The sequence below is a fragment of the Chitinimonas prasina genome (assembly GCF_030160395.1).
GTDB classification, from domain to species: Bacteria; Pseudomonadota; Gammaproteobacteria; order Burkholderiales; family Chitinimonadaceae; genus Chitinimonas; species Chitinimonas prasina.
This window is the reverse complement of record NZ_BSOG01000001.1, coordinates 276,930-387,563: the sequence shown is the minus strand read 5'-3', so window position 1 is coordinate 387,563 and position 110,634 is coordinate 276,930. Positions and strand designations below refer to the sequence as shown.

General features: G+C 61.1%; 117 protein-coding genes and 7 tRNA genes (2 of these 124 running past the window's edge). 83 read left to right on the top strand and 41 right to left on the bottom strand.

The genetic code is table 11. The features are described 5' to 3' along the window. The 4 genes in view from QQK16_RS02025 to fdhD are tightly spaced (at most 47 nt apart) and all read left to right on the top strand, a layout consistent with a single transcriptional unit that may run on beyond the window. Window positions 1–982, top strand: the 3' portion of a protein-coding gene (locus tag QQK16_RS02025; protein ID WP_284194750.1) for an ATP-binding protein. 380 nt of this gene lie to the left of the window's left edge; only the last 982 of its 1,362 coding nucleotides appear in the window; its start codon lies beyond the left edge, outside the window; it ends in the stop codon at window positions 980–982. Between the two features lie 47 nt (window positions 983–1,029). Then, window positions 1,030–3,276, top strand: coding sequence for an FdhF/YdeP family oxidoreductase (locus tag QQK16_RS02020; protein WP_284194749.1), 2,247 nt, complete (start codon window positions 1,030–1,032; stop codon window positions 3,274–3,276). Then, window positions 3,276–3,515 (top strand): hypothetical protein, encoded by a 240-nt coding sequence (locus tag QQK16_RS02015; RefSeq protein WP_284194748.1) that lies wholly within the window; start codon window positions 3,276–3,278, stop codon window positions 3,513–3,515. The genes QQK16_RS02020 and QQK16_RS02015 overlap by 1 nt, the downstream gene beginning before the upstream one ends. Then, on the top strand, window positions 3,503–4,297 hold the full coding sequence (gene fdhD / locus QQK16_RS02010) for a formate dehydrogenase accessory sulfurtransferase FdhD (RefSeq protein ID WP_284194747.1): 795 nt from the start codon (window positions 3,503–3,505) through the stop codon (window positions 4,295–4,297). Before QQK16_RS02015 ends, fdhD begins: the two co-directional genes overlap by 13 nt. A gap of 6 nt (window positions 4,298–4,303) precedes the next feature. Here fdhD and QQK16_RS02005 read toward each other — a convergent pair whose 3' ends face one another. After that, window positions 4,304–5,203, bottom strand: coding sequence for a DMT family transporter (locus QQK16_RS02005; protein WP_284194746.1), 900 nt, complete (start codon window positions 5,201–5,203; stop codon window positions 4,304–4,306). Window positions 5,204–5,293: 90 nt separating this feature from the next. Here QQK16_RS02005 and QQK16_RS02000 point away from each other — a divergent pair, with 90 nt between their 5' ends. After that, a complete protein-coding gene (locus QQK16_RS02000; protein ID WP_284194745.1) occupies window positions 5,294–6,079 on the top strand; it encodes an AraC family transcriptional regulator in 786 nt (261 codons plus the stop codon). A 152-nt stretch (window positions 6,080–6,231) separates the two neighbouring features. Here QQK16_RS02000 and QQK16_RS01995 read toward each other — a convergent pair whose 3' ends face one another. The 7 genes from QQK16_RS01995 to QQK16_RS01965 form a co-directional block, all read right to left on the bottom strand. Next, on the bottom strand, window positions 6,232–6,552 hold the full coding sequence (locus QQK16_RS01995; RefSeq protein WP_284194744.1) for a hypothetical protein: 321 nt from the start codon (window positions 6,550–6,552) through the stop codon (window positions 6,232–6,234). A 72-nt stretch (window positions 6,553–6,624) separates the two neighbouring features. After that, window positions 6,625–7,398: a fumarylacetoacetate hydrolase family protein gene (locus QQK16_RS01990; RefSeq protein ID WP_284194743.1), complete on the bottom strand. Its 774-nt coding sequence runs from the start codon at window positions 7,396–7,398 to the stop codon at window positions 6,625–6,627. Window positions 7,399–7,528: 130 nt separating this feature from the next. Further along, a tRNA-Glu gene (locus QQK16_RS01985) sits at window positions 7,529–7,604 on the bottom strand. A gap of 43 nt (window positions 7,605–7,647) precedes the next feature. After that, window positions 7,648–7,723, bottom strand: a tRNA-Ala gene (locus tag QQK16_RS01980). Window positions 7,724–7,829: 106 nt separating this feature from the next. After that, window positions 7,830–7,905 (bottom strand) — tRNA-Glu (locus QQK16_RS01975). A 43-nt stretch (window positions 7,906–7,948) separates the two neighbouring features. Then, window positions 7,949–8,024: transfer RNA gene (locus QQK16_RS01970), tRNA-Ala, on the bottom strand. Window positions 8,025–8,111: 87 nt separating this feature from the next. After that, window positions 8,112–8,903, bottom strand: coding sequence for an outer membrane protein assembly factor BamD (locus tag QQK16_RS01965; RefSeq protein ID WP_284194742.1), 792 nt, complete (start codon window positions 8,901–8,903; stop codon window positions 8,112–8,114). Here QQK16_RS01965 and rluD point away from each other — a divergent pair. The 3 genes from rluD to QQK16_RS01950 are packed head-to-tail and all read left to right on the top strand — an operon-like array spanning window position 8,902 to window position 11,224. Further along, window positions 8,902–9,879, top strand: coding sequence for a 23S rRNA pseudouridine(1911/1915/1917) synthase RluD (rluD, locus tag QQK16_RS01960; protein ID WP_284194741.1), 978 nt, complete (start codon window positions 8,902–8,904; stop codon window positions 9,877–9,879). The two genes, QQK16_RS01965 and rluD, sit on opposite strands and share 2 nt — an antisense overlap. Next, window positions 9,876–10,619: a peptidoglycan editing factor PgeF gene (gene pgeF / locus QQK16_RS01955; RefSeq protein WP_284194740.1), complete on the top strand. Its 744-nt coding sequence runs from the start codon at window positions 9,876–9,878 to the stop codon at window positions 10,617–10,619. The genes rluD and pgeF overlap by 4 nt, the downstream gene beginning before the upstream one ends. Next, the gene (locus QQK16_RS01950) at window positions 10,616–11,224 is read left to right on the top strand and encodes a GNAT family N-acetyltransferase (protein ID WP_284194739.1); all 609 of its coding nucleotides are present in this window, start codon (window positions 10,616–10,618) and stop codon (window positions 11,222–11,224) included. The genes pgeF and QQK16_RS01950 overlap by 4 nt, the downstream gene beginning before the upstream one ends. A gap of 143 nt (window positions 11,225–11,367) precedes the next feature. On the opposite strand, the gene QQK16_RS01945 is transcribed toward QQK16_RS01950, so the two are convergent. The 6 genes from QQK16_RS01945 to QQK16_RS01920 form a co-directional block, all read right to left on the bottom strand. Next, window positions 11,368–11,679, bottom strand: a complete 312-nt coding sequence (locus tag QQK16_RS01945; RefSeq protein WP_284194738.1) for a zf-TFIIB domain-containing protein — start codon at window positions 11,677–11,679, stop codon at window positions 11,368–11,370. Window positions 11,680–11,816: 137 nt separating this feature from the next. Beyond that, entirely contained in the window at window positions 11,817–12,716 is a 900-nt protein-coding gene (locus QQK16_RS01940) for a metal ABC transporter substrate-binding protein (RefSeq protein WP_284194737.1), read from the bottom strand. A 24-nt stretch (window positions 12,717–12,740) separates the two neighbouring features. After that, window positions 12,741–13,613 carry a metal ABC transporter permease gene (locus QQK16_RS01935; RefSeq protein ID WP_284194736.1) on the bottom strand — a complete coding sequence of 291 codons (873 nt, stop codon included), beginning with the start codon at window positions 13,611–13,613 and terminating at the stop codon, window positions 12,741–12,743. Window positions 13,614–13,621: 8 nt separating this feature from the next. Further along, window positions 13,622–14,455 carry a zinc ABC transporter ATP-binding protein AztA gene (gene aztA / locus QQK16_RS01930; protein WP_284194735.1) on the bottom strand — a complete coding sequence of 278 codons (834 nt, stop codon included), beginning with the start codon at window positions 14,453–14,455 and terminating at the stop codon, window positions 13,622–13,624. A 109-nt stretch (window positions 14,456–14,564) separates the two neighbouring features. Further along, a complete protein-coding gene (locus QQK16_RS01925; protein WP_284194734.1) occupies window positions 14,565–15,038 on the bottom strand; it encodes a Fur family transcriptional regulator in 474 nt (157 codons plus the stop codon). Between the two features lie 76 nt (window positions 15,039–15,114). After that, on the bottom strand, window positions 15,115–15,342 hold the full coding sequence (locus tag QQK16_RS01920; protein ID WP_284194733.1) for a hypothetical protein: 228 nt from the start codon (window positions 15,340–15,342) through the stop codon (window positions 15,115–15,117). 153 nt (window positions 15,343–15,495) lie between these two features. Between QQK16_RS01920 and QQK16_RS01915 the strand changes: the two genes are divergently transcribed. The 6 genes from QQK16_RS01915 to QQK16_RS21275 all read left to right on the top strand — a co-directional run bounded on the left by QQK16_RS01915 (window position 15,496) and on the right by QQK16_RS21275 (window position 19,556). Next, window positions 15,496–16,521 carry an NAD(P)H-dependent flavin oxidoreductase gene (locus QQK16_RS01915; protein ID WP_284194732.1) on the top strand — a complete coding sequence of 342 codons (1,026 nt, stop codon included), beginning with the start codon at window positions 15,496–15,498 and terminating at the stop codon, window positions 16,519–16,521. Window positions 16,522–17,348: 827 nt separating this feature from the next. Next, window positions 17,349–17,534, top strand: coding sequence for a hypothetical protein (locus tag QQK16_RS01910; RefSeq protein ID WP_284194731.1), 186 nt, complete (start codon window positions 17,349–17,351; stop codon window positions 17,532–17,534). Window positions 17,535–18,087: 553 nt separating this feature from the next. Then, window positions 18,088–18,444 (top strand): Hpt domain-containing protein, encoded by a 357-nt coding sequence (locus QQK16_RS01905; protein WP_284194730.1) that lies wholly within the window; start codon window positions 18,088–18,090, stop codon window positions 18,442–18,444. 72 nt (window positions 18,445–18,516) lie between these two features. After that, window positions 18,517–18,960 carry a response regulator gene (locus QQK16_RS01900; protein ID WP_284194729.1) on the top strand — a complete coding sequence of 148 codons (444 nt, stop codon included), beginning with the start codon at window positions 18,517–18,519 and terminating at the stop codon, window positions 18,958–18,960. Next, window positions 18,942–19,316: a sensor histidine kinase gene (locus QQK16_RS01895; protein WP_284194728.1), complete on the top strand. Its 375-nt coding sequence runs from the start codon at window positions 18,942–18,944 to the stop codon at window positions 19,314–19,316. The genes QQK16_RS01900 and QQK16_RS01895 overlap by 19 nt, the downstream gene beginning before the upstream one ends. A 9-nt stretch (window positions 19,317–19,325) precedes the next feature. Continuing rightward, the gene (locus tag QQK16_RS21275) at window positions 19,326–19,556 is read left to right on the top strand and encodes an ATP-binding protein (protein ID WP_368860119.1); all 231 of its coding nucleotides are present in this window, start codon (window positions 19,326–19,328) and stop codon (window positions 19,554–19,556) included. 15 nt (window positions 19,557–19,571) lie between these two features. Here QQK16_RS21275 and QQK16_RS01890 read toward each other — a convergent pair whose 3' ends face one another. Next, on the bottom strand, window positions 19,572–20,159 hold the full coding sequence (locus tag QQK16_RS01890; RefSeq protein ID WP_284194727.1) for a superoxide dismutase: 588 nt from the start codon (window positions 20,157–20,159) through the stop codon (window positions 19,572–19,574). 219 nt (window positions 20,160–20,378) lie between these two features. Here QQK16_RS01890 and QQK16_RS01885 point away from each other — a divergent pair, with 219 nt between their 5' ends. The 3 genes from QQK16_RS01885 to QQK16_RS01875 are packed head-to-tail and all read left to right on the top strand — an operon-like array spanning window position 20,379 to window position 22,227. After that, the gene (locus QQK16_RS01885) at window positions 20,379–21,296 is read left to right on the top strand and encodes a CobD/CbiB family protein (RefSeq protein WP_284194726.1); all 918 of its coding nucleotides are present in this window, start codon (window positions 20,379–20,381) and stop codon (window positions 21,294–21,296) included. 20 nt (window positions 21,297–21,316) lie between these two features. Next, complete coding sequence (locus tag QQK16_RS01880) at window positions 21,317–21,970, top strand: fumarylacetoacetate hydrolase family protein (RefSeq protein WP_284194725.1); 654 nt, start codon at window positions 21,317–21,319, stop codon at window positions 21,968–21,970. Next, window positions 21,967–22,227: a hypothetical protein gene (locus tag QQK16_RS01875; RefSeq protein WP_284194724.1), complete on the top strand. Its 261-nt coding sequence runs from the start codon at window positions 21,967–21,969 to the stop codon at window positions 22,225–22,227. The genes QQK16_RS01880 and QQK16_RS01875 overlap by 4 nt, the downstream gene beginning before the upstream one ends. On the opposite strand, the gene tsaD is transcribed toward QQK16_RS01875, so the two are convergent. The 3 genes from tsaD to QQK16_RS01860 form a co-directional block, all read right to left on the bottom strand. Further along, the gene (gene tsaD / locus QQK16_RS01870) at window positions 22,224–23,237 is read right to left on the bottom strand and encodes a tRNA (adenosine(37)-N6)-threonylcarbamoyltransferase complex transferase subunit TsaD (protein WP_284194723.1); all 1,014 of its coding nucleotides are present in this window, start codon (window positions 23,235–23,237) and stop codon (window positions 22,224–22,226) included. The genes QQK16_RS01875 and tsaD overlap by 4 nt on opposite strands. Window positions 23,238–23,305: 68 nt before the next feature. Then, window positions 23,306–23,578, bottom strand: a complete 273-nt coding sequence (locus tag QQK16_RS01865; RefSeq protein WP_284194722.1) for a barstar family protein — start codon at window positions 23,576–23,578, stop codon at window positions 23,306–23,308. Next, window positions 23,569–24,012: a ribonuclease domain-containing protein gene (locus QQK16_RS01860; protein WP_284194721.1), complete on the bottom strand. Its 444-nt coding sequence runs from the start codon at window positions 24,010–24,012 to the stop codon at window positions 23,569–23,571. The genes QQK16_RS01865 and QQK16_RS01860 overlap by 10 nt, the downstream gene beginning before the upstream one ends. A 146-nt stretch (window positions 24,013–24,158) precedes the next feature. On the opposite strand from QQK16_RS01860, the gene QQK16_RS01855 reads away from it, so the two are divergent. The 3 genes from QQK16_RS01855 to QQK16_RS01845 all read left to right on the top strand — a co-directional run bounded on the left by QQK16_RS01855 (window position 24,159) and on the right by QQK16_RS01845 (window position 27,364). After that, window positions 24,159–25,622 (top strand): M48 family metalloprotease, encoded by a 1,464-nt coding sequence (locus QQK16_RS01855; protein ID WP_284194720.1) that lies wholly within the window; start codon window positions 24,159–24,161, stop codon window positions 25,620–25,622. A 61-nt stretch (window positions 25,623–25,683) separates the two neighbouring features. Continuing rightward, entirely contained in the window at window positions 25,684–26,484 is an 801-nt protein-coding gene (locus QQK16_RS01850) for a hypothetical protein (protein WP_284194719.1), read from the top strand. 7 nt (window positions 26,485–26,491) lie between these two features. After that, window positions 26,492–27,364, top strand: coding sequence for a FecR family protein (locus QQK16_RS01845; protein ID WP_284194718.1), 873 nt, complete (start codon window positions 26,492–26,494; stop codon window positions 27,362–27,364). On the opposite strand, the gene QQK16_RS01840 is transcribed toward QQK16_RS01845, so the two are convergent. Both QQK16_RS01840 and QQK16_RS01835 read right to left on the bottom strand, forming a co-directional pair. Next, the gene (locus tag QQK16_RS01840) at window positions 27,361–27,810 is read right to left on the bottom strand and encodes a DUF1841 family protein (RefSeq protein WP_284194717.1); all 450 of its coding nucleotides are present in this window, start codon (window positions 27,808–27,810) and stop codon (window positions 27,361–27,363) included. The two genes, QQK16_RS01845 and QQK16_RS01840, sit on opposite strands and share 4 nt — an antisense overlap. 49 nt (window positions 27,811–27,859) lie before the next feature. Next, window positions 27,860–28,867, bottom strand: a complete 1,008-nt coding sequence (locus tag QQK16_RS01835) for an FIST C-terminal domain-containing protein (protein WP_284194716.1) — start codon at window positions 28,865–28,867, stop codon at window positions 27,860–27,862. 79 nt (window positions 28,868–28,946) lie between these two features. On the opposite strand from QQK16_RS01835, the gene QQK16_RS01830 reads away from it, so the two are divergent. The 6 genes from QQK16_RS01830 to QQK16_RS01805 all read left to right on the top strand — a co-directional run bounded on the left by QQK16_RS01830 (window position 28,947) and on the right by QQK16_RS01805 (window position 36,325). Then, complete coding sequence (locus QQK16_RS01830) at window positions 28,947–29,429, top strand: glutathione peroxidase (RefSeq protein WP_284194715.1); 483 nt, start codon at window positions 28,947–28,949, stop codon at window positions 29,427–29,429. A gap of 308 nt (window positions 29,430–29,737) precedes the next feature. Next, on the top strand, window positions 29,738–30,874 hold the full coding sequence (gene carA, locus QQK16_RS01825; protein ID WP_284194714.1) for a glutamine-hydrolyzing carbamoyl-phosphate synthase small subunit: 1,137 nt from the start codon (window positions 29,738–29,740) through the stop codon (window positions 30,872–30,874). A 9-nt stretch (window positions 30,875–30,883) separates the two neighbouring features. Further along, on the top strand, window positions 30,884–34,096 hold the full coding sequence (gene carB, locus QQK16_RS01820; protein WP_284194713.1) for a carbamoyl-phosphate synthase large subunit: 3,213 nt from the start codon (window positions 30,884–30,886) through the stop codon (window positions 34,094–34,096). 125 nt (window positions 34,097–34,221) lie between these two features. Continuing rightward, entirely contained in the window at window positions 34,222–34,698 is a 477-nt protein-coding gene (gene greA, locus QQK16_RS01815; protein ID WP_284194712.1) for a transcription elongation factor GreA, read from the top strand. Between the two features lie 31 nt (window positions 34,699–34,729). Further along, entirely contained in the window at window positions 34,730–35,176 is a 447-nt protein-coding gene (locus QQK16_RS01810) for a DUF4149 domain-containing protein (RefSeq protein WP_284194711.1), read from the top strand. A 132-nt stretch (window positions 35,177–35,308) separates the two neighbouring features. After that, window positions 35,309–36,325, top strand: coding sequence for a TonB family protein (locus QQK16_RS01805; protein WP_284194710.1), 1,017 nt, complete (start codon window positions 35,309–35,311; stop codon window positions 36,323–36,325). An 84-nt stretch (window positions 36,326–36,409) separates the two neighbouring features. Here QQK16_RS01805 and QQK16_RS01800 read toward each other — a convergent pair whose 3' ends face one another. Continuing rightward, window positions 36,410–36,847 (bottom strand): YhbY family RNA-binding protein, encoded by a 438-nt coding sequence (locus QQK16_RS01800; RefSeq protein ID WP_284194709.1) that lies wholly within the window; start codon window positions 36,845–36,847, stop codon window positions 36,410–36,412. Window positions 36,848–36,964: 117 nt separating this feature from the next. On the opposite strand from QQK16_RS01800, the gene rlmE reads away from it, so the two are divergent. From rlmE to glmM, 4 genes are all read left to right on the top strand, one after another. Further along, the gene (gene rlmE / locus QQK16_RS01795; RefSeq protein ID WP_284194708.1) at window positions 36,965–37,585 is read left to right on the top strand and encodes a 23S rRNA (uridine(2552)-2'-O)-methyltransferase RlmE; all 621 of its coding nucleotides are present in this window, start codon (window positions 36,965–36,967) and stop codon (window positions 37,583–37,585) included. A 90-nt stretch (window positions 37,586–37,675) separates the two neighbouring features. Then, the gene (gene ftsH / locus QQK16_RS01790; RefSeq protein WP_290332155.1) at window positions 37,676–39,583 is read left to right on the top strand and encodes an ATP-dependent zinc metalloprotease FtsH; all 1,908 of its coding nucleotides are present in this window, start codon (window positions 37,676–37,678) and stop codon (window positions 39,581–39,583) included. 49 nt (window positions 39,584–39,632) lie between these two features. Further along, the gene (gene folP / locus QQK16_RS01785; protein ID WP_284194707.1) at window positions 39,633–40,481 is read left to right on the top strand and encodes a dihydropteroate synthase; all 849 of its coding nucleotides are present in this window, start codon (window positions 39,633–39,635) and stop codon (window positions 40,479–40,481) included. A 43-nt stretch (window positions 40,482–40,524) separates the two neighbouring features. Next, the gene (gene glmM, locus QQK16_RS01780; RefSeq protein WP_284194706.1) at window positions 40,525–41,874 is read left to right on the top strand and encodes a phosphoglucosamine mutase; all 1,350 of its coding nucleotides are present in this window, start codon (window positions 40,525–40,527) and stop codon (window positions 41,872–41,874) included. Between the two features lie 94 nt (window positions 41,875–41,968). Here the strand turns inward: glmM and pstB are convergent, their stop codons facing one another. The 4 genes from pstB to pstS all read right to left on the bottom strand — a co-directional run bounded on the left by pstB (window position 41,969) and on the right by pstS (window position 45,783). Further along, a complete protein-coding gene (gene pstB / locus QQK16_RS01775) occupies window positions 41,969–42,739 on the bottom strand; it encodes a phosphate ABC transporter ATP-binding protein PstB (RefSeq protein WP_284194705.1) in 771 nt (256 codons plus the stop codon). Window positions 42,740–42,777: 38 nt separating this feature from the next. Continuing rightward, window positions 42,778–43,623: a phosphate ABC transporter permease PstA gene (gene pstA, locus QQK16_RS01770; protein WP_284194704.1), complete on the bottom strand. Its 846-nt coding sequence runs from the start codon at window positions 43,621–43,623 to the stop codon at window positions 42,778–42,780. A 17-nt stretch (window positions 43,624–43,640) separates the two neighbouring features. Beyond that, entirely contained in the window at window positions 43,641–44,639 is a 999-nt protein-coding gene (gene pstC, locus QQK16_RS01765) for a phosphate ABC transporter permease subunit PstC (protein WP_284194703.1), read from the bottom strand. Between the two features lie 106 nt (window positions 44,640–44,745). Continuing rightward, entirely contained in the window at window positions 44,746–45,783 is a 1,038-nt protein-coding gene (pstS, locus tag QQK16_RS01760; protein ID WP_284194702.1) for a phosphate ABC transporter substrate-binding protein PstS, read from the bottom strand. Window positions 45,784–46,016: 233 nt separating this feature from the next. Between pstS and tpiA the strand changes: the two genes are divergently transcribed. The 28 genes from tpiA (at window position 46,017) to QQK16_RS01620 (ending at window position 70,270) form a co-directional block, all read left to right on the top strand. Then, window positions 46,017–46,742: a triose-phosphate isomerase gene (tpiA, locus tag QQK16_RS01755; RefSeq protein WP_284194701.1), complete on the top strand. Its 726-nt coding sequence runs from the start codon at window positions 46,017–46,019 to the stop codon at window positions 46,740–46,742. Between the two features lie 6 nt (window positions 46,743–46,748). After that, complete coding sequence (gene secG, locus QQK16_RS01750) at window positions 46,749–47,117, top strand: preprotein translocase subunit SecG (protein WP_284194700.1); 369 nt, start codon at window positions 46,749–46,751, stop codon at window positions 47,115–47,117. A gap of 38 nt (window positions 47,118–47,155) precedes the next feature. Further along, window positions 47,156–47,240: transfer RNA gene (locus QQK16_RS01745), tRNA-Leu, on the top strand. 106 nt (window positions 47,241–47,346) lie between these two features. After that, the gene (locus tag QQK16_RS01740) at window positions 47,347–47,715 is read left to right on the top strand and encodes an NADH-quinone oxidoreductase subunit A (protein ID WP_284194699.1); all 369 of its coding nucleotides are present in this window, start codon (window positions 47,347–47,349) and stop codon (window positions 47,713–47,715) included. Next, a complete protein-coding gene (locus QQK16_RS01735; protein ID WP_284194698.1) occupies window positions 47,706–48,200 on the top strand; it encodes a NuoB/complex I 20 kDa subunit family protein in 495 nt (164 codons plus the stop codon). The genes QQK16_RS01740 and QQK16_RS01735 overlap by 10 nt, the downstream gene beginning before the upstream one ends. A 14-nt stretch (window positions 48,201–48,214) precedes the next feature. Next, on the top strand, window positions 48,215–48,808 hold the full coding sequence (locus QQK16_RS01730; RefSeq protein WP_284194697.1) for an NADH-quinone oxidoreductase subunit C: 594 nt from the start codon (window positions 48,215–48,217) through the stop codon (window positions 48,806–48,808). Next, window positions 48,801–50,054: an NADH-quinone oxidoreductase subunit D gene (locus QQK16_RS01725; RefSeq protein ID WP_284194696.1), complete on the top strand. Its 1,254-nt coding sequence runs from the start codon at window positions 48,801–48,803 to the stop codon at window positions 50,052–50,054. Before QQK16_RS01730 ends, QQK16_RS01725 begins: the two co-directional genes overlap by 8 nt. Further along, window positions 50,054–50,527 (top strand): NADH-quinone oxidoreductase subunit NuoE, encoded by a 474-nt coding sequence (nuoE, locus tag QQK16_RS01720; protein ID WP_284195780.1) that lies wholly within the window; start codon window positions 50,054–50,056, stop codon window positions 50,525–50,527. Before QQK16_RS01725 ends, nuoE begins: the two co-directional genes overlap by 1 nt. 17 nt (window positions 50,528–50,544) lie before the next feature. Then, window positions 50,545–51,834: an NADH-quinone oxidoreductase subunit NuoF gene (nuoF, locus tag QQK16_RS01715; protein WP_284194695.1), complete on the top strand. Its 1,290-nt coding sequence runs from the start codon at window positions 50,545–50,547 to the stop codon at window positions 51,832–51,834. Between the two features lie 100 nt (window positions 51,835–51,934). After that, window positions 51,935–54,262, top strand: a complete 2,328-nt coding sequence (nuoG, locus tag QQK16_RS01710) for an NADH-quinone oxidoreductase subunit NuoG (RefSeq protein ID WP_284194694.1) — start codon at window positions 51,935–51,937, stop codon at window positions 54,260–54,262. Between the two features lie 10 nt (window positions 54,263–54,272). Beyond that, on the top strand, window positions 54,273–55,334 hold the full coding sequence (nuoH, locus tag QQK16_RS01705) for an NADH-quinone oxidoreductase subunit NuoH (RefSeq protein WP_284194693.1): 1,062 nt from the start codon (window positions 54,273–54,275) through the stop codon (window positions 55,332–55,334). A gap of 10 nt (window positions 55,335–55,344) precedes the next feature. Beyond that, the gene (gene nuoI, locus QQK16_RS01700) at window positions 55,345–55,833 is read left to right on the top strand and encodes an NADH-quinone oxidoreductase subunit NuoI (protein ID WP_284194692.1); all 489 of its coding nucleotides are present in this window, start codon (window positions 55,345–55,347) and stop codon (window positions 55,831–55,833) included. A gap of 19 nt (window positions 55,834–55,852) precedes the next feature. Further along, window positions 55,853–56,497, top strand: a complete 645-nt coding sequence (locus QQK16_RS01695; RefSeq protein WP_284194691.1) for an NADH-quinone oxidoreductase subunit J — start codon at window positions 55,853–55,855, stop codon at window positions 56,495–56,497. 23 nt (window positions 56,498–56,520) lie between these two features. Then, window positions 56,521–56,823 carry an NADH-quinone oxidoreductase subunit NuoK gene (nuoK, locus tag QQK16_RS01690; protein ID WP_284194690.1) on the top strand — a complete coding sequence of 101 codons (303 nt, stop codon included), beginning with the start codon at window positions 56,521–56,523 and terminating at the stop codon, window positions 56,821–56,823. Window positions 56,824–56,872: 49 nt separating this feature from the next. After that, window positions 56,873–58,903, top strand: coding sequence for an NADH-quinone oxidoreductase subunit L (gene nuoL / locus QQK16_RS01685; RefSeq protein WP_284194689.1), 2,031 nt, complete (start codon window positions 56,873–56,875; stop codon window positions 58,901–58,903). Window positions 58,904–58,951: 48 nt separating this feature from the next. Further along, the gene (locus QQK16_RS01680; RefSeq protein ID WP_284194688.1) at window positions 58,952–60,448 is read left to right on the top strand and encodes an NADH-quinone oxidoreductase subunit M; all 1,497 of its coding nucleotides are present in this window, start codon (window positions 58,952–58,954) and stop codon (window positions 60,446–60,448) included. A gap of 33 nt (window positions 60,449–60,481) precedes the next feature. Next, complete coding sequence (gene nuoN / locus QQK16_RS01675; protein WP_284194687.1) at window positions 60,482–61,936, top strand: NADH-quinone oxidoreductase subunit NuoN; 1,455 nt, start codon at window positions 60,482–60,484, stop codon at window positions 61,934–61,936. After that, a complete protein-coding gene (locus tag QQK16_RS01670) occupies window positions 61,933–62,235 on the top strand; it encodes a DUF2818 family protein (protein ID WP_284194686.1) in 303 nt (100 codons plus the stop codon). The genes nuoN and QQK16_RS01670 overlap by 4 nt, the downstream gene beginning before the upstream one ends. 108 nt (window positions 62,236–62,343) lie before the next feature. Further along, window positions 62,344–62,420 (top strand) — tRNA-Val (locus QQK16_RS01665). A gap of 200 nt (window positions 62,421–62,620) precedes the next feature. Beyond that, complete coding sequence (gene thrS, locus QQK16_RS01660) at window positions 62,621–64,528, top strand: threonine--tRNA ligase (protein ID WP_284194685.1); 1,908 nt, start codon at window positions 62,621–62,623, stop codon at window positions 64,526–64,528. Window positions 64,529–64,591: 63 nt separating this feature from the next. Further along, window positions 64,592–65,128, top strand: a complete 537-nt coding sequence (gene infC / locus QQK16_RS01655; protein ID WP_284194684.1) for a translation initiation factor IF-3 — start codon at window positions 64,592–64,594, stop codon at window positions 65,126–65,128. 146 nt (window positions 65,129–65,274) lie between these two features. Continuing rightward, the gene (rpmI, locus tag QQK16_RS01650; protein WP_072429375.1) at window positions 65,275–65,472 is read left to right on the top strand and encodes a 50S ribosomal protein L35; all 198 of its coding nucleotides are present in this window, start codon (window positions 65,275–65,277) and stop codon (window positions 65,470–65,472) included. Window positions 65,473–65,495: 23 nt separating this feature from the next. Then, window positions 65,496–65,855, top strand: a complete 360-nt coding sequence (rplT, locus tag QQK16_RS01645) for a 50S ribosomal protein L20 (RefSeq protein WP_284194683.1) — start codon at window positions 65,496–65,498, stop codon at window positions 65,853–65,855. Window positions 65,856–65,964: 109 nt separating this feature from the next. Then, window positions 65,965–66,963, top strand: coding sequence for a phenylalanine--tRNA ligase subunit alpha (gene pheS, locus QQK16_RS01640; protein WP_284194682.1), 999 nt, complete (start codon window positions 65,965–65,967; stop codon window positions 66,961–66,963). A gap of 88 nt (window positions 66,964–67,051) precedes the next feature. Further along, a complete protein-coding gene (gene pheT, locus QQK16_RS01635) occupies window positions 67,052–69,415 on the top strand; it encodes a phenylalanine--tRNA ligase subunit beta (RefSeq protein ID WP_284194681.1) in 2,364 nt (787 codons plus the stop codon). 36 nt (window positions 69,416–69,451) lie between these two features. After that, a complete protein-coding gene (locus QQK16_RS01630; protein ID WP_308446991.1) occupies window positions 69,452–69,766 on the top strand; it encodes an integration host factor subunit alpha in 315 nt (104 codons plus the stop codon). Continuing rightward, complete coding sequence (locus QQK16_RS01625) at window positions 69,735–70,148, top strand: MerR family transcriptional regulator (protein WP_284194679.1); 414 nt, start codon at window positions 69,735–69,737, stop codon at window positions 70,146–70,148. Before QQK16_RS01630 ends, QQK16_RS01625 begins: the two co-directional genes overlap by 32 nt. A 45-nt stretch (window positions 70,149–70,193) precedes the next feature. Further along, window positions 70,194–70,270, top strand: a tRNA-Pro gene (locus QQK16_RS01620). 161 nt (window positions 70,271–70,431) lie between these two features. Here the strand turns inward: QQK16_RS01620 and QQK16_RS01615 are convergent. Further along, entirely contained in the window at window positions 70,432–71,517 is a 1,086-nt protein-coding gene (locus tag QQK16_RS01615) for a DUF3616 domain-containing protein (RefSeq protein WP_284194678.1), read from the bottom strand. Window positions 71,518–71,595: 78 nt separating this feature from the next. On the opposite strand from QQK16_RS01615, the gene mutY reads away from it, so the two are divergent. Further along, window positions 71,596–72,672 (top strand): A/G-specific adenine glycosylase, encoded by a 1,077-nt coding sequence (gene mutY / locus QQK16_RS01610; protein WP_284194677.1) that lies wholly within the window; start codon window positions 71,596–71,598, stop codon window positions 72,670–72,672. A gap of 61 nt (window positions 72,673–72,733) precedes the next feature. Here mutY and QQK16_RS01605 read toward each other — a convergent pair whose 3' ends face one another. Beyond that, entirely contained in the window at window positions 72,734–73,909 is a 1,176-nt protein-coding gene (locus QQK16_RS01605; protein WP_284194676.1) for an NAD(P)/FAD-dependent oxidoreductase, read from the bottom strand. 238 nt (window positions 73,910–74,147) lie between these two features. On the opposite strand from QQK16_RS01605, the gene QQK16_RS01600 reads away from it, so the two are divergent. Then, on the top strand, window positions 74,148–76,478 hold the full coding sequence (locus QQK16_RS01600) for an autotransporter domain-containing protein (RefSeq protein ID WP_284194675.1): 2,331 nt from the start codon (window positions 74,148–74,150) through the stop codon (window positions 76,476–76,478). Between the two features lie 100 nt (window positions 76,479–76,578). Here the strand turns inward: QQK16_RS01600 and QQK16_RS01595 are convergent, their stop codons facing one another. Then, on the bottom strand, window positions 76,579–78,603 hold the full coding sequence (locus QQK16_RS01595; protein ID WP_284194674.1) for a M3 family metallopeptidase: 2,025 nt from the start codon (window positions 78,601–78,603) through the stop codon (window positions 76,579–76,581). Window positions 78,604–78,743: 140 nt separating this feature from the next. On the opposite strand from QQK16_RS01595, the gene QQK16_RS01590 reads away from it, so the two are divergent. Both QQK16_RS01590 and QQK16_RS01585 read left to right on the top strand, forming a co-directional pair. Beyond that, a complete protein-coding gene (locus tag QQK16_RS01590) occupies window positions 78,744–79,274 on the top strand; it encodes a gamma carbonic anhydrase family protein (RefSeq protein WP_284194673.1) in 531 nt (176 codons plus the stop codon). Between the two features lie 72 nt (window positions 79,275–79,346). Continuing rightward, window positions 79,347–80,243, top strand: coding sequence for an acyltransferase (locus tag QQK16_RS01585; protein ID WP_284194672.1), 897 nt, complete (start codon window positions 79,347–79,349; stop codon window positions 80,241–80,243). 70 nt (window positions 80,244–80,313) lie between these two features. Here the strand turns inward: QQK16_RS01585 and QQK16_RS01580 are convergent, their stop codons facing one another. The 4 genes from QQK16_RS01580 to QQK16_RS01565 form a co-directional block, all read right to left on the bottom strand. Next, entirely contained in the window at window positions 80,314–81,084 is a 771-nt protein-coding gene (locus QQK16_RS01580) for a LytR/AlgR family response regulator transcription factor (protein ID WP_284194671.1), read from the bottom strand. Between the two features lie 11 nt (window positions 81,085–81,095). Continuing rightward, entirely contained in the window at window positions 81,096–82,157 is a 1,062-nt protein-coding gene (locus QQK16_RS01575) for a sensor histidine kinase (protein ID WP_284194670.1), read from the bottom strand. Between the two features lie 250 nt (window positions 82,158–82,407). After that, window positions 82,408–83,208 (bottom strand): DUF3025 domain-containing protein, encoded by an 801-nt coding sequence (locus QQK16_RS01570; protein ID WP_284194669.1) that lies wholly within the window; start codon window positions 83,206–83,208, stop codon window positions 82,408–82,410. A gap of 477 nt (window positions 83,209–83,685) precedes the next feature. Then, window positions 83,686–84,702, bottom strand: coding sequence for a zinc-binding alcohol dehydrogenase family protein (locus QQK16_RS01565; RefSeq protein ID WP_284194668.1), 1,017 nt, complete (start codon window positions 84,700–84,702; stop codon window positions 83,686–83,688). Window positions 84,703–84,864: 162 nt separating this feature from the next. Between QQK16_RS01565 and QQK16_RS01560 the strand changes: the two genes are divergently transcribed. Next, a complete protein-coding gene (locus tag QQK16_RS01560) occupies window positions 84,865–85,776 on the top strand; it encodes a LysR family transcriptional regulator (RefSeq protein ID WP_284194667.1) in 912 nt (303 codons plus the stop codon). A gap of 46 nt (window positions 85,777–85,822) precedes the next feature. Here the strand turns inward: QQK16_RS01560 and tpx (QQK16_RS01555) are convergent, their stop codons facing one another. From tpx (QQK16_RS01555) to aroQ, 7 genes are all read right to left on the bottom strand, one after another. Further along, window positions 85,823–86,323, bottom strand: a complete 501-nt coding sequence (gene tpx / locus QQK16_RS01555; RefSeq protein ID WP_284194666.1) for a thiol peroxidase — start codon at window positions 86,321–86,323, stop codon at window positions 85,823–85,825. A 168-nt stretch (window positions 86,324–86,491) separates the two neighbouring features. After that, complete coding sequence (gene tpx, locus QQK16_RS01550; protein WP_284194665.1) at window positions 86,492–87,001, bottom strand: thiol peroxidase; 510 nt, start codon at window positions 86,999–87,001, stop codon at window positions 86,492–86,494. A gap of 112 nt (window positions 87,002–87,113) precedes the next feature. Then, window positions 87,114–88,451 carry a DUF3426 domain-containing protein gene (locus tag QQK16_RS01545; RefSeq protein WP_284194664.1) on the bottom strand — a complete coding sequence of 446 codons (1,338 nt, stop codon included), beginning with the start codon at window positions 88,449–88,451 and terminating at the stop codon, window positions 87,114–87,116. Window positions 88,452–88,539: 88 nt separating this feature from the next. After that, window positions 88,540–89,424 (bottom strand): 50S ribosomal protein L11 methyltransferase, encoded by an 885-nt coding sequence (gene prmA / locus QQK16_RS01540; RefSeq protein ID WP_284194663.1) that lies wholly within the window; start codon window positions 89,422–89,424, stop codon window positions 88,540–88,542. 95 nt (window positions 89,425–89,519) lie between these two features. Beyond that, window positions 89,520–90,869 carry an acetyl-CoA carboxylase biotin carboxylase subunit gene (gene accC, locus QQK16_RS01535; protein WP_284194662.1) on the bottom strand — a complete coding sequence of 450 codons (1,350 nt, stop codon included), beginning with the start codon at window positions 90,867–90,869 and terminating at the stop codon, window positions 89,520–89,522. A gap of 88 nt (window positions 90,870–90,957) precedes the next feature. Next, entirely contained in the window at window positions 90,958–91,413 is a 456-nt protein-coding gene (gene accB, locus QQK16_RS01530) for an acetyl-CoA carboxylase biotin carboxyl carrier protein (RefSeq protein WP_284194661.1), read from the bottom strand. Window positions 91,414–91,466: 53 nt separating this feature from the next. Beyond that, window positions 91,467–91,955 (bottom strand): type II 3-dehydroquinate dehydratase, encoded by a 489-nt coding sequence (aroQ, locus tag QQK16_RS01525; RefSeq protein ID WP_284195779.1) that lies wholly within the window; start codon window positions 91,953–91,955, stop codon window positions 91,467–91,469. 213 nt (window positions 91,956–92,168) lie between these two features. Between aroQ and queA the strand changes: the two genes are divergently transcribed. From queA to tgt, 3 genes are all read left to right on the top strand, one after another. Continuing rightward, complete coding sequence (gene queA / locus QQK16_RS01520; RefSeq protein ID WP_308446973.1) at window positions 92,169–93,185, top strand: tRNA preQ1(34) S-adenosylmethionine ribosyltransferase-isomerase QueA; 1,017 nt, start codon at window positions 92,169–92,171, stop codon at window positions 93,183–93,185. Between the two features lie 29 nt (window positions 93,186–93,214). Continuing rightward, complete coding sequence (locus QQK16_RS01515) at window positions 93,215–94,021, top strand: metallophosphoesterase (RefSeq protein WP_284194659.1); 807 nt, start codon at window positions 93,215–93,217, stop codon at window positions 94,019–94,021. Window positions 94,022–94,098: 77 nt separating this feature from the next. Further along, window positions 94,099–95,226, top strand: a complete 1,128-nt coding sequence (tgt, locus tag QQK16_RS01510) for a tRNA guanosine(34) transglycosylase Tgt (protein ID WP_284194658.1) — start codon at window positions 94,099–94,101, stop codon at window positions 95,224–95,226. 53 nt (window positions 95,227–95,279) lie between these two features. On the opposite strand, the gene QQK16_RS01505 is transcribed toward tgt, so the two are convergent. Further along, entirely contained in the window at window positions 95,280–95,864 is a 585-nt protein-coding gene (locus tag QQK16_RS01505; protein WP_284194657.1) for a glycine zipper 2TM domain-containing protein, read from the bottom strand. 191 nt (window positions 95,865–96,055) lie between these two features. Here QQK16_RS01505 and yajC point away from each other — a divergent pair, with 191 nt between their 5' ends. From yajC to QQK16_RS01450, 11 genes are all read left to right on the top strand, one after another. Then, complete coding sequence (yajC, locus tag QQK16_RS01500; protein WP_284194656.1) at window positions 96,056–96,382, top strand: preprotein translocase subunit YajC; 327 nt, start codon at window positions 96,056–96,058, stop codon at window positions 96,380–96,382. Window positions 96,383–96,451: 69 nt separating this feature from the next. Beyond that, on the top strand, window positions 96,452–98,275 hold the full coding sequence (gene secD / locus QQK16_RS01495; RefSeq protein ID WP_284194655.1) for a protein translocase subunit SecD: 1,824 nt from the start codon (window positions 96,452–96,454) through the stop codon (window positions 98,273–98,275). A 15-nt stretch (window positions 98,276–98,290) separates the two neighbouring features. Beyond that, the gene (secF, locus tag QQK16_RS01490) at window positions 98,291–99,238 is read left to right on the top strand and encodes a protein translocase subunit SecF (RefSeq protein ID WP_284195778.1); all 948 of its coding nucleotides are present in this window, start codon (window positions 98,291–98,293) and stop codon (window positions 99,236–99,238) included. A 125-nt stretch (window positions 99,239–99,363) separates the two neighbouring features. Beyond that, on the top strand, window positions 99,364–100,002 hold the full coding sequence (locus QQK16_RS01485; protein WP_284194654.1) for a DedA family protein: 639 nt from the start codon (window positions 99,364–99,366) through the stop codon (window positions 100,000–100,002). Window positions 100,003–100,024: 22 nt separating this feature from the next. Beyond that, window positions 100,025–100,900, top strand: coding sequence for a malonyl-ACP O-methyltransferase BioC (gene bioC / locus QQK16_RS01480; protein WP_284194653.1), 876 nt, complete (start codon window positions 100,025–100,027; stop codon window positions 100,898–100,900). 7 nt (window positions 100,901–100,907) lie between these two features. Continuing rightward, complete coding sequence (bioD, locus tag QQK16_RS01475) at window positions 100,908–101,603, top strand: dethiobiotin synthase (protein ID WP_284194652.1); 696 nt, start codon at window positions 100,908–100,910, stop codon at window positions 101,601–101,603. 177 nt (window positions 101,604–101,780) lie between these two features. Next, window positions 101,781–102,902, top strand: coding sequence for a cytochrome c oxidase subunit II (gene coxB, locus QQK16_RS01470; RefSeq protein WP_284194651.1), 1,122 nt, complete (start codon window positions 101,781–101,783; stop codon window positions 102,900–102,902). Between the two features lie 25 nt (window positions 102,903–102,927). Further along, a complete protein-coding gene (gene ctaD / locus QQK16_RS01465) occupies window positions 102,928–104,562 on the top strand; it encodes a cytochrome c oxidase subunit I (protein ID WP_284194650.1) in 1,635 nt (544 codons plus the stop codon). 110 nt (window positions 104,563–104,672) lie between these two features. Next, a complete protein-coding gene (locus tag QQK16_RS01460) occupies window positions 104,673–105,212 on the top strand; it encodes a cytochrome c oxidase assembly protein (RefSeq protein WP_284194649.1) in 540 nt (179 codons plus the stop codon). A 27-nt stretch (window positions 105,213–105,239) separates the two neighbouring features. Next, the gene (locus tag QQK16_RS01455) at window positions 105,240–105,425 is read left to right on the top strand and encodes a DUF2970 domain-containing protein (protein ID WP_284194648.1); all 186 of its coding nucleotides are present in this window, start codon (window positions 105,240–105,242) and stop codon (window positions 105,423–105,425) included. 36 nt (window positions 105,426–105,461) lie between these two features. Then, on the top strand, window positions 105,462–106,316 hold the full coding sequence (locus QQK16_RS01450; protein ID WP_284194647.1) for a cytochrome c oxidase subunit 3: 855 nt from the start codon (window positions 105,462–105,464) through the stop codon (window positions 106,314–106,316). Window positions 106,317–106,419: 103 nt separating this feature from the next. Here the strand turns inward: QQK16_RS01450 and QQK16_RS01445 are convergent, their stop codons facing one another. Then, entirely contained in the window at window positions 106,420–106,620 is a 201-nt protein-coding gene (locus QQK16_RS01445; RefSeq protein ID WP_284194646.1) for a twin transmembrane helix small protein, read from the bottom strand. Window positions 106,621–106,709: 89 nt separating this feature from the next. Here QQK16_RS01445 and QQK16_RS01440 point away from each other — a divergent pair, with 89 nt between their 5' ends. The 6 genes from QQK16_RS01440 to QQK16_RS01415 form a co-directional block, all read left to right on the top strand. Continuing rightward, window positions 106,710–107,393, top strand: a complete 684-nt coding sequence (locus tag QQK16_RS01440; protein WP_284194645.1) for an SURF1 family protein — start codon at window positions 106,710–106,712, stop codon at window positions 107,391–107,393. Further along, window positions 107,390–107,959 carry a cytochrome C oxidase subunit I gene (locus tag QQK16_RS01435; RefSeq protein WP_284194644.1) on the top strand — a complete coding sequence of 190 codons (570 nt, stop codon included), beginning with the start codon at window positions 107,390–107,392 and terminating at the stop codon, window positions 107,957–107,959. The genes QQK16_RS01440 and QQK16_RS01435 overlap by 4 nt, the downstream gene beginning before the upstream one ends. A 2-nt stretch (window positions 107,960–107,961) precedes the next feature. After that, complete coding sequence (locus tag QQK16_RS01430; protein ID WP_284194643.1) at window positions 107,962–108,933, top strand: COX15/CtaA family protein; 972 nt, start codon at window positions 107,962–107,964, stop codon at window positions 108,931–108,933. 23 nt (window positions 108,934–108,956) lie between these two features. After that, on the top strand, window positions 108,957–109,868 hold the full coding sequence (cyoE, locus tag QQK16_RS01425; RefSeq protein ID WP_284194642.1) for a heme o synthase: 912 nt from the start codon (window positions 108,957–108,959) through the stop codon (window positions 109,866–109,868). Continuing rightward, a complete protein-coding gene (locus tag QQK16_RS01420; RefSeq protein ID WP_284194641.1) occupies window positions 109,865–110,449 on the top strand; it encodes an SCO family protein in 585 nt (194 codons plus the stop codon). The genes cyoE and QQK16_RS01420 overlap by 4 nt, the downstream gene beginning before the upstream one ends. 118 nt (window positions 110,450–110,567) lie before the next feature. Next, window positions 110,568–110,634 carry the 5' portion of a flagellar brake protein gene (locus tag QQK16_RS01415; protein ID WP_284194640.1) on the top strand. The gene runs 716 nt beyond the window's last position, so only the first 67 of its 783 coding nucleotides appear in the window; its start codon is at window positions 110,568–110,570; its stop codon lies off the right edge, out of view.

Below are 110,634 nucleotides of genomic sequence, written 5' to 3'. Positions count from 1 at the left end.
GCGCTATGAGGAGCTGGAGCGAGGCAACAAGACCTATCTGGCGGCAGCCTATGGCGTGAAGTGGTCCGAAGGGCCGCGCGCCATGCCGCTGACCTTCTCGGTGCTGGAAGACACCGTGGCATTCCGCCGCGAACTGGCTAGCTTCCGCCGTACCCTGTGGACCTGGCTGGGTGGTGCCGGCGTGCTGCTGCTGCTGGCGCAGACCCTGCTGCTGGGCTGGGGCCTGGCACCGCTGCGGCGGGTGGCCAGGGAGATACGCCGCGTTGAAACCGGTGAGCAGGCCAGGGTGGAGGGGCGTTACCCCGCCGAGATCGCTGGCCTGACCGGCAACCTGAACACCCTGATCGAACAGGAACGCGCCCGGCAGACCCGCTACAAGGATGCACTGGGTGATCTGGCCCATAGTCTCAAGACACCTTTGGCGGTATTGCGCGGCGCGCTGAACGAGCCGGCAGAGCTGGCGCAGACGGTGAGCCAGCAGGTGGCGCGCATGGACGGCATCGTCCAGCACCAGCTGGGACGTGCGGCCGCCAGCGGCGCGGCCCGGTTTGCGCCGCCGCTGCTGTTGCTGCCGGTATTCCAGCGGGTGGTGGATTCCCTGGCCAAGGTCTATGCCGACCGTCAGCTGCAATATGCCGTGGCATGCCCGGCCAAGCTCAGCTGGCGGCTGGATGAGGGCGATGCCTTCGAGGTGTTCGGCAATCTGCTGGACAATGCGGCCAAATGGGCCAAGGGGCGCGTGCGGGTGACAGCCGTGCAGCAGGGCAACAGGCTGACCGTACGTATAGAGGATGATGGCCCTGGCTTCAGCGATGCGGATGCGGCCTTGCAACGTGGCGTGCGGCTGGATGAGCAGGTGCCTGGCCATGGTATAGGCCTGACCGTGGTGGCGGACATCGTTGCCGCCCATGGTGGACAACTGATCTTGGCGCGCAGCGAGTGGGGTGGAGGACTGGTCGAGATCGTCTTGCAATCGACCTAGGTGGCCGCTGGCACCATAATCTGGCCAGTTATCCGTGGAAAACAGCCATGAAGCAGCGAATACGCCTGTACCAGCAACCGGCCGGCGGCTGGGGCGCCCTCAAGAGTTCCTTGCAGCATTTGCGCGAGCAGCAGGTGGCAGGCCTGGGCCTGCCTACGCTGTTGCGCACCAACCAGCCTGATGGCTTTGATTGTCCAGGCTGCGCCTGGCCGGACAAGCATCACCATTCCACCTTCGAATTCTGCGAAAACGGCGTCAAGGCGGTGGCGGCCGAGGCGACCAGCCGGCGGTTGACGGCAGGCTACATGAGCCAGCACAGTGTCAGCCGCCTGGCCGAGCTGGATGATTACAGCCTGGAAGCCTTGGGACGGTTGACCGAGCCCTTGCGCTACGATGCCGCCACCGATTGCTACCTGCCGGTGAGCTGGGATGCGGCCTTCGCCCTGATAGGCAGCCATCTGCAGGCACTGGCCAGCCCGCATGAGGCGGCCTTCTATACCTCGGGCCGTACCTCCAATGAGGCGGCATTCCTCTACCAACTGTTTGTGCGGGAGTTCGGTACCAACAACCTGCCGGATTGTTCCAATATGTGCCACGAGCCATCGGGCTTGGCCATGGGCGAGCAACTGGGCATAGGCAAGGGTACGGTTACGCTCGATGATTTCGAGCTGGCCGAGGCCATCTTCATCTTTGGCCAGAACCCCGGCACCAACCATCCCCGCATGCTGGAGACGCTACGGGATGCGGCTCGTCGGGGCTGTCGCATCGTGGTGTTCAACCCCCTGCGCGAACGGGGGCTGGAGCGATTTACCCATCCGCAGGACACATGGCAGATGTTGAGTGGTGGCAGTACCGAGATTGCCAGCGCCTACTACCCCCTGCGCATAGGGGGCGATCTGGCAGCCGTGAAAGGCATGCTCAAGGCGTTGCTGGAGCAAGGTTACGGTGACCAGGACTTTATCGCCGACCATACCAGCGGCCATGCCGAGCTGGTGCGCGATATTGCCGATACCACTTGGCCGGCACTGGTGGCGGAATCCGGCCTGAGCGAGCAGCAGCTGCGTGAGGCGGCCGCCATCTATGCCGGCAGCCGCGCCACCATCTGCACCTGGGGCATGGGAATTACCCAGCACAAGCATTCGGTGGCCACCATACAGATGATAGGCAACCTGCTGCTGCTGGGGGGGCATGTGGGGCGGCCAGGTGCGGGCGCCTGCCCGGTGCGCGGACATTCCAATGTGCAGGGCGACCGCACCATGGGTATCAACGAGAAGCCGGCAGCGGCATTTCTGGACAGGCTGGGGCAGGCCTTTGACTTTGCCCCGCCACGAGCTGCAGGCTACGACGTGGTGGGCAGCATAGAGGCCATGCTGGCCGGCAAGGTGAAAGTGTTCGTGGCGCTGGGGGGCAACTTTGCCGCCGCCACCCCGGATACGGCCTTGACCTGGCAGGCCCTGCGGCAATGCGGCTTGACCGTGCATATCACCACCAAGCTCAACCGCTCCCATCTGGTGCATGGCCGCGAGGCGCTGATACTGCCTTGCCTGGGCCGCACCGAGATTGATCTGCAGGCCAGCGGCCCGCAGGCGGTAACTGTGGAGGACTCCATGAGCATGGTGCATGCCTCGCAGGGCATGAACCCGCCCGCCAGCCCGCAGTTGCTGGCCGAGCCCATGATCGTGGCCCGTATGGCTGCGGCCACCCTGCCGCAGAGTAAGACTCCCTGGTTGTGGCTGGTGCAGGACTACAGTCGGATACGCGACAAGATTGCCAAAGTGGTCGAGGGCTTTGCCGATTTCAATCAGCGGGTGCAGCAGCCGGGTGGCTTTTACCTGGGCAACAGTGCCCGCGAGCAGCGCTGGCGCACCGAGGGTGGGCGGGCGCGATTCATGGTGCATGACTTGCCGGCGCGCCACGCAGAACCCACAGACGAGTCGCTGTTCACCTTGATGACAGTGCGGGCGCACGATCAGTACAACACCACCATCTACGGCCTGGATGATCGCTACCGGGGTGTCAGTGGGCATCGGCGGGTCTGCTTTATCAACCGTACCGATATGCAGCGCCTGCAGCTGCAAGCCGGGCAGTGGGTGGACATCACCTCGGTCTGGCGTGATGGTGAGCGGGTGGCCAAGCGTTTCCTGCTGGTGGAATACGATATTCCGGCTGGCTGCCTGGCCAGCTATTTTCCGGAAACCAATACCCTGCTGCCGTTAGGCAGCTATGCCGACCGTGCCCGTACGCCGACGGCCAAGTCCATCCGGGTGCGGCTGAGCCCGAGCGAGGCAGCCTGATGGCAGATGAAGAGGCGATGACGCTGGCCTTGTTGCAGCTGTTGCTGGAAGAGGACGGTCTATCCATCCACAAGGCCTGCAAGCGCCTGGGGCTGAGCCTGAGCGAACTCAAGCGCTTGTTGGCCGGCCTGGGCGACAACCCACAAATGCAGGGGCTGGATCTGGTGCGTAGCACCGAAGAGCGTGGCCGCTTGCGCCTGTGGCTGACAGACAAGGCGCGTGCGCTATGCCAGGCCTGAGCCACGGCTGGGGCGATGTCCAGGCGTTGCAGCTGAGAGGCGATGGCCGTGAGGTCGTGGCCGAACAACTGGCTGAGGAGGTGCCGGTAGCGCTGGTCTACAACGGCCTATCGCACGCGGTGATGATGGCCAGCCCGCTGGACCTGGCGGATTTTGCCCTGGGTTTCAGCCTGAGCGAGGGCATCGCCGACAAGCCGGCGGATATCCGTGCGGTGGAGATTGTGCCTGAGGCCGGCGGCCTGAGCCTGCAGATAGCCCTGGCCCAGGCCTGCTTCTGGCGCTTGAAAGCGCGGCGACGCCAGCTGACAGGCCGAACCGGCTGCGGCCTGTGTGGGGCGGAGGCGCTGGACACTGCCATCAGTCCGATTGCCCATGTGGGCGACGGTTTGCGCATGACGGCGGCCCAGTTGCATGCCGGCTTGCGGCAATTGGTTAGTCTACAGCCGTTAAACCGGCAGACCGGTGGTGTACATGCGGCAGCATTGCTGGATGCCAGCGGCGGTCTGCTGGTGCGCGAGGATGTAGGCCGCCATAACGCGCTCGACAAGCTGATAGGTGCAATGCACCGGCAGGCCCACCCTGGCGGGGCCGTGCTGCTGACGTCCCGGGCCTCTTATGAACTGGTACACAAGGCAGCCAGCGCCGGCTTGGAGCTGGTGGTGGCGATCTCAGCCCCCACCGCCATGGCGGTGCAACTGGCTGGGGAGGCGGGTATCACCCTGGTGGGATTTGCCCGTGAGGACAGGATGACGGTCTATACCCACCCTGAGCGCTTGCCTTGAGCGACGCTAAGTCGCCGTCTTGGTAGGCTGGGCGCTACCCCAGGGCGTCAGCCAGCGTTCGGCGATCAGTACCCCGCCCAGTATCAATATGCCGCCCAGCAGATGGTGCAGGGAAAGGGCCTCGTGCAGCGCCGCAGCGGCGATCAGGGCAGTGAAAAGTGGCAGCAGGTTGAAGAACAGGGCCGTGCGGCTGGGCCCCAGTCTCGCTACGCCGTGCATCCAGGCCAGGGCGGCCAGCATGGAGGCAAATACGGCGGCAAATATGATCATGGGGATATTGGTGGCGGTCAGCCCTGTCTTGGGCGAAGCCAGGTACAGCGGCAGCAGACCGACGATGGCGACCAGGATCTGGATATACAGCATCTGCAGCGGCGGCAGCTTGAGCTGCCATTTTTTCAGCAGCACGCTGTAGATGGCGTAGGCCAGGGTGGCGACCAGCATCATCGCGTCGCCTCGGCCTATGCCGTGCGATAGCAAGGTATCGGGCCGGCCATTGCTGATGACCAACAGCACGCCCAGCAGCGAGACCACGGCGCCCGCCAGCGCACCCAGGGTCAGTTGCTGGCCCAGCATGGCAATCGACAGTGCCAATGCCATCAGGGGCATCAGCGACAGGATGATGCCCATATTGGTGGCGGTGGTGAGGTGGGCAGCGTAGTAGGCCAGGCTCTGGTAGGTGGCCATGCCCAGTATGCCCAGCACCACCAGCTTGCCCAGGTGGGGGCGGATGGCGGGCCAGTTACGCAGGACGGGGCGCAGCATGAAGGGGGTGAACAGCAGGCCGGCCAGTAGCCAGCGGTAGAAACCGATCTCGGCTGGGTAGATGGCACCGGCGGCCAGCTTGTTGACGACAGTATTGCCGGCCCAGATCAGTACGGCCAGTAGTGGAAAAGCGTATTGCAGCATGGTGAGGCTCCTTCTATGCCGCCATTGTCGCCTTGTCTGTAAAGGTGGATATAATGAATTTAAGACAAGCCATTCAGCAGGACGGACGTAATGACCCGCCAGTATCTGCAGGTGCCGGATTTTGCTGAGTTGCCGGCACCGGTTTACTTTCGCCATGATGAGTTCGGCGCCGATACCCACTCCGCTCCCCATAGCCATGCCTGGGGCCAGCTCAACTATGTCGCCCACGGGGTGATGCAGCTGGAAATCGCCGGCCGCCGTTTTCTCTCGCCGCCCCAATACGCGGTCTGGATACCGCCAAATGCCCTGCATAGCTGCTACAACCGTTATGCCGTGGTCTATCGCTCGGTCTACTTGGCGCTGCCGCATTGCGTAGGCCTGCCCGAGCAGGCCTGTACCCTGGTGATCAGCCCCATACTGAAGGCGATACTGGCCGACTTTGCCGAACGCGATGTGAAAGTGCCGGTAGACGTTGCCGACCTGCGGCTGGCCCAGGTGCTGGTAGACCAGCTGGCGCTGGCGCGGTGCGAGGTGCGCTACCTGCCGTTTGCCGAAACGCCGGCACTGGCCGCCGTGCTGGATAGCCTGCAGGCCGATCCCGGCGACAACCGCTCATTGGCCGAATGGGCTCGCCAGGTGCATGCCACCGAGCGCACCCTGGCCCGGCATTGCCAGCGTGAATTGGGCATGAGCCTAGGCGAATGGCGCCAGCGATTGCGCTTTCTGCGGGCCATCGAGGCGCTGGAGGCGGGCCGCACCATACAGCAGATCGCGTTCGATCTTGGCTACAGCACAGCTTCGGCCTTTATCGCCATGTTCCAGCGCTTGGCGGGGACGACGCCGGAGCAGTATCGGCGGGGGTTTCAGCGGGGGTGATGGGTTGCTGTGTTGGTGCTTGGCTGGGGGTAATGCGCATCCGATCAAGCCTTATGCGGGTGATCGGTGGCATATGCAGCTGAGCCTATGATGGCTAGGCTCAGCGACGGATGATGGGTTAGAAGCGCTACGCCGGGTTTTGTTAGCGGCGCTTAGTCCGCGATTCCGTGGAGCGGCTGTTGCTTCCATCTTGCGTATGACAGCGCGGCAACCAGCTTGTGCAGCATGCTTCTCTCATCCGGATGCAGTTGCCCCGAGGTTAGCAATGGCAGCAGATGCGTCAGTGCTTGATCAACTTCTTCTGGTGAGAAGGATTGGTCTACAAAAAAAATGGAAATGCGGTGCAGAAAGAAGGAGTCCACTCGCGCTATGAGCCGCGATATCGCGGGAAGCTCGTTGAACTCGATGCTGCCCACGAAGGCCGATGCCCCCTTGTACTTGCTGCTCGTGCCTACGACGAGGTCGAATGCCATTGTTGGATCCTGATATTTGATAGGAGTGTTCGCAGCAGCAAGTAGGGCAATGGCTGGGGCGCCGCTGTAGGCCTAACCTGCATGGGCTGTGTGGAACGTGACGGACAGGCTACCCAGGTTGCCGTACTGGACGGTAATGGGCGTATCGAGGGGGACGGGCCAGGCGCCGGCATAGGCGCCGGTGATGATGGCCTCGCCGGCCTTCAGGCTCTGCCCGCGGCTGCGCAGCCACTCTACCAGCCAATATAGTGGCGCCAAGGGGGCGCCAGCAGGGTGCTGGCCGGCATGGGCTTGTGGTGTGGCGTCGCCTATCTGTAGTTGCAGGGCCAGGGTGCTGGCCTGATAGGCGCTTGCCAGAGGCAGGGCGGGGCCGAGCAGCAGGCCTTGATTGAACAGGCCGTCGGCCAGTTGGTCCAAATAGCTGGCGCCGCTGTCGGCGGTGTAGCGGGTGCCTATCAGTTCCAGTGCCAGGTGGGCGCTGCCGATGGCAGCGTCGATTTCGGCTGGGCTATAGGGCTGGCTGCGGGCGGGTAGATCGGTGGCCAGTATGAAGGCCAGTTCGGCTTCTATCTTGAGTTGGCCTTGCTGTGACCAGACGGGGCAGGGGGATGCCTGGTGCCGGCTGCTGCCCAGGATGGGCGCGACCACCAGTTTGTGCTCGCTGGGCATGCCGCATTTCCAGCCGCCTATGGTGTCGCCCAGCTCGGCAACCACGCCTGCCTGGATGGCGAGAGCGGTGTTGATGTCGCTTGGGCGGCAGGATGCCGGCAGCACGCTGCCTTGGTGGCCGTGGCGACGGCGTTGTGCCAGCAGTTGTATGGCTGTACGTAGTGAGGGTTGCGGCATGCAGGGCTCCGTTGCGGCTATCGTGTGCGTGGGAGGATAGCCTGTCGTTAAGGCGCCAGGGTAAGCATGCCGGATAGCGGCAGCAGAAAAAGCAAAAGGACATCCGAAGATGTCCTTTTGCTTGCCGTAGTGGCGTCCCCACGGGGATTCGAACCCCGGTAGTCACCGTGAAAGGGTGGTGTCCTAGGCCTCTAGACGATGGGGACTATGGCCGTTCGATCTGCCGGCGAACCGGCACATCGTATTTCTTGGTGGAGGTAAACGGGATCGAACCGATGACCTCTTGCATGCCATGCAAGCGCTCTCCCAGCTGAGCTATACCCCCAAGTTACTGCTTTATACTGCATGCAACGCTGGCGTTGCGATCAAAAAGAACCTGGTGGATCAATCTGATCATGCCAACCTGGCTAACTAACGCCAAGCTGTTTAGCTGGCGTCCCCACGGGGATTCGAACCCCGGTAGTCACCGTGAAAGGGTGGTGTCCTAGGCCTCTAGACGATGGGGACTTTGGCCGTTTGATCTGCTGGCGAACCAGCACATCGTATTCTTTGGTGGAGGTAAACGGGATCGAACCGATGACCTCTTGCATGCCATGCAAGCGCTCTCCCAGCTGAGCTATACCCCCACTTCGGGCTTCGCTACGGTGTTGCCTGCAGCGAAGAGACGCGCATATTAAGGAGGTTCTTCCGACTTGTAAACCCCCTTTGTGAAATTACCAGAATTTCCACCAGGGTGTTTCGCCAAAAATCTGGCTTTCGGCCACTTTGCTGTTGGGGTAGTTCTTGGCCAGCACACGGCGGGCATCGTCGCGCAGCTCGGTCTGGCCCAGCTTGTCGTAGGCGGCTGCCAGCATGACCAAGGCTGTTTCGACCCGGTCGGTATTGGCATAGTTCTCGATGACGAACTTGGCGCGATTGGCGGCTGCCAGGTAGCCACCACGATTGTAGTAATAGGTAGCGACTGAGAGGTCATGGTCGGCGAGGGCGGTGACGAGGAAAGCCATGCGGTCCTGTGCGTCGGCCACATAGCGGCTTTCGGGGAAGCGGGTAACCAGGTCGCGGAAGGCCTCGAAGGACTCCTTGGCGGCCTTGGGGTCGCGCTCGGCCATGTTCTGTTGCGAGATGGAGGCAAACAGGCTGCGGTCTTCAATGAAGTTGACCAGGCCCTTCAGGTAGAGGGCGTAGTCCACACTGGGATTGGCCGGGTATTGCTTGAGGAAGCGATCTATCGCGGCCAGGGCCAGCTCGGGTTCCTGATCCTTGAAGTTGGCGTAGGCGATTTCCAGGCTGGCCTGCTGGGCATAGCGGCCATAGGGGTAGCGAGCCTGCAGGCTCTCGAACAATTGAACCGCACGCGTGTAGTTGCCAGCCGTCAGTTCGGTCTTGGCCTCGCTGTACATGGCCTCTGCGGTGGGGCCGCTGTTTTCGGCGTCCGGCTTCTTGCCGAGCGAGCCACAGGCGGTCAGCAGAAAGGCTGCTGCGAGTAAAGGTAGAATGCGCTTCATGGAACACTCCGATATCGAAGCCGACGATTATAACGATTCGGCAGAAAGCATACGTCTTACTGTGCCGAAAGATGCGGCCGGTGGTCGCCTGGATGCCGTGCTGGCCAAACTGCTGCCTGATTACTCACGCAGCCGGCTGGCCCGCTGGATAGACGACGGCAGCATACTGCTGGATGGCAAGGGCGCTACCCCAAAGACCAAGCTGTGGGGCGGCGAAGCAGTGGTGCTGACGCTGGATACGGACCCTCAGGAGTCCGCATTCCAGCCCGAGCCGCTGGACTTCCCCGTGGTCTACGAGGATGCCGCGCTCGTGGTCATCGACAAGCCAGCGGGCCTGGTGGTTCACCCGGCTGCCGGAAATTGGTCTGGCACATTGCTCAATGGCCTGTTGCACCGCTATCCCGAGTTGGCCGGCGTGCCGCGAGCCGGCATTGTGCACCGTCTGGATAAAGATACCAGCGGCTTGATGGTGGTGGCCCGCACGCTGAAGGCGCAGACCGAGCTTGTGCGACAGTTGCAGGCACGTACCGTCAAGCGGCACTACCTGGCCATCGCCCAGGGTGTACTACCCCGTGATGGTACGGTGGATGCCCCCATAGGCCGTGATCCGCGCAACCGCCTGAAGATGGCAGTGGTGGGCAATGGCAAGCCGGCGTTGACGCATTACAGCGTGCTGGAGCGCTACGCCCGCCATACCCTGGTGGAGTGCCGGCTGGAGACAGGCCGCACCCATCAGATACGGGTACATATGGCGCATCTGCATCACCCGCTGGCGGCCGACCCGGTCTACGGCGGCAAGCCGGGCAGCCAGCCGCCGGCCGTGGCGGCCGCACTGGCTGCGCTGAACAGGCAGGCACTGCATGCGGCGCGTTTGTCGCTGGTCCACCCGGAGACCGGCAGCAGCCCGGTGTGGGAGAGCCCGCTGCCCGATGATATGCAACAACTGATACAACAACTACGTGAGCACAGCGCATGAGTGACTGGATACGCCACGCAATGACGCCGGACTGGCCGGGCCCGCCGGGGGTACACGCCTTGGTCACCACGCGCCGGGGTGGCGTGAGCCTGCCGCCATACGATAGCTTCAATCTGGGCGACCATGTTGCCGACGCCCCTGCGGCCGTGGCAGCCAACCGCGCCCTGCTGCGCACCGCTTTGCCGGCCGAGCCCACCTGGCTGAACCAGGTGCACGGCACGGTAGTGGTGGAGGCGGGCCTTGCTGCCACGCCGGCGCCACAGGCCGATGCCTCGGTGGCATTTGGTGTTGGCGCCGTGTGCCTGGTCATGACGGCCGATTGCCTGCCGGTGCTATTCGCCCGCGAGGATGGCTCGGCGGTCGGAGCGGCCCATGCCGGTTGGCGCGGCCTGCATGATGGCGTGCTGGAAGCGACCATTGCCCGCCTGGGCGAACCGGCTCGTTTGCTGGCCTGGCTGGGGCCGGCGATCGGGCCGGATGCCTTCGAGGTAGGGGATGAGGTGAGGCTAGCCTTTGTGGAGCACGACCCGGCGGCGGCGACGGCCTTCCGCACTGGCGTGGCGCCCGGCAAGTGGTGGGCCGATATCTATACCCTGGCCCGGCAGCGACTGGCTGCGGCAGGGGTCAGCCGAGTCTACGGTGGCGGTCTGTGTACGGTGGCCGATGCGCAGCGTTTTTTTTCCTATCGCCGCGACAGGGTGACGGGCCGCATGGCATCAATGATTTGGATGGCGCCGTGAGCGGGGTGCCGCTGGTGGACGGCGCGTTGTGCCTGGTGTGGCCAGCGCGGGCGTATCTGCCGGGCTATATGGCTGCGCTGGCGCAAGGCTGGTCGCCCAACAACGTGCCGGGCTCGAGTACCGGCGATACCCTGGGGCAGATAGAACAAGACCCCGACGCCTACCTGGCCCGCATGGTGGACAGAGCGGCCCAGGGGCCGGCCATTACCCTGCCGGATGGCTCGGTGGTGGCGCGCTTGCCTGGATACCGGATGTGGCTGTGGGATGGCGAATTCTGCGGGGTGATGGATTTTCGCTGGCAACCGGGCACAGCCAGCCTGCCGGCCCATGTGCTGGGCCATGTGGGGTATGCGGTGATACCGGCCAAACGCGGCAAGGGCTATGCCACGCGGGGCCTGCGGCTGTTCTTGCGAGAGCTGGCCTGCGAGGGCTTGCCCTATGTGGAGCTGACCACCGACCCGGACAATGTCGCATCGCAGAAGGTCATCACCCGCAACGGTGGCGTGCTGCTGGAGCGATTCCGCAAGCCGGCACAGTATGGCGAGGCGGAGGGCCTGCGTTATCGCATTGCCTTACCGCCTGGTCAGGGTGTGGTGGGGCAATAAGCGATCGCGTGCCGTGTGCGTGTGGAGAATGACATCAGGGAGCGAGCCCGCTGGCTCAGGCGACGCTGAAGCTCCGCGCCAGGGGTGACCTGGCGCATCGAGCGTTGACGATCCATCAATGACGTGAGCTCAGGCGCGGCCGCTCAGTCGAACAGTTCTTCCAGGAAGCTCTTCTTGCGATAGGGCTTCTGGCCATAGTGCTTGTTGCTATGGTACTTCTGCTCGTGGTAGTGCGGTTGCTGTTGCGGCGGATAGGGCTGCTGTTGCTGTGGATAGGGTTGCTGTGCCGGTCTGGCCTGGGCAGGCGGCGCATCTGCTGCGCGGCTACGCTCCAGTATCTTGTCCAGTTCGCCACGATCCAGCCATACGCCTCGGCATTGCGGGCAGTAGTCGATCTCGACGCCAGCACGTTCGCTCATTACCAGCGCAGTTTCTCTGCAAACAGGGCATTGCATGTCCGGGTTCTTTCTCAGCGAGGAAATGCACTACAGACAACGACAGTGGTGGCTTGGTTCCGCAGTGCTTCATCATATGCCGGTGCGGGCTTGGCTGCTGCCATGGTCGGGCCAGCCGCCAGAGCCTGTCCGGGGCTTCAGTTCTGCTTCATGCCGGCCACCAGGGTGCTGACATTGTATTTCATCATGGCCAGATAGTTGGGGGCGGGGCCATCTGCCCGCGACAGGGCGTCGGAATACAGCCGGCCGCCCAAGCTGGCGCCAGCCTCGCGGCCTATCTGTTCCAGCAGCTTGGGGTTGCTGACGTTTTCCACAAAGATGGCCTTGATGCCTTCCTTGCGTGCCTGTTTGATCAGCATGCCGACGCCGCGTGCCGAGGCTTCGGCCTCGGTATTGACGCCCTGGGGCGAAAGGAACTGGATGCCGAAGCGGCGGCCCAGGTAGCCGAAGGCGTCATGCGAGGTGATGACACGGCGCTTGTTGGGAACAACGCTGGCGACCTGCTCGGCGGCCCACTTTTCCAGTTCGAACAGCTGTTCGGTGTAACTGTCTGCACGCTTGCGGTAGTAGCCGGCATTGGCGGGGTCGGCGCTGGCCAAACCATCGGCGATATTGCTGACATAGCGTCGCATGCGGGCCGGGTCTTGCCATGCGTGGGGGTCGATGCGGCCCTTGTCGTGGCCATGGTCATGCTGGTCGCTGCCCATTTTCTGGGTCACGATCTTCTCGGCAGCGGCCACCCGTATGCCTTGGTAGCGGCTGGCCTTGACCAGTCTATCCATCCAGCCCTCGAAACCCAGGCCGTTGACGACCAACAGCTTGGCGGCCACCAGTGTCTTGCCGTCCTGTGGGCTGGGCTGGTAGACGTGGGCATCACCATCAGGCCCTACCAGGGTGGTGACGCTGACTTTGTCGCCACCGACCTGCTGCACGATATCGCCCAGGATGCTGAACGAGGCTACCACCGGTAGTTTGTCGGCGTTGGCATGCAGGCTCAAGGCGGCCAGCATGGCATAGAGGCAGCGTAAGGGTTTCATGGGGTGGCTCCAGCGGTAGGTAGATCAGGCTTCCAGGTGCTCATGCCCGAGCCAGCGCCACAGCAGGCCGCCACGGCGGCCTAGCGCCAGTGAGCCAAAGTAGGCCAGGCCGGCGGTAAGGATGATGCTGGGCCCGGAAGGCAGGTCACCATGGTAGGAAATCAGCAGGCCGACATAGCCCGACACCAGGGCGATGCCCAGGGCCACGCACAGCATGGCGGGCAACTCCTTGGCCCACAGGCGGGCGCTGGCGGCGGGCAGCATCATCAGGCCTACGGCCATCAGGGTACCCAGGGCCTGGAAGCCGGCCACCAAGTTCAGCACCACCAGTATCAGGAAGGCAAAGTGCGCCCAGGCACCACGCCCGCCCATGCTCTGCAGGAACTCAGGGTCGAAGCTCTCCACCACCAGGGCGCGGTAGAACAGGGCCAGTACCACCAGGGTGGTGGTGGCAACGGCGGCAAGAAAGACCAGTGCGGCAGCGTCGACGGCCAGCACGGTGCCGAACAGGATGTGCATGAGATCGACGTTACTGCCCCACTTGGATACCAGCAACACCCCGCTGGCTAGCGAGACCAGATAGAAGGCGGCGAAATTGGCGTCCTCCTTGAGCTGGGTGGCGCGCGTCACCATGCCGGCGGCCAGCACGACCACCAGGCCGGCAATCAGGCCACCTATGCTCATGGCGGTGAGCGACAGGCCATAGGCGATAAAGGCAATGGCGGCACCGGGCAGGATGGCGTGGCTCATGGCATCACCCATCAGGCTCATGCGCCGCAGTACCAGGAACAGGCCTATGGGCGCGCAGCCCAGCGCCAGCGCCAGGCAGCCCACCAGGGCATGGCGCATGAAGGCAAAGTCGGCAAAGGGCTGCCAAAGGATTTCGTAAGGCGTCATGGCAGCAATCAGTGGCTATGCAGGGTGTGGTCGTGCGCGGGCGGTGTGGTTGGCGCGCCGGTATCGTCGCGATGGCACACCGGTGCATCGTCGTCCCAGTTTTGCGGCATGCCGTTGGCGCGCGCCAGGTTGGCCGGAGTGAGTACCTCGGTGGTTGGCCCCCAGGCTATGCATTCCTTGGCCAGCAGCAGGGTCTGCGGAAAATGGCTGCGAACCTGCTCGTAGTCGTGCAGCACTGCCACCACGGTACGCCCTTCGCGGCGCCATCCGGCGATCACCGCCAGCAGGTCGGCGGTGGTCTTGGCGTCCAGCGCGGTAAATGGCTCATCCAGCAGGATCAGCTGGGCATCCTGCAGCAGCAGGCGGGCGAACAGCACCCGCTGGAACTGGCCGGCAGACAGCTCATCGACCGGACGCCCGCCAAAGCCGGCCATGCCCACCCGCTCCAGTGCGGCATCTGCCCGCTGCCGAGCGGACCGGCTGATGCGGCCAAACCAGCCGGAGTTGCGCCAATCGCCCAGCAGGACGGCATCCTGCACCGAGAGCGGAAAGTCCCTGTCTATGGCGGCCTGCTGCGGTAGATAGGCAATCTCGCGTGGGGCTAGGCCATGGCGTTCCACCTTGCCGTGGTTGGGCTTCATCAAGCCCATCATGGCCTTGAGCAAGGTGCTCTTGCCGGCACCATTGGGGCCGACGATGGCTGTCAGCTCGCCTTGGGCAAAGCTGCCGGATACATGGTGCACGACCGGGTGGCGGTGGTAGGTCAGTGTCAGATTGCTGAGCCGGATGGCGCCGGCTGGGTGGTGGGCGTGATCATGCCGGTGATCGTGGTGGTGGCTCATGCCTGCCCCCCAGTAGCCCACCAGACGGCTGCCCACAGCAGCACTACCGCAGGCATCACCAGCAGCACGCGCTGCCAGGCTGACAGCGCAATCATTCGGCTGGCGCGCTTCATGCTGCCCCCTTGGTGTCGCCATCGCGGCAGTTGCGGCAGAGGCCACGCACTTCTATGTCCTGGGCGGCCACACTAAAGCCGTGGCCGGCGGCGTCTTCTGCCAGCCGGGCCGCCAGGCGCTCGTCGCTTAGCTCGGTCACCTTGTGGCAGCGATCGCAGATCAGCATCAGGCCGTGGTGCGGGTGCTCAAAATCGCAGCAGGCGACGAAGGCGTTCTTGGATTCCAGCTTGTGCGCCAGACCGGCAGTCACCAGAAAATCTAGCGCGCGGTAAACCGTGGGCGGTGCGGCCGTGGGGCGCTGCTTCTGTATCTCGGCCAGCAGGTCGTAGGCTTTCATCGAACCCTGTGCCGACAGCAGCAAGGCCAGCACCTCTCGACGCTGGTCGGTCAGCTTCTCGCCGCGCTTGGCGCACCACTGTGCGGCGGCGAGCAGGTCGTGCTCAAGATCATGGGTATGCGCATGCTTCATGCATTAGATGTTATAACATAACGTCTTTGGCGGCAAGGCAAGGCAAGGCAAGGCAGGGCAGGGCCGCCGCCCGGGCTCAGGGCTCGCTGTTGGCTGGTGGGGCGGCTGCCTGGGCTTCTGCCTGCTCTTGCAGCAGTGCACGGTGATTGATGCGTTTGCGCCGCAATATGGTCAGCCACAGCCAAGTGGGCAGCAGGCCAGCGAACAGGAGGGTGAAGATGCCAGAGGCAAAGTGGCCGCTGGCCAGCGCGACAACGCCGACGATGCCGACGACGTAGAGGTAGCCGATAACGACGATAAGCATGGGGAAATCCTTGCTGGCCGGGCGGGTAAACCGCGATTGTGGCGATGACAGTCAGCTTGCACTATTGCTGCGTAAACAAGTGTTTACAAAACCAAGCAAGCGCTTGTTTAAAACGATAGAATCGACCCACATTGTCCCCTGAGCAAGGCTGCCATGCAAACCCGCATTACCCGACTTTTCGGCATAGACAAACCGCTGATCTGCCCCGGCATGAGCTATATCGCCGTACCCGAGCTGGTTGCCGCAGTGGGCAACGCGGGCGGCCTGGGCATTCTGGCGACAGGGCCGCTCAGTGCGGAGGAGACGCGTGCTGCCATACGGCGGATACGGGCGCTCAGCGACAAGCCATTTGGGGTGGGCGTCACCCTGCTGATGCCGGGCGCCGCCGACAATGCCAGGGTGGCGCTGGAAGAGAAAGTGCCGGTGATCAATTTCTCGCTGGGCAAGGGCGACTGGATAGTGGAAGGCGCCCGCCGCTACGGTGGCAAGGTGGTGGCGACCGTGACGACAGAGAAGCATGCCCGCGCCGCCGAGAAGATAGGGGTGGATGCCCTGCTGGTGACCGGGCATGAAGCGGCAGCACATGGCGGTGCCGTGACCTCGTTGACCCTGATACCGGCCATACGCGATGCGGTGAAGCTGCCCATTATTGCTGCCGGCGGTTTTGCCGATGGGCGTGGCCTATTGGCGGCAATGGCGCTGGGGGCAGATGCAGTAGCCATGGGCACCCGTCTGGCAGCAACGCGCGAAAGCCCGGTACATGCAGCCACCAAGGGCATGATTGTTGCCAAGGCAGTAAACGACACGATCTATAGTGCCAAATTCGATGGCATACCCTGCCGCATGATGGACACCCCCACGGCCCGCCGCAAGGCCAGCCGCGCGCTGACCATTTTTGAGGCTGTGCCACGCGCCATGCTGGCAGCCAGGCGTATGGGCATGTCGGCCAGCAAGGTGCTGGCAGGAGCGTTTGCCCAGCCTGCCGCCATCAAGCAGTTGGCCCAGTTTGGCGCGGCGACCGAGTCCATCCGCCTGGCCATCGAGGAGGGCGACCACAATCAGGGCGTGCAACTGATAGGCCAGGCCCAGGGGTTGGTGCGCGATGTGCCTGCCGTGGCGGACCTGTTCGAGCGCATCCTGCGTGAAGCTCGTGGTGTAAGGACGGGCTTGCCAGACTGAGCATCAGCGCTGTTGGCGAGCCGGGCTCGCACTACATACTGAGGTAAGGGGCAAAGCTAGCAGCGCTGGAAGAAGGCAGGGGCATCCTGATTGAACGCCCAGCTATCCGGTGTTGCCTCCCTATGGACTGCTCGGCCAGCGTCCTTGCGACTGCTTTGAATAAGGCTTTGACGCTACACCAGGCCTTAGAGCGTGAACAGGCTCTTCAACAAAACACGCTACTTTTGCAGATAGCTATTCACGTGACCGGTGCCAATCGGCGTGGGCGACCATGTGCGTCGGCGGACTACGCATCCTGGCGCCATGATAGTGGCCTAGGCACTACCTTGCCTCGTCGTGCTCAGCTAAGTTATTAGCATTAGAAAATAATTATTCATGGGTGCGGCCGATGACATTGCCACGGCTGCTAGCGTGCCATTGTTTTTTCGGCGCAGGGTCGATGCAACTGTGTTGAAATTGCCGGGACATGGGGCATCTGCATGGCCTTGAGTCATCAGTACTTTTTTGCAGTGTGCTGCTGAGAGGCAGTGACTGGTGGTGATTTCATGCGTATGTACTATGCTGTCGGCATGGGGTTGGTGTAAGGTAATACTAGGCAAGCGTAATACGACCATGTTCGAGTACTGAATATTGCGGAGTGGCGCCGATGTTTTATCGCTGGCATCAGGGTAGGCATGGTTATTACATCGGGTGTGGCTGGTTTTGCGACAATCAGAGTTACTAGTTCATAAACGGAAGATAACTGGCAATACTTCACAACACGCAGTAGAGCATTCCACCTAATCTGGTGTCTGGATACATCAACCGCTTTTTATTAAGGGCAGGGCATGCAAAACGCGAAGCGCTGGAGTAGCTTGGAAGATGAAATCCTGTTGGCGGGTTTCCGTGAAAACCTTGAACTGCGTGATATCGCTGCCCGGCTTGGGCGCCGCGAAGGCGCCGTGCTGGAACGTGCGCAGGATCTGGGCCTGGGCAATGCGCAGCCGCAGCCTGATTGGCGCATGGCTGCCTGAGTTGTCGGCTGTCGCCGCTATCGGGCTCGGTTTGTGGCCTGCTGAGTAGGGCATTCACCGAGGCGCTGCCTGCATCATAAGGGTGATGCGGGAGCAACTGGCTTTGTTAGGGCAGTTTGGCTGGCGCGGTTGCGCTGGGGCTGCCTGCTGTGGCAACAGGTGTACTGATGCCTGTATCGAGTTTTTCCGCCTTCGTTCTTTTCCTGCATGCTCATCTCAAGCCTTGCCCGATGGCTGTTCAGCCCGCTACTTAGCCGCCCAAGCTATGTCGGCTACCGTACTGTGCGTGGCGTGACGCATCGCTGCTGGTAATAGGTCCGCTTTACATCAGGGGCCTGGACCGCTAAAAACCGAATAGAACAAACCATATAACATAGTCATAAGTAGCACACGATGCTGCAAAGCTGGTGCCCTTGTCATGGGCACGAGGAGGACACATGAATGACCTAGCCGCTGCAAGGGCGCTTGCTGGCAATCCTATGCCAGGCCTACCTTGCCCCATCTGCCATCTCGCCAGCGGGTTTACCCCACGCCATCTGTCTCGGGCGGCCGCATGATGGACCTGCATGGCAATACCACGGAATTTCAGGAGCGCCTGCTGGCGACATTCTGGCGTGAGGCCCAAGGCCATATCGATGCCATGACACCGTTATTGGCGTGGCTGGAGCCTGCGGCATCGGGGGATAACCAGGTGCGTGCGCTGGAACGGCTGTTTCGCGAAGCGCATGGGCTGAAAGGTGCTGCCCAGGTAGTGGACCGTCCGGAAATCGCAGCACAGAGCAGGCAGCTTGAACGCCTAGTCATGTCGGTGCGGCAGTGCGAGCAGCCGATCACGTCTGCGCAGGCCGCGGCCTTGATAGATGCCGTCGCTGCCACCCAGCATGCGGTGCTGCGCGACAAGCAAGGCTAGGTGGAGTGAGTAATCGCTGCAACGGAATTCGGTGTGCTGTGCTGGCGGGGGCAATCCTTCCTGGAGCAATGCATGGACGCGTCTTCTTCCTGCGACAGGTCGGCGATCACCACACTGGTGGTAGAGGACAGCCCTAACCAGGCAGCGCAGTTGCGCATGGTGCTGGAGGTGGAGGTGGAGCAGTTCACCGTATTGATGGCCAAGAACGGCTGCGCGGCGCTGGCGGTGTTGCGGGAAACCCTGCCGACAATGGTCATTACCGATGTCGTCATGCCCGAGATGGATGGCTACCAGCTCTGCGACACCATCAAGAAGGGCCGGGCGCTGCACGACATACCGGTGATCATGATGACGTCGCTGGTGAGCTGGGACGATATCACCCGTAATCTGGAGTGCGGCGCCACGCACTTCTTGTGCAAGCCATATGGCTCGGTCGCGCTGATTTCACGCATCAATTACATCTACGCCATCTGGGTGGCGGCCTGGATGCGGCGGCTTTGCGGCTGCTGCCGGTGATCCGTGAAGGCAGCATGAAGATGGACGGGCTGATCATCAGCCTAATGGGGCTTTCCAGGGTGGGCAAGGTGCCTCTGCGGGTACGGCAGGTGGATATGACCCAGCTAGCCCATGGTGTCTGGCTGGAACTGCAATACGACAACCGGGACCATGAGGTGGTGTACCTGATGGCCAGCCTGCCGCCCGCCCTGGGCGACCCGGTGATGCTCAAGCAGGTCTGGGTCAATCAGCTGTCGAATGCACTCAAGTACTCGCGTGGACGCCCACGCCAGGTGATAGAAGTGAGTGGCAGGCAGGACGGGGCGCTGGCGGTGTATTCGGTCAGGGACAATGGTGCCGGCTTCAATATGGCGTAGTACGACATTTTGTTTGGCGTATTCCAGCGCTTGCATGGCGAGCAGGAGTTCCCCGGTACAGGCGTAGGCTTGGAGAATGTGAAGCGTATCGTGTCCCGCCATGGCGGCGAGGTGTGGGCCGAGAGGGGGAGGGGGCTGTTTTCTACTTTCCCCTGCCCCTTACCGCGCATGCAGGCTGATGGAAAGACAAATGGCCCGGAGGGTGTCCGGGCCATTGCTGTGGCGTGGTCAGGCAGCTGACCTATACGCGGGCGATCAACCCAGGCGGGCGGCCACGACGTCCCAGTCCACCAGCTTCCAGAAGGCTTCCAGGTAGTTGGGGCGGCTGTTGCGATAGTCGATGTAGTAGGCGTGTTCCCATACATCGGCGGTCAGCAGGGCGGTGTCTGCCGTGGTCAGCGGAGTGGCGGCGGCGGAGGTGTTGACAATGTCCAGGCTGCCGTCAGCCTTCTTGACCAGCCAGGTCCAGCCCGAGCCGAAGTTGCCGGCTGCGGCGGTGTTGAAGGCCTTCTTGAACTCGTCCAGCGAACCCCACTTGGCATTGATGGCATCGGCCAGCTTGCCGGCGGGTTGGCGTGCGTCGCCTGCATTGGGCTTGAAGCCAAGCCAGAAGAAGGTGTGGTTCCAAACCTGGGCGGCGTTGTTGAACAGACCACCGGCCGGTGCCTTCTTCACAATCTCTTCCAGGGTGGCATTCTCGTGCTCGGTGCCCTTGATGAGGTTGTTCAGATTGGTGATATAGGTCTGGTGATGCTTGCCGTAGTGGTACTCCAGCGTCTCTTTGGACATGTGCGGTGCGAGCGCATCGATGGCATAGGGCAGTTCGGGAAGCTTGTGTTCCATAGGGTTCTCCAGGACGGTTGACAGCCGGGCCGTGTGCAGCCGGCTCTTGGTATGCGGCTGAATGATAGCGTGTGCTGCGCTGCACGCCAATGGTTGACTAAATTACTAAGTTATTACCTGTGCGCCTATGGGCGTGCGGGCAAGGCGGCTTGCCCCAGCGGCGAAGGCTGGAGCTTTTGCGCTATTATGCGTCGATCGCCCATCCCCAGACTCTGACCTATGACCTGGCTAGCCCTCGTCCTTGCCCTGCTGCTGGAACAATTCCACCCGGTTGGCCGCGGCAACCTTTTCTATAGCGGTTACCGTGGTTTTGCCGACAGCGTGGAGCGTAATTTCAATGCTGGCGAGTACCACCATGGCGTGGTCGGCTGGATGATTGCCGTGCTGGTGCCCAGTGTGCTGGTACTGCTGGTGGCCGGCCTGCTGTACCTGGTGCATTGGTCGCTGTATTGGCTGTTTGGCCTGGCGGTATTGTATGTCACCATGGGTTTCAGGCAGTTCAGCCCGGCCTTTACCGGCGTGGCCGACGCGCTGAAGGAAGGTGATCTGGCAACAGCCCGTACCCTGCTGGGTGGCTGGACGCGTGAGCCGGCCAGCGAGCTGCACGAGGCCGAAGTGGCGCGGGTGGCGATCGAGCAGGGTTTGATCGATGCTTATCGCCACGTATTTGGCCCCATGTTCTGGTTTATCGTGCTGGGCCCGTTCGGTGCCGTTGCTTATCGCGCCGCCACCATCTTGCAGCTCAAATGGGGTACGCGGGATCGCCGGCGCGGCGAGCGCTTCGGCAATTTCGCCGACAAGGCGGCCTATGTCATTGACTGGTTGCCCATCCGTGCCACGGCGGCCAGCTTTGCCGTGGTGGGGGATTTCGAAGACGCCGTGTTCTGCTGGCGCCAGCAGGCCGAACGCTGGATCAGTGAGACCTATGGCATCTTGCTGGCGGCAGGGGCGGGCGCCATTGGCGTGCGCCTGGGCATGCCGCTGCACCAGGAGCATACCGTACGCTTTCGCCCCGAACTGGGGCTGGGCGAGGAGGCGGATGCCAATATGCTGGCCAGTGCAGTGGGCCTGGTCTGGCGCACGCTGTTGTTCTGGCTGGCGCTGATACTGCTGGTTACCCTGGTGCGTTATCTTTGACTCCCTACTCGGTGCATGGCATGCCTACCATTCACTTTACTGACGGCAGCCAGCTGGCTGTCGCCAATATCTACTGCATAGGTCGCAACTATGCAGCCCACGCGGCTGAACTGGGCAATACGCTGGAGCCTGAGCCGGTGGTGTTTCTCAAGCCGACCTCGGCTTTGCTGCATGAAGGGTCGGCCATTACCTTGCCGGACTACTCGAACGATGTGCACCACGAGGCCGAGCTAGTACTGGCGATAGGGCTGGGTGGCAAGCATATAGCCCGCGATGCGGCCATGAACCATGTGGCCGGCTATGCGCTGGGGCTGGATTTGACGGCGCGGGATCTGCAGACCCAGGCCAAGAACAAGGGCCTGCCCTGGGCGGTGGCCAAGGGGTTTGATGGATCGGCCTGCCTGTCGCATTTCATTGTGCCGGCACTGTTGCCGGAACCCCAGGCGGCGCGCTTCAGCTTGCAGGTGAATGGCCAGATCCGGCAGGTGGGGGATTGCAGCCTGATGATCCATGATCTGCCCGCCATTATTGCCTACCTCTCCAGTCGCTTTACCTTGCAGCCGGGCGATCTGATCTATACCGGCACCCCGGCGGGGGTGGCTGCCATCCAGGCCGGTGATGTGCTGGAGCTGGCGTTGGAAGATGTGCTGAAGGCGCGTTTCGAGGTCGCATGAAACGGCGCATGCGCATCCAGGTCAAGGCCCGCTGGGCCGAGGAGGAGGTGCGGGTGCGCATACACCCGCCCACGCCGGTGCCGCAGGCGTTCAAGATACTCGCCGTGCTTGGCATATTGCTGTTCTGGTGCTACTACCTGGGCTGGTTTGGTCGGGGTGGGCAGGATGGTCTGGAGACCGGGTTCCTGCAATTCGGCATCTGCCAGATGCCCATGCTGTGGTGGTGGGTGCGTGGGCAGATGCGGCGCTGGCACTAGGCTGCCGGCAGGCTGGCCAGATCCCAGCGCGGACGCACGGCAAACGGCCCGGCCTCACGCGCATGCAGCAGCCGTTGGGCGCCGGCATAGGCAATCATGGCGCCGTTGTCAGTGCATAAATCCAGCGGCGGGTAATAGACCTTGAGCTTGCGCTTGGCGGCCATGGCATCGAGCCCGGCCCTGAGCTGGCGATTGGCGCCAACGCCGCCTGCGACCACCAACTGCTTGAGGCCCGTCTGCTTGAGTGCGGCCCAGCATTTGCTGGTCATCAGGTCCACGACGGCAGCCTGGAAGGCGGCGCAGATATCGGCGCGTGTGGCATCGTCTAGCTCGCCCTGCTTCTTTACCAGGGTCAGTACCGCTGTCTTGAGGCCGGCAAAGCTGAAATCCAGATCGCCTGAATGCAGCATGGGGCGGGGCAGGGTAAAGCGGCTGGGGTCGCCCTGGTCGGCCAGCCTGGACAGCGCGGGGCCGCCTGGGTAGCCCAGGCCCAATAGCTTGGCGGTCTTGTCGAAGGCTTCGCCTGCTGCATCGTCCAGCGTCTCGCCCAGCAACTGGTAGTGGCCTACGCCATGCACCGCCATCAGCTGGGTATGGCCGCCCGATACCAGCAAGGCCACAAACGGAAAACTGGGGGCCGGTTGAGCCAGCAAGGGTGAAAGCAGGTGACCCTCAAGGTGGTGCACGCCAATGACGGGCTTGCCCAACGCCACGCCCAGGCCATTGGCCACTGCCGCTGCCGTCAGCAGGGCGCCGGCAAGGCCGGGGCCTTCGGTGAAGGCGATGGCGTCGATATCGGCACGCACCTTGCCGGCATCTTGCAGGCAAGCCTCGGTCAGCGGCAGTACCCGCCGGATATGGTCGCGTGAGGCAAGCTCCGGCACCACGCCACCGTATTCGGCATGCATGGCCATCTGGGTATGGATGTGATGGGCCAGCAGGCCGTGCTCGGTGTCGTACAGGGCAACACCGGTTTCATCGCAGGAGGATTCGAGGCCGAGTACCAGCATGGGCATTACCTTGGAGTATCGTAAGTGGCCGGGGCCGTGGCGCTATCGGCCCAGCCCCGGATTGTCGCTCAGTCCAGGGTGACTGTCAGATCGCTCCGCTCGGTGGAGACAATGTTGAGCACGTCCATGATGCGCAGGAACCAGTCACCCAGGGCCACGCGCGAGAAACCGGCATCGTGCCAGACGATCTCGACCGTGCCTTCTACATCGTTGGACAGTACGTCATACAGGCCATCCAGGTTGTGGCCCATCTCGTAATCGAGTTCCAGCTGGCCTTCCAGCTGCTCGTAGAAATCCTCTACCTGGGAAACATTGACGAATTCGATACGGGTCAGCGGCATGGGGGTATCTCGGTAAATTGCTCGTAGTGATCGATGGTGACATAGCGACGGCCATCCCGGCTGGGTTCAAATACCAATCGCTTGGCATTGCGCTTGCCGCCACGGTAGTCCAGGTCGGCCTCACGCCAGTTGCCGCGTGGCAGGCGCTTTTCGCGGTTGCCGAAATGATCGCCGCCCAGGCTCTTGCCTTGCAGCTCCGGGCTACGCCATAGCGGGCGACCGGGCTGCCAGCCAGCCTGCCGGGCTTGCTTCTTGGTGACGAACTGGGCCGGCAACTGGCCAGTCTGGTTGAGCTGGCTAAGGCTTTGCGCCAGTTCGGTGGTGTTGAGCTGGCCTTGCAGCTTGCCGTTGAGCGACTGCGCCACCTGGCGGCAATCGGGCAGAGGCGCTGCCAGGGTGTTCAGGCAGATCAATAGGACAGCCAGGGCGCGCATTGTAATGTCTTGTGCTGGGCAAAGTCCGAATTATCGGTTTGCCGGCAGCTGAGGTCAAAGCTGGGTAAGCCTGTATCCAATTGTAAAAAAGCGCAACCAGACAGGGGGAGTGGAACCAGCTTGCCTGCATGCCTATCATAGCCCCCATGAAACGATATTCTGCTTTGACATTTGCCGTGCTGCTGGGTCTGGCGGGTGTGGCCAGCGCCAATGAACTGCCCGATCTGGGCGATTCGGCGCTGGCTAACCTGCCACCGCATGAGGAGCGCTATATTGCCGACATGACGGTGCGCGAGTTGCGCCGTTCCGGCATGGTGCTGGACGACGTGGAAGTGACTGAGTACCTGGAGCGCCTGGGCTACCGGCTGGTGGCAGCCAGCAATGAGAACCGGGTCAATTTCCGCTTTTTCCCCATCGCCGAGAACACCATCAATGCCTGGGCAGTGCCGGGGGGGGTCATCGGCATCAATACCGGCCTGATGGTGCTGTCGCAGCACGAGTCTGAACTGGCGGCGGTCATGGCGCATGAAATCGCCCATGTGACCCAGCATCACTATGCGCGCATGGTGGAGTCGCAAAAGGGGGCCGGCCTGATGACGCTGGGCACCCTTGCCCTGGCCATCCTGGCGGCTTCGCAAAGTCGCGGCGGCGATGCGCCCATGGCGGCCATTGCGGCCAGCGAGGGCTACCAGGCGCAGCGCTATCTGGATTTCTCCCGGGATCTGGAGCGTGAGGCTGATCGGGTAGGCATGGCCACCCTCAAGGGGGCCGGCTTTGACATGCACGCCATGCCCAATTTCTTCGACCGCATGCAGAAGCACTACCGCAATGTGGACAACGGGGCTTTTGCCTTTTTGCGTACCCACCCGGTCACCGGCGAGCGCATCAGCGACAGCCAGTCGCGCGCGGCTGAGCAGGCTTACCGGCAATGGCCGGACAGCGTGGATTACCTGTTGGTGCGGGAAAAGGCGCGGGGGCTGCAATTGGGGCCACGTGCTGCGCTGGACTACTACCAGGGCACCACAGGGCAGAAGAAGTACACCAGCGAGGCGGCGCAGCAATATGGCTATGCCCATGCCTTGCTGCTGGCCGGACGGGCCGATGCCGCCTGGGTGCGCCTGCAGCAGGCGCAGCAGGCCTTGCCGGGCGGCCATGCCATGTTTGAATCATTGGCAGGCAGCATACGTCTGCAGCAGGGGCGGCTGGCCGATGCCGCTGCGTTGCTGGCTGCCGGGCGGGAGCGCTTTCCAGGCGCCCAGGCGCTGGTCTATGGCGAGATTGATGTAAAGATGCGACAGAATGAGGGCAAGCAGGCCATTGCCCTGCTGGAGGCCGCACTGGCCGAGCGAGGGGGGGACCCGGGCCTGCATAAACGCCTCGCCCAGGCCTATGCCCTGCAAGGTATGCAAGGCCCGTCACACCGCGCTATGGCTGAGTATTACGCGCTTCTGGACGAGCCCAGTACGGCCATAGAGCAGCTGAATATTGCCCGCCGCAGTGGCGGCGATTTCTATCAGATGTCGGCTATCGAGGCCCGTATCAAGGAGCTGCGCAGCCGGCTGGATGGCAGGAAATTCAAGGAAGATCCCGCTACGCGAAATCCCTCCTGACAATGCGCCGGATTTGCTGCCTAGAATGAGAAACAAGGGTCAATATAAAAAGGTGCGTTCCATGCTGCGCCAGTTCACAGGGTGTGTGGCGGTCTGCCTCGCTTCGTCGGCCTGGGCCGGCGAATTCACGCTGAGCAGCGGCCTGAGTTTCAGTGAGTACGACAATCCGCGCGTACTGGAGACCGGTATGCCCTTGTCGCTCGGCTATCGCAGTGGCGACTGGAGCTTGGACGCCAGCGGCAACTGGCGGGATCAGCGCAGCGCCGCCACTACGACCAGTCCTGTCATCAAGGGCTATCGTCCCTTGCGGTTGGCCGGCCGTACCATCTGGGTGCCGGTGACGGGCCCACGGCCGGATGGCAGTGCTGCCCGCGTCAGCGGCTGGGGTGACCTGAATCTGGGCCTGAGCCGTAGCTTTATGCTGGGCGAGCTGGACGACGGCGGCAGCCTGGATCTGCGTGCGGTGGTCAAGCTGCCCACCGGTAGCCAGGCCAAGGGTTTCTCTACCGGCAAGACAGACTGGTCGCTGGGTGGCAGCTACAGCCGCAGCTCGGGGCCTTACAGCCTCAGCTGGACCTCGGGCTATAACTGGATAGGCAAGCAAAGCGGCTATGCCACGCGCAATACCTGGAGTACTGATCTCTACCTGGGCTATGGCCTTAGTGATGGGCTGGACCTGGGGCTGGACTATGCCTGGTCGCAAAGTGCCACCCCTGGTGGCGAGGCGTCGCGCACGCTGACTTTGTCTACCGGCCTGCCCTTGGGTGAGCGTGGCTACTTTACCTTCAGCTACCTGCGCGGGTTCTCTGACGCTGACCCGCAGCAGGATTTCAACTTCAGCTACAACTACAGCTTCCGCTGACATGGCCATGCGATTGTTCTGGTGGGCCTTGCTGTTTTGCCTGGCGACTGCGCAGGCTGCCGTGGTGGGCCGCATAGAAGCCGCCGGTGGGCAGTACGGCCGGCAGGATGATGCGGGTGCCAGCAAGCCGGCCATGCTCAACGGTGTGGTCGAGGCCGGAGACACCCTGATCACCGGCAGTGGTGGCTGGATGGTGCTGGCCATGAGCGATGGCGCCAGCCTGACCTTGCGACCCAATACACAGTTGCGTATCGATGAATACCGCTACCAGGCTGAGCAGGCCAGTGAGTCGCGGGCGTGGTTGCGGCTGGTTCGTGGCGCGTTGCGATCGGTTACCGGTTTGATAGGCCAAAGTAACCGGCCGTCCTATCGGCTGGCTACCCCAACCATGACCATAGGCATACGCGGTACTGATCACGAGACCGTGCTGCAGGACCACTCGGCGGACGCCGATACGCCGGCTGGGGTGTATGAGTGGGTCCACGAGGGCGAGAGCGTCATGCAGGTTGCAGGCCAGGAATTGGTGGTGCGGCCCGGCGAGAGCGGCTACCTGCCGGCGGCTGACGGTGCCTTGCCGCGCCTGCTGGCAAAGCGCCCCCGGCTGTTCGAGCGCATGCAGCAGTTTGGCCGGGAGCAGGGGCTGGATCAGATATTGGAGCGGCTGCATGACAGGGGCGAGGGAGGCTTCCGCGCCCGGCCCTTGTCGCCTGAGCAACGCGAACACCTGATCGAGCAGGGCAGGCAAGCTGTGCGCGAGCGCATAGAGGCATTGCCGCCTGGTCAGAAGCCAGATAGGGAGCAGGTACAGAAATCCGTGAAGCAGCGGCTGCAGAAGCTTGAACGTCCTCCCACCTTGCCGCGCAAACGGGTGGGCGGCTAGCCTGCGATGGGGTCGGGCATACCGGCCTTGCCGCGCATGCAGGCCAGGTAAAGCCCGCCATCCGGCCCCGTGCCGCTGCGCTGGGCCTGCCATATCATCTCCGCCAGGCAATCCATCATTTCATGCTGGGCACGATGCTCGTCGCCTGTCTGCTGACAGAGCGCCTGGTAGAGCTCGCGCACGCCATGGGGCTGGTTGATCGACAATTGCTCCTCGATGGCGAGGTGCATATTCATATGCAGGAAGGGGTTGGTCTCGCCAAACTCGGGCAGGTAATCCAGGTCGGCGTAGCGCTCGGGGGCATCGACGATGGCGTGATACTCGGGATGGCGTACCAGCACGGCCAGGGCGATTTTCTCCAGGTCGGTGAGGGGGGCGGATTGTTTCTGCTTGGCCCAGGTGTCGAACAGGAAACGGCGGGCTTGGTCGCGGGTGGGATTGAACATCGGTGTGGCCGGAAGGGAAGCAGGGGGTATTTTCCGCTGCCCGCGGTCGTCAGTCCAGCTTTGCCAGCACAAGGCTTTGATGCAAAAGGCGATTGGCGCCGTCCAGCCGGGCAAGCTGGCCGTTGCCGTAGAAGCCGGCCAGAGGTGTGCCCGGCCAGGCGCGCACCAGGGTCTGCCATTCCCTGTCCTGGCCATCATGCAGTGCCGGCCCACGGCCGGCGCAGGAGAACAGCAGCCCGGCTGCGGGTGCTGGCTGGCTGGCCATGGCCTGTACTTCGGTCAGAGCGGTGGCTGCGGTGCGGCGCATCCATACTACCCGCTCGCCGGGAAACAGCCGGGCAGCCACGGTGACGCTGCCATCGGGGTTGAGCGACACCAGTGGCCAGCATTGGCTCGGTTGGCTGTCTTCATCCAGGGTGGCCAGGGCCAGTTCATGCAGTTCCGGCAGGCTTACCATGCTGCGTCTGAGCGTGGCGGCAGCCATGCGGCCGTCCAGGCTTTGCAACTCGAAGCCGGCAATGCCGGTGACCGTGAAGGCCGGGCTGACCGGTGACAGGCCTCGGGAAACCAGCACATCGCTGGCCGGCAAGGCCAGCTCCGCCTTGCCGTCTGCCGCAATCTGACCTTGGCGCCAGACTTTGTAGGGGCCGACACCTGTTGCGTCGCCCGCAATGCCGCCATAGCGTGCCCAACCGGTTTCCAGCCAGGCCAGGTCCAGGGTGTTGGGGGCGGCCAGCGTCAGTCTCGGTGTATCGGCCTGGGCCGGCGGCAGCTGCTGTATCAGCATGGCGGCAGCGGCTGGCGTATCTACCAGCCAGTCGTCCTCGTTCATCACCCCCAGTGCGGTGCAACCTGCCACGGCCAGCGTTTGGGCCGTGCGGGCGGCTGCCACCAGGGCAGGGCGTGGGTCGTGGGCAAAATCGGCGGAGAGGAAAAGCAGCACGGCGGCGGCTCTTTGCTCCCCCAGTTTGGACAGCGCCTGCTCTACTGCGTCGGCAGCGAGCCTGGGGGAGGGGCGGGAAGCATGGGCGAGGCCAGAAGCGTAGCGGGTGGACATGCTGCCATTATCCTTCATCGCCGCTGGCTTCGCTGGCGCGCTATGATGTATTCATCATTTCTTCCGGAGGCCTTGGTCCATGTCTGCTCCCATCTATGATTTTGCCGCCAACCGACTGGACGGTACGCCTGAGAACCTGGATGCCTACAAGGGCAAGGTGCTGCTGATCGTCAATACCGCCAGCGAATGTGGCTTTACCCCCCAGTTCACGGGTTTGCAGGCTGTGTACGAGCAGTTCAAGGACAAGGGGTTTGAGGTGCTGGGTTTCCCCTGCAACCAGTTTGGCGGGCAGGAGCCGGGTGATGCCGAGCAGATAGGGGCGTTTTGCCAGAAGAACTTCGGGGTGGGCTTTCCCATGTTCGAGAAGATAGATGTCAATGGTGACGACACCCACCCGCTATATAAATACCTCAAGACCTCGGCCAAGGGCTTGCTGGGCACCGAAGCCATCAAGTGGAACTTCACCAAGTTTCTGGTGGATCGCGAGGGCAAGGTGATAGACCGGTTTGCACCATCGACCAAGCCTGAGGAGCTGGTCAGCAAGATAGAGGCTTTGCTTTAAAATACGCCACCGGCAAAACCTTTGTGGCAGGGGCGAGCAGGCTTGCTGTGCCCAGGTGCTGTCTGCGCATGTGGGCTAGGTCGTAGCTGCCACACCGGATTTTGTTGGAGGGCTAGAACACGGGTTATCCGCAATCTTGCAAACTGCTTGCAAGGCCCGCTTGCGGATTGCCGGGCGGGGGCATTTCGGCTAGAATTCGCCCTGAAAATCACGGAATTATCAGAGGGAACGGGATAGGCACGCCTATCCCGTTTTCTTACGTCTAGAGCGCGTAATGCGTCCTGACAACCGCAATTCAGGAGTCGCCGGTGTCCCAACAACGTTCCAAAGCCTTGCTCGCCCTTGCCGATGGCACGCTCTTCCACGGCACGTCCATCGGTGCCGATGGCCATACGGTTGGTGAAGTGGTGTTCAACACCGCGCTGACCGGTTACCAGGAAATCCTTACCGATCCGTCTTATTGCAAACAGATCGTCACGCTGACCTATCCGCACATTGGGAATGTGGGCGTGAATCGCGAGGATGCGGAATCGAATGGGGTGTTTGCCGCTGGCCTGATCGTGCGCGATCTGCCCCTGCGCGCCTCCAACTTCCGCATGGAAGAGACACTGGACGCTTACCTGCGTCGCAACAACACGGTGGCGATTGCCGATATCGACACCCGCAAGCTGACCCGCATCCTTCGGGAAAAGGGCGCGCAGTCGGGCTGCATCATGGCCGGCGAGGTGGATGCGGACCGTGCGATCGAACTGGCCCGCGGCTTTGGCTCCATGGCCGGGCAGGATCTGGCGCGGGTGGTGAGCTGTACCGAGGCCTATCGCTGGGATACCCGTGAGTGGCAGTTGGGCATGGGCTACGCCGCCCAGGTCAATGCACGCTTTCATGTGGTGGCCTACGATTTCGGCGTCAAGCACAACATCCTGCGCATGCTGGCCGAGCGTGGCTGCAAGCTGACCGTGGTGCCGGCCCAGACCTCGGCCGAAGATGTGCTCAAGCTTAATCCCGATGGCGTGTTCCTCAGCAATGGCCCTGGCGATCCGGAGCCTTGCGGCTACGCGATTGCGGCTATCCGTACCTTCCTCGACAAGAAGTTGCCGGTGTTCGGCATCTGCCTGGGTCACCAGTTGCTGGCGCTGGCCGCAGGTGGCAAGACCAGCAAGATGAAGTTTGGCCACCATGGTGCCAACCACCCCGTGCAGGATCTGGATGACCGTCGCGTTCTGATTACCAGCCAGAATCATGGCTTCCAGGCGGATGAGAGCACCTTGCCGGCCAATGTGCGCATCACCCACCGTTCGCTGTTTGACGGCACGGTACAGGGTATCGCCCTGACCGATCGCCCGGCATTCAGCTTCCAGGGTCACCCCGAAGCCAGCCCAGGTCCGCACGACGTCGCCTACCTGTTCGATCGCTTTACCGCCGCCATGGCGCAACACAAGCAATAAGGACACGCCATGCCCAAGCGTACAGACATTAAATCCATCCTGATCATTGGTGCCGGCCCCATCGTCATCGGCCAGGCTTGCGAGTTCGACTATTCCGGTGCTCAGGCCTGCAAGGCCCTGCGCGAAGAAGGTTACAAGGTCATCCTGGTCAACTCCAACCCGGCCACCATCATGACCGACCCGGAGATGGCCGATGTGACCTATATCGAACCCATTACCTGGGAGGTGGTCGCCAAGATCGTCGACAAGGAACGCCCGGATGCCATCCTGCCCACCATGGGCGGCCAGACGGCGCTGAACTGCGCGCTGGACCTGTGGCGCAATGGCGTGCTGGACAAGTACAAGGTCGAGTTGATCGGTGCTACGCCCGAAGCGATCGACAAGGCGGAAGACCGTCAGAAGTTCAAGCTGGCCATGGACAAGATCGGCCTGGGGTCTGCCCGTTCCGGTATTGCCCATACGCTGGATGAGGCTTTGGCCGTGCAATCCAAGCTGGGCTTCCCCGCTATTATCCGCCCCAGTTTCACCATGGGCGGTACGGGCGGCGGCATCGCCTACAACATCGAAGAGTTCATCGAGATTTGTACCCGGGGTCTCGATCTTTCCCCTACCCACGAGTTGCTGATCGAAGAGTCGCTGCTGGGCTGGAAAGAGTATGAGATGGAAGTCGTGCGCGACCGCAACGACAACTGCATCATTGTCTGCTCCATCGAGAACTTCGATCCCATGGGTGTGCACACCGGTGACTCCATCACCGTGGCCCCGGCACAGACGCTGACTGACAAGGAATACCAGATCATGCGTAACGCCTCCTTGGCGGTACTGCGTGAAATCGGTGTGGATACCGGTGGCTCCAATGTGCAGTTCTCGGTCAATCCCAAGGATGGCCGGTTGATCGTCATCGAGATGAATCCGCGCGTATCGCGTTCGTCTGCGCTGGCGTCCAAGGCAACAGGCTTCCCCATTGCCAAGGTGGCGGCCAAGCTGGCCGTGGGCTTTACCCTGGATGAACTCAAGAACGACATTACCGGCGGCCTGACCCCGGCTTCGTTCGAGCCTTCCATAGACTACGTGGTCACCAAGATCCCGCGTTTCGCTTTCGAGAAGTTCCCGCAGGCCAATGATCGCCTGACCACCCAGATGAAGTCGGTGGGTGAGGTGATGGCCATAGGCCGTTCGCTGCAGGAATCCATGCAGAAGGCCTTGCGTGGCCTGGAGACCGGCCTGGCTGGTTTTGACGAGCGCACCACCGACGTGGACAAGCTGGCGGCCGAACTGGGCGCGCCGGGGCCTGAGCGTATTCTCTATGTGGCCGATGCTTTCCGTCTGGGCATGAGCCTGGATGATGTGTTCAGCCATACCAAGATCGACCCCTGGTTCCTGGCGCAGATCGAAGATCTGATCCTGGACGAGAAGGCCTTGGCCCAGCGCAGCCTGGACAGCCTGGATGGCGCCGAACTGCGCCGCCTCAAGCGCAAGGGCTTCTCTGACCGCCGCCTGGCTATCCTGCTGGGTGCCGAAGCGGCTGCCGTGCGTGCACGCCGCCACAGCTTCGGTGTGCGCCCGGTCTACAAGCGGGTGGATACCTGCGCGGCGGAATTTGCGACCAATACAGCCTATATGTACTCGACCTATGAGGAAGAGTGCGAGGCACAGCCTACCAATGCCAAGAAGATCATGGTGTTGGGTGGTGGACCCAACCGCATCGGCCAGGGTATCGAGTTCGACTATTGCTGCGTGCATGCCGCCCTGGCGCTGCGCGATGATGGTTACGAGACCATCATGGTCAACTGCAACCCGGAAACCGTGTCTACGGATTACGATACCTCCGACCGCTTGTACTTCGAGCCGCTGACGCTGGAAGACGTGCTGGAAATCGTGCATGTGGAAAAGCCGGCCGGCGTGATCGTGCAGTATGGTGGCCAGACGCCGCTGAAGTTGGCGCGGGCGCTGGAGGCCAATGGCGTGCCCATAGTCGGCACCAGCCCGGACATGATAGATGCCGCCGAGGACCGTGAGCGCTTCCAGAAGCTGCTGCACGACCTGGGCCTGAAGCAGCCGCCCAATGCAACGGCCCGCAACGAGAAGGATGCACTGGTGCTGGCCGCCGAGATTGGCTATCCGCTGGTGGTGCGCCCCTCCTATGTGCTGGGTGGCCGTGCCATGCAGATCGTCCATAGCGAGGATGACCTGACGCGCTATATGCGCGAGGCGGTCAAGGTCTCCAACGACAGCCCGGTGTTGCTGGATCGCTTCCTTAACGATGCCATCGAAGTGGATGTGGACGCCATTAGCGACGGCCAGGCCGTGGTGATAGGCGGCATCATGGAGCATATCGAGCAGGCTGGTGTGCACTCAGGCGACTCGGCTTGTTCGCTACCGCCCTATTCGCTCAGCCAGGAGATGCAGGATGAACTGCGTCGCCAGACCGTTGCCATGGCGCGTGCCTTGAATGTGATCGGCTTGATGAACGTGCAGTTCGCCATTCAGGGCGAGACGGTTTTTGTGCTGGAAGTGAACCCGCGGGCCTCGCGTACCGTGCCTTATGTGTCCAAGGCTACCAGCCGGCCGCTGGCCAAGATTGCTGCTCGTTGCATGGTGGGGCAGACACTGGAAGCGCAGGGCGTGCATGGCGAGGTGATCCCGCCGTATTATTCGGTCAAGGAAGCCGTCTTCCCCTTCATCAAGTTCCCTGGTGTGGATAGCATACTCGGGCCGGAAATGAAGTCGACCGGCGAAGTCATGGGTGTGGGCGACACTTTCGCGGAAGCCTATGTGAAGTCGCAGCTGGGTGCCGGTGAAAAACTGCCGACCTCGGGTCGGGTGTTCCTGTCGGTGCGCGATGCCGACAAGCCGCAGCTGGCAGAGATGGGCCGCATGCTGGTGGATGCCGGGCTGGAGCTGGTGGCGACCCGTGGTACTGCTGCCGTGCTGCATGCTGCCGGTATTCCTGTGCAGGAAGTGAACAAGGTCAAGGAAGGCCGCCCGCATATCGTGGACATGATCAAGAATGGCGAAATTGCGCTGATTGTGAATACGGTTGACGAGCGACGTGCCTCGATTCAGGATTCCTATTCCATACGCTTTGAGGCGCTGAAGGGCCGTGTGCCTATCTACACCACGGTGGCAGGTGGCCGTGCTGCGGCCTATGGCATCAAGCACATGCGGGAATGGACGGTCTATTCGGTGCAGGGCCTGCACGAGCGTCTGAAGACGGCCTGAGCAGTCTAATTGTTAGCCGGCCGCCGCGCCTGGGCGCGGCGGCTCTGTTTTTGTCCCGATGGCGTTGCCATCGGGTTTGTTTTTAGCACCCGGCCAGAAAGGTGGCCGGTATGGAGAAGCACGAAATGATCAAGGTACCTCTTACCGTTTTGGGCGCGGAATTGCTCCGGGCTGAGTTGCAGCAGCTGAAGAGCGTTGAGCGCCCTTCGGTGATCGCGGCCATTGCTGAAGCCCGCTCGCATGGCGATCTGTCGGAAAACGCCGAGTACGATGCGGCCAAGGAGCGGCAGGGCTTTGTGGAAGGGCGTATTGCCGATCTGGAAGGCAAGCTGTCCAATGCCGTGATCATCAACCCGGCCGAAATTGATGCCGAAGGTCGTATCGTATTTGGCACCACCGTGGATCTGGAAGACCTGGAGTCCGGCGACAACGTGACCTACCAGATCGTGGGTGACGACGAAGCAGATATCAAGCTGGGCAAGATTTCCGTTTCCAGCCCCATTGCCCGTGCCCTGATCGGCAAGTCGGCTGGCGATGTGGCCGAGGTGCAGGCGCCTGGCGGTATCCGCGAGTACGAAGTGCTGGACGTGAAGTACATCTGATCCGGCTTGCCGGCTCCCACGAAAGGTAGCGATGCAAACGTTTCCGAATGCGCTGCGCTCCATCCTGACGGTGTTCTGGATAGGTGGGCTGTGGGTCATAGGCCTGCTGGTAGGCCCCTTGCTGTTTCAGCAGCTGGACAACAACCTGGCCTATCGCATGGTGGCGGTGATGTTCCGTGCCATGGCCTGGGTCGGCATCGTGGCAGGTATCTATATCGTCTTTCACATACTGTGGGATGAGGGCCTGCGGGCTTTCCAGACGCTGGAGTTCTGGTTGATCCTGGGTATGTTGATACTGACCCTGGTGAATCATTTTGCGGTGTTCCCGGTGATCTCCGAGGTCAAGCCGCAGATGCACACTGCCGCTGAGGGCGTGTTCGGCGGGGGCTTTCAGAGCTGGCAAACCATCTCCAGTCTGATCTACCTGATACAGAGCGTGTTGGGGCTTGTCTATGTAACGCGCGGTGCTGTCAAGTAGGGGTTGTCGCATTCTGGCGACGGCATATAGCATAATTTCCAGTTTTTTCTGACGCTATCATCAGTAGGCGCTAATCTACTCCCCTGCATCCGTATAAATCCAAGCGCGGAGCTATCAGGGGAGTTGTAAGCAATGTCCAGTCCAAATCTGCTGGCGGTGTACGCCCGCACGCCTACTGGTGATAGCGAGCTTGCTGCACCAGCCAACGGTCTTAGTATCAACCAGCGCAAGTTCCTGCAGTGGAGCGATGGTCATCTGTCTGTTACCGAAATGGCCGAGCGCATGGCTGCAGGCCACTCGGTGGATACCGCCCAGGTTGTCCGTGATATGGAGCGCCTGGAGAAGCTGGGTCTGCTCAAGCCCTTGGGTGCTGGTATCAATGTGGCAACGGCTGCCCATGCAGCGCCTGCAGGTGCGGGTGGCAAGAAGAAACTGCCCTGGTGGCTGGCTGGTGCCGGCGCCGTGGCGGTAGTCGGTAGCCTGGTGGCCTTTTCCCAGCAGTCGCCCCAGCCCGTGGCACAGCAGCGTGCCGCCGATGGCACGCCGGTTGCCCAGCTGGCGCCGGAAGAAACCGAACAGCAGATATTGGGTGTGATGCCCAACCCGGCGCGCTGGTTCTCGCCTGGCCCCAAGCCGGCGCCAGAAGAGATCAAGCCGTCCGCCTTGCCGGTTAAGCCCGTCGAGCCCAAGCTGGCTGCCGCACCGCTGCCCAAGCCTGTTGCACTGCAGCCGGTTGCCGCTGCCCCGCAGGCTACGCCAACCGCTGCTGCTGTCCCTCCGGTAACGCCTGCCCCGGTACCGCTGGCAGTAGACCCAACGCCCAAGGCTGAACCCGCACCATCGGTGCAGGTGGCAAGTGCCCAGCCCATGCTGGCCAAGCCAGAGCCGCCTGCACCAAACCGCAAGCCCATCTACCGTGAGCAGCCGGAGTTTCCGGTTGAGGCGGCACGCAATGGTGTGGACGGTGGCAGTGTCAGGGCGCGTATGACCATCAATGAATCGGGCAAGGTGGTGAAGGTCGATATCCTGGATGCCAAGCCACGCCGGGTTTTTGATCGTGCCGTGGTAGCTGCGCTGAGCAAGTGGAAGTTCCAGCAGGCTGCTGCTGGCTTTACTGTGGATACGGACGTGGTGTTCAAGCAGGACTGATTGCCGCCCGGCGCTTTGCGCCAACGCAAAAACAAGAAGCCGGCGTAAGCCGGCTTCTTGTTTATAAGCCCGAGTGCGACAGACTTACTTGGCCTTGATCCGGGTAGCAGGCTTACCTTTGCTGTTAGCCATCTTGCCGGCGCGACCGGTAGCCACCGTAGGCTTGGCCGCCGCCTTTTTGCTGGCGGTTTCCAGCGCTTTGGCGCTGGGTTGCTTCTGGCCGGGCTTGGGGAGCTGAATCTTTGGTTTGCCATCCTGAGTAGGGCGGTACAATACCAATAGTTTGCCGATGTGTTGCACGGGGGCACAGCCCAGCACCGAGCATATCTCGGCATACCAGGTCTCGCGTGCTTCGCGATCGTCACCCTGTACGCGAACCTTGATCAGTTCATGGGCGTCGAGGTTGAGCGCGATTTCACGCATGACTGCATCGGTCAGGCCATTATTGCCTATCATCACTACCGGATTAAGGCCGTGGGCTTGAGCGCGCAGGTACAGGCGCTCGTCTCTGCTCAGTTCCATTCATGTAACTCCGCGAAAAAGCGACGAATTCTAGCTGAATCCTCTCCGGAACGTAGCGACTATTAGATAGCGTGGCAAGAAGATTCCGGGATGTCTCAATAATAGGCAGCAAAGTTTATGACAAGAAGCAAAACCAGCAAGGCGTGGTTGCAGGAACACGTCAACGATCAATATGTGCAAAGGGCACAGAAGGATGGCTATCGTGCGCGGGCTGCCTACAAGCTGCTGGAGATAGATGAGAAGGACAAGCTGCTCAAGCCCGGCCTGTGGGTGGCGGACCTGGGTGCGGCCCCTGGCAGCTGGTCGCAGGTGGCCCGCCGGCGCATGGGCGACCATGGTCGCGTGTTTGCGCTGGATATCCTGCCCATGGATCCCTTGCATGGGGTGGAATTCATCCAGGGAGATTTTCGCGAGGACGCGGTGCTGAAGCAGTTCACCGAATTGCTGGGCGGTCGTCTGGTAGACCTTGTGATCTGCGATATCGCCCCCAATATGAGCGGTATGGCGGTGACGGACCAGGCCCGTAGTTTCTATCTTTGTGAGCTGGCATTGGAATTTTGCCGCGATTGGTTGAAACCCGGCGGCCATTTTCTGGTCAAGACCTTCCAGGGCTCGGGTTACACCGAGTACATGCAAGCCATGCGCGCTACCTTCCAGACGGTGGTAACGCGCAAGCCGGACGCCTCGCGCGACCGTTCTACAGAAATCTACCTGTTGGGTAGGGGAAAAAAGCCCTGACGGGCTGGTCCCTTGCCGATAGAATCCGTATGTAATGATGGCCGCTGCCGGCGTGGCCGTTTCGAAACCGCCGGTAATTAGGAGCGTCCCGTGAATAATCTGGGCAAGAATATCGCAATCTGGGTGATCATCGGTCTGGTGCTGATGACTGTGTTCAACCAGTTCTCCAAGGGCCAGGAACAGAAAACCCAGGTCCCTTACTCGCAGTTCATGAGCGAGGTGCAGGAAGGCCGCATTGCCAGCATCGAGATCGAGGGCGATCTGCTGCGTGGTCAGTGGATACGTGGCAAGCGCAACGATGGCACCAGTTTCTCGAGCTTTGCGCCGTTTGATTTCCGCCTGGTCGACACCCTGATCAAGCACAACGTCAAGTTCGGCGGTAAGCCGCAGGACGAGCCCAGCCTGCTGATGAGCATCTTCATCAACTGGTTCCCCATGCTGCTGTTGATCGGCGTCTGGATATTCTTCATGCGCCAGATGCAGGGCGGCGGCAAGGGTGGCGCTTTCAGCTTCGGCAAGAGCCGCGCCCGTATGCTGGACGAAACCAACAACCCCATCACTTTCGCCGATGTGGCCGGTTGCGATGAAGCCAAGGAGGAGGTCACCGAGATCGTCGACTTCCTGCGAGACCCCAGCAAGTTCCAGAAGCTGGGTGGCCGTATCCCCCGTGGCATCCTGATGGTGGGCTCGCCCGGTACGGGTAAGACTCTGTTGGCGCGCGCCATTGCTGGAGAGGCCAAGGTGCCGTTCTTCAGCATCTCCGGTTCGGATTTCGTGGAAATGTTTGTCGGCGTTGGTGCTGCCCGTGTCCGCGACATGTTCGAGAACGCCAAGAAGAACGCTCCCTGCATCATCTTCATCGATGAAATCGATGCGGTTGGCCGCCAGCGCGGCGCGGGTCTCGGCGGTGGCAATGACGAGCGTGAGCAGACACTCAACCAGATGCTGGTGGAGATGGATGGCTTTGAAGGCAATTCCGGCGTGATCGTGATCGCTGCGACCAACCGGCCTGATGTGTTGGACCCGGCGCTGCTACGCCCTGGCCGCTTCGACCGCCAGGTGGTGGTGCCGCTGCCCGATATCCGTGGCCGTGAACAGATACTGGCCGTACATATGCGCAAGGTGCCCATCGCCAGCGATGTGGATGCTGCCGTGCTGGCCCGTGGCACTCCAGGCATGTCGGGCGCTGATCTGGCCAACTTGGTGAACGAGGCGGCATTGTTTGCTGCCCGCGGGAACAAGCGCCTGGTTGACATGAATGATTTCGAGCAGGCCAAGGACAAGATCTTCATGGGGCCGGAGCGCCGTTCCATGGTGATGACCGAGGACGAGAAGCGTGCCACGGCCTACCATGAGTCGGGCCATGCGGTGGTCGCCAAGCTGCTGCCGGGTACCGACCCGGTACACAAGGTCACCATCGTGCCGCGTGGCCGCGCTCTGGGCCTGACTTGGCAGTTGCCCGAGCGCGATGCCATCTCGCTCTACAAGGATCAGATGCTGAGCCGCCTGGCTATTCTGTTTGGTGGCCGTATCGCCGAGGACCTGTTCGTGGGCCGTATCTCCACGGGGGCGTCCAACGACTTTGAGCGTGCCACCAGCATTGCCCGCGACATGGTTACCCGCTATGGCATGTCGGACAAGCTGGGCCCCATGGTCTATGGCGAAAACGAGGGCGAGGTGTTCCTGGGCCGCTCGGTGACCACCCACAAGAATCTGTCGGAAACCACCATGCAGCAGGTGGATTCGGAAATCCGTCGCATCATCGACGAGCAGTACGCGTTGGCCCAGCGCCTGCTGGAAGAAAATCGCGACAAGGTCGAGGCCATGACGGCAGCGCTGATGGAGTGGGAGACCGTTGATGCCGAGCAGGTAGAGGACATCATGCAGGGCAGGCCGCCGCGTCCGCCCCGGCCTTCGGCGGGCAGCAAGCCGCCGGCAGGCGACAGCCCTAGCGGTTCGGCCCCCCAGCCAACCACGACGCCCGCACAGGAACTCTAACACCAAGCAAATACAGCAGCGGGCATGTCCCGCTGTTGTGCTTTCTGTCATGTCCACATTGCTCCACGCCGGACGTTTCCGGCTTACCCTTAATCGACCCTTGGTCATGGGCATCGTCAACGTGACGCCGGATTCCTTTTCGGATGGCGGACGCTACGATGCCTTGCCTGCCGCGCTGGCGCACGCCCGGCAATTGCTGGATGAGGGGGCGGATATCCTGGATATCGGTGGCGAATCCACCCGCCCGGGGGCGCCCCAGGTTGGCGTGGAGGCAGAGCTTGCGCGGGTGCTGCCGGTTTTGCGCGAGCTGGTGCAATGGCAGGTGCCCCTATCCATCGATACCCGCAAGACCGAGGTGATACGTGCGGCGCTGGCGCTGGGGGTGGATATGGTCAACGATATTGCCGCGCTGGAGGCACCCGGTGCGTTGGCAGCAGTGGCCGACAGTGCGGCAGCAGTCTGCTTGATGCACAAGCAGGGCGAGCCGCAAAGCATGCAGGCCGAGCCGCAATACCAGGATGTGGTGCAGGAAGTCAGCGACTACCTGCGTCAGCGCCGGGCGTTGGCGCTGGCAGCAGGCATGGCGCCCGAGCGTATTGTGTTGGACCCCGGCTTTGGCTTTGGCAAGACGCTGGACCACAATATCGCGCTGTTCCAGGCCTTGTCCACACTGGTGGGGCTGGGTAACCCGCTGTTGGTGGGGGTGTCGCGCAAGTCCATGCTGGGCAGGCTATTGGATGACAGGCCGGCTGCGCAACGCGATGCGGCCAGTGTTGCGGCGGCGCTGCTGGCCGCCCAGGCAGGGGCAGGTGTCTTGCGGGTACACGCGGTACGCGATACGGTGGATGCGCTAACAATAGCGGCGGCGCTGGCACCCAACCCTGGCGCCCAACCATAAACTATGCCATGGCGAACATGGCGGACCAAAGCAGGGAGTGAGCATGAGCAGGAAATACTTCGGCACGGATGGCGTGCGTGGCCGCGTGGGTGACTACCCGATTACCCCGGACTTTGCCATGCGGCTGGGCTATGCCGCCGGCAAGGTGCTGTCTGCCCGCAGGGGCGGTGGTATCCATGCTGCGGTGCTGATAGGCAAGGACACCCGGATATCGGGCTATATGTTGGAGTCTGCGCTGCAGGCGGGCCTGTCGGCTGCCGGCGTGGATGTACACCTGACGGGGCCGCTGACTACCCCGGGCGTTGCTTACCTGACCCGTGCCCTGCGCCTTTCGGCCGGCGTGGTGATCTCGGCCTCGCACAACCCCTTTGAGGACAACGGGATCAAGTTCTTTGGCGAAGGCGGGCTCAAGCTCGACGATGCCGTGGAGCTGGAGATCGAGGCTGAGCTGGACAGGCCGCTCAGCTGCGTGGCGGCTGACCAGCTGGGCAAGGCGTGGCGGGTAGTGGATGCGGCGGGTCGCTACATTGAATTCTGCAAGAGCACCTTCCCAAATGAGTACGACCTGCGCGGGGTCAGGATCGTGGTCGATTGCGCCCATGGCGCGGGCTATCAGATTGCGCCGCATGTGTTTGATGAGTTGGGCGCGGATGTCATTGCCATGGGCAACCAGCCCAATGGCCTCAACATCAACGAGGGCGTGGGGGCTACCGAGCCAGAGGCCATGCGCCAGCGGGTGCTGGCCGAGAAAGCCGATTTCGGCATTGCCCTGGATGGTGACGGCGACCGCCTGATGATGGCCGACAGCGAGGGGCGCCTCTACGACGGCGACCAGCTGCTCTATGTGATGGCGCGCTTCCGCCAGGAGCAGCAGCTGCTGCAGGGTGGCGCCGTGGGGACGCTGATGTCCAACCTGGGGCTGGAGCATGCGCTGGCACGGTTGGATATCCCGTTTGCCCGGGCAAAAGTGGGTGACCGCTATGTGCTGGAGGTGTTGAAGGAAAAAGGTTGGCAGCTGGGTGGTGAGAATTCTGGCCACCTGCTGTGCCTGGACAAGCACAGCACTGGAGACGGCATAGTTTCTGCCCTGCAGGTGTTGGCTGCCGTGCGACTGTCGGGCCGCAGCCTAGCTGAGTTCTGCGCCGATCTGACGATCTATCCGCAGATACTGCGCAATGTGAAGATACAAAAAGGCTTTGATTTCCGCGACAGCCTTACCATACAGGCTGCCCTTGTCGAGGCCGAATGCGAGTTGTCCGGTCGGGGCAGGGTGTTGCTGCGCCCCTCGGGTACCGAGCCGGTGCTACGGGTGATGGTGGAGGCTGACGATATGGCACTGACCGAGCGCTGGGCAGAGCGCTTGTCTGAAGTGGTGGCGCAGGCTGCCTTGTAGCCGGGCGCGCGATAGATAAAGCAAAAGGCGACGGTTGCAACCGTCGCCTTTTGCTTGCCAGGAAGGCGCAGGGGCGCCCTCTGTGGCATATGGACTAGCCGAACTTGCCGGTGATGTAGTCTTCTGTTTCCTTACGCGCCGGCTTGGTGAATATTTGGTCGGTCCCACCCACTTCGACCAACTCGCCCAGGTACATATAGGCGGTGATATCCGAGACCCGAGCGGCCTGCTGCATATTGTGCGTCACCATGGCGATGGTGTAGTCCTGCTTGAGCTCGTGCACCAGCTCCTCGATATGGGCGGTGGAGATGGGGTCCAGCGCCGAGGTGGGTTCATCCAGCAACAGCACTTCGGGCTTCACGGCCACGGCGCGAGCGATGCAAAGACGCTGCTGCTGACCGCCGGACAGACCCAGGCCAGACTGCCGCAGCTTGTCCTTGACCTCATTCCACAGCGCAGCCTTTTGCAGTGCCCATTCCACGCGGTCGTCCATCTCGGCGCGGCTCAGCTTTTCGTAGAGCTTCACGCCAAAGGCGATGTTGTCGTAAATGGACATGGGGAAGGGGGTGGGTTTCTGGAACACCATGCCGACCTTGGCGCGCAACATGTTCAGGTCGGTCTGGCTGTTCAGCACATTCTCGCCATTCAGCAGGATCTCACCCTCGGCGCGGAGCTTGGGGTAGAGATCGTACATGCGATTGAAGGTGCGCAGCAGGGTTGACTTACCGCAGCCGGAAGGGCCGATGAAGGCGGTGACTTTTTTCTCGGGGATGTCGAGATGGATGTTCTTCAGCGCATGGAAATTACCGTAGTAGAAGTTCAAGCTACGGACAGCCAGTTTGGGCGTGGAGGAGGTCGCGGTCATGGTGTTGGACTTTCTTGCAATGTCGTCAGTCGGCCGGCTTAGGCTTGGTCTTTCTTGAGCAGCACGCGGGCAATAATATTGAGCGCCAGTACCGCCAGGGTCACGATCAGGGCAGCGGCCCAGGCCAGCTTGATCCAGTTGTCGTGCGGGCTCATGGCAAAGCGGAAGATCACCACCGGCAGGTTGGCCATGGGCGCGTTCATGTCGGCGCTGAAGAACTGGTTGTTGAGTGCGGTGAACAGCAGCGGCGCGGTCTCGCCAGAGATACGCGACACGGCGAGCAGGATGCCGGTGAGCACGCCGGCCTTGGAGGCGCGCAGGGTGACAGCAGTCACCACCTTCCAGCGCGGTGCGCCCAAGGCATAGGCGGCCTCGCGCATGCTGTGGGGAACCAGCCGTAACATGTTTTCGGTGGTGCGCAGTACCACGGGTATCACCAGCAGGGCCAGTGCAAAGCTGCCAGCCCAGGCGGAGAAGTGGCCCACATGCTGAACATAGGCAATCCACACAAACAGACCGATCACGATGGATGGGGCCGACAGCAGGATGTCGTTGATGAAGCGCGCTGTCGGGGCCAGCCAGCCACGCTGGCCGTACTCGGCCAGGTAGATACCAGCCATGATGCCTATCGGTGTGCCGATGGCGGTGCCGCCGGCTGCCATCATGAGGCTGCCGAAGATGGCATTGCGCAGGCCACCACCTTCGCTATCCGGAGCCGGGGTATCGTGGAGGAATACGTCCAGGTTGATGGCGGACAAGCCATTGCTGAACAGGGTGAAGAGTATCCACGACAGCCAGAACAGACCGAACAGCATGGTCAGTGTGGACATGGTGAGATTGAAGCCGTTGATGAGGCGACGGCGCAGGTAGAGTGACTGGTTCATATCTAGTATCCCCGTGCTCAGCTGTGGCTGCCATCGCCCTTTTGCAGGCGCAGCAACAGCAGTTTGGAGCAGGACAGCACCACGAAGGTGATGAGGAAGAGTATCAGGCCCATCTCGATCAGGGCGCCGTAATGGAGGGCAGCGCTGGCTTCGGCGAACTCGTTGGCCAGGATGGAGGCGATGGAGTTGCCGGGGTGGAATAGCGACTCGATGGCGTCGTAGGAGTTGCCGATGACGAAGGTGACGGCCATGGTTTCACCTAGCGCGCGCCCCAAGCCCAGCATGATGCCGCCGATGACGCCGCTACGGGTGTAGGGCAACACCACGTTCCACACTACCTCCCAAGTCGTGGCACCCAGGCCATATGCTGATTCCTTTAGCATGGTGGGGACGATCTCGAACACGTCGCGCATGACCGAGGCGATGTAGGGAATGATCATGATGGCGAGGATCAGGCCGGCCGTGAACATGCCTATCCCGAACGGTGGCCCGTCAAACAGTTTGCCTATAAGTGGAATGCCGGACGTGGCTTCGGTCAGCCAAGGCTGGATGGGCGGTATGGTGAATAGCACGCTCTCGCCCAGCTTGATGGGCAGGCCATCCATTAGGATGGGGGCGACGACGAAGAGACCCCAGATGCCGTAGATGATGGAGGGGATGCCCGCCAGCAGTTCGATGGCGATGCCCAGTGGGCGACGCAGCCAGGCAGGCGCCAGTTCGGTCAGGAACAGGGCAATGCCGAAGCTCACTGGCACGGCGATCAGCAGCGCGATGAAGGAGGTGATCAGGGTGCCCTGGATGGGCCGCCAGGCACCAAACTCCTCGGCAACCGGATCCCAGGACGAGGAAAAGATAAAATTGTAGCCGAAGTGGGTAATGGAATCCCAACTGCCATGCACCAGCGACAATATGATGCCGGTCAGCAGCGCCAGGACCAGGAAGGCTGCGCCACGGGTCAGATTGAAAAATACGGCATCAGCCAGTTGGAAGCGCGGTGGTCGGGCTTTTTCGGGCATGGGCTTCTCGCGTTGTTACGAACAAAGCGGCAGGCATTGATGAACGTCATCAATCCCTGCCGTGGCTTGCGATTCCGCACCCGGGGATGCGGAAAGGGCGCTGAGTTTACTTCAGAACGATGGTTCCGGCTGTGTCAGTCATTTGCTTCCAGGAAGCCTTGATCTGGGCAACGACTTCATCCGGCATGGGGATGTAGTCCAGATCCAGGGCCATCTTGTCGGCTTCTGCGCTATAGGCCCAGTCAAAGAACTTCAGCACTTCCTGGGCGTTGGCGACCTTGTCCTGCTTCTTGTGCATCAGCACAAAGGTGGCACCGACGATGGGCCAGGAGTTCTTGCCGGGCTCATTGGTGAGGATTTCGTAGAAGCCGGGGGCGTTCTTCCAGTCGGCATAGGCGGCGGCGGCCTTGAACGACTCTTCGCTCGGGTGCACGTAGGCACCATCCTTGTTCTGCAGGGCAACGTGGCTCAGCTTGTTCTTCTTGGCATAGGCGTATTCCACATAACCTATGGCACCCTTGAGGCGCTGGACGTAGGCCGCAACCCCTTCATTGCCCTTGCCACCGATACCGGCAGGCCAGGCCACTGCCGTGCCTTCGCCGACCTTGGATTTCCACTCAGGGCTAACCTTGGACAGGTAGTTGGTGAAGATGAAGGTGGTGCCCGAACCATCAGCGCGGCGAACGATGTTGATCGCCAGGGCTGGCAGGGTGACACCCTTGTTCAAGGCAGCGATGGCGGGGTCGTTCCAGGACTTGATCTTGCCCAGGTAAATATCTGCCAATACTGCTGGGGTCAGCTTGACCTGGCCGGCGGCAACGCCGGGGAGGTTGTAAACCGGCACTACACCGCCCATGACAGTGGGGAACTGCTGCAGGCCGTGCTTGCTCAACTCTTCGGGCTTCATCGGGGCGTCGGAGGCGCCAAAATCAACGGTCTTGGCCTGTATCTGCTTGATGCCGCCGCCCGAACCGATGGACTGGTAGTTGAGGCCGTTGCCGGTCTTCTGCTTATATACCTCGGCCCACTTGGAGTACAGTGGATACGGGAAGCTGGCACCGGCACCGGTGATGTCGGCGGCGTGGGCAACACCCAGGCTCATGATGGCGATGGCGACCATTTTGCGGCCAAGGGACTGGTACATGGTGACTCTCCGTTTGATTTGACTGTTCCGATAGTGCGGATAACTCGCGAAGCCGGCGGCTGGTAAGGCCCTGTTCTACTGCCTAGGCTCTGCAAACGGAAGTGATGATAATCATCGTATATTTCAGCCACATTACAACTTTTGCGGCGGGTTGTTTGATGTCGCGCCGGTTTGACGCGCTGCCGGGCGACCCTGTAGAATGCGCGGCCTTTGCTGGGTGTGGATAGGTACCGATGATGCGCAAGCAGGTGGTCGGCAACTGGAAGATGAATGGCTCGGCTGCTGTGATAGGCGAGGTCCTTGATCAGTTGTCTGTGGAGCGCTTTTCCGCCGATGTGTCGGTTTGCGTGCCGATGCCCTATCTGTCTGCTGCGGTAGGCAGGTTGGCTGCATCGCCCATCAGGGTGGGTGCGCAGAATGTCAGTGAGTATGGTGATGGTGCCTACACTGGCGAGGTGTCTGCCCGCATGCTCAAGGATGTGGGCTGCAGTCTGGCGATTGTGGGTCACTCGGAGCGCCGCCGGTATTTTGCCGAGACGGATGCTGCGGTGATTACTAAGCTGGCGCGGCTGCTGGAGGTGGGTCTGTTTGGCGTATTCTGCGTGGGTGAGACCCTGGCAGAGCGTGATTCGGGCGGGGCTGAGGCAAGAATAGAATCGCAACTCGCGCAGCTGCATACGCTGATGGCGCGGGGGGCGGGTCCAGAGCGGTTTTGCGTGGCTTACGAACCGGTCTGGGCGATAGGTACGGGGCGTGCTGCTTCGAATGAGCAGATTTCGTCCATGCATGAGTTTATCAAGCGCTGCCTTGGTCCCGCGTATGCGGTGCTTTATGGTGGCAGTGTCAAGGCGAGCAATGCTGCCGACATCATGGCTCTGACGGCTGTGGATGGTGTGTTGGTGGGTGGTGCTTCGCTGGATGCAAGAGAATTCGGCGCGATATGTCGCGCTGCGGGTTGAGAGGGTATGGAAGACTTACATTTGTGGAAAAGCCTGATCCAGGTTGTCAACTTGTTGGCGGCTGTGGGCGTTATCGTGCTGGTGCTGTTGCAGCAGGGTAAGGGTGCTGATGCGGGTGCGGCTTTTGGTACTGGCTCTGCGGGTAGTTTGTTTGGTTCCAGTGGTTCGGCAAATTTCCTGAGTAGGGCCACCAAATACTGTGCTACAATCTTCTTCGCTTCTTTGATTGGTTTGGTTCTTATCGAATCCAGGCCAATGGGTAAGGCGGATGCGGGTGTGATGTCGACTGTGGTGGGTGATAAGCCTGCTGCCGACAAGCAGGCTGCACCGGTTGCTCCAGCGCAAGACAGCAAGCAGGGTAGTATTCCGAACTGATTGTTGTTCAAAAAAGCTGTTCAAAAATTTGGTCCGCTGCCGACATGGTGAAATTGGTAGACACGCTATCTTGAGGGGGTAGTGGCGCAAGCTGTGTGAGTTCGAGTCTCACTGTCGGCACCAAATTCTAAAATCCATGGTTAACCGTCTATTGTGGTTGCCATGGTGTCAATGGAAGCTAGACTTCCATCACGTCTAATAAACTTGTAAACCGTACCTGGGAGCTTCCATGCTCGAGAACTACTTCCCGGTCCTGCTATTCATGGTGGTGGGTCTGCTGGTTGGTGTTGCCCCTATGGCGCTGGGCAAGGTGGTTGGCCTGCTGCTGGGCACCAATCGTCCTGACTCGGAAAAGCTCTCTCCCTACGAATGCGGCTTTGAGGCGTTCGAGGATGCGCGCATGCAGTTTGATGTGCGTTATTACCTCGTAGCCATCCTGTTTATCCTGTTTGATCTTGAAGTGGCCTTCCTGCTGCCGTGGGCGGCTGTCATCAAGGAAATCGGTTTTCCCGGCTTCCTGGCTATGATGGTATTCCTCGGCATTTTGGTGGTTGGCTTCATCTATGAGTGGATGAAAGGTGCGCTGGAATGGGAGTAGCCGAGAATCCCGTTACCCAAGGGGTGATGGAAAAGGGCTTCGTGACGACCACGGTGGATACAGTGGTCAACTGGACACGTACCGGCTCGCTCTGGCCCATGACCTTTGGTCTGGCCTGTTGCGCGGTTGAGATGATGCATGCGGGCGCCGCCCGTTATGACCTTGACCGTTTTGGCATCGTGTTCCGGCCCAGTCCGCGTCAATCTGATCTGATGATTGTTGCGGGCACCCTTTGCAACAAGATGGCACCCGCCTTGCGCAAGGTGTACGACCAGATGCCGGAGCCTCGCTGGGTGCTCTCCATGGGATCGTGCGCCAACGGTGGTGGCTATTATCACTATTCCTATTCCGTGGTGCGTGGTTGCGATCGCATAGTGCCGGTCGATGTCTACGTGCCGGGCTGTCCGCCGACAGCTGAGGCCCTGCTTTATGGCCTGATACAGCTCCAGAACAAGATCAAGCGCACCAATACCATCGCGCGTTAACCAAGATACGCATCATGGCGACCAAACTCGAAGCGCTGCAACAATCGCTGCAAACGGCCTTGGGTGACAAGGCCGTTTCCTTGACAGAAGCACTGGGTGAATTGACCCTGGTAGTCAAGGTGGCCGACTGGCCGGCGATTGCCCGTACCCTGTGTGATCACGAATCGCTGCAGCTCAAGAGCTGTATCGATCTTTGTGGTTTGGACTACAGCACCTACAAGGACGGTGGCTGGGATGGCGCACGCTTTGCTGTCGTCTACCATCTGTTGTCGTTGGTGCATAACGTGCGCCTGCGCGTCCGCATCTTCTGTGGCGACGACGAGCTGCCGGTGATGCCTTCCATGATTGATGTCTGGCCTGGCCTCAACTGGTTTGAGCGCGAAGCGTTCGATCTGTACGGCATCGTCTTTACTGGTCATCCGGATCTGCGTCGCATTCTGACTGACTATGGTTTCGTCGGTCATCCCTTCCGCAAGGATTTCCCCCTGTCCGGTCACGTCGAGATGCGCTACGACCCGACCCAGGGGCGGGTGATCTACCAGCCCGTGACCATCGAGCCGCGCGAAATCACGCCGCGCATCATCCGCGAGGAGAACTACGGTGGCTGAGATCAAGAACTACACGCTGAACTTCGGTCCCCAGCATCCTGCCGCGCACGGTGTATTGCGCCTGGTGCTGGAGCTGGATGGTGAAGTGGTGCAGCGTGCCGACCCGCATATCGGCCTGCTCCATCGCGCTACCGAGAAGTTGGCCGAACACAAGACTTTCATCCAGTCGGTGCCGTATATGGACCGCCTGGACTATGTATCCATGATGTGCAACGAGCACGCCTATGTCATGGCCATAGAGAAGCTGATGGGCATTGAGGTGCCTGTCCGTGCCCAGTATATACGCGTCATGTTCGACGAGATCACCCGTGTGCTGAACCACCTGATGTGGATAGGCGCACACGGTCTGGATTGCGGCGCCATGACGGTGTTCCTGTACGCTTTCCGCGAGCGGGAAGATCTGATGGACTGCTACGAGGCGGTGTCTGGCGCCCGTATGCACGCAGCCTATTACCGCCCTGGTGGTGTGTATCGCGATCTGCCCGAGACCATGCCGCAGTACCAGGCATCCAAGGTGCGCAACGCGGCGGCCATTAAGCAGCTGAACGAGAACCGCCAGGGTTCGCTGCTGGATTTCATCGAAGACTTCACGCGGCGTTTCCCCACCTATGTGGATGAATACGAGACCCTGCTGACCGACAACCGTATCTGGAAGCAGCGTACGGTCGGTATTGGCGTGGTGTCGCCTGAGCGTGCTGTGCAACTGGGCCTGACCGGCGCCATGCTGCGGGGCTCCGGCGTGGAGTGGGATCTGCGCAAGAAGCAGCCCTACGAAGTCTACGACAAGCTCGATTTTGATATTCCGGTGGGTGTCAACGGCGATTGCTACGACCGTTACCTGTGCCGTGTCGAGGAAATGCGTCAGTCCAACCGCATCATCAAGCAGTGCGTGGACTGGCTGCGCAAGCATCCCGGCCCGGTCATCACCGACAACCATAAGGTGGCGCCGCCCAGCCGTGTCGACATGAAGTCGAACATGGAAGAGCTGATCCACCACTTCAAGCTGTTTACCGAAGGCATGCATGTGCCAGAGGGCGAAGCCTATGCTGCAGTCGAGCATCCCAAGGGGGAGTTCGGCATCTATCTGGTGTCGGATGGGGCCAATAAGCCCTACCGCCTTAAGATACGCGCACCAGGTTTCGTGCACTTGTCCGCGCTCGACGAAATGGCGCGCGGCCATATGATTTCGGATGTCGTGGCCATCATTGGTACGCAGGACATCGTGTTTGGGGAGATAGACCGATGATGTTGACGCCGGAATCCCTCGCGCAGATAGATCGCGAAGTGGCCAAGTATCCCGCCGACCAGAAGCGTTCCGCCGTGATGTCCGCCCTGCGCATCGCCCAGGTGGAAAAAGGCTGGTTGTCGTCCGATACCATCAAGTTTGTGGCCGAATACCTGGGTATTGCGCCTATGGCCGCCCACGAAGTGGCGACCTTCTACAACATGTACGACCGTGCCCCGGTGGGCAAGTACAAGATCACAGTCTGTACCAACCTGCCGTGCGCGCTGTCTGGTGGTGTCGATGCCGGTGAATACCTGCAGAAGAAGCTGGGTATCCACTTCAACGAAACTACCGCCGATGGCAAGTTCACGCTCAAGGAAGGCGAGTGCATGGGTGCATGCGGCTACGCCCCGGTGCTGCTCGTGAACAACCACACCATGTGCAACCATATGACGCCAGATGCGATTGATCGCAAACTGGCCGAACTCAACTAAGGCCGGGGACGAAGCGTATGACCGTTTACGTCAAAGGCGTTGTATTCGACGGCGTCGATTTTGATGATCCGAACTCCTGGAGCATCGATGCCTACATCCAGCGCGGCGGCTATGCCGCTCTGAAGAAGATCATTGCCGAGGGCATCACCCAGGATGCCATCATTGCCGAACTGAAGACCTCGTCCCTGCGTGGACGTGGTGGTGCGGGCTTCCCTACGGGCCTGAAGTGGTCCTTCATGCCGCGCAGCTTTCCCGGTCAGAAGTACCTGGTCTGTAATACCGATGAAGGCGAGCCGGGTACGTTCAAGGATCTCGACATCATTGTCAACAATCCGCATGCGCTGATTGAGGGGATGATCATAGGCGGCTACGCCATGGGCATTACCGTCGGTTACAACTATATCCACGGTGAAGTGTTCGAGGCCTATGAGCGCTTCGAGGCGGCCTTGGAAGAAGCGCGTCGTGCCGGTTTCCTGGGTGACAACATCCTGGGCAGCGAGTTTTGCTTCCAGCTGCATGCCCACCATGGCTATGGCGCCTATATCTGTGGCGAGGAAACTGCCCTGCTGGAGTCGCTGGAAGGCAAGAAGGGCCAACCGCGTTTCAAGCCGCCGTTCCCGGCCAGTTATGGCCTGTATGGCAAGCCCACCACGATCAACAACACCGAGACCTTTGCCTCGGTGCCCTATATCGTGCGTGAAGGTGGCCAGAAGTTCCTGGAACTGGGCAAGCCCAATAATGGTGGTACCAAGCTGTTTTCCATCTCCGGCCATGTCAATCGTCCCGGCAACTACGAGATCCCGCTGGGTACGCCGTTCGCCGATCTGCTGGAAATGGCTGGCGGCATGCGTGGCGGCAAGAAGATTAAGGCCGTGATTCCGGGCGGTTCGTCTGCGCCGGTACTGCCTGGTCATATCATGATGGAAACCACCATGGACTACGATGCCATTGCCAAGGCCGGCTCCATGCTGGGTTCGGGTGCGGTCATCGTGATGGACGAAACCGTCTGCATGGTCAAGGCGCTGCGTCGCCTGTCCTATTTTTACTATGAAGAATCCTGCGGTCAGTGCACCCCGTGCCGCGAAGGTACGGGTTGGCTCTACCGTGTGGTGGATCGCATCGAGCGCGGCCTGGGCCGCCCGGAAGACCTGGATCTGCTTGAGTCGGTGGGCAAGAACATCGCTGGCCGCACCATCTGTGCCCTGGGTGATGCTGCCGTGATGCCGGTGCAAGGCATGCTCAAGCACTTCCGCGACGAGTTCCTGCACCACATCGAACACAAGAAGTGCTTAGTGCCGGGCTTTTGATCGCCCACGACGTGGCGGCCTGAAGTCTGGGCCGCTCGCATGCAGTCTGTGAAATAACCGGCATCCGCCAGCTAGAAACGAAAGTTCGGGCAGCCCGACCATGCTTGAAATCGAAATCGACGGTACCAAACTGACAGTCCCCAATGGCACTACGGTCATTGAGGCTGCGCGTTCTATCGGTACGCACATCCCGCACTTCTGCTACCACAAGAAGCTGTCCATCGCGGCCAACTGCCGCATGTGCCTGGTGCAGGTTGAGAAGGCGCCCAAGCCGCTGCCCGCCTGCGCTACGCCGGTGAACGATGGCATGAAGGTGTACACCCATTCCGATATGGCAGTGAAGGCCCAGCAGGGCGTGATGGAGTTCCTGCTGATCAACCATCCGCTGGACTGCCCTATCTGTGACCAGGGTGGTGAGTGTCAGTTGCAGGATATCGCCGTGGGTTATGGCGGTTCCAGCTCGCGCTATGAAGAAGAAAAACGCGTCGTGCCCAACAAGGATCTGGGCCCGCTGATTTCCACCGACATGACCCGCTGCATCCATTGCACCCGCTGCGTGCGCTTCACCGAAGAAGTGGCCGGCATGCAGGAAATAGGCATGGCGGGTCGGGGCGAACATTCCGAGATCATGTCTTTCATCGGCATGACTGTGGATTCCGAAATCTCCGGCAATGTGATTGATCTGTGCCCGGTGGGCGCGTTGACCTCCAAGCCGTTCCGCTATACCGCACGTACTTGGGAGCTGTCGCGTCGCAAGAGCGTGAGCCCGCATGATGGCCTGGGCGCCAACCTGGTAGTGCAGGTCAAGGCCGACCGCGTCATGCGTGTCCTGCCGCTGGAAAACGAAGCCATCAACGAATGCTGGATCGCTGACCGCGACCGCTTTGCCTACGAGGCGCTCAATAGCGAACAGCGCCTGACCAAGCCCATGGTCAAGCAAGGTGGTGTCTGGCTGGAAACCGATTGGCAGACCGCGCTCGAATACGTCGGCAATGGCCTCAAGTCCATCAGCCGTGATTACGGCGCAGACACCGTGGCCGTAATGGCGACACCGCACTCCACGGTGGAAGAACTGTTCCTGCTCAACAAGCTGAGCCAGGCCTTGGGTGCTGGTAGCGCCAGCGTAGGCGGCCGCTATGCCGATGAGCGCCTGGCTGCTGCGCAGCAAGGTGCCGCCTGGCTGGGCCAGCCCATTGCCGACGTGGCCCAATCTAAAGCCGTGCTGGTGGTGGGGTCGACCCTGCGCAAGGAACAACCGTTGCTGGCCCAGCGTCTGCGCCAGGGTGCCAAGCGTGGCCTCAAGCTGGCCATACTTAATCCGGCGGATGATGAGTTGTTCAGTGCAATTGCCGCCAAGCTGATCAGCCGCCCGGACCAAATGGTCGAGGCGCTGGCTGGTGTGGTCAAGGCAGCTGCAGAACTGAAGCAGGCAGCAGTGCCGGCGGATGTTGCCGCTGCGGAACCCTGTGCCGCTGCACGTGGCATTGCTAAGGTGTTGGTTGATGCCACAGCCGCCGAGGGCGACCGCGCTAGCGTGCTGCTGGGTAACCTGGCAGCCCACAACCCCCGTGCTGCCGAACTGGCCGTACTGGCAAACCAGCTCGCCGCCATTACTGGCGCAACCGTGGGCTGGCTGAGCGAAGCTGCCAACACCGTTGGCGCGCAGGTGTTGGGCCTCACCAGTGGCAATCTGTTGAGCAAGCCACGCAAGGCCGTGCTGCTGTTCAACAATGAAGTCGAATTCGACAGCCATGATGGCCAGGCTGCGCTGGCTGCGGTGAAGCAGGCCGAGATGGTCGTGGCCTTCTCCGCATTCAAGCACGGCGCCGTGGACTACGCTGATGTGTTGTTGCCCATTACGCCGTTCTCTGAAACAGCCGGCAGTTTCATCAATATGGAAGGCAAGCTGCAGACCTTCAACGGTGTGGTGAAGCCGCTGGGTGACAGCCGTCCGGGCTGGAAGGTGCTGCGTGTGCTGGGTAATCTGCTGGCCAGCGAGGGCTTTGATTTCGACAATGCAGAAGCCGTGCGCAAGGCGGCCTTGCCCCAGGGCGAGTCTGGCGTTGCCGCCAAGCTGAGCAATACAGTCAACGGCGTGGCCGTGACGCTGCAGGCAGCAGCGACTGGCCTAGTGCGAATGGGTGAAGTGCCTATCTACCAGGCTGATGCGCTGGTCCGCCGCGCGCCGTCACTGCAGAAAACCCGTGATGCCGCTGCACCGTTGGCAGGCTTGTCGCCAGCCACTGCGGCACAGCTGGGTGTTGCCGAAGGCGATACCGTCAAGGTTCAGCAGGGCGAGGCGCAAGGCAGCTATACCGCTACCATCATGGCCGGTTTGGCTGATGGTGTGGTACGCCTGGCAGCCGCTCATCCGACCACGGCCCAGCTGGGTGCCATGTTCGGTTCCATCCAACTGACGCGCGCCTGAGGAGAGAAGCATGATCGACGCGCTGCATAATGGTTTTCTGAGTCTGCTGGGCCCCATGCTGGGCACCCTGGCCTGGACCTTGTTCAAGATAGTCCTGATCATTCTGCCGGTGTTTGGTGCAGTAGCCTATCTGACGCTCGCCGAGCGCAAGGTGATCGGCTACATGCAGATCCGTATCGGCCCGAATCGTGTGGGTCCTTATGGCCTGCTCCAGCCTATCGCCGACGGTGTGAAGCTGCTGCTGAAGGAGATCATCTCTCCCAGTGCCGCTTCTACCGGCCTGTTCTTCTTTGCGCCCATCATGGTGCTGGCGCCGGCGCTGGTCGGCTGGGCGGTCATCCCATTTGCACCAGGCCTGGTACTGGCGGATGTGAATGCCGGCCTGCTGTACGTGATGGCGATCACCTCGCTGGGTGTCTACGGCATCATCGTGGCCGGTTGGGCGTCCAACTCCAAGTATGCCTTCCTCGGTGCATTACGCGCCTCGGCCCAGGTGATCTCCTACGAACTGGCCATGGGTTTCGCCCTGGTCGGCGTGCTGATGGTGTCGAGCAGCCTGAACCTGAGCGATATCGTGAACCAGCAGGGACACGGCCACTTTGGTGGCTCCTTCCTGTCGTGGAACTTCATACCACTGTTCCCGCTGTTCCTGGTCTACCTGATCTCGGGCGTGGCAGAAACCAACCGCGCGCCGTTTGACGTGGCTGAAGGTGAGTCTGAGATCGTGGCTGGTCACATGATCGAATACTCGGGCATGAGCTTTGCGCTGTTCTTCCTGGGCGAATACGCCAATATGTGGCTGATCGGCGCCATGACCTCCATCATGTTCCTGGGGGGCTGGTTGTCGCCGTTTCCGGCTTCGATACCGGTGCTCGGAGCGCCCAGCATCTTCTGGCTGCTGGCCAAGATGAGCTTCGTGATGTTCCTGTTCCTGTGGTTCCGCGCCACCTTCCCACGCTATCGCTATGACCAGCTGATGCGCTTGGGCTGGAAGGTGTTCATCCCCGTGACCCTGATCTGGATCGTGGTGGTGGCTGCTTGGATGCAAACCGATTATTCGCTCTGGAAATAAGCTGGGCATCATGGAAAAGATTCAGAACTTCTTCAAAACCTTCCTGCTGCTGGAACTGCTCAAGGGCATGATGCTCACGGGCCGGCATTTCTTCCAGCGCAAGATCACCGTGCAGTTCCCGGAAGAGAAGACGCCGTATTCGCCGCGCTTCCGTGGCCTGCATGCCCAGCGTCGCTACGCCAATGGCGAGGAGCGCTGCATTGCCTGCAAGCTATGCGAAGCGGTTTGTCCGGCCATGGCCATCACCATCGAGTCTGAAGTCCGTGACGACGGTACCCGCCGTACCTCGCGCTATGACATCGATCTGACCAAGTGCATCTTCTGCGGTTTCTGCGAAGAGGCCTGCCCGGTTGATGCCATCGTCGAGACCCATGTACTGGAATATCACGGCGAAAAACGTGGTGACCTGTATTACACCAAGCCCATGCTGCTGGCAGTGGGCGACAAGTACGAAGCCGAGATCGCGAAGAATCGCGAAGCCGACGCCAAGTATCGCTAAACGGAAAGCCCCGGTAGCCATGACTCTGACCACCGTCATCTTTTACATATTCGCGGCCATCCTGATTGTGTCCGCCCTGCGCGTGATCACCGCCAAGAACCCGGTACACGCTGCATTGAGCCTGGTGCTGTCCTTCTTTACCGGCGCTGTGCTGTGGATGTTGATCGAGGCCGAATTCCTCGCCATCTCGCTGGTGCTGGTGTATGTCGGCGCCGTGATGGTGCTGTTCCTCTTTGTGGTGATGATGCTGGACATCAACTTCGAGGAGTTGCGCAAGGGCTTCTGGGGTTTCTTTCCGGTTGCCGCCATCGTGGCCACCATCATGGCTGCCGAGATGGTGCTGATCCTGCTGGCCAAGGGGAACGGCCTGGAGAGCTTTACCACGGTGGCGCCGCTGCCTGAGGGTGTCTCCAACATCAAGCAGCTGGGCATTCCCATCTATACCGACTACCTGCTGGCCTTCGAACTGGCCGCCGTGTTGCTGCTGGTGGCGATCATCGCCGCCATCTCGCTGACCCTGCGCCGTCGCAAGAACACCAAGTACATCAACCCGGCCGATCAGATTGCCGTGAAGCGCAATGACCGCCTGCGCATTGTGAAGATGCAAGCCGAAGTGGAAGTGCCGGAAGCGCCAGCCGCAGCTGACGACAAGCCGGCTGCCTGAACCGAAAGACGAGATAGACAGCCATGACCCTGACTCATTACCTCGTACTGGCCGCGATCCTGTTCGCGATTTCGGTATTCGGCATCTTCATGAACCGCAAGAACGTGATCGTGCTGCTGATGGCCATCGAACTGATGCTGCTGGCAGTGAACATGAACTTTGTCGCCTTCTCCAAATACCTTGGCGATACGGCGGGCCAGATCTTCGTGTTCTTCATCCTGACTGTGGCCGCCGCCGAGTCGGCGATCGGCCTCGCCATCCTGGTCGTGCTGTTCCGTAACAAGCGTTCGATCAATGTGGAAGACCTCGACAGCCTGAAGGGCTAAGCCCGGCCATCGAGCCTGACGACTCAACAAGAAACAGCCCGCGCGAAAAATGGATAAACCTACGCTCTACCTGCTGATAGCCCTGTTCCCGCTCTTTGGTGCCATTGTGGCCGGCCTGTTCGGCCGCGTCATAGGCCGTGCCGGGGCGCATTGGGTCACCATACTCGGCGTGGCGGCCTCCTGCGCTGGCTCGTTCTATGTGCTGTTCGACCTGCTCAACGGGGGCGAAGCCTACAACGGCAACGTCTACACCTGGTTGACGGTGGATGGCCTGGATGTGGCTGTCGGCTTCCTGGTCGACAAGCTGACCGCCATGATGATGGTGGTAGTGACCTTCGTGTCCTTGATGGTGCACATCTACACCATTGGCTACATGGAAGAAGACCCCGGCTACCAGCGCTTCTTCAGCTATATTTCACTGTTCACCTTCTCCATGCTGATGCTGGTGATGAGCAACAACTTCATCCAGCTGTTCTTCGGCTGGGAGGCTGTGGGCCTGGTGTCCTACCTGCTGATTGGTTTCTGGTTCAAGCGTCCTACCGCCATTTTCGCCAACCTCAAGGCATTCCTGGTCAACCGTGTCGGTGACTTCGGCTTCCTGCTGGGTATCGGCCTGGTGCTGTCGCATTTCGGCTCCTTCTACTACGCTGATGTGTTCGCCAATGCGGCGGCCCTGAAGGACGCCACCATCTCGCTGCTGCCAGGTACTCAGTGGTCGCTGCTGACCGTGACCTGTATCCTGCTGTTCATCGGCGCCATGGGTAAGTCTGCACAGTTCCCCCTGCATGTATGGCTGCCCGATTCGATGGAAGGCCCGACCCCGATTTCGGCGCTGATCCATGCCGCTACCATGGTGACTGCCGGTATCTTCATGGTGTCGCGCATGTCGCCGCTGTTCGAACTGTCCGACACCGCGCTCAATTTCATCCTGGTGATAGGTTCCATCACCGCGCTGTTCATGGGCTTTCTGGGCATCATCCAGAACGACATCAAGCGCGTGGTGGCTTACTCCACCTTGTCGCAGCTGGGCTATATGACCGTTGCACTGGGGGCTTCCGCTTATTCGGTGGCGGTGTTCCACCTGATGACCCACGCCTTCTTCAAGGCACTGCTGTTCCTTGCTGCCGGCGCGGTCATCATGGCCATGCACCATGATCAAGATATCCGTCGCATGGGCGGCCTGAAGAAGTACATGCCTGCCATCTACTGGACGTCGCTGCTGGGTTCGCTGGCACTGATAGGCACGCCTTTCTTCTCGGGCTTCTATTCCAAGGATTCCATCATCCTGGCGGTTGAGGCATCCAAGCTGCCGGCGGCAGGCTTTGCCTACTTCGCCGTATTGGCTGGCGTGTTCGTCACGGCCTTCTACTCCTTCCGCATGTTCTTCCTGGTGTTCCATGGCAAGGAGCGGTTCGGCCAGGCTGAAGAGCACCATGGCCACGATGATGAGCATGGCGATGACCATCACCATGGCCTGGCGCCCGGCGAAAAGCCCCACAGCCCTGGCTTGGTGGTGACCGGTCCGCTGATGCTGCTGGCCATCCCGTCGGTGCTGATCGGTGCATTTGCCATCGGCCCTATGCTGGCAGGCGATTTCTTCAAGGATGTGCTGTTCGTCAATCTGCAAGCCCACCCTGCCATGGAAGCGGTGATACATCATGCCCACAACGCCGTGGCGATGGGCCTGCATGCCTTCGTGACCCTGCCGTTCTGGCTGGCGCTGAGCGGTGTGGCGCTGTCGGCCTATTTCTATCTCAAGCGCCCGGATATTCCGGCTGCCATCAAGACACGCGTGCAACCTATCTACACGCTGCTGGAAAACAAGTACTACATGGATCACCTCTACATCCAGGGTTTTGCGGCGTTTGGCCGTGGCCTGGGCAAGGTGCTCTGGAAGGTGGGTGATACGGTCATCATCGACGGCATCGTGGTGAATGGCACCGCCAAGCTGGTTGGCGCCGTTGCTGGCCTGGTGCGTCGCGTACAGACCGGCTACATCTATCACTACGCCTTTGCCATGATCATCGGTGCGCTGCTGCTGCTGACCTGGTGGCTGGGCCGTTTTGTTATCCCGCATTGATCGCGTTTACGCGTTTATAGAAAACACATTCAGTAGGTAAGGGTGGATATGTCTGAACATCTGTTGAGTCTGGCGATCTGGGTGCCGATCGTGGCCGGCCTCTTCGTGCTGGTGACCGGTGGCGACCAGAATGCTGGCTGGGCACGCAAGATTGCCCTGGTAGGGGCCTTGCTGGGCTTCCTCGTCACGATTCCGCTCTACACCCGGTTTGCGCCCATGCATGGCGGCATGCAGTTCGAGGAGATGCGTCCCTGGATTGAAACCTTCAATATCAACTACCACCTTGGTGTTGACGGCCTGTCCATGTTCTTCGTCATCCTCAATGCCTTTACCACCCTGCTGGTGGTGATAGCTGGCTGGGAAGTGATACAGAATCGTGTGGCGCAGTACATGGCAGCCTTCCTGATCATGTCTGGCTTGATCAACGGCGCGTTTGCCGCACTTGATGCCATGCTGTTCTATGTGTTCTTCGAAGCCATGCTGATCCCGCTGTACCTGATAGTTGGTGTATGGGGTGGACAGAATCGCGTGTACGCTGCCATCAAGCTGTTCCTCTACACCCTGATGGGTTCGCTGCTGCTGCTGGTGGCCTTCATCTACCTGTATTTCCAGACGGATCGCAGCTTCGAGATTGCCGACTTCCAGCGCGTTGCGCTGCCCCTGGCGGTCCAGGGCTACCTGATGGTTGCTTTCTTCTTCGCCTTCGCGGTGAAGGTGCCGATGTTCCCGGTGCATACCTGGTTGCCCGATGCCCACGTTGAGGCGCCTACCGGCGGCTCCATGGTCTTGGCCGCGATCACCCTGAAGCTGGGTGCCTATGGCTTCCTGCGGTTTGCCCTGCCGATTGCACCCGATGCTGCCCGTGAGTGGGGCTGGATCATTGTGGTGCTGTCGCTGATCGCGATTGTCTACATCGGCCTGGTGGCCTTGGTGCAGACCGATATGAAGAAGCTGGTGGCCTATTCGTCCATCTCGCACATGGGTTTCGTTACCCTGGGCTTCTACATGCTGGTGGACGGTGCGCCGACGACCTATGGCGTGGAAGGTGCGCTGGTACAGATGATCTCGCACGGCTTTGTATCGGCCGGTATGTTCTTCTGCATAGGGGTGATGTACGACCGTGTCCATAGCCGCAAGATTGCGGACTACGGTGGCGTGGCCAATACCATGCCCAAGTTCGCGGCCTTTGCCCTGCTGTTTGCCATGGCCAATTCCGGCCTGCCGGCTACTTCCGGCTTTGTTGGTGAGTTCATGGTCATCATCGGCGCCGTCAAGGTCAATTTCTGGTATGCCTTCCTTGCTGCCACCACCCTGGTGTTTGGCGCCAGCTACACCCTGTGGATGTACAAGCGGGTGATCTTCGGCGACGTAGCCAATGAAAACGTGGCGGCTTTGAAGGACGTCAATGCCCGTGAGTTCGCCGTGCTGGCAGTATTGGCAGTGGCGGTACTGGGCATGGGTCTGTATCCGCAGGCCTTCACCGAAAAGATGCACGCCAGCGTGGATACGCTGATTACCCATGTCAAAACATCCAAGCTGCCTTGATAAGCGCCGATACGAATACGGGATTGAACAAGAATGACGCTCGCTAGTTTGAATCTGGTCGCGGCCCTGCCGGAAATCTGGTTGCTGTGTGCTACCTCGGCCATCCTGCTGATCGACCTGTTTATCAAGGACGAGAGGCGCGACATTACCTACGCCTTGTCCATGGTGACGCTGCTGGGTGCCGCCTTCCTTACCGTCAACGGCTTTGCCTGGACGCCACGGGTGGCCTTCTCCGGCATGTTCGTGGCCGATGCCATGTCGGATGTGCTCAAGTTGGGCATGTACGGCGCGGTAGGTCTGATGCTGGCCTATAGCCGCAGCTACGCCGCCGATCGTGGCATGTACCGTGGCGAGTTGTTCACCCTGTCGCTGTTTGCCCTGCTGGGCATGATGGTGATGGCGTCCAGCACCAATCTGCTGACTCTGTATGTTGGCCTGGAGCTGTTGTCGCTGTCGCTGTACGCCCTGGTGGCGCTGCCACGTGATTCCCAGCCGGCTACCGAGGCCGCCATGAAGTACTTTGTGCTGGGCGCGCTGGCGTCAGGCATGCTGCTGTACGGCATGTCCATGGTGTATGGCGCTACCGGTTCGCTTGATATCCATACCATCGCTGCCAAGGTGGCAGATGGTTCGGCCAATCACACCCTCATGGTGTTCGGCCTGGTGTTCATTGTCACCGGTATCGGCTTCAAGCTTGGCAATGTGCCTTTCCATATGTGGGTGCCCGACGTCTATCAGGGTTCGCCTACTGCCGTCACCCTGTTGATCGGCTCCGCCCCCAAGCTGGCAGCCTTTGCCTTCGTCATGCGTTTGCTGGTGCAGGGCATGCCTGGCCTGATGGCCGATTGGCAGGGCATGTTGATCGTGCTGGCGGTGCTATCCATAGGCGTAGGTAATCTGGTCGCCATCGCCCAGACCAACCTCAAGCGTATGCTGGCCTATTCGACCATCTCGCATATGGGCTTCCTGCTGCTGGGTGTTCTGGCGGGCACCGTGCAGGGTTATTCGGCGGCCATGTTCTACGCCATCGTCTATGCGATCACCGCCGTGGCCGGTTTCGGTGTGGTGCTGCTGATGTCGCGGCAGGGTTTCGAGGCCGAGCGCCTGGCTGATCTCAAGGGCTTGGCCAAGCGTAGCCCCTGGTTTGCCTGGATGATGCTGTTTGTGATGTTCTCCATGGCGGGTATCCCGGTATTTGTCGGCTTCTTTGCCAAGCTGGCGGTCATCCAGGCCATAGTCGAGGCGCAGCTGGTGTGGCTGGCCGTGGTGGCGGTGCTGTTCTCGCTGATTGGTGCCTTCTACTACCTGCGTGTGGTCAAGCTGATGTTCATGGATGAGCCCAGCGATGAGAGCCCGATCGCGGTGAAGCTGGATATGCGCATACTGCTGTCGGTCAACTGCCTGGCCATGCTGGTACTGGGGCTGATGCCCAACCGCTTGCTGGTGCTGTGCTACCAGTCGGTCGGTCATAGCCTGGGTGTGATGTGAATACGACTTTGATCGTTTTTATCGGATTGGCGGCCTTGGCCGCCAATTTGCCGTTTATGCTGGAGTCCATCCTGTTCGTGCGCAAGCCGGCCAGTGGGCGCAAGGCCTTGGGCTGGCGGCTGCTGGAGCTGGTGCTGCTGTATTTCATCGTCGGTGGGCTGGGTTTGTGGCTGGAAAGCCGCTACGGCCCGGTGCATACCCAGCGTTGGCAGTTCTATGTCACCACCTTCGCCTTGTTCGTTGTGGCGGCCTATCCCGGTTTTGTTGCGCGCTATTTCTGGCGCAAGCCTGGTATGTAAGTACTTGTTTTTTCTGTATGTGCGGTGTCGTGGTAAAAAATCTGCAAAATTCTTTGTTGAAATGCTTGCCAGAACGGCAATACATCCCTAGAATGCGCAGCTCTTTGCAGGCGCGTAGCTCAGCTGGTTAGAGCACCACCTTGACATGGTGGGGGTCGTTGGTTCGAGTCCAATCGCGCCTACCAACACGGAGCAAGTGAATCATGTCATTCCGAACTACTACTACCGGCACTCTCTACTTGGGCTGAGTCGGCTTTCGGAAATTCGTTTGTTCAAAAGAAAAGTGCGACTTAGGTCGCACTTTTTTTTCGTCCTTACTCTACGCATATGCATCGTCAACTGGCTGAAAGGCCAACCGGCAACCTCAACCGCAAAGGTGAATGAAATGCCCATCGTTACGCTTCCCGACGGCTCGCAACGTAGTTTCGATCAGGCAGTGCGCGTCGCTGACGTCGCCGCCAGCATAGGCGCCGGCCTGGCCCGTGCCGCGCTGGCCGGCAAGGTGGACGGCAAATTGGTCGATACCTCCTACTTGATCGATCGCGATGTGCAACTGGCCATCATCACCGAGAAGGATGCCGAGGGGCTGGAAGTGATACGCCACTCTACGGCGCACTTGCTGGCGTTTGCCGTGAAGGAGCTGTTTCCGGATGCCCAGGTGACCATAGGTCCGGTCATCGAGCATGGTTTCTTCTATGACTTCAGCTACAAGCGTGCCTTTACGCCTGAGGATCTCGAGGCCATAGAGAAGAAGATGGGCGAGCTGGCCAAGCGTGATATCCCGGTGGAGCGCTACGAGCTGAGCCGCGACGATGCGGTGGCCTACTTCAAGAGCATAGGCGAGCACTACAAGGCGGAGATCATCGAGAGCATTCCGGCCAACGAGGCGCTGTCGCTGTATCGTGAGGGCGAGTTCACTGACTTGTGCCGTGGCCCGCATGTGCCGTCCACGGGCAAGCTCAAGGTGTTCAAGCTGATGAAGCTGGCGGGGGCTTACTGGCGCGGCGACAGCCGTAACGAGATGTTGCAGCGTGTCTATGGCACGGCCTGGGTCAAGAAGGAAGATCTGGAGCAGTACCTGCACATGCTGGAAGAGGCCGAGAAGCGCGACCACCGCAAGCTGGGCAAGCAGCTGGATCTGTTCCATATGCAGGACGAGGCGCCCGGCATGGTGTTCTGGCATCCCAAGGGCTGGAGTCTGTGGCAATCGGTCGAGCAGTACATGCGCAAGCGTCTGTCGGTTGCGGGCTACCAGGAAGTGCGCACGCCCATGGTGATGGACAGGGTGCTGTGGGAGAAGTCTGGTCACTGGGAAAACTATCGCGAGAATATGTTCACCACGGAGTCGGAAAAGCGCGACTACGCAGTGAAGCCCATGAACTGCCCGGCCCATGTGCAGATCTTTAATAGCGGCCTGCGCTCGTACCGTGACCTGCCCATGCGCCTGGCTGAGTTTGGCGCCTGCCACCGTAACGAGCCGTCTGGTGCCTTGCACGGCATACTGCGGGTGCGTGGCTTTGTGCAGGATGATGCGCATATCTTCTGCACCGAAGAGCAGATCGTGGAGGAGTCGCGCGCGTTCAATGAGCTGGCGATGTCAGTCTACCGCGACTTTGGCTTTGACAATGTGGCGGTCAAGCTGAGCCTGCGGCCGGAGAAGCGTGCCGGCACGGATGAGACTTGGGATAAGGCTGAGAATGGCCTGCGGGATGCCTTGCGGGCCTGCGGCGTGGCGTGGGAGGAGCTGCCGGGCGAGGGCGCCTTCTATGGCCCCAAGGTGGAGTACCACATCAAGGATGCGCTGGGCCGATCCTGGCAGTGCGGCACCCTGCAGCTGGACTTTGTGCTGCCGGAGCGCCTGGATGCCGAGTATGTCAGCTCGGAAGAAAGTGCCCGCAAGCGGCCGGTGATGTTGCACCGTGCCATACTCGGTTCGCTGGAGCGTTTCCTCGGTATTCTTATCGAGAACCATGCTGGTGCGTTTCCGCTTTGGCTGGCGCCAACCCAGGCGGTGGTCATGAGCATCAGTGAGCACCAGGCCGATTATGCGGCTGAAATTACGGCAAGCCTCAAAAAACAGGGATTTAGAGTCGAGTCGGACTTGAGAAGTGACAAGATAGGCTTTAAAATACGCGAACATAGCTTGCAGAAGCTACCTTATCAGGTGGTTGTTGGGGATAAGGAAAAAGCTGCTGGATTAGTTGCCGTGCGTTCCCGCGGTGGTGAAGATCTGGGTCAGATGACGCTGGCGGCGCTGGTTGAGCGCTGGAATGCGGAGATGATCAAGATCTGAGTCCGACGGTCCCGTTGAAATACGGGGCCGTTTCGTTCGGGTCGCGCGGTTTTCGTTTTTTACTTGGGAGTAAGCGCTATCGCTCAGGATAAAGAGCCGCGGATCAATGGTGAAATCACCGCCCGCGAAGTGCGTCTGAACGACGAGGAAGGCGAGCAGCTCGGTATTGTGAGCCTTGCCGAAGCATTGCGTATGGCTGAAGAGCGCGAGGTTGATCTGGTTGAGATCGCCCCGAATGCTGTTCCGCCTGTCTGTCGCTTGATGGACTACGGCAAGTTCAAGTACCGCGAGAGCAAGAAGCGCCATGAGCAAAAGCTCAAGGTCAAGCAGGTACAGATCAAGGAAGTGAAGTTCCGTCCGGGTACCGACGAGAACGACTACCAGGTCAAGCTGCGCAATGTAACGCGCTTCCTGGAAGAGGGTGACAAGGCGAAGATCACCCTGCGCTTCCGCGGTCGCGAGATGGCCCACCAAGAGATCGGCATGGCGCAGCTCAAGCGCATTGAAACCGATCTGGGTGAGCTGGCTTTGGTGGAGCAGTTCCCCAAGCTGGAAGGCCGTCAGATGATCATGATGCTGGCGCCCAAGAAGAAGGTCTGACCTTTCTTGGCAGGATAAAGGGTGGCAACAAGCCCTGCCCGGGTGTGAATCCGGGTGCCTTGTTGTAATAACCGTGGTGTTGGGTATTAAGTGCGTGCAAGCGCCGCCCTGTGCCAAATCTAACTAAGGCAAAAACGGAGTACGTCATGCCGAAGATGAAGACCAAATCGAGCGCCAAGAAGCGTTTGAAGGTGTTGGGTAATGGGGGCGTCAAGCGCTCCAAGGCGTTCAAGCGCCACATCCTGACCAAGAAGACCACCAAGAACAAGCGCCAACTGCGCGGCACGACCATGGTCCACCCGACCAATATGGCCTCCGTGCGCGCCATGTTGCCGTACGCTTAATCTTCTCGGGAAAGGAATAAACCATGCCTCGCGTCAAACGTGGTGTAACAGCCCGCGCTCGCCATAAAAAAGTCCTCGCTCTCGCCAAGGGCTATCGTGGTCGTCGTAAGAACGTCTATCGCATCGCCAAACAGGCGGTGATGAAGGCCGGTCAATACGCCTACCGTGACCGCCGTCAGCGTAAGCGTCAATTCCGTCAGCTGTGGATCGCCCGTATCAACGCCGCATCGCGTGAACTGGGTCTGAGCTACAGCAAGTTCATGAACGGCCTGAAGCGCGCTTCGATCAATGTCGATCGTAAGGTGCTGGCCGATCTCGCCGTGTTCGATAAGGCCGCGTTTGCGCACATTGTTGCGCAAGCCAAGGCTAGCCTCGCGGCCTGAGCTACCGGTAGCTGAAAAAGGGAGGCGAAAGCCTCCCTTTTTTTGTCGCCCCACTCGCCATGGGTTTTCGCCTAGAGAATCCATCGCCAGTGATGAGGAGCGATGCAAGATGGACAATGTTCAAGCGATAGTCGATGAAGGTCTGGCCGCCCTGGCGGCCACCCACGATCCAGTCGAGCTGGAGAACGTGAAGGCGCGCTACCTGGGTAAATCCGGGGCGCTGACCGACCTGCTCAAGCAGTTGGCTGCGCTGCCGCCAGAAGAGAAGCGGGCACAGGGCGCGGTGATCAACCAGGCCAAGACGGCTTTTGAGCAGGCGCTGAACGGCCGCCGCGAAGCCATGGCAGCCGAGAAGCTGGCTCAACAGCTGGCCGCCGAGGCGCTGGATGTGACCCTGCCTGGGCGTGGTCAGTTGGCGGGTGGCCTGCATCCGGTGACCCTGGTCAAGGAGCGCATCGTTGCACTATTCCAGTCCATGGGCTTTGAGGTGGCTGATGGCCCCGAGATCGAGGACGACTGGCATAACTTCGAGGCGCTGAATACGCCCAAGGGTCATCCTGCCCGCTCCATGCAGGATACCTTCTACGTGGAAGGCGGCCGTGATGGCGAGCCGCTGGTATTGCGTACCCACACCAGCCCCATCCAGGTTCGCTATATGCAGAACCACCAGCCGCCCATCAAGATCGTGGCCCCTGGCCGTGTCTACCGGGTGGATTCGGACGCAACCCATTCTCCGATGTTCCATCAGATGGAAGGTTTGTGGGTGGCCGAAGGCGTCAGCTTTGCCGACCTCAAGGCAACGCTGATCGACTTCCTGCGTCGCTTCTTCGAGCGCGATGACCTGCAGGTACGGTTCCGTCCTTCGTTCTTCCCCTTCACCGAAACCTCGGCCGAGGTGGATGTGCTGGGCGAGCGCGGCTGGCTGGAAGTCGGTGGCTGCGGCATGGTGCATCCCAATGTGCTGCGCAATGTGGGCATAGACCCAGAGCAATACACCGGTTTCGCTTTCGGTATCGGTCTGGATCGTTTTGCCATGCTGTATTACGGCGTCAACGACCTGCGCCTGTTCTTCGATAACGATCTGACCTTCCTGAACCAGTTCCGCTAAGCCGGCTGGGCCAGCCCGTCTGTGGGCTGGCGGCAATGCATACGGGGCCGTGCCGGCCCCAACCGACAAGATACTGAGGGATCAAGCCATGAAATTCTCTGAATCCTGGCTGCGCGAGCTGGTTAACCCCGCGCTGGATAATGCCCAACTGGCCGAACTGCTCACCATGGCCGGCCTGGAAGTGGAAGAAAACGACGCCGCCGCACCGGCTTTTGACAAGGTGGTGGTGGCGCAGGTGCTGGAAGTGCGCAAGCACGAGAATGCCGAAAAGCTCAACGTCTGCAAGGTAGACGCGGGGCAGGGCGGCGAGCCGCTGCAGATAGTCTGCGGTGCGCCCAATGTCGCCGTGGGGGTGAAGGTGCCCTGCGCGCTGGTGGGCGCCAACCTGCCCGGTGATTTCAAGATCAAGGAAGCCAAGCTGCGTGGCGTGGAGAGCTTTGGCATGCTGTGTTCGGCCCGGGAGCTGGGCGTCAGTGAGGAGAGCGATGGCTTGCTGCTATTGCCCGCCGATGCGCCGGTAGGCCAGTCTTTCCGCCAGTACTTCGATCTGGACGACCGCATCCTCACGCTCAAGCTCACGCCCAATCGTGCTGATTGCCTGAGCTTGAGCGGGATAGCCCGTGAAGTAGCAGCGCTGACCGGCAGCAGCTACCAGGCCGTTGCCATCAAGCCAGTCGCTCCGGTGCTGGACGACAAGCGCGGCGTGAAGCTAGATGCCGCCACGGCTTGCCCGCGCTATGCCGGCCGCGTGATACGCGGGGTGAATGCTGCCGCAGCGACGCCGGACTGGATGAAGCGCAAGCTGGAGCGCAGTGGCCTGCGTTCCATCTCGGCCCTGGTCGATATCACCAACTACATCCTGTTGGAGCTGGGCCAGCCCATGCATGCCTTCGATAACGCCAAGCTGCAGGGCGATATCGTGGTGCGCTTCGCCCAGGCGGGCGAGCAGCTTGAGCTGCTCAACGGCAAGCAACTGATGCTGGAGCCTGACATGCTGGTGATTGCCGATGGCAATGGCCCGGTTGCACTGGCAGGCATCATGGGCGGCATGCCCACCTCGGTGCAGGCGGGCGAGACCCAGGATGTGTTCCTGGAATCGGCCTTCTTTGCGCCGGAAATCATTGCTGGCAAGGGCCGTCGCTTGGGTTTCAGCTCGGATTCCAGCCACCGCTATGAGCGCGGCGTGGACTTTGGTAACTGCCGCAATGCCTTGGAGCGTGCCACCGAGCTGGTACTGGCCATTTGCGGTGGACAGCCGGGCGGCGTGACCGAGACCTTGGCTGCCCTGCCAGCGCGCCCGGCAGTGACCCTGCGGGTGGCGCGGGTGGCACGGGTGCTGGGGGTAACGGTGGCTGCTGATGAGATCGTGGCCATGCTGCAAAAGCTGGGCTTGGCGGTGACGCGCGATGGCGAGACGCTGGCAGTGACACCACCCAGCTACCGCTTCGATATCAATATCGAGGAAGACCTGATCGAGGAAGTGGCCCGCATGTACGGCTACGACCAGATACCCACTCGCCCACCAGTATCCGGCCAGGCCATGCTCAAGCAGGATGGCAAGCTGCGTCCGTCCTTGCTGGTCAAGCAGGCGCTGGCTGCACGCGATTACCAAGAGGTGGTGAGCTACGCCTTTGTAGAAGAGAAATGGGAGGCGGACTTCGCTGCCAACCTGCAGCCGGTGCGCCTGCTCAACCCGATTGCCAGCCAGATGAGCGTGATGCGCTCTACCTTAATAGGCGGTCTGGTCAGCACCCTGGTGGCCAATCTCAATCGCAAGCACGAGCGTGTGCGCCTGTTCGAGGTAGCCCGGGTGTTCCATGGTGTGGAGGCGACCCAGCAGCCAGAGAAGGTAGCTGGCCTAGCTCATGGGCCGCGTTTGGCCGAGCAGTGGGGCAGCAAGGCGGCCAAGGTGGATTTCTATGATGTGAAGGCCGATGTGGAGGCACTGCTGGCACCGCGCGTGGCGCGCTTCGAGCGGGCCGAGCATCCAGCCTTCCACCCCGGTCGTTGTGCCCAGATCGTGCTGGATGGCACCATCATTGGCGTGATGGGCGAGCTCCATCCCAAGTGGGTGCAAAGCTACGATCTGAATGCCGCGCCGGTGTTGTTCGAATTGGACCTGGGGGCGCTGACCGGCCGTGACCTGATACGGTCGCAGCCGATTTCCAAGTTCCAGCCGGTACGCCGTGACCTGGCTTTTGTGGTGGATGACGCAGTGCAGTACCAGCAGGTGCTGGATGCCATGGCGAGCGCCAAGCAGCCTTATGTCACTGCCATAGAAGGCTTCGATGTCTATCGTGGTGCCGGGGTGCCGGAAGGGAAAAAGAGCCTTGCATTCAAGGTGATATTGCAAGATACTCAGAAAACGCTTTCGGACGCGGACATCGATTCCGCCGTCTCCCAGCTCGTCGCCGCGCTGCAACAACACGTCCAAGCCCAGCTCCGAAGCTAGGTTTTCGCGACGAAATCCGCATCAAAAATCATGACATTGACACTGACTAAAGCCGAACTCGCCGACCTGCTATTTGACAAGGTTGGCTTGAACAAACGTGAAGCCAAAGACATGGTGGAAGCCTTCTTCGAAGAGATCCGCCAGTCGCTTGAATCCGGGGAGAGTGTGAAGCTGTCCGGTTTTGGTAATTTTCAGCTGCGTGACAAGCCGCAGCGCCCTGGCCGCAACCCTAAAACGGGCGAAGAGATACCCATCTCGGCCCGCCGCGTGGTGACGTTCCACGCCAGCCAAAAACTGAAGGGCATGGTGGAAGACAACTATGCAGACGGAAAGCTCGTTACCGAGAGCTGAGCTGCCGCCCATCCCCGCCAAGCGCTACTTCACCATAGGTGAAGTCAGCGAGTTGTGCGGGGTGAAGCCACATGTGCTGCGTTACTGGGAGCAGGAATTCACCCAGTTGCGGCCGGTGAAGCGGCGCGGCAATCGGCGGTACTACCAGCACCATGAGGTGCTGTTGGTTCGTCGCATCCGTACCTTGCTGTATGAAGAAGGATTCACCATCAGCGGGGCACGCAATCGCCTGGAGCATCAGGCGCTGGATGCGGCGGAACACGGAGAAACCAGCTTGGCTGCGGCCCTCGAGCACGAGGCCGAAGCCGAGACGGCCGCAGCGGCCTCCTTGGCCCGGCTGCGGCATGACTTGGAAGATTTGCGAGATTTTCTTGCAAACTAGCTTGCCAGAGGGAAAAAGACCGGTATAATTCGGCCTCCTTCGAGTCGGAGCGTGGCGCAGCCTGGTAGCGCACTTGCATGGGGTGCAAGGGGTCGGAGGTTCGAATCCTCTCGCTCCGACCAGTAATACCAAAGGGCTTACAAGCAACAGCTTGTAAGCCCTTTTCGTTTTGGTGCTTGGCTGGCAGGGTTGCCAGGGGGAGGGCTGATCCCCGCACTTGGGCGGCGCGCCGGGGGTGTGCAGCATTGGCGCCCGTGGGGCTGCCAGTTGTCGCCTGCCTGGCTCAGATATCCTCCAACAGATCTCCAAATACCGCGGCTTCTCCCTCGCGCCGGTTCTTGCCTGGTGCGTCGTACAGCGCCAGCCAGCTGGGCCGGCGGGCGAGGCTCATGGGAACGGCGCAGAAGGCCTCGGCACGGTTGCAGCCACGGCCATGGGGCAGGGTGGCGCAGGTCTCGAACTCGCTCCAGAACACCGCTGCCTCCTGGTTGCTGCTCAGGTGCTTGCGGGCATCTTTCCAGCGATAGAGCCGTATCTCGCCATCCAGCACCATGGTGGGGCCGGCCAGCAGGTAAAGGTCGTCGCCTGCCAGATGCAGGTCGCGTATGCCCAGCCCTTCCAGATCCAGAAAATGCTTGCGCAGCAAGGGTGCGTCCTCGCCCAGCGGAGCCAGGCACAGTTGGTCGCCGTCAGCCACGATACGCAGCTCCAGCAGCCCTGCCCAGCCACGCAATACAGGGCCGCGCAGGCCCAGCAGCAGCCTGTCGCCCAGCACGGCCAACCCTTCGATGTCGAAGCCATTGTCCTTGCCGGGCAGGTGCAGATAGGGGCCGTAGTGTGGGTCGCGCGCCAGTGCATCGGTCAGCTGGTTGTCGCGGGCATTGCCCCCCAGGCGGGCGGCCTGGCGACCATCCGAGGTGGTGCGCTGCAGTGTGGGGCGGCCCTTGCTGTCTTCGGCCAGCGGCAGCCTTGCCAGCAGGCGGCGGTTGCCATCCAGGCTCAGCTTGGCCAGGCGGCGCGCATTGTCGACATGGCTACGACCCTGCTTGGGGCTCTTGCGCTTGAGGCCGTGCGAACCCACCACCCACAGATAGCCGCCAGCCAGTGCCATGCCTTCCAGGTCGGCTTCTTCGTCTGGATCGCCAGGCAGGTCCAGCAGGTCGGCCAGCCTGAAGCTGGTGGACTGGCCAAAGCGCAGTGTCTCGGCACCTTGCCGTGGCAGCAGTTGCAATCGCTCTAATGCACAGGATTCGTCACCTGCCACCCATAGCCACTCGCCCGTGAAAACGGCACCGGAAAGATTGTCGTGGGCCATGGCCTGGGCGGAGAATTCCAGCCTGACGGCCTTGGGGTGTAGGGTGTAGCTCATGCTGCATTCCGTTTACAGGGTTGACGCGGGGTGTATCCAAGCGTATCACGCAGCCGACCTTCCCGGATTTGTCCCGCCATGCCCCTAGAGCTCCTACCCTTTGCCGAACGCTTGACCCGCTGGCAGCGCAGCCACGGTCGCCATGATCTGCCCTGGCAGGTGGCCGACCCTTATCGGGTCTGGCTGTCCGAGATCATGCTGCAACAGACACAGGTTGCGATGGTGATTCCCTATTACCAGCGCTTTACCGAGTCCTTCCCTGACGTAGCCAGCCTGGCAGCGGCACCGCTGGATGAGGTGCTGGCCCATTGGGCAGGGCTGGGCTACTACACCCGCGCGCGCAATCTGCATGCAGCGGCTGGCAAGGTGATGAGTGCGTTTGCCGGTAGCTTCCCGGCCACGGCGGCAGAGATGGAGACGCTGCCCGGCGTGGGGCGTTCCACCGCAGCGGCCATTGCCGGATTTTGCTTTGCCGAGCGTAGTCCCATACTCGATGGCAACGTCAAACGGGTACTCGCCCGCTGGGCAGGCGTGGCGGGATTTCCTGGCGAGAAGAAGGTGGAGCAGCAGCTATGGGCCCTGGCCGAGGCGCTGCTGCCGGAGCATGCCGCAGATATGCCGGCCTATACCCAGGGCATGATGGACCTGGGCGCGACCCTCTGCACCCGTAGCAAACCACGCTGCCAGGCCTGCCCTTTGCGGGAGGACTGTCGCGCACATATCGAGGGGCGCCAGGCGGAGTTGCCCACCCGCAAGCCGCGCAAGGCCATACCCGAGCGCCAGACTGTCATGCTGCTGCTGGAACACGAAGGGCGTTTGCTGCTGGAGCGGCGCCCGCCTACCGGTATCTGGGGCGGCTTGTGGAGCCTGCCGGAAGCGGCCTCGGCAGCCGAGGTGCAGTTGCTATGCCGGCAGCGTTTCGGCTTGGATGTGGCACTGGCCGAGACGCTACCCGCTCTGGTGCATACCTTTACCCACTTCCGCCTGACCATTACCCCGCTGCGCTTACGGGTGACGGCCGAGCAGCACAGGGGGGCCGATGCTGATCTGGCGTGGTTGCGCCGTAGCGAGGCACTGAAGGCCGGTATCCCTACGCCGGTACGCAAGTTGTTACAGGCCAAGGCCAGGCCGCAGGGGGAGTTGTTCGAGCAATAAGAGCCCATCGTTTAGGCAGTGCAGGACGCATGGATGCTACTGGCCTCGGCACTGTGGCGTACTAGGCGTTCTGGCCGGCTACCCAGCCCGATGACCAGGCCCATTGGAAATTATAGCCGCCCAGCCAGCCCGTTACGTCCACCACCTCGCCCACAAAGAACAGGCCCGGTATCTTGCGCGCCATCATGGTCTTGGACGAGAGCGCGTCGGTATCCACACCGCCCCGTGTCACTTCGGCCTTCTTGTAGCCCTCGCTACCGCTGGGCTTGACCCGCCAGCCATGCAGATGGCTGGCCAGCAGCGCCAGTTCGGCCGGGGTGTACTGCTTCATGGGCTTGATGGTCACATGGGCGGCGCAGAAGGCCTGGGCAAAGCGCTTGGGCAGCCAGTCGGCCAGGATGTTGGGCAGTAGGGCATCGGAGCGCTTGGCGTCCTCGAACAACTGGGCGACGTCACGGCCTGGCAGCAGGTCCAGGGTGATTTCCCGGCCGGGTGCCCAGTACGATGAAATCTGCAATATGGCAGGCCCCGATACCCCTCGATGGGTAAACAGCACGTTTTCGCGGAAATGCGGGCCCTCGCCACCGTGGGCGTCGCAATCCAGTGATACCCCGGCCAACTCACCATACAGATCCTTGGGTTCGAAGGTGAGTGGCACCAGGCCTGCAGCCAGCGGCGTGATGGGCAGGTCAAACTGCTTGGCGATCTCGTAGCCCAGGCCGGTAGCACCGATGGGGGGGATGGATAGCCCGCCTGAGGCGATGACCAAGCTCTGGCAGCGCCAGGTTTCGCGGCTGGTCTCCACCAGGAAGCCGGTATCGGTCTGGCTGACGCCGAGAACCTGGGTACCCATGCGCCATTCGATACCCACCAGGTCGCACTCGCTCTTCAGCAGGTTGATGATGTCCTGGGCAGAGTGGTCGCAAAAGAGTTGGCCGAGTTTCTTCTCATGCCAGTCTATGCCGTAGCGATTGACCAGGTCGATGAAATCCTGCTGGCTGTACTGGGCCAGTGCCGACTTGCAGTAGTGGGGATTTCGCGACAGATAGCGGTCGGGCGCACAGTGAATATTGGTGAAATTACAACGCCCACCGCCCGAGATGCGAATCTTCTCGGCCAAGCGCTCGCTATGGTCGACCAGCGCAACACCGCGTCCACGCTGGCTTGCGCTGGCTGCTGCCATCATGCCGGCAGCACCTGCGCCGATGACGACCACGTCTATGTCTAGGATAGGCATCTAGTGTAATAACTCTGAAATGTCTTATAGTGGTGGCGGAATGCCTTGGAAGCGAGTAAGCACGCGGCTTGTGGCCAGAAGCCCGGCATGCGTCACCGCAACCTGACAAGCGCTTGACCAAGCGTTATTACCGTTACACCTGAATTCTAAAGCACACCGGGCAATTACCCTGCATTTCCCCTTGAGGAGGGGCGGGGTTCTGTGCCCCTGATATCACACCCGGAGAGAGAACAATCCCATGAAGCGCTTTGGCCTTGCCCGCACCCTGATCACATCCGCTCTGGTAGCCGCTGCCTTTGCACCGGCAGCCCAGGCGGCAGGCAACTACTCCAACATCTACTTCTTTGGTGACAGCCTGACCGATACCGGCGCTTACTTCGGCCTGCCTGGCGTGCCGCAGAACAATCGCTGGACCACCCGCAAGCCGGATGGCTCGGTCAATGACCTGTATGCCGACATCCTGGCGCGCCACTACGGTTTTACCCTGAAGTCTGTACTGGCGATCGACCTGGGGCAGGGTAAGGTCACGGCCGGCGGCAACAACTTCGCCGAAGGCGGTGGTGTGGTGCTGCCTGGCAGCCTGGCTGCCAATGATCCAGTGCAAACCAAATTGGTGCCCAACCAGATTGGTGCCCATCTGGCTAGCAACACCGGCAAGGCTGATCCCAACGCGCTGTACATGGTCTGGGTAGGCAATAACGACCTGGCTGCTGCCCTGGCCAACCCGGCTAGCGCCAGCACCAATGGTGCCCTGGCTGCTGAAGCCGTGGTGGCGCAGGTACAGCGTCTCAAGGCAGCGGGCGCCAAGCACATCATCGTCGGCAATGCCGTGGATATCAGCCGCACCCCCAAGCTGACCAGCCAGGTCTACGGCCAGGTGACAGCAGGCGTGGCCAGCGCGCTGTACGGCGGCGTCAACAATGCCACTACCGCCAACACCATCGCTGGTGGCTTGGCACAGCAAATGGGCCAGGGCAGCAATGCTGCACTGATAGGCCTGATGAGCGGTGCCATCCAGGCTGCCAATGGCCAGGCTACTACCTTGACGGGTATGCAGACTGCCGGCGCGGGTGCGGTCAAGACCACCCTGAATGGCAGCAGCACCACGCTGGCGACCTATGCCGTGGCGGCTACCAATGCCGAGAATGCCATTGCCACCAGCTACGCCACCACGGCAGTGAATGCTGCTGTGGACGCACTGGTGGGTGCCGGTTTGATCAACGCCACCGTGGCCGCGCAGCTGCGTGCAGCGGCCCCTGCGGCAGTTGCTGCCAATCTGGTTACCCCTATCCAGGGCAAGGTGGGTTCTACCGCCTCGGCAGCGCTGGCCTCGGCCAATTCGCTGGCCGGCAGCGTGTTCAACAACACCCTGAATGCTGGCCTGGGCAAGGTGGGTGACGTTGTCGCCATCGATGCCTTCCGCATGATGACTGAGGTGCTGGCCAACCCCACAGCCTTCGGCTACAGCAATGTCACCGGTACGGCTTGCGCTGATGCCAGCAATTGCGTTCAAGGTGCAGCCGGCTTTACTCCGGGGGCCGAGAACTTCTTCTTTGCCGATGGCTTCCACCCCACGCCCAAGACGCATGCCCTGCTGGCGCAGGTGCTCATGTCCACACTGGATGCGCCTTACTACGCTGCCCAGCTGGCACATACACAGCCCATTGCCCGCAATGCCGTACAAGGCGTGCTGGATGAGCGTGTGGGTCAGGCCCGTTCGGTTGGGGTGCTCGACACCTTTGCCCGTATTACCCGCTTGAGCAATGACCAGGATGCCAACAGCCTGGGCATGCAGAGCAACGGCCGCAATGCCGCCCTGACTGCCGGCCTGGATTTCCAGTTCAATGCAGATACCTCGATCGGTATGGCCTTCACCCAGGCCAACAGCGATACCGATTTCGGCAACAAGGCTGGTGGTTTCGATACCAACACCCGCCTGCTGACCGGCTTTGTCCGCTATGAGAGCGGCCCCATCAGCGTGGCTGCCGATGCCTCCTTCGGCTCGGCCCGTTTCCGCGAGATCCGCCGCAACATCCAACTGGGTACCCTGAGCCGTACCGAGAAGGGTGACACCACAGGTAGCCAGGCTGCATTGCGCGTGGTGGGTGGTTATCAGCTGTCGCTGGGTGATTACAGCGTCACGCCCACGCTGAGCCTGGCCGCCAGCGAGACCAGCGTCGGTGGTTATGCGGAGAAGTGCGGCGACATCGCCAATGCCACGTCCTGCAGCACCTCCATGCGCTATGACAAGCAGCGCATCGATTCCATGCTGTTGGGCGCAGGGGTCAAGTTGAACGCCGATTGGGGCACTTTCAAGCCCTATGCCTCGGTGATGGCCTATAGCGAAGTCAAGGACGAAGACCGTACCGTGCGCGCGGCCCAGATCGGCCAGCAAGCCAGTTTCGCCACCGATGTCTACACGCCGGACACCAGCTATGCGGTGATCAACGTCGGTACTTCGGCCAGCCTGAGCAAGACGGTGAATGCCTACTTCAGCTATAGCTACACGGCCGGCTTGAGCGATGAAAAGCGCGCTGCAATGTCGGTGGGCCTGCAAGCTGCTTTCTAAGCTCGTCTCTGCGGCAACAAAAAACCCGACACTGGTGTCGGGTTTTTTGTTGCCGGTATGATCTTGCCCGGCTTCTGGCGCCGCCAATACAAACCAGCGCCTAGCCAGCCATGCCATAGTGACGCAGCAAGGCGTCTATCTTGGGCGCACGCCCACGGAATGCCTTGAAGCTATCGATAGCCGGACGGCTGCCGCCAACGGCCAGGACTTCCTGGCGGAAGCGCTGGCCGGTTAGGCTGATCTGCGTCGGCGCTTCTTCGAATGCGGCATAGGCGTCGGCGCTCAGCACCTCGGCCCATTTGTAGCTGTAATAGCCCGCTGCGTAGCCACCGGCAAAAATATGGCTGAACAGATTGGGGAAGCGATTCCACTCGGGCGGCAGGTTGACGGCGACTTCCTCGCGGACGCGCTGCAGCAGTTGCAGCACAGTTTCCTGGCTGGCGCTGTCGCGGCTGTGCAGGGCCATGTCGAACAGGCCAAACTCCAGCTGGCGCACGTTGCCCATACCGCTCTGGAAGTTCTTGGCTGCCAGCATTTTGTCGTACAGCTCGCGCGGCAGGGGTTCGCCGGTTTCGGCATGCTCGGTCATGGCCACCAGACGTTCCCATTCCCAGCAGAAATTCTCCATGAACTGGCTGGGCAGCTCCACGGCATCCCACTCCACGCCGTTGAGACCTGCCACACCCAGTTCATTGACCTCGGTCAGCAGCAGATGCAGGCCATGGCCCATTTCATGGAACAGGGTGATGACTTCATCGTGGCTGAAGGTGGCCGGCTTGCCGTCGGCGCCGCGGCCAAAATTGCAGGTCAGGTAGGTTACCGGGGTTTGCAGGCCTTCAGACTTGAGTCTGCGGTTGCGGCAGTCATCCATCCAGGCGCCGCCGCGCTTGCCTTCGCGGGCGTAGAGATCGAAGTAGAACTGTCCCACTAGCTTGCCGGCCTGATCGACCAGGCGGTAGACGCGTACGTCTTCATGCCATACCGGCGCGGTGTCGGCCTCTGCCTTCAGGCCAAACAGGGTCTCTATCACATTGAACAGGCCGGCCAGCACCCGGGGTTCGGTGAAGTATTGCTTCACAGCCTGCTCAGAAAAGCTGTAGCGGGCTTCCTTCAGCTTCTCAGTGGCATAGCCCAGATCCCACATCTGCAGGTCGGCCAGGCTCAGGTGCTCACGGGCGTAGGTTTCCAGCTCGGCGCGGTCGCGCTGGGCGTGCGGCTTGGCACGGGCGGCCAGGTCTCGCAGGAAGACCAGCACTTCGTCCGGCGTGTCGGCCATCTTGGTGGCGACCGAATACTCGGCATAGTTGGCAAAGCCCAGCATGGCGGCCAACTCGCCACGCAGGGCCAGGATGCGATCAATCAGGGCGCTGTTGTCCAGTTCGGCCGGGCCAAACTCAGATGCACGGGTGCTGTAGGCGCGGTAGAGCTGGGCACGCAGTTCTCGATTGTCGCAGTAGCTTTGCACCGGCAGATACACGGGCATGTGCAGGCTCAGCTTGTAGCCGGGCTTGCCATCCTTCTCGGCGGCGGCACGGCACATGGCCTTGATATCCTCGGGTAGCCCGGCCAGCTCGGCTTCGCTGTCCACATACAGGGCGAAGGCATCGGTGGCATCCAGCAGGTTCTGTTCGAACTTGGCCGACAGATTGGCCAGCTCCTCCTTGATGGCGCTGAAACGTGCCTTCTGCTCATCGGCCAACTCGGCACCACCAAGACGAAAGTCGCGCAGGGCGTTTTCGATGATGCGCTTCTTGGCGGCGTCATAGCCCGCATACTCGGGGCATTGCGCCAGCAGCTTGTACTGGGCGAACAAGGCCAGGTTCTGCCCCAGTTCGGCACCAAATTGGCTTAGCTTGGGCAGGTTGGCATTGTAGGCTTCGCGCAGTGCAGGGGTATTGACCACGAAATTGAGATGGCTCACCTGTCCCCAGGCACGCCCCAGGCGCTCGTTGGCGTCATCCAACGGGCGTACAAAGTTATCCCAGCTGACAGGGCTGATGGTCTCCGCCGCCCTTACGGCGGCGCGGGCCTCGACCAGCAACTGATCGATGGCGGGGGTGATGTGTTCGGGCAGGATATCGCCAAACCGTGGCAAGGCAGAGAAATCGAGTAGGGGGTTGGTCATGGCGTGGGCTCGGTCCGGTAACGATAGGAAGTCTGATTGAGGCTAGATGGGGGCGATTTGCTCCCAAGGCAAGGGCTGGCATGGGCTAGCACAGGGCTCTCGGCTATACTCGGGCGCTTGTATTGGATTGGAGTTTAACCATGGCCGTACGTCCGTTCAAAGGTATCAAGCCCGTTGTGCCCGACTCTGCCTATGTCGATGAAGCTGCCGTGGTGGTGGGCGAGGTGGTACTGGGCGAGAACGCCTCTATCTGGCCGGGCGCCATTGTTCGTGGGGACGTCAATCATATCCATATCGGACGGGATTCCAATGTGCAGGATCTGGCCTGCCTGCATGTCAGCCACAAGCGGCCGGAAGACCCCTTGGGCGCGCCGCTGATCATAGGCGAGCGAGTAACCATAGGTCACCAGGTGACACTGCATGGCTGCACCATAGGCGACGAGTGCCTGATCGGCATCGGCACCATCGTGCTCGATCGCGCCGTGATCGAGCCACGGGTGATGATAGGTGCAGGTTCGCTGGTACCACCTGGCAAGGTGCTACGTTCAGGCCACCTCTATCTGGGCCGTCCGGTCAAGGAAGTCCGGGCGCTTACCGAAGATGAGATCGCACACTTTGCCTACTCTGCCCAGCACTATGTGCGATTGATGCGTGGGCACCAGGAAAGCTGACCGGCATCAACCGAAACCGCCGCCGTATTGGCTTACAATGCGGCGCATTATCAAGCAGTAGATTGGTTCGCCATGCTGAACTTCCTTCCCGCGTTCCTGCGCGGCCTGATTTCCTCGTTGCTGCTGGCGCTGAATGTGCTGGTTTATGGGTTCATGATACTGACCCTGGCCATCATCAAGTTCGTGCTGCCGTTCACCGCCATCCGCAAGGCGGTGGATAGGGTGCTCAATACCCTGGCGCAGGGTTGGGTCTACAACAACAGTGTCTGGATTGCCCTGGCGCAGAAGATCAACTGGCGGCTGGAGGGGCTGGAGAAGCTCAACCCCAAGGGCTGGTACCTGGTCAGTTCCAATCACCAGAGCTGGGTCGACATCTTTGTCCTGCAGCAGACCCTCAAGGGCCATATTCCCTTCCTCAAGTTCTTTCTCAAGCAACAACTGATTTTTGTGCCTGTGATTGGCCTGGTCTGGTGGGCGCTGGATTTCCCCTTCATGAAGCGCCACAGCGAGGCCTATCTCAAGAGGCATCCGGAAGCCCGTGGCCAGGATCAGGAGACTACCCGGCGCGCCTGTGAGAAGTTCGCCCTGGTGCCGACCTCGGTCATCAACTTTCTGGAAGGCACCCGTTATACCTCTGCCAAGCATGCGCAGCAGCAGTCGCCCTACACCCATTTGCTCAAGCCCAAGGCCGGCGGCATTGCCCTGGCCATGAACGCCATGGGGGAGAAGTTTCAGTCATTGATCGATGTCACCATCTACTATCCCGATGGCCCACCGAGCTTCTGGGATTTCCTGGCTGGCCGGGTCAAGCAGATTGTGGTCCTGGTGAAGGAAAGGCCTATTCCGGCTGAGTTGACCCGTGGCGATTACGGGGGCGACGCAGTGTTCCGCGCCAAGGTGCAGGCCTGGGTGCACGAGATGTGGCAGGACAAGGACAAGCTGCTGGCAAGCTTGCACCGCGGCGCCTGATACCAGGGCGCGCCGCGATTGGAACAGCCGCTACCCTGGGTAGCGGCTTTTTTGCGCCCGTGGGGACGGCTTACATCTGCTTGAACAGATGCGCATAGGCGCGGCTGACGGCCACCTTCTCCGGGCGTGACTTCAGGGTCAGCGTTACCTTGCCGGTGAAGTCGCGGCAGGCCTCGGCGATATCGCGCACATTGACCAGGGTGGCGCGATGTACCTGCCAGAACTGGTCGGCGTCCAACTGCTCCAGCAGCTCCTTCAAGGAGGTGCGTATCAGGTACTCGCCCTCGCGGGTCACCACAGTGGTGTATTTGTCGGCGGCGTGGAAGTAGCAAACGTCGTCTACTGCGATCAGCTTGACCTCGTTGCCCTGACCGGCCCGTATCCAGGTCAGCCGGTGGCTACCGGGGGTGATGGGCAGGCCGCCACCCAAGGCTGCACGCAGGCTGTCCAGCAGGGCGCCGTTGTTGGCCGGGCGCTGGCTGGCCAGCTTGTCGCGCAGCTTGGTGATGGTGCGGCTGAGCCTGTCGTCGCTGAAAGGCTTGAGCAGGTAATCAATGGCATCGCGCTCGAAGGCCTCGACGGCATACTGATCGAAGGCCGTGACAAACACACAGTGGCAGCCATCGGCCGAACGGGCCACCTCCAGGCCAGTCAGGCCGGGCATCTTAATATCCAGAAAGGCCACGTCGGGCTCGTGCTCGCGCATGGCGGCAGCGGCCTCAAGGCCATTGCGGGCCACTGCGATGATGTCCAGCTCAGGCCATAGCTGGCCCAGCTTGATCCTGAGATAGTCGGCCAGCAGGGGTTCGTCGTCGGCGATCAGGGCGGTGGGTGTTTGCATCGGTGTGTCGATTATCCGTGATTCAGCGGCAGTTCCAGCCGGGCAGTGACGCCACCGGCCGGGTTGGACTGCAATGACAGCCCGGCAGCGCTACCGTACAGTGTAGCCAGTCTGGCGCGTACATTGCTCAGCCCCACTCCCTGGCCGCGGACTTCTTCCGGCAGGCCCAGGCCGTTGTCGATGACGCTGGCGACCAGTCGGCCACCATCTATATCCAGGGCGACCTGTACCGTGCCGCCTTCCACCTTGGGCTCCAGCCCGTGGCTGACGGCGTTTTCCACCAGGGGCTGCAACAGCATGGGAGGGAGGTGGGCATCCAGCAACGGCTCGGGGCAGCTCAGGCTGAAGTCCAGACGCTCGCCCATACGTATCTTGAGTATGCCCAGGTAGGCCTGCAGCAGGTCCAACTCCTGCCTGACCGTGCTGTGCTCGTTGCGGGTACGGGCCAGCGAGGCGCGCAGATAGTCGTTAAACAGGCCCAGCATCTGCTTGGCGCGGTCTGGCGCAATATCGATCAGACTTTGCACGCTGGCCAGGGTATTGAACAGGAAGTGCGGCTCTATCTGCGCCTGCAGCATGCGTAGCTGCGACTGTATCAGCAGCTTGTCCTGCTCGGCCCGCTTGGCCTGCTCCAGATGGTAGGCCGATTCCATCCGGCTGGTTTTCTCACGGCCCCACAGGATGCTGCCTATGACGCCGGCAGCCAGCAGAAAGAAGAACAGACTGAAAGCCAGGTAGTGCGGGTACTTGCTGATGACATCAGCAAGTTCGTCCACCCGCGCCACCCAGTTGAAGGCCAGCCCCACCAGTGCGCCAATGAACACGGCGGCGGCGAAGTACCAGGGCTCGCGCTCGGGCGCGGGCTTGATCACCGAAAAGGTGAAGGTAATGGCAGCAAAAACCGAGAAGCCTATGACCTGTATGGTCAGCATCACCCGCCAGGTGGGCGAGTCGCTGGACAAGGCAAAGAACACCCCGGCCAGGGTGTTGAATAGCAGGGTGACCAGGAGGTTGCGCCAGAGTGAACGGCGCACCTCTCCGGTAGCTAGCGTAGTGTGGGCTGCGGTGGGCATGCCTCGAGCTTAGGCGATTCGCACCGCCGGGTCACGTATGGGTTTGCTGGGCTGAGGCGTACGCAACGGTACGACCTTTCCTTGCAGCGTACTGGGTGCGGCTGGGGCACGGCGGCCCAAGGTAAACGGACTGAACATCTTTCTCTCCCCCTAAAGCCGGCTGACTGGCTGGCGAGGCGAAAGTTAGCGCGTCTGCTCGAGGTCGCGGAGTGCTTTGCGATGAAATGCGGTTTAGGCGGGCGAAATGCATTCAGCGTTGATGAACGACGCTGCGCTTGCGACGAAAATGCGTCTCGTCAGCATAGAAATCTGTCGTCTGCTCCGGCCACCAGCCGGGTATGCCGAGCACAGGCAGGGGCGGCAAGGCGCGTGGATCCTGCAACTGGCCGCGGCTTATGGCCTCGGCCAGCTGGTTATCCAGCCACCGCAGCCGGCTAGGGTGGTCGAGTTCGAACCAGTCGGCCGCGACCGCTACCAGCATGACCTTGGCCACAATGCCCTTGAATGGCGCCAGGCTTTTTTCCATCAGGGCGTGGCCCACACTCCAGGGTTCCATCAGCCGGCCCCAATCCCCTCGGCGGGCCTGGAAGAGCTGCGGCCAATCATGTGCCCGGAGTGCTTCGGCCAAGGTGGGGTCCGCTACAGCCAGCACCAGCCCCGACTCATCGAACAGGGTAGCGGCATCACGGGCCCGGCTACGTAGCGGTCCTGCCTGGCAGGCCAGCTCATCCACATGCTGCTGGTTCAGCGCCGCCTTGGTGCGCGGCCAAGCCAGCCAGCATAGCGCATTGAAGCAGTCGTGCCAGTTGTCGGGCCGGGTAGCCACCAGGCCTTGCTGGGCGATACGCAGCTCGTAGTTGCCATCGGCCAGTTCGGCAGGGTCGGCAAAGCCTATCGGCAACCCGGCCTGGTTGAGCGTCTGCAAGGAAGGCGGCAGCGCCTGCCAGTCGGCATGGCGGGGGAACTGCTGCCAATCCAACTCGGCCAGTACGCCACGCAGTGGCAGCAGCCAGGGAGAGTGCAGCAGATGAGGCAGGGGCCAGGGCAGCATGACGGTGTCGCAACTCAAAAGGCCATGAGCTTAGCGCCTATGGCCTGCCAGGCAAAGTTGCCTGCCACGAGCTGAATCGTTGAAAGTGAACGCCATTCAGCAAGATGACGAGTGCCAGCGAGGTGGCCTCCACGCACCGTGCAACATGGACTGCCGTCGCGGCGGCGCGGGTGGGGGGAATAAAACAAGGGAGAGCTCAACGTATCAGGCTGCGCTGCGGTTTAGCGCCAGGGTCTCCCTGGCGCCTGACATCTCCGTAACGCCCATCAATGGCCAGATTTCGTCGTAGGCGCTGAAGCCAATTAAAACTGATAACGAGCGTCAGCGAGGCTCCCGCGCGGCGGCGCGGGCGGGGGGTGTGGAATAAAACAAGGGAGAGCTCAACGTATCAGGCTGCGCTGCGGTTTAGCGCCAGGGTCTCCCTGGCGCCTGACATCTCCGTAACGCCCATCAATGGCGTCAGTTCATACCAAGCTCTCAAAAGCCAGTCAGCACCAGCTTGCCTATGACCTTGCCTTCTTCCAGCAGCGCATGGGCGCGGCGCAAGTTGGCGGCATTGATACTGCCCAGTTTTTCACCCAGTGTGGTCTTGAGTGTACCGTTGTCTATGAGTCGGGCTACCTCAACCAGCAGGCGATGCTGCTCTATCATGTCGGCAGTCTGGAACAGCGAGCGGGTGAACATCATCTCCCAGGCGAAGAAGGCGCTCTTGGCTTTGAGCTTCTCGATATCATGCGGCTTGGCGGCTTCTACAATGGACACAATACCACCTTGAGGCGCGACCAGTTCGGCCAGGGTATCGAAGTAGGCATCGGTATCGCTGGTGCAGAATATGTAATCCACCTGGGCAAAGCCTTCAGCGCGCACGGCGTCCAGCAGTTCGCTGCCATGCCTGACGACATGGTCTGCACCCAGCGTCTGGCACCAGGCCCGTGATTCCGGCCGGCTGGCTGTAGCGATCACCTTCAGGCCTGCCAGCTTGGCCAGCTGTATGGCGATGGAACCTACACCACCGGCACCGCCGACTATCAGCAGGGTCTTGCCGGCATCCCGACCGTGACGATCCAGCCGCAGCCGCTCGAACAAGGCCTCCCAGGCGGTGATGGCAGTCAGTGGCAGGGCGGCGGCGGCCGTGTAGTCCAACGTGGTGGGCATGGGGCCGACAATGCGCTCATCCACCAGCTGGTACTCAGCGTTGCTGCCTTGGCGGGTGATATCGCCAGCGTAATAAACCTTGTCGCCAGGCTGGAACAGGGTCACGGACTCACCTACGGCTTCCACTACGCCTGCGGCATCCCAGCCCAGTATCTTGGGATTAGCTTCCACCGTGTCCTTGGGGGCGCGGATCTTGAAGTCCACCGGATTGACAGCGATGGCTTCGATACGAACCAGCAGGTCATGGCCGCTGGGTTGGGCGGGGCGGGGCAACTCCATATCCAGCAGCGATTCGGGGTGGTTGATAGGCAGGTATTTGGTCAGGGCGACAGCACGCATGATGTTCTCCATAAGGGTTCAGGGGCTGCAACCCGTGATTGAGTGGCAGCAACTTCGAGTGACTGCAGTGTAGATTCGTTCTTTGAGTTGATAAATAATCAAAAAAGAACAATATTGTTTCTTATGGAAGACAATAACATTAGCCCAGACGAGTTGGCCGGCATGGCGCTTTTCGCCGCCGTGGTGGAAGCCGGCAGCCTGACTGCGGCTGCCGAGCGGCTGGCGCTGTCAAAGTCGGCGGTCAGCAAGGCCTTGGTGGCACAGGAGGCAAGGCTGGCAGCCAAGCTGTTGCAACGCACTACCCGCCGTCAGTCCCTGACTGAGGTGGGCACGGCTTATTATGAACACTGCCGCAGGGTATTGCTGGAGGCCGGTGAGGCACGTAGGGCGGTGGACAGACTGCATGCCCAGCCTGTGGGCGTGCTGCGCATTACAGCGCCTATCAGCTTTGGCAGCGAGCATCTTTCACGCCATATGCCCGAGTTGCTGAAGCGCTACCCTGGCATGCAGGTAGATTTGCAACTGAGCGACCGGCTGGTGGATCTGGCCGAAGAAGGCTACGACCTGGCCATTCGGGTGACGGACAAGCCAGACCCCCTGTTGGTGGCGCGCGCGCTGGCGCCCATACGTTGGGTGGTCTGCGCTAGCCCAGCCTACCTAGCCCAGCATGGCACCCCAATGCAGCCCTCAGACCTGGCAGGGCATGCCTGCCTTACCTATCCAGCACTGACGCCGGGCGGAGCCTGGCCATTCCTGCTGCAGGGGCAATCCTGGCAGCAGCCGGTCAGCGGCCCGCTACGCATGAACAACAGCCTGGCCCTGTTGCTGGCCGCATTGGGTGGCTTGGGTGTAGTGCGCTTGCCGAGTTTTGCTGCTTCGGGGCAACTGGCCGACGGCAGCTTGCGACCCCTGCTGCAGGACTACGCCGTACCACCGCAGACGGCCCTGGCAGTCTACCTGCCCAACCGCTATCTCTCACCCAAGGTCAGGGCTTGTGTCGATTTTCTGCGCGAGCGGCTAGGGAATGGCGGTAGGCCATATTGGGATCACTGGCTGGATGAGACAGGGAAATGAAACAGGCCACCTATTGGTGGCCTGTGAACAGGCTCTTAGCCCGTGCTTACTTCAACACGGCCAGGGCTGCTTCGTAGTTGGGCTCATCGGCAATCTCGCCAACCAGTTCAGCGTGGATCACCTTGTTGGCTTCATCTAGCACGACCACCGCGCGCGCGGTCACGCCGGCCAGAGGGCCGCCGGCGAGGTCGACGCCGTAGTCAGTAATGAATTCACGACCTCGCATGGTGGACAGGGTGACCACATTGCTCAGGCCTTCGGCACCGCAGAAGCGCTTTTGGGCAAATGGCAGATCGGCCGAGATGCACAGCACCACGGTGTTGGCCAGCTTGTCGGCTTCGGCATTGAACTTGCGGGTGGACATGGCGCAGGTCGGGGTATCGATGCTGGGGAATATGTTCAGCACCTTGCGCTTGCCGGCAAAGGTCTCCAGCGTGGCGTCTGCCAGGTCGGCGCCGACCAGCTTGAAGGCGGGGGCGGTGCTGCCAACCACGGGGAAGGTGCCATTGACGGGGATGGGGTTGCCGCGCAGGGTAACGGTGGACATGGGGGAACTCCTGGTTAGAAAAACGGGTAGGTTGGTGCCGGGCGGCGCAGCTTCCCGGTTGGGTAGGCGGTCGCACCAGCGGGATTCGGTAGCTTAGAAAACACCATTCCCGCCGGAGCGGGAATGGTGTCATGCGATACGGTGAGCATCGGGTTCAATCGATGTCTGTCATTCCTGCGCCAGCATGGCTTCGGCCAGCTTGTCGTAGTTGGGTTCCGCGTTGACGTCCTGCACCAGTTCGGCGAACAGCACGGTGTCGTTTTCGTCGAGACCAAACAGGGCGGTTGACATCATGCCCGATAGTGGCACATCGGTGATCATGACGCCGTAATCCTTGTGGAAATCACGGCCGCGCAGGGTAGAGAGCAGGTGCACCTTGCGTATGCCCTCGGTGGCAATCACCCGGGCCATGGCATAGGGGGTATCGACAGATACCACAAAGGATTTGGTGTTGGGGAAGCCATCGGCGATGCTTTCCAGCCTGCGGGTTATCTTCAGGCCGATTTCGGCATCCACACTGGGCACCACGGCGATGATCTTGCGCTTGCCGATGAACTTGGACAGTGGGACATCACCGAGGTTGGTGTCCACCAGCATAAAGCTGTGCGCGGTGTCGCCTACGCGCGGAAAGCGGCCGCCCACGCCTATCGGCTCGCCGTTAAGTAGCACAGTGGCCATGTTTGTTGTCCTCCGGTTGATGGCATCTACAGTATCGACAGCCGCAGCCATGAAAGCAAGCCGGTTGCGTGGAATTCACCGGGCCTGTGCCATACCGGCTTGTGGCGCCCAGCTAGTGCCGTACCGGATAGAACCAGCTCAGGGTGTAGCCGCTGGAGCGCATATCGCCCAGGTCCAGTTGCAGGAAGGCACGCAACTCGCCATTGGCAGCCAGGTTGGCTGGCAGTGGGGATGGCGTGCCATCGGCCAGCGGGGCCAGGTAGTCACGCGGGGAGAAAGCCTTGCGGGCGACGATACGGTCGTTATCGTCGGTCAGGGTCAGCTCCAGCATGGGCAGGGCCTGGGCGTAGCTGGCCTGGTTGCGCAAGGTGGCATTCAGCTGGATCAGGTTGGGGTGATCGGGTAGTGATACCAGCTCATTCCATTCTGTACGCAGGAACTCGGCTCGCGATGGCAGGGTCATGGTGCAGCCTGCCATGGCGCAGAACCGCTGCAGCTTGGGGGCCATGCCGGGGAGCTCGTTAGCAAGGTCGGTGTGGTAGCGGTAGGCAAGCTGGCCGCCCAGCGCAATGGCGGCCAGCAGGGCCGGTATGCTCCACAACCAGCGCCAGGGCGAGGGGCCACCTGGCACGCGCAGCATGGCTTCGTCCTGCGCCGTCAGTATGGGGCGATAGGTGCCACTGGCTGTGTCGCCGGCCAGGGGCGATGCTGCTGCCATCACGGCAGGTTCAGGCTCGGCTGTCTCGGCTGGAGGCAGGGCAGCTTCCACACTGGCGCTGGTTGCGCTATGCCAAGCCTCGAAGTCGGCGCTGGAAAAGGCGGCGGCTGCTTCGGCGGGAGGAATCTCGATGACTTCTATGCCACCGGCGGGCAGATCATGCAGGCCGTGGTCGTCGCCCAGATGATCATGCGCGGGCGTAGGCGCGACCTGTGCCTCATGTTCGGCTTCGCGGAAGTTCAGGTCCAGCTCCAGCATCCCGTCCGGTTCGGCGTGGGTTGTCGCTGCCTTGGGCGCATCGTCTGCCAGGCTGGCGGGCAGGCCGGCCTGCGACAGTACGCTGGCCAGGTGTTGCAGGCTCTGGCTGGCGAGCGAATCATCCTTGCCATCACGTTCTGCTTCGGCTGCTGCCTCCAGCTGGCTGGTGACGCTGTCCAGGCCGTAGGCTGCGTCTTCCTGTGCCTGGGTTTCGGCGGCGGTCGGCTTGGCCGGTTCGGGCTTGGGCTGCGCTACCGCGGTCTCTGGCGCCGGTACAGGTGTGGTCTTGGGCGATGGAGCTACTGCCGCTGGCTTGGCTGACTCACGAGGCCGCGATTCCCCCTGCAACTGGCTCAGGGCGTCGAAGACGAAGGCACATCGCCCGCAGCGCACCTTGCCATCAAAGGCACTGAGGTGGGCGTCGGTGACGCGGAAGCTGGTGCGGCAGTTGGGGCAGCGCGTGATGTGGTACATGGAGCCGGATTTTAGCCGCAGCTTCTGCGGGCGTGTCTAACTATCCGCATGAGGCGGGGCCGGGGTGTGCGTAAAGTGTCATGCCGACTTAGCTGCGTGTGCCTGCAATCCGCACCCAGCCCTCGCGCTCGGCGGATACTGCCAGCTCGAATGCGGGGGCGTAAAGGCTAATGATTTCGTCGGCTTGTTCCGCCAGGATGCCGGATAGCACCAGGCGGCCACCACTGCGGCATCGGCTAGCCAGCAGCGGCATCAGCATCTTGAGCGGGTTGGTCAGGATATTGGCGACAACCAGATCGTAAGTACGATCCGGGGCGGCATCAGGCAGGAAGAAGTCGGCGTCGACGTGATTCTGCTCGGCATTCTGACGGCTGGCGGTCATGGCTTGTTCGTCTATGTCCACGCCATGGGTCTCGCCGGCCCCCAGTAGTTTGGCGGCGATGGCCAGGATGCCTGAGCCGCAGCCATAGTCGAGCACGCTCTCGCCCTGGCGCACCTGGTGATCCAGCCACTGCAGGCATAGCCAGGTGGTGGGGTGGCTGCCGGTGCCAAAGGCCAGGCCTGGGTCCAGCGCGATATTGATGGCATTGGGCGTGGCCTCGTGCCAGGTGGGGGTGATCCACAGCCGGTCCGATACCTGTATGGGTTCGAACTGCGACTGGGTCAGCCGCACCCAGTCCTGCTCCTCCACCCGGCTGACGCTATGGCGCGGCAAGGCGATGCCGGCTGTGCCCGCGGCGGCCACCACCATCAAGGCGGCATCGCTGTCCTCTTCCAGCAAGGCCACCACCACGCTTTGTTCCCACAACTGTTCCAGCGGCATGCCGGGTTCGCCGAAAATGGGTTTCTCCTGCTCGGTGCCGGCGGTGGCGTCTTCGATGCTGACACTGAGCGCACCCAGGTCAAACAGGGCGTCAGACAGGGCTTCGGCGTGGGTGGAATCGGCGTGGATACGCAGTTCTTGCCAGGGCATGGCGATACTCCAGGGGCAGCGTGAAATGACAGTGGCCGAGCTTCAAGGCTCGGCCACTGTGGATTTTAACAGCTATTGCGGGCGGTTAGCCGCTCTTAGCCTTTGGCCTCGGCCAGCAGGTGCTCCAAATAATGGATGGATGTGCCGCCCTTGACGAAGCCCTTGTCGGTAAACAGCATCTGGTGCAAGGGGATATTGGTCTTGATGCCCTCCACCGCCATCTCTGACAAGGCGATGCGCATGCGCGCCATGGCCTGCTCGCGGGTATCGCCGGTTGCAATCACCTTGCCCACCATGGAGTCATAGTTGGGGGGGACGGTATAGCCCTGGTAGATGTGTGAATCGACCCGGATGCCAGGGCCGCCTGGCGGATGGTAGGTGGTGATCTTGCCCGGGCTAGGGATGAACTTGAACGGGTCTTCCGCATTGATGCGGCATTCCATGGCGTGACCCTTGAGCACGATATCCTTCTGGTTGAAGCGGAGCTTTTCGCCTGCCGCGATACGTATCTGTTCCTGCACGATATCGATGCCGGTGATCTGCTCGGTCACCGGGTGCTCCACCTGTACCCGGGTGTTCATCTCGATGAAGTAGAACTCGCCGTTCTCGAACAGGAATTCGAAAGTGCCGGCGCCACGGTAGCCGATGCGGCGGCAGGCCTCGGCACAGGCTTCGCCTACCCGCTTGCGTTGCTTGTCAGTAATGCCGGGGGCGGGGGCTTCTTCTATCACCTTCTGGTGGCGCCGCTGCATGGAGCAGTCGCGCTCGCCCAGGAACACGGCATTGCCGTATTCATCGGCCAGTACCTGTATCTCGATATGGCGAGGGTTCTCGAGGAACTTCTCCATATACACCGTCGGGTTGCCAAAGGCGGCACCGGCTTCGGTGCGGGTCATCTCCACCGACCGGATCAGGTCTTCCTCTTGCCGGACCACCCGCATGCCACGACCGCCGCCGCCGCCGGCAGCCTTGATGATGACGGGATAGCCGACGCGGCGGCCTATCTTCAGCATTTCCTCGTTATCGTCCGGCAACGCGCCGTCAGAGCCTGGCACGCAAGGGACGCCTGAGGCCTTCATGGCATCTTTGGCGCTGACCTTGTCGCCCATCAGGCGGATGGATTCAGGGCGCGGTCCGATGAAGACAAAGCCGCTTTGCTCCACCCGCTCGGCAAAATCGGCATTCTCGCTGAGAAAGCCGTAGCCGGGATGGATGGCCTGGGCGTCAGTAACCTCGGCTGCGGCAATGATGGCGGGGATGTTCAGGTAGGACTGTGGCGACGGTGCCGGTCCGATGCAGACCGATTCGTCGGCCAGCTTGACGTACTTGGCCTCGCGGTCGACTTCGGAGTGGACGACCACGGTTTTGATGCCCATCTCGCGGCAGGCGCGCTGGATGCGGAGGGCTATCTCCCCCCGGTTGGCAATCAGGATTTTTTCGAACATGGATTAACTCCGTGAGGGGTGAGGAGCCGGGGATGGGGCGCGGGCGCAGTGGCAGCCTCGGGTCCTATCCCTCCAGCCTCACAGAATTTCAGCCGATGATGAATAGCGGCTCGCCGTATTCAACGGGCGAGCCATTGTCGACCAGGATGGCTTTGACGACACCGGCGGTTTCCGCTTCGATCTCGTTCAGGAGCTTCATGGCTTCGATGATGCAGAGGGTGTCGCCGACATTGACCTGCTGGCCCACTTCGACAAAAGCCTTGGCGCCAGGGCTGGAGGCGCGATAGAAGGTGCCGACCATGGGCGACTTGAGCGGCGTGCCTTCGGGCAGGGCGCTGGCAGCCGGGGCTTCCACAGCAGCGGGTGCAGTGGGGGCGCTGCTGGGCATGCTGTATTGCTGCATGGGGGCTTGTGCGTACATCACCGGGGCGTTTTGCGATACGCGGGTGATGCGGACTTTCTCTTCGCCTTCGGTGACTTCAATCTCGGCAATGCCGGATTCTTCCACGAGGTCGATCAGCTTTTTGAGCTTGCGTAGATCCATGCCCGTTCCCTTTTTTAGGTATTGGTTTGTCTTGTCTGGCCTGAAGGCTTGCGTCAGGTCGACATTTGGCGATTCAGATAGTCAATGGCGTGCTGTAGCGCATAACCGTAGCCGGCTGCGCCCAGCCCGCAGATAACGCCCACCGCGAGGTCGGAAAAATACGAGTGATGCCTGAACGGCTCGCGGGCGTGGACGTTGGAGAGATGGACTTCGATAAATGGCAACTTGACCGCCGCCAGCGCATCGCGCAGGGCGACGCTGGTATGGGTATAGGCGGCCGGGTTGATGATGACGAAGCCGGTGCCGTCGGTGAAGGCGGCGTGGATACGCTCTATCAGCGCAGCTTCGCTATTGCTTTGAAAGGTGGTGCAGGACAAGCCGGCAGCACGCGACTGCTCGATAAGACGAGCGTCTATGCTGGCAAGGGTGTCAGCGCCATAGTATTGTGGTTCGCGGCGGCCGAGCATATTGAGGTTCGGTCCGTGCACTACCAAAATGTCTTTGGGCTGTCCAGCCAAATTGTGCTGTGTCGGCTGAGTCATGGCGGCGAGTTTGCCGCAGATACGCGCACGTTGTCTACAGATCGCCGAAAATTCGGTCAAGCGCCCGCTCGAAAATAGGCCGTACTTGTTGCGGAAATGTGCGCTGCGTAAGGGTTTACGCTGATGTCCTAGCGGCTGGCGCAGGATCGGGGGCGGCGGCAGGTGGGCTGATATAATGGCGTGTTTTCCTGGAATATGCCGAATTTTTTAGCCATGCAGCTCTCCGATTTCGATTATTTCCTGCCCGATCACCTGATTGCCCAGTTTCCCCCTGCAGAGCGTGGCGGTAGCCGCCTGCTTCATCTGCCCATGCAAGGGGGGATGGCGGATAGGCAATTTGCCGATCTGCCCAGCTTGCTCCGCGCCGGCGATCTGCTGGTGCTGAACGATACCCGCGTCATCAAGGCGCGCTTGCTGGGGCAGAAGGACAGTGGCGGCCAGGTTGAGGCCATGGTGGAGAGGGTGCTGAACGAGCACGAGGCGCTGGCCATGGTGCGCGCTAGCAAATCGCCCAAGCCCGGTAGCTGGCTGCACTTTGGCGGCACATGGCGGGCGGAGATGCTGGCGCGGCAAGGGGAGTTCTTTCATCTGCGTTTTGAGCAGCCGGTGTTGACGGTGCTGGACGCTGCCGGCGCCTTGCCCTTGCCGCCCTATATAGAACACACGCCTGACGGCGCCGATGCCGAGCGCTACCAGACCGTATTCGCGCGGGAGCCCGGTGCGGTGGCCGCACCGACGGCCGGCCTGCACTTTACCGATGCCATGCTGGCTGCGCTGGCGGGGCAGGGTGTGGCGCATGCCCGTTTGACCCTGCATGTGGGGGCCGGTACTTTCCAGCCCGTGCGGGTGGAGAATCTGGCCGAACACCGCATGCACCATGAGCGTTACAGCATACCTGCCGAAACACAGGCCGCCATACGCCGTACCCGCGAGCAGGGTGGCCGCATCGTGGCGGTGGGCACCACCAGCTTGCGTGCGCTGGAGGCCTCGTGCCAGCATGGCGATATGGCCGAGCCCGAGGGTGATACCGACATTTTCATCACGCCGGGCTATGAATTCCGGCTGGTGGACGCACTCATCACCAACTTCCACCTGCCCAAATCCACCCTGCTGATGCTGGTGTCGGCCTTTGCCGGCTACGAGCGCATGCGGTTGGCCTATGCTCATGCTGTGCGTGAGGAATACCGTTTCTTCAGTTACGGAGATGCAATGCTGCTGGAGCGGCGGTAAAACCTGCCGTCTGCTGCCATAATCCTGTCATGTCCGATACCGCCCCTGTGACGCCACGCGTCGCCTTCTTGCCGCGCAACGAAAAAGGTCGCGATTTTGTCGTGGGCGATCTGCATGGCTGCCGGCGGGATCTGGAGGTGTTGCTGGTGCTCTCCGGCTTTAATCCGGATAGGGGCGACAGATTGTTCGCCACCGGCGACCTAGTGGATCGGGGGCCGGATGCCATGGGCTGCCTCAAGCTGCTGGCTCAGCCCTGGTTCTATTGCGTGCTGGGTAATCATGAGCAGATGCTGCTCAACGCCCTGACCGGAGACGATGCTGCCATCGCCTTGTCGGTGGCCAATGGTGGCGGCTGGGCCCTGGGTTCCATACTCAAGCGTGACCCGGCCCTGCAGTCGGCCGCACGGGTGGTGGAGCGCCTGCCTCATGTGCTGGTGGTGGGGCCTGGCACCTCCGAGCGATTCAATGTGGTGCATGCCGCCTTGCTGCAATCGCCGGCCGATATGTCGCTGTACCGCGACGCGGACCTGGATGCCAAGCTAGACAGTGCCGATGACAAGGCGGTGGAGCGGTTGATCTGGAGTCGCAATCTGGCGGATGAGGCTGCCGTAGCGGCGCTGGAACACCGTGGCCCCAGTTGGCGGGAGGGGCTGTCGCTGACCTATTGCGGTCATAACCCGGTACCCTACCCGGTCATCCATCAATCGCATTGCCATATAGATACCGGTTCGGGCTATGAGGGCAATGTGGATGTCAATCGGGTCGACAGCGGTGCGCCGATGCGCCTGACCATGGCCGAACACAACGGCGGCAACCCTATCTTCTATACCCGCTGAGCATGGCTCGCGGTTTCCTGTTCTTCTAACCCTGACGCGCGCCGGGCTGTGTATCCGGTGGTGCAAGGAGTCATACCATGCCGGACAACGGCCTGAGCTTTACCCTCAAGACCACCAGCCACGGCGCCCGCCGTGGTAGCGTGGAACTCAATCATGGTGTGGTGGAGACGCCTGTCTTCATGCCCGTGGGTACCTATGGCACGGTCAAGGCCATGGCGCCGAACGAGCTGGACGAAATAGGCGCGCAGATCGTGCTGGGCAATACCTTCCACCTCTGGCTGCGGCCGGGCTTGGATGTAATCGCCAAACACGAGGGCCTGCATCGCTTCATGGGCTGGGACAAGCCCATCCTGACGGACTCCGGTGGTTTCCAGGTGTTCAGCTTGGGCGCCCTGCGCAAGATCAGCGAGGAAGGGGTCAAGTTCCAGTCGCCGGTCAATGGCGACAGGCTGTTCCTGACGCCTGAGGTGTCAATGCAGATACAAGATGTGCTCAACTCCGATATCGTCATGATCTTCGACGAGTGCACGCCTTATCCGGCTGATGAGAAGACGGCAGCCGCCTCCATGCGCATGTCGGCCCGCTGGGCCCGGCGTTCCAAGGAGGAGTTCGAGCGGCTGCAGAACCCCAATGCCTTGTTTGGCATCGTGCAGGGTGGCATGCATGAGCGCTTGCGCGAAGAAAGCCTGGCGGGGCTGGAGGAGATAGGCTTCCACGGCTTTGCCATCGGCGGGCTGAGCGTGGGCGAGCCCAAGGAGGACTTTGCCCGCATCCTGGCGCATACCGCCCCCAGGCTGCCTGCCCACAAGCCCCGTTACCTGATGGGGGTGGGCACGCCGGAGGATCTGGTCTACGGGGTGTCGCAGGGCATAGATATGTTCGACTGCGTCATGCCTACCCGCAATGCCCGTAATGGCTGGCTGTTTACCCGCTGGGGTGATGTCAAGGTCAAGAACGCGCGCTACAAGGACGATGTGCGGCCATTGGACGAAAGCTGTGGCTGCTATGCCTGCCGCAACTTCAGCCGCGCCTACTTGCACCATCTGTTCCGCACGGGCGAGATACTGGGTGCACGGCTCAATACCATCCACAACCTCCACTACTACCAGTGGCTGATGGCGCAAATGCGTGCGGCTATCGAGGCCGGCCAGTTTGCCGAGTTTGTGGCGCAATTCCATGCCGAGCGTGGGCGCGGCGTGGACTGACATGAAGGAGGGGCGCTGAGTTAGCCGCCGCCTCTGGGTCGTGCTTGGCCTGATCAGCGCTTCATCAGCTTGCCGTCCTTGACGGCCACCTTGTCGCCGGGCTGCATGCCTGGGTCTTCGTTGAACTCGGCATGGGCGACCTCGCCGTTGTATAGGCGGAAGCTCACCTGCCAGACCTTGTGGCGGCGGGCTTTCTCCTCGATCTTCTTGCCCAGCAGGGCGCCGCCTACGGCGCCGATGGCGGTGGCAACGTTCTTGGTGGAACTGCTGGCATCGCTGCCGGCGATCTGCCGGCCTATCACGGCACCGGCCACGCCGCCGCCCACTACGCCCACACCCGTGCTGTCACCGTCACGCTCCTGCTGCTTCACTTCGGTGACCAGGCCGCAACTGTTGCGGCATTTGAGGGCGGCATCGCGCTCGCGGCTGGCCATCTTGAGGCTATCCTGCCGCGCGCGGTCCGCCGTCTTTTTGCATTGCTTGTGATGGGCGCCACGTTGTTCCTTGCATTCCGCAATGGCTAGCTTGTAGGTGTCGGCGATGCGGGTTTTTTCGGCGTTATAGGCTTCTGCCACGGCATCGCCTGCCAGTGCAGGGGCGGCCATCAGGCAGGCAAGGAGTAAGGGGAGGGTGCGCATGTCGGAGTCCTTTATGTGGGTGTGCTGGCTTGCGGTGGCCTGCATCTGCAACTTATTTTAGTCGCCAGTCTTGTGAACTGTTGCGCCGACCATCATCTAATACGCTATCGTCATCGGTCGCTGGTGGATTTTGCCCCCGTGGGGGGCTAGAATGCGCGGCTTGATTTTTCAATGCTTACCGGGATTTACCCATGTTCATTTCCCCCGCTTACGCTGCACCAGCCCAGGCTGCTGAGAGCTCGCTGTTGCTGCAACTGGCCCCCATGGCGGTCATCTTCGTGCTGTTCTACTTTATGCTGATTCGTCCGCAGCAAAAGCGCATGAAAGAGCAAAAGGCCATGATAGACGCCATCGGCAAGGGTGATGAGCTGGTCACCAATGGCGGCATCCTGGGTCGTGTGGTCAAGGCTGGCGAACAGCACCTGACCATAGAGATCGCCGATGGCGTGGAAATCGTCATTCAGCGTGGCGCTGTTGCGGCCAAGCTGGAAAAAGGCACGATCAAAGCTCAACGCTAAGTTTCAATCGGGCAGCCCTGTGGGCTGCCCGTTCTTCATTCGGCCATGTGCCGCACGGGTTGCCCCGCCATGAATCGTTATCCTCTCTGGAAAAACCTGATCATCCTATTCGCCCTGGTGGCCGGTTTGATCTATGCCCTTCCCAATCGCTATGGCGAAACCCCTGCTGTACAGGTATCCGGTACGCGCTCCAGCGTGAAGGTCGATACGGCGGTGATGGACAGGGTTGAAAAGTTGTTGCAGGCAGCCAATATCCAGCCCGAGGGTGCCTTCCTCGAGAACAATAGCCTGAAGGTGAAGTTTGCCGGCACTGAGGCGCAGCTGAAGGCCAAGACCGCCATACAAGAGGCGCTAGGTGACAACTATGTGGTGGCCTTAAACTTGCAGCCCAATACCCCTGGCTGGTTGGCCAAGGTGGGTGCCAAGCCCATGGCCCTGGGGTTGGACTTGCGCGGTGGTGTGCATTTCCTGATGCAGGTGGATACGCGTGCTGCAGTGGACAAGGCCTATGAACGGGTGGCAGGCGATGTGCGGCGCGAGCTCAAGGACAAGAAGATACGTGCCGGCAGCATCAAGCGCCTGGTCTCCGGGGTGGAAATACAGCTGCGCGATGAGGCGACCATGGCTGAGAGCCGCAAGGCGATCGAGCGTTCGCTGCCAACCGTGCAGATCGCCCAACAAAGCGCTGAGGGTAACTATCGCTTGATGCTGACTCTGACGGATGAGGAGCAGCGCCGCGTTCAATCCGATGCGGTGAAACAGAACATCGCCACCCTGCATAACCGGGTGAACGAGCTGGGTACCACCGAGCCAGTCATCCAACAGCAGGGTGCTGATCGCATCGTAGTGCAGTTGCCAGGCGTCCAGGACACCGCTCGTGCCAAGGACATCATAGGTCGTACCGCCACGCTGGAAGTACGCATGGTGGAAGAGGATGCCGCCAAGCTGTCGGAAGCCTTGGCTGGTAAGGTTCCGGCGGGTTACGAGTTGCTGGAGGAGCTGGATCCTCGAGGCAACCGCCCCATCCTGCTGAAGACCGATGTAGAGCTGACTGGCGAGAATATCAACGGTGCTCAACCTAGCTTTGACGAGCAGAACCAGCCTTCCGTAGAAATTACTCTGGATTCTGCTGGCGCCAATATCTTCCGCCAGCTGACGGCCGAAAATATCGGCAAGCGCATGGCCATGGTGCTGGTGGAAAAAAACAAGGGACAGGTGGTGACTGCCCCGGTCATACGCGGTGAAATCGGCGGTGGCCGAGTGCAGATCACCGGTTCCATGACCACGGCAGACGCTACTGATACTGCGCTGCTCTTGCGCGCTGGTTCGCTGGCCGCCCCCATGGAAGTGGTGGAAGAGCGCACCATAGGCCCAAGCCTGGGCAAGGAGAATATCGAGAAGGGCTTCAACTCGATGTTCTATGGTTTTGGTGCCGTGGTCCTGTTCATGGTCATTTACTACCGTATGTTCGGCGTGACGGCTTCGCTAGCACTCGGTGCCAACCTGGTGTTCCTGATAGCGCTGTTGTCGGTATGGAGTACCACGCTGACCCTGCCAGGCATCGCCGCCATCGCGTTGACTCTGGGTATGGCGATTGACTCCAACGTGCTGATCAATGAGCGCATACGGGAAGAAGTGCGGGCAGGTGTGCCACCGCAAACGGCCATCAAGGCCGGTTACGAGCATGCCTGGGCCACCATTCTGGATTCCAACATCACCACCTTCATTGCCGGCGTGGCGCTGTTTATCTTTGGTTCGGGCGCGGTGCGTGGCTTTGCTGTGGTGCATTGTCTGGGCATCATCACCTCGATGTTCTCTGCCGTGGTGGTGTCGCGCGCTCTCGTCAACCTGATCTACGGCTACCGCCGCAAGGTCACGTCGCTGGCTGTATAAGGAAGCAAGACCATGTTGGAAATGTTCCACCTTAAAAAAGACATACCGTTCATGAGCTATGGACGGCTGACGACGACCGTCTCGCTCGCCACCTTCCTGCTTGCGGTGTTCTTCCTGTTTTACAAGGGCCTCAATCTCAGTATTGAGTTCACCGGCGGTACGGTGCTGGAGGTGCGTTACAGCCAGCCAGCCGATCCTAATCAGATGCGGCACTCGATCGAGGCGCTCAACCTAAGCGGCAAGCATCAGGAAATCCAAGTGCAGCTGCTGGGCAGCCCGCGTGACGTAATGATACGTCTGCCCAGTGTCAGCAATATGACCAGCGCCAAGCTATCCGAGACGGTGATGGCCGAGTTGCGCAAGACCGATGCCAAGGTCGAGAGCCGCAAGGTGGAGTTCGTTGGCCCCTCGGTGGGTGAGGAGCTGCTGACCCATGGTCTGACGGCATTGGCCTTGGTGTGCGTCGGCATCATCATCTACCTGGGTATCCGATTCGAGTGGCGCTTTGCAGTTTCGGCCATCATCGCCAACCTGCATGACGTGGTGATCATTCTTGGTGTATTTGCCTTCTTCCAGTGGGAGTTCTCGCTCACCGTGCTGGCAGCGGTGCTGGCGGTGCTGGGCTACTCCGTGAACGAATCGGTGGTGGTGTTCGACCGTATCCGTGAGAACTTCCGCAAGGCGGGCATGCGCGGCAAGAGCATCAATGAGGTGATAGACAACGCCATCACCGCCACCATGAGCCGTACCGTGATTACCCACGGCTCGACCGAAGTGATGGTGCTGGCCATGCTGCTGTTTGGTGGCCCGGCGCTGCACGGTTTTGCCATGGCGCTGACCATCGGTATCGTATTCGGTATCTACTCTTCCGTGCTGGTGGCCTCGCCCCTGCTGCTACTGTTTGGCCTGACCCGCGAAAGCATGGTCAAGCCAGTCAGGGTCAAGGAAGAAGCGGTCGTTTGATTCGGGATGCTCGCCGGCAGTACGACCTGGGTTCGGGTTGTGCTGTCGGCGTTGTCCATTTGTAACCGACTGCTTGCTGGTCTTTGCCTAGGGCAAGGCCCTGATTCACCTGCCGGGATGTAGCCTTGGATTTCAACCTGATAGACATCATTCTCCATCTGGACCAATTTCTGGCCATGATGGTGTCGCAGTACGGCCCCTGGATCTACGTCATCCTGTTCCTGGTCATCTTCTGCGAGACCGGGCTGGTCGTCATGCCCTTCCTGCCGGGCGATTCGCTGCTGTTTGTGGCGGGGGCGGTGGCGGCACAGGGCGATATGGATCCCTTCCTGCTGGGTGGGTGCCTGATCGTGGCGGCCATACTGGGTGACAGCGTCAACTATGTGATAGGGCGCAGGGCTGGCGAGCGCCTGTTCAGCAATCCGTCGTCCAAGATATTCCGGCGGGATTACCTGGAGCGCACCAAGGAGTTCTATCAGCGCCATGGCGGCAAGACCGTGGCCATGGCCCGATTCCTACCCATTGTCCGAACCTTTGCGCCCTTCGTGGCGGGTATGGCCCATATGGCCTACGGCAAATTCCTGTTCTTCAGCGTGGTGGGCACCTTGGCCTGGGTGGGTTCGCTGGTGACGTTGGGCTACCAGTTTGGCCACGTGCCTTTCATCAAGAATAATCTGTCGCTGATGGTGGTGGTGGTGGTGGTGCTCTCCCTTTTGCCCATGTTGATCAAGCTGGTGCATAGCCGCATGGCTGCACGGGCCTGATGGATTGAGGGTGGCAGTGCCCATGGAAAGTTTCTATACCGATAAATCGCAGGTACGCCGTGCCTTTGAGCGTTCGGCACGCACCTACGATGGCGCGGCGGTGCTGCAGCGCGAAGTGGCCGATCGTATGTTCGAGCGGCTGGAGCTGGTCAAGCTGGCGCCGGCACAGATGCTTGATGCTGGCTGTGGTACGGGTTATGCCGGCCCCAAGCTGCGTGGCCGCTATCCCGATGCCAGGCTGATCGAGCTGGATCTGGCCATGGCCATGCTCAAGGTGGCGGCAGGCCGGATTGGCTTGCTGGGCAAGGTATTCGGCAAGCGTCATTGGCAGGTCTGCGCCGATCTGGAGTCCCTGCCGCTGGCCAATGATTCGGTAGACCTGGTGTGGAGCAGTCTGGCCATGCAATGGCTGAACGAGCCCGATGCGGCATTCCGTGAGTGCCATCGTGTGCTGCGGCCGGAGGGCCTGCTGATGTTCAGTACATTCGGGCCGGATACCCTGCTGGAACTGAAACAGTCTTTTGGTCAGGTGGATGACAAGCCCCACGTTAACCGCTTTATCGATATGCACGATCTGGGCGATGCCCTGAGTCATGCAGGTTTTTCTGCGCCCGTCATGGATATGGAAAAGATCGTGCTGACCTATGCCGACGTCCGCAGCGTGATGCGAGATCTGAAAGCCATCGGTGCCCATAATGTGGCCATGGGGCGTAGCCGCGGCCTGATGGGCAAGCAGGCCTTTGCCCGTGCCGAGGCCGCCTATGAGCAGATGCGCCGTGATGGCAAGCTGCCGGCCACCTATGAGGTGGTCTATGGTCACGCCTGGAAGCCGCAAGCCAAGCCGCAACTGGCTGATGGCCGTCAGGTCATCGAGTTCCGTCCCCGCCCCAAGACCTGAGGTCGATATGGCCCATGGCTATTTCATTACCGGCACCGACACCGAGGTAGGCAAGACGGTTGCCACTTGCCACCTGCTGCGCGCGGCTGTGGCGGGCGGCGTGCAGGCGGTTGGCATGAAGCCGGTTGCCTCAGGCTGCGTGCCGGGGCCGCATGGCGGGTTGGATAATGAAGATGTGCTGGCCCATGAGGCCGCCGGCAATGTGGTGGCGCCCCGTGCGCTGACCAATCCCTATGCCTTTGTGCCGCCTGTTTCGCCGCATCTGGCGGCACGCGGCGCGGGTGTGGCGATCGATATCGGCCTGATACAGGCACGCTACCAGCAACTGCAAGGGCAGGCAGAACTGGTGCTGGTGGAGGGGGCAGGGGGCTGGCTGGCGCCGCTGGACGACAGCCATACCATGGCGGACCTGGCCGTCAGGCTGGGGCTGCCTGTGATCCTGGTGGTGGGCCTGCGACTGGGTTGCCTGAACCACGCCATGCTGACGGTGGCAGCCATTGCGGCACGGGGCTTGCCGTTGGCAGGCTGGGTGGCAAACTGCGTGGATCCGGCCATGCGGGCGCGCGAGGACAATCTTGCCTATTTAACGCAACACATTGCGGCCCCTTGCCTTGGGGTGATCCCTAATTTCTCTGCCGGGCAAAAAGCCGAGTCGAATCAAGAGCAAATGCTCGGATTCGAGCTCAAAATGCTTATCAAATAAGGACTTCGGCCCTGAACTGCCGTTGAGCCGCCCCGACAGCTCTGCTAGCATACGTGCGACTTTTTGCCACATGCCTTGATCGTCATCAAGACATGCCGCGAAACAGACACGACGCCGGAACACCGGCGCAGAGGGAAAAGACGCCTGCATCCGTGGGCGTTCCGTCATGGGGACAACATGAAAAAACGCGCATCCTGGTCGTTTGCAGCGCTGGCGCTCGGCACCAGCCTATCTGCCTTGGCAGACTACAAGCTCAATCTGCAGACACCTGTTACCAAACTCGGTGAAGAGGTATATGACCTCCATACCTTCCTGTTGGTGATCTGCTCGGTCATCTTCGTGGTGGTATTTGGAGCGATGTTTTACTCCATCTTCAAGCACCGCAAGGCAGCGGGCCACAAGGCCGCCAATTTCCACGAAAGCACCACAGTGGAAATCGTCTGGACCATTATCCCGGCGCTGATCCTGGTGGCCATGGCCTGGCCTGCCACCAAGGTCATCATTGCCCAGAAGGACACCCGTGGTGCCGACATGACCATCAAGGTCACCGGCTACCAGTGGAAGTGGGGCTATGACTACCTCGACGAGGGCATCAGCTTCCACAGCCGCCTGGCTACCCCGCAAGAACAGTACGAGAACTACGAAGGCCAGAAGCCGGTACGCAATGCCGACTACATGCTGGAAGTGGATAACCCCGTTGTGGTGCCGGTGGGCAAGCGCGTACGTCTGCTGCTGACTGCCAATGATGTGATCCACTCCTGGTGGGTGCCGGCCTTCGCGGTTAAGCAGGATGCCATCCCCGGCTATATACGTGACACCTGGTTCAAGGCCGAGAAGGAAGGCGTGTACCGTGGTCAGTGTGTAGAGCTGTGCGGCAAGGACCATGGCTTCATGCCCATCGTGGTGAATGTGGTTTCGCAAGAGAAGTACGATGCCTGGGTGGGCGAGCAGAAGAAGCTGATGGCAGCCAACCAGGACGACCCGAACAAGGTCTGGACGCTGCCCGAGATGGTGGCGCGTGGCCAGAAGGTCTACGACAGCAACTGTGCCATCTGCCACCAGGCTAACGGCAAGGGCCAGGGCGCCTTCCCGGCGCTGGATGGCTCCAAGATGGTGGTGGGCCCCAAGGCTGATCAGGTGCATCTGCTGCTGAAGGGCAAGGGCGCCATGCCGGCATGGGAAAAGACCCTGTCCGATACCGAAATCGCTGCGGCGATTACCTTTACCCGCAATAGCTGGGGCAACAAGACCGGCGAGCTGATCCAGCCTGCCGAGATCAAAGCCGCCCGTAGCATGTGACGGCAGCACAGAGCGAGGACAAGATATGACCACTACCGTTCACACGCCTGATCACGCCCACGGCGATGATCACCACGATCACCATCCACACGGCCTGACCCGCTGGCTGGCAGCGACCAACCACAAGGACATCGGCACGCTGTACATGTGGTTTGCCTTCATCATGTTCCTCACCGGCGGCGTGATGGCACTGTGTATCCGGGCTGAGCTGTTCAGCCCGGGCCTGCAGTTCGTCCGGCCTGAGCTGTTCAACCAGTTCACCACCCTGCATGGCCTGATCATGGTGTTCGGCGCCATCATGCCGGCCTTTACCGGCCTGGCTAACTGGATGATTCCGCTGATGATAGGCGCGCCCGACATGGCGTTCGCCCGCATGAACAACTGGTCGTTCTGGCTACTGCCACCAGCGGCCTTGCTGCTGATGATCAGCTTTGCCGTGCCAGGGGGGGCCGCTGCCGCAGGCTGGACCCTGTATGCCCCGCTGTCCACGCAGATGGGCATGGGCATGGACCTGACCATCTTCGCCATCCACATCATGGGTATCTCGTCCATCATGGGCGCGATCAACATCATCACCACCATCCTCAATATGCGTGCCCCCGGCATGACCATGATGAAGATGCCGATGTTCGTGTGGACTTCGCTGATCACCGCCTACCTGTTGATTGCCGTGATGCCCGTGCTGGCTGGTGCCGTGACCATGGTGCTGACCGACCGTCACTTCGGCACCAGCTTCTTCAATGCTGCCGGCGGTGGTGATCCAGTGCTGTACCAGCACATCTTCTGGTTCTTCGGCCACCCCGAGGTGTACATCATGGCGCTGCCCGCATTCGGCGTGGTCAGCCAGGTGATCCCCACCTTCGCCCGCAAGACCCTGTTCGGCTACCACTCCATGGTGTACGCCACCTCGTCCATCGCCATCCTGTCGTTCATGGTGTGGGCGCACCACATGTACTCCGTGGGTATGCCGGTAACGGCCCAGCTGTTCTTCATGTACGCCACTACCCTGATCGCGGTGCCTACCGGCGTGAAGGTGTTCAACTGGATCGCCACCATGTGGAAGGGCTCGATGACATTCGAGACCCCCATGCTGTTTGCCATCGGCTTCGTCTGCCTGTTCACCATGGGCGGCTTCTCCGGTGTGGTGCTGTCGATTGCCGCAGTGGACATCCAGTTGCATGACACCTACTACGTGGTGGCCCACTTCCACTATGTGCTGGTCGCCGGCGCACTGTTCTCGCTGTTTGCCGCCGTGTACTACTGGCTGCCGAAGTGGACCGGCTTCATGTACTCCGAGACCCGAGGCAAGATTCACTTCTGGTGGTCGATGATCGCCTTCAACGTGACCTTCTTCCCCATGCACTTCCTGGGCTTGGCTGGCATGCCCCGTCGTATCCCCGACTATGCCGTGCAGTTCACCGAATTCAATGCCCTGGCTTCGGTTGGCGCCTTTGCTTTCGGTATCGCCCAGATTTACTTCCTGTTTGCTGTGCTGCTGCCCACCATCCGTGGTGGTGCCGGCCCTGCACCGGCCAAGCCATGGGAAGGCGGCAATACCCTGGAGTGGGAAGTACCGTCGCCGGCGCCGTTCCATACCTGGGAGCAACCGCCGTCGCGTGAGCTGGTTGATAAGCTCGCCGCCCAGCAGCAGTTGCACTAAGCATGGCTGGCAAGAATCTGCGTACCGCCGTGGTGCTAGCTAGCGTTGCGGTGGTGCTATGTCTCGGCTTTGCCGCCCGTTTATGGTTGTTTGGTCAATAAGGCCTGTTGATGGATACGCTGCAGTCCGATAACCGCCGATTGATGGCCAAGCTGATCGTGATTGCCGTTGGCATGTTCGGCTTCGGTTTTGCACTGGTGCCGTTCTATGACCAGATCTGCGAAGCCACGGGCATCAACAACCTGTTGCGCCCCGACAAGGTGGAAAACACCCAGGTGGTGGCCAGCCGGACGGTGACGGTGGAACTGGATGCCAACCTGCGGGCCGACCTGCCCTGGCGCTTTGCGCCGGAGCAGCGCAAGCTGCAGGTGCATCCGGGCCAGATGGTGCAGGTGGTCTACGATATCGAGAACAACGGACCCCGCCCCATCGTGGCGCAGGCCATACCCAGCTATGGCCCCAAGCGGGCTGGTGAATACTTCAACAAGCTGGAGTGCTTCTGCTTCAGCAAGCAGCAATTTGCGGCCGGTGAGAAGCGCCGCATGCCGGTGGTGTTCGTGATTGATCCCAGCCTGCCTGAGGACATCCATACCATCACCCTGTCGTACAGCTTCTTTGAAGTGGCCGGCACGGCCCAACCGGCAGCCTAGAACATGCGTGAGCAAGAGAAGTCCAGCATGAATCCCCTGCGCGCCGTAGGCGCCGTGCTGGCTGCCTTTACCGGCATACGGCGAGGCAAGGATTCCAAGGAAGATCTGCAGAAACTCAAGCCGGTCCAGATCATTCTGGCCGCACTGATCTGTGCCGCAGTCTTGATCGCCGGCCTGATCATCCTGGTAAAAAGCATCGTGCCGGCGCAGTAGCGGCGGACACGCAAGACCGAAAAGGGAGCAGACAACATGGCAACAACGCAGCAGCCTGATTATTTCGTACCCGCGCCGTCCTGGTGGCCATTCAAGGGCGCCGTTGCGCTGTTCGGCATCGGCCTGGGCGCCGCCTTGCTAGTCAACTCGGTGCCGTTCTCCTGGGTGCCGCTGGCCATCGGCATCGCCATTCTGCTGTGGATGCTGTTCGGCTGGTTTGGTGACGTGATCCGCGAGTCCGAAGGCGGTGTCTACTCCAAGCGGGTTGATATCTCCTTCCGCTGGGGCATGGGCTGGTTCATATTTTCTGAGGTGATGTTCTTCGCCGCCTTTTTCGGCACCCTCTACTACCTGCGCAGTATCTCGGTGCCCGAGCTGGGCAATATGGAACACAAGATACTGTGGCCCGATTTCAAGGCCATGTGGCCCATGTCCGTCGCGCCCAATGGCACCGAACCCTACCAGGTGATGGGCCCGTGGGGCTTGCCGGCCTGGAACACCCTGATCCTGCTGACTTCCGGCGTGACCCTCACCTGGGCGCACTGGGGCATGATGGAAAACAAGCGTGGCCAGCTCAAGCTGGGCCTGCTGCTCACCGTATTGCTGGGCGCCTTGTTCCTGGGCCTGCAGGTCTATGAATACGCCCACGCCTGGGGCGATTTGGGCCTGACCATGGCCTCCGGCGTGTATGGCGCTTCGTTCTACATGATGACGGGCTTCCACGGCATGCATGTGTTCATCGGCGCGCTGATGCTGGCAGTCATGTATTTCCGCTCGGTCAAGGGTCACTTCACCGCCGAGCACCACTTCGCCTTCGAAGCTGCCGCCTGGTACTGGCACTTCGTGGACGTGGTGTGGCTGATCCTGTTTGTATTCGTGTACTGGCTATAAGGCCTGCCGCAAGGCGTAAAAATGGTGCAGCGCAGGCTGCACCATTTTGTTTGTAAAGGCCAGCTGCAGCGCCAGCCGGTTGCGGTTGGCCGCGCTTACTGGCTCAGTACACGCCGTGTGGCTGTATCCAGCCCAGGCGGTACGACAGCATCAGGAATAGGAACAGGGCGACCGACAGGCTAATGCGCAGGGTCAGCGCCTTGACGGTACGTTTGGAGCTGTCCTTGCTGCGTATCAGCGAGAACATGGCGCTACCCAGTGCAAACAGGATGCCAAGTATCATCAGCACGACAATGATTTTCATGATGTAGGGCGCAAGCGGGAAAAACCCGAGTTTATGCCCAGTCACCCCTCGGTATCCAACCCTATCGCCATCCCCGTCTGCTTCTTGCCATGCCCTTGCGTCGTCCCCGCCTGCTGATCATCATCGCTACCTTGCTGTTTGTGGCGCTGACCTTGCGTCTGGGCTATTGGCAACTGGGGCGGGGGCAGCACAAACAGGCGCTGGCGGAGCGACAGCAGGCCATGGACCAATTGGCACTGCTGCCCTGGCGGGGCGAGCTGGGTGAGGCCGCATGGCAAAGGCGCTATCAGGTCGAAGGCGCGTGGCTGGCCAGCGGCCAGATATTCCTGGACAACCGGATACACAAGGGCAGGGCAGGGTTCCATGCCCTGGCACCGCTGCAACTGGCGGATGGTCGCCTGTTGCTGGTCAATCGGGGCTGGCTGCCCAAGGTGCCAGGGGTACAGCCACAGGCACCGCTACCGGCGGGGCCCGTGGTGTTGCAGATACGCCTGCAGCCACCCCAGCAGCAGTATGTGGAGCTGTCGGCAGATCAGGCTGGTGGCGTGGTCTGGCAGAATCTGGACTGGGCACGCTACCGCAAGCTGGTGCCGGCATCGGTGGTGCCGGCACTGGCGCAGCAATTAGGTGAGAGTGATGCACTGGCCCGTGATTGGCCAGCCGTGGATTTTGGCGTGGAGAAGCACTACGCCTATGCAGGCCAGTGGTTTCTGTTTGCGGCCCTGGCCGTTGTTCTGTTTTTTATCTTGCACTGGAAGCGCCGTAACACATGAATGCTGCCACTCAACCCAAGCGCAACGGCCGCTGGATACTGTTTGCCCTGATCGCCATTACCATCGCACCGGTGCTGGCTTCCTACCTCGCTTATTACGTCTGGCGGCCCGAGGGCGGCAAGACCTATGGCGAGTTGCTCAAGGTTGGCCCGGTGCCGGCGTTCCGGCAAGCAGGGCTGGACGGCAAGCCGGCAGCGCTGGCTGATCTGAAAGGGCGCTGGGTGCTGGTCATGGCCGCCAGCGGCGACTGCCAGCAAGCCTGCCAGAAAGATCTGCATGCCCTGCGCCAGATACGCATGGCGCAAGGCAAGTTCATGGATAGGGTAGAACGGCTGTGGCTGGTGACCGATGCCGCCGCGCCGTCAAAGCAGGCAGTGGCCGCTGCTGATGGTGCCCGCACGGTGCGCGCACTGGAGGCGATTCCCTTGCAGGGCGACGTGGCCACCGGCTACTACCTGATCGATCCGCTGGGCAACCAAGTGATCCGCTATCCACGTACCGCCGACCCGGTACGGGTGATCAAGGAAGTGGGCAAGTTCCTGAAGAACAATGAGAACCTGGGTTGATCATGTTTCGTAAACTCACTCTCCTGGCCGTCGTCTGGACGCTTTGCGTGGTGGTGCTGGGCGCCTATGTGCGCTTATCTGATGCCGGTCTGGGCTGCCCCGATTGGCCCGGCTGCTATGGCAAGGCCACACCGATACATGCGGTGGACGAGATACTGGCGGCACATGCCGAAGCACCCCATGGTCCGGTCAGCATGGCCAAGGCCTGGAAAGAGATGGTGCATCGCTATCTGGCCAGCGCCCTGGGTCTGCTGGTGCTGGTGCTGGCCGTGATGGCCGTCAAGCATCGCGATCGTCTGCGGCAATCGCCCCTGCTGGCGGTTTCCATCTTCTTCGTGGTGTGCTTCCAGGGCGCGCTGGGCATGTGGACGGTGACCAAGCTGCTCAAGCCCGCCATCGTCACCAGCCACCTGATCGGTGGCATGACCCTGGTGGCCATGCTGACCTGGCTAGCCTTGCGGCAGCGGGACTGGGCCAGGGTAGAGCGTGCAGGCGGATTCCGCCTGGCCGCCTTTGTCGGCCTGTTGGTAGTGACCTGCCAGATCATCCTGGGCGGTTGGGTTAGCACCAACTACGCCGCCGTCGTCTGCACCGACTTCCCCACATGCCAAGGTGCCCTGGTGCCGCAGATGGATTTCCGTGATGCCTTCCATGTGCTGCGCGAGCTGGGCCAGACACCGGAAGGGGAGTTGCTGAGCATGGCCAACTTGACCGCCATACACTGGCTGCACAGGTTGGGGGCGCTGGTGACCTTCTGTTTTATTGGCATACTGAGCTGGCGCTTGTACGCACAGGGTGTTTTGCGTAGCCTAGCGCTCGCCATTGCTGGCATGTTGCTGGTGCAGGTAGGCCTGGGTATCAGCAATGTGGTCTTCCATCTGCCGCTGTCGGTTGCCGTGCTGCACAATGCTGGCGCTGCCATGCTGCTGCTGCTGATGGTGGTGCTGAATTACCGGCTGGCGCAGTGCCGCTAAGGGCAAAGCGCAGGAGAAATGTGATGAGTGCCGTGACCCTGACCAAACCGCCACTGGGCCTGAAAGCCCGGCTGCGTGAATTCCTTGCCCTGGCCAAACCCAGGGTGGTGGCCCTGATCGTCTTCTGTGCGGTCATAGGCATGTTTCTGGCGACCCCCACCCTGCCGCCCTGGCTGCCCGTGCTGGCCGCTACCATAGGCATTGCCCTGGTGGCCGGTGCCGCTGCGGCCATCAATTGCCTGGTGGAGCAGAAGATTGACGCCCTGATGGCCCGCACCCGGGCTCGCCCCCTGCCGCGTGGGCAGGTGACCAGCGGCCAGACACTGGGCTTTGCCCTGGTGGTTGGTGGCATAGGCTTGTTTGTGCTGCACCAATGGGCCAATCCACTCACCATGTGGCTGACCCTGGCGACCTTTGTCGGCTACGCCATCATCTATACGGTTGTGCTCAAGCCCAGCACCCCGCAGAACATCGTGATAGGCGGGGCATCGGGCGCCATGCCACCGATATTGGGCTGGGCGGCAGTCACGGGTGAAGTCAGCCATGATGCGATGATACTTTTCCTCATCATCTTCGCCTGGACCCCACCTCACTTCTGGGCCTTGGCGCTCTATCGGCGCGACGACTATGCCCGTGCCGGGCTGCCCATGCTGCCCGTCACCCACGGTGAAGCCTTCACCCGGCTGCATGTGCTGCTCTACACGCTGATACTGACGGCAGTCACCCTGCTGCCCGTGGCCACCGGGATGGGTGGCGGCATCTATCTGGTGTCCACCCTGATACTCGATGCCATCTTCCTGGTCTACGCCTGGCGCATCTGGCGCAGCTATACCGATGAGTTGTCACGCAGCACCTTCCGTTATTCCATCCTCTACCTCTCGCTGCTGTTTGCCGCGCTGTTGGTGGATCACTATCTGCACATCCCGCTACGATGATATCCCTGCGTACTCTGGGTACCCTGCTGCTGACTACCTGCCTGGCGCTCACTGCTTGCAGCGAGGCACCCAAGCCGGCCTTCCTCTCCACCGACGTGACCGGCGCCCCCATAGGCGGCCCGTTTGCGCTGACCGATCACCATGGCAAGCAACGTCGGCTGGAGGAGTTCAAGGGCAAGGTGGTGGTGATGTTCTTCGGCTACACCCATTGCCCCGATGTCTGCCCCACCACCATGAGTGAGCTGAAGGCGGCCATGGCGCAACTGGGCGACAAGGCCAAGCAGGTGCAGGTGTTATTCGTGACGGTGGACCCGGAGCGGGACACCCAGGCGCTGCTGAGCCAGTACGTGCCGGCCTTTCATCCCGACTTTTTGGGATTGCGCGGCAGCACGGCGGAAATTCGGGCGGTGACCGACCGATTCCGCATTGTTTTTCAGCGGAATGGCACCGATGCGACAAATTACACCGTAGACCACAGCGCGGGCAGCTATATTCTGGACAGGGAAGGCAAGTTGCGCCTGTTTGTCAGCTATGGTGCAGGGGCAAAGGTGTTTTCTCATGACATTGGTCTATTGTTGTAAAAATGGGTCGATGTAGTGCCGGACTTTGGGCTGTGGATAACATCGCGCTAGTGTGGATGCCGCGCCGGCTGTGGCAAAATCCCGAAATCATCAATATATAAACAGGCTCCCAAACACTGTGGCGGAAGCGGAAAACAACCCCTCTCAGGAAGGCAAGGCACCCGTTGCGCTGATTCCAGAAGGCG

Bases quoted from the DNA above. Each gene is read 5' to 3' on its own strand.
- QQK16_RS02020 (WP_284194749.1), top strand. From the start codon at position 1,030: ATGAAGCAGCGAATACGCCTGTACCAGCAACCGGCCGGCGGCTGGGGC.
- QQK16_RS02015 (WP_284194748.1), top strand. From the start codon at position 3,276: ATGGCAGATGAAGAGGCGATGACGCTGGCCTTGTTGCAGCTGTTGCTG.
- fdhD (WP_284194747.1), top strand. From the start codon at position 3,503: ATGCCAGGCCTGAGCCACGGCTGGGGCGATGTCCAGGCGTTGCAGCTG.
- QQK16_RS02005 (WP_284194746.1), bottom strand. From the start codon at position 5,203: ATGCTGCAATACGCTTTTCCACTACTGGCCGTACTGATCTGGGCCGGC.
- QQK16_RS02000 (WP_284194745.1), top strand. From the start codon at position 5,294: ATGACCCGCCAGTATCTGCAGGTGCCGGATTTTGCTGAGTTGCCGGCA.
- QQK16_RS01995 (WP_284194744.1), bottom strand. From the start codon at position 6,552: ATGGCATTCGACCTCGTCGTAGGCACGAGCAGCAAGTACAAGGGGGCA.
- QQK16_RS01990 (WP_284194743.1), bottom strand. From the start codon at position 7,398: ATGCCGCAACCCTCACTACGTACAGCCATACAACTGCTGGCACAACGC.
- rluD (WP_284194741.1), top strand. From the start codon at position 8,902: ATGGAACACTCCGATATCGAAGCCGACGATTATAACGATTCGGCAGAA.
- QQK16_RS01965 (WP_284194742.1), bottom strand. From the start codon at position 8,903: ATGAAGCGCATTCTACCTTTACTCGCAGCAGCCTTTCTGCTGACCGCC.
- pgeF (WP_284194740.1), top strand. From the start codon at position 9,876: ATGAGTGACTGGATACGCCACGCAATGACGCCGGACTGGCCGGGCCCG.
- QQK16_RS01945 (WP_284194738.1), bottom strand. From the start codon at position 11,679: ATGCAATGCCCTGTTTGCAGAGAAACTGCGCTGGTAATGAGCGAACGT.
- QQK16_RS01940 (WP_284194737.1), bottom strand. From the start codon at position 12,716: ATGAAACCCTTACGCTGCCTCTATGCCATGCTGGCCGCCTTGAGCCTG.
- QQK16_RS01935 (WP_284194736.1), bottom strand. From the start codon at position 13,613: ATGACGCCTTACGAAATCCTTTGGCAGCCCTTTGCCGACTTTGCCTTC.
- aztA (WP_284194735.1), bottom strand. From the start codon at position 14,455: ATGAGCCACCACCACGATCACCGGCATGATCACGCCCACCACCCAGCC.
- QQK16_RS01925 (WP_284194734.1), bottom strand. From the start codon at position 15,038: ATGAAGCATGCGCATACCCATGATCTTGAGCACGACCTGCTCGCCGCC.
- QQK16_RS01920 (WP_284194733.1), bottom strand. From the start codon at position 15,342: ATGCTTATCGTCGTTATCGGCTACCTCTACGTCGTCGGCATCGTCGGC.
- QQK16_RS01915 (WP_284194732.1), top strand. From the start codon at position 15,496: ATGCAAACCCGCATTACCCGACTTTTCGGCATAGACAAACCGCTGATC.
- QQK16_RS01910 (WP_284194731.1), top strand. From the start codon at position 17,349: ATGCAAAACGCGAAGCGCTGGAGTAGCTTGGAAGATGAAATCCTGTTG.
- QQK16_RS01905 (WP_284194730.1), top strand. From the start codon at position 18,088: ATGATGGACCTGCATGGCAATACCACGGAATTTCAGGAGCGCCTGCTG.
- QQK16_RS01900 (WP_284194729.1), top strand. From the start codon at position 18,517: ATGGACGCGTCTTCTTCCTGCGACAGGTCGGCGATCACCACACTGGTG.
- QQK16_RS01890 (WP_284194727.1), bottom strand. From the start codon at position 20,159: ATGGAACACAAGCTTCCCGAACTGCCCTATGCCATCGATGCGCTCGCA.
- QQK16_RS01885 (WP_284194726.1), top strand. From the start codon at position 20,379: ATGACCTGGCTAGCCCTCGTCCTTGCCCTGCTGCTGGAACAATTCCAC.
- QQK16_RS01880 (WP_284194725.1), top strand. From the start codon at position 21,317: ATGCCTACCATTCACTTTACTGACGGCAGCCAGCTGGCTGTCGCCAAT.
- QQK16_RS01875 (WP_284194724.1), top strand. From the start codon at position 21,967: ATGAAACGGCGCATGCGCATCCAGGTCAAGGCCCGCTGGGCCGAGGAG.
- tsaD (WP_284194723.1), bottom strand. From the start codon at position 23,237: ATGCTGGTACTCGGCCTCGAATCCTCCTGCGATGAAACCGGTGTTGCC.
- QQK16_RS01865 (WP_284194722.1), bottom strand. From the start codon at position 23,578: ATGCCGCTGACCCGTATCGAATTCGTCAATGTTTCCCAGGTAGAGGAT.
- QQK16_RS01860 (WP_284194721.1), bottom strand. From the start codon at position 24,012: ATGCGCGCCCTGGCTGTCCTATTGATCTGCCTGAACACCCTGGCAGCG.
- QQK16_RS01855 (WP_284194720.1), top strand. From the start codon at position 24,159: ATGAAACGATATTCTGCTTTGACATTTGCCGTGCTGCTGGGTCTGGCG.
- QQK16_RS01850 (WP_284194719.1), top strand. From the start codon at position 25,684: ATGCTGCGCCAGTTCACAGGGTGTGTGGCGGTCTGCCTCGCTTCGTCG.
- QQK16_RS01845 (WP_284194718.1), top strand. From the start codon at position 26,492: ATGCGATTGTTCTGGTGGGCCTTGCTGTTTTGCCTGGCGACTGCGCAG.
- QQK16_RS01840 (WP_284194717.1), bottom strand. From the start codon at position 27,810: ATGTTCAATCCCACCCGCGACCAAGCCCGCCGTTTCCTGTTCGACACC.
- QQK16_RS01835 (WP_284194716.1), bottom strand. From the start codon at position 28,867: ATGTCCACCCGCTACGCTTCTGGCCTCGCCCATGCTTCCCGCCCCTCC.
- QQK16_RS01830 (WP_284194715.1), top strand. From the start codon at position 28,947: ATGTCTGCTCCCATCTATGATTTTGCCGCCAACCGACTGGACGGTACG.
- carB (WP_284194713.1), top strand. From the start codon at position 30,884: ATGCCCAAGCGTACAGACATTAAATCCATCCTGATCATTGGTGCCGGC.
- greA (WP_284194712.1), top strand. From the start codon at position 34,222: ATGATCAAGGTACCTCTTACCGTTTTGGGCGCGGAATTGCTCCGGGCT.
- QQK16_RS01810 (WP_284194711.1), top strand. From the start codon at position 34,730: ATGCAAACGTTTCCGAATGCGCTGCGCTCCATCCTGACGGTGTTCTGG.
- QQK16_RS01805 (WP_284194710.1), top strand. From the start codon at position 35,309: ATGTCCAGTCCAAATCTGCTGGCGGTGTACGCCCGCACGCCTACTGGT.
- QQK16_RS01800 (WP_284194709.1), bottom strand. From the start codon at position 36,847: ATGGAACTGAGCAGAGACGAGCGCCTGTACCTGCGCGCTCAAGCCCAC.
- rlmE (WP_284194708.1), top strand. From the start codon at position 36,965: ATGACAAGAAGCAAAACCAGCAAGGCGTGGTTGCAGGAACACGTCAAC.
- folP (WP_284194707.1), top strand. From the start codon at position 39,633: ATGTCCACATTGCTCCACGCCGGACGTTTCCGGCTTACCCTTAATCGA.
- glmM (WP_284194706.1), top strand. From the start codon at position 40,525: ATGAGCAGGAAATACTTCGGCACGGATGGCGTGCGTGGCCGCGTGGGT.
- pstB (WP_284194705.1), bottom strand. From the start codon at position 42,739: ATGACCGCGACCTCCTCCACGCCCAAACTGGCTGTCCGTAGCTTGAAC.
- pstA (WP_284194704.1), bottom strand. From the start codon at position 43,623: ATGAACCAGTCACTCTACCTGCGCCGTCGCCTCATCAACGGCTTCAAT.
- pstC (WP_284194703.1), bottom strand. From the start codon at position 44,639: ATGCCCGAAAAAGCCCGACCACCGCGCTTCCAACTGGCTGATGCCGTA.
- pstS (WP_284194702.1), bottom strand. From the start codon at position 45,783: ATGTACCAGTCCCTTGGCCGCAAAATGGTCGCCATCGCCATCATGAGC.
- tpiA (WP_284194701.1), top strand. From the start codon at position 46,017: ATGATGCGCAAGCAGGTGGTCGGCAACTGGAAGATGAATGGCTCGGCT.
- secG (WP_284194700.1), top strand. From the start codon at position 46,749: ATGGAAGACTTACATTTGTGGAAAAGCCTGATCCAGGTTGTCAACTTG.
- QQK16_RS01740 (WP_284194699.1), top strand. From the start codon at position 47,347: ATGCTCGAGAACTACTTCCCGGTCCTGCTATTCATGGTGGTGGGTCTG.
- QQK16_RS01735 (WP_284194698.1), top strand. From the start codon at position 47,706: ATGGGAGTAGCCGAGAATCCCGTTACCCAAGGGGTGATGGAAAAGGGC.
- QQK16_RS01730 (WP_284194697.1), top strand. From the start codon at position 48,215: ATGGCGACCAAACTCGAAGCGCTGCAACAATCGCTGCAAACGGCCTTG.
- nuoE (WP_284195780.1), top strand. From the start codon at position 50,054: ATGTTGACGCCGGAATCCCTCGCGCAGATAGATCGCGAAGTGGCCAAG.
- nuoF (WP_284194695.1), top strand. From the start codon at position 50,545: ATGACCGTTTACGTCAAAGGCGTTGTATTCGACGGCGTCGATTTTGAT.
- nuoG (WP_284194694.1), top strand. From the start codon at position 51,935: ATGCTTGAAATCGAAATCGACGGTACCAAACTGACAGTCCCCAATGGC.
- nuoH (WP_284194693.1), top strand. From the start codon at position 54,273: ATGATCGACGCGCTGCATAATGGTTTTCTGAGTCTGCTGGGCCCCATG.
- nuoI (WP_284194692.1), top strand. From the start codon at position 55,345: ATGGAAAAGATTCAGAACTTCTTCAAAACCTTCCTGCTGCTGGAACTG.
- QQK16_RS01695 (WP_284194691.1), top strand. From the start codon at position 55,853: ATGACTCTGACCACCGTCATCTTTTACATATTCGCGGCCATCCTGATT.
- nuoK (WP_284194690.1), top strand. From the start codon at position 56,521: ATGACCCTGACTCATTACCTCGTACTGGCCGCGATCCTGTTCGCGATT.
- nuoL (WP_284194689.1), top strand. From the start codon at position 56,873: ATGGATAAACCTACGCTCTACCTGCTGATAGCCCTGTTCCCGCTCTTT.
- QQK16_RS01680 (WP_284194688.1), top strand. From the start codon at position 58,952: ATGTCTGAACATCTGTTGAGTCTGGCGATCTGGGTGCCGATCGTGGCC.
- nuoN (WP_284194687.1), top strand. From the start codon at position 60,482: ATGACGCTCGCTAGTTTGAATCTGGTCGCGGCCCTGCCGGAAATCTGG.
- thrS (WP_284194685.1), top strand. From the start codon at position 62,621: ATGCCCATCGTTACGCTTCCCGACGGCTCGCAACGTAGTTTCGATCAG.
- rpmI (WP_072429375.1), top strand. From the start codon at position 65,275: ATGCCGAAGATGAAGACCAAATCGAGCGCCAAGAAGCGTTTGAAGGTG.
- rplT (WP_284194683.1), top strand. From the start codon at position 65,496: ATGCCTCGCGTCAAACGTGGTGTAACAGCCCGCGCTCGCCATAAAAAA.
- pheS (WP_284194682.1), top strand. From the start codon at position 65,965: ATGGACAATGTTCAAGCGATAGTCGATGAAGGTCTGGCCGCCCTGGCG.
- pheT (WP_284194681.1), top strand. From the start codon at position 67,052: ATGAAATTCTCTGAATCCTGGCTGCGCGAGCTGGTTAACCCCGCGCTG.
- QQK16_RS01625 (WP_284194679.1), top strand. From the start codon at position 69,735: ATGCAGACGGAAAGCTCGTTACCGAGAGCTGAGCTGCCGCCCATCCCC.
- QQK16_RS01615 (WP_284194678.1), bottom strand. From the start codon at position 71,517: ATGAGCTACACCCTACACCCCAAGGCCGTCAGGCTGGAATTCTCCGCC.
- mutY (WP_284194677.1), top strand. From the start codon at position 71,596: ATGCCCCTAGAGCTCCTACCCTTTGCCGAACGCTTGACCCGCTGGCAG.
- QQK16_RS01605 (WP_284194676.1), bottom strand. From the start codon at position 73,909: ATGCCTATCCTAGACATAGACGTGGTCGTCATCGGCGCAGGTGCTGCC.
- QQK16_RS01600 (WP_284194675.1), top strand. From the start codon at position 74,148: ATGAAGCGCTTTGGCCTTGCCCGCACCCTGATCACATCCGCTCTGGTA.
- QQK16_RS01595 (WP_284194674.1), bottom strand. From the start codon at position 78,603: ATGACCAACCCCCTACTCGATTTCTCTGCCTTGCCACGGTTTGGCGAT.
- QQK16_RS01590 (WP_284194673.1), top strand. From the start codon at position 78,744: ATGGCCGTACGTCCGTTCAAAGGTATCAAGCCCGTTGTGCCCGACTCT.
- QQK16_RS01585 (WP_284194672.1), top strand. From the start codon at position 79,347: ATGCTGAACTTCCTTCCCGCGTTCCTGCGCGGCCTGATTTCCTCGTTG.
- QQK16_RS01580 (WP_284194671.1), bottom strand. From the start codon at position 81,084: ATGCAAACACCCACCGCCCTGATCGCCGACGACGAACCCCTGCTGGCC.
- QQK16_RS01575 (WP_284194670.1), bottom strand. From the start codon at position 82,157: ATGCCCACCGCAGCCCACACTACGCTAGCTACCGGAGAGGTGCGCCGT.
- QQK16_RS01570 (WP_284194669.1), bottom strand. From the start codon at position 83,208: ATGCTGCCCTGGCCCCTGCCTCATCTGCTGCACTCTCCCTGGCTGCTG.
- QQK16_RS01565 (WP_284194668.1), bottom strand. From the start codon at position 84,702: ATGCGTGCTGTCGCCCTGACCAAATACCTGCCTATCAACCACCCCGAA.
- QQK16_RS01560 (WP_284194667.1), top strand. From the start codon at position 84,865: ATGGCGCTTTTCGCCGCCGTGGTGGAAGCCGGCAGCCTGACTGCGGCT.
- tpx (WP_284194666.1), bottom strand. From the start codon at position 86,323: ATGTCCACCGTTACCCTGCGCGGCAACCCCATCCCCGTCAATGGCACC.
- tpx (WP_284194665.1), bottom strand. From the start codon at position 87,001: ATGGCCACTGTGCTACTTAACGGCGAGCCGATAGGCGTGGGCGGCCGC.
- QQK16_RS01545 (WP_284194664.1), bottom strand. From the start codon at position 88,451: ATGTACCACATCACGCGCTGCCCCAACTGCCGCACCAGCTTCCGCGTC.
- prmA (WP_284194663.1), bottom strand. From the start codon at position 89,424: ATGCCCTGGCAAGAACTGCGTATCCACGCCGATTCCACCCACGCCGAA.
- accC (WP_284194662.1), bottom strand. From the start codon at position 90,869: ATGTTCGAAAAAATCCTGATTGCCAACCGGGGGGAGATAGCCCTCCGC.
- accB (WP_284194661.1), bottom strand. From the start codon at position 91,413: ATGGATCTACGCAAGCTCAAAAAGCTGATCGACCTCGTGGAAGAATCC.
- aroQ (WP_284195779.1), bottom strand. From the start codon at position 91,955: ATGACTCAGCCGACACAGCACAATTTGGCTGGACAGCCCAAAGACATT.
- queA (WP_308446973.1), top strand. From the start codon at position 92,169: ATGCAGCTCTCCGATTTCGATTATTTCCTGCCCGATCACCTGATTGCC.
- QQK16_RS01515 (WP_284194659.1), top strand. From the start codon at position 93,215: ATGTCCGATACCGCCCCTGTGACGCCACGCGTCGCCTTCTTGCCGCGC.
- tgt (WP_284194658.1), top strand. From the start codon at position 94,099: ATGCCGGACAACGGCCTGAGCTTTACCCTCAAGACCACCAGCCACGGC.
- QQK16_RS01505 (WP_284194657.1), bottom strand. From the start codon at position 95,864: ATGCGCACCCTCCCCTTACTCCTTGCCTGCCTGATGGCCGCCCCTGCA.
- yajC (WP_284194656.1), top strand. From the start codon at position 96,056: ATGTTCATTTCCCCCGCTTACGCTGCACCAGCCCAGGCTGCTGAGAGC.
- secD (WP_284194655.1), top strand. From the start codon at position 96,452: ATGAATCGTTATCCTCTCTGGAAAAACCTGATCATCCTATTCGCCCTG.
- bioC (WP_284194653.1), top strand. From the start codon at position 100,025: ATGGAAAGTTTCTATACCGATAAATCGCAGGTACGCCGTGCCTTTGAG.
- bioD (WP_284194652.1), top strand. From the start codon at position 100,908: ATGGCCCATGGCTATTTCATTACCGGCACCGACACCGAGGTAGGCAAG.
- coxB (WP_284194651.1), top strand. From the start codon at position 101,781: ATGAAAAAACGCGCATCCTGGTCGTTTGCAGCGCTGGCGCTCGGCACC.
- ctaD (WP_284194650.1), top strand. From the start codon at position 102,928: ATGACCACTACCGTTCACACGCCTGATCACGCCCACGGCGATGATCAC.
- QQK16_RS01460 (WP_284194649.1), top strand. From the start codon at position 104,673: ATGGATACGCTGCAGTCCGATAACCGCCGATTGATGGCCAAGCTGATC.
- QQK16_RS01455 (WP_284194648.1), top strand. From the start codon at position 105,240: ATGAATCCCCTGCGCGCCGTAGGCGCCGTGCTGGCTGCCTTTACCGGC.
- QQK16_RS01450 (WP_284194647.1), top strand. From the start codon at position 105,462: ATGGCAACAACGCAGCAGCCTGATTATTTCGTACCCGCGCCGTCCTGG.
- QQK16_RS01445 (WP_284194646.1), bottom strand. From the start codon at position 106,620: ATGAAAATCATTGTCGTGCTGATGATACTTGGCATCCTGTTTGCACTG.
- QQK16_RS01440 (WP_284194645.1), top strand. From the start codon at position 106,710: ATGCCCTTGCGTCGTCCCCGCCTGCTGATCATCATCGCTACCTTGCTG.
- QQK16_RS01435 (WP_284194644.1), top strand. From the start codon at position 107,390: ATGAATGCTGCCACTCAACCCAAGCGCAACGGCCGCTGGATACTGTTT.
- QQK16_RS01430 (WP_284194643.1), top strand. From the start codon at position 107,962: ATGTTTCGTAAACTCACTCTCCTGGCCGTCGTCTGGACGCTTTGCGTG.
- cyoE (WP_284194642.1), top strand. From the start codon at position 108,957: ATGAGTGCCGTGACCCTGACCAAACCGCCACTGGGCCTGAAAGCCCGG.
- QQK16_RS01420 (WP_284194641.1), top strand. From the start codon at position 109,865: ATGATATCCCTGCGTACTCTGGGTACCCTGCTGCTGACTACCTGCCTG.